This window comes from Streptomyces sp. NBC_01317 (assembly GCF_035961655.1).
Classification (GTDB): Bacteria; Actinomycetota; Actinomycetes; order Streptomycetales; family Streptomycetaceae; genus Streptomyces.
The window spans coordinates 2,793,921-2,909,263 of record NZ_CP108393.1 but is presented as its reverse complement, the minus strand read 5'-3'; the positions used below and the strand labels follow the sequence as shown (position 1 = coordinate 2,909,263).

Sequence of the window (115,343 nt, the reverse complement as noted above, 5' to 3'; positions counted from 1 at the left end):
GTTCGCCGCGGCGAGCGCGGTGTCGTTCGCCGCGATGGCGCTCGGCGGTTCCGTGCCGCTGGGCACGGCGGCCGACGTGCTGCCCCGCGGCGCGGGCAACAATGTGACGCCCCTGCGTGCCCCGGCGGGGAACACGGCCCCGGCGCCCCTCGGCGCGGAGACCGGCCGCCGCTTCGGCGGTGTTCCGCCCTCGGTGTCGCTGGTCCGGCAGGCCCCCTCGGCGCCTCCCGGGATGCTCAACAGCCCGTATCTGAGCAGCCCGTATCTGACCACGCCGTCCCTGGCGCCGTTCCTGCAACCCACGGGCCCGGCCCTCCAGGTCGACGCCCCCTCCGGGACGAGCCCGACGGCGACCCCGCGCCCCTCCCAGCTCGCGGCCCCGACCCTTCCGCTCTCGTCCGCCCGCTGACCGCGTCCTGCGCACCGATTCGTAAACCTGGTTGAATCCTCACAGGGGTGCCCCCGTCGGGGCGCGGAGCGGCAGTTGCGGGGAGAGCATGGACGACGGGAAGCCCACCGGACCCAAGGCGACGTGGTGGAGCCGACCCGCGCCGGGCCGGGTGCCGGAGCAGGAGCCACCGGGGCACCCGCGGCCGTCGCACGAACCAGAGGGACAGGCGCGGCAGTCGTACGAGCCGCCGCGGCACGCACAGCCGCTGCACGAGCCTGACGCCTACAGCACTCCGCCCTACGGCGGCCCCGGCCCCTGGGCGCCCGCGCCTCCCGTACCGGTGCCGACCCCGGCGCACGGTGTGTTCCTGCCCCCGGCGGACCGCCCACGGGACGAGCAGCCCCCGGGTGGTCCGGGCGGCCCCGGCCTCCCCGGAGGCCCGCAGTGGGGCCCGTACGACCCCTGGGGCGTCCCCGGACAGCAGCCGTTCACCGACCACGGCACCCCGCCACGCCCGCGCAGGCGGATCGGGGTCGTATCGGCATTGCTGTTCGCCCTGGTCGCCGGCGTCGTCGGCGGCGCGGTCGGCGCGAACGTGGAACGCAACAACGGCTTCGCCAGCGTCGAACTCCCGCAGGCCGGCCCCGACCTCGGCGACCGCGCGCCCGACAGCGTCGCCGGGATCGCCGCCAGCGCCCTGCCCAGCGTCGTCACCCTGCACGTCAGCGGCGCCGACGAGCAGGGCACCGGCACGGGCTTCGTCCTCGACCGGCAGGGCCACATCCTGACGAACAACCATGTCGTCCAGCCGGCGGGCGCCTCCGGCGAGATCTCCGTCACGTTCAGCGGCGGCGAGACCGCGCGGGCGAAGATCGTCGGCAAGGACAGCGGGTACGACCTCGCGGTCGTGAAGGTCTCCGGCGTCTCCGGCCTCAAGCCGCTGCCGCTCGGCAACTCCGACAACGTCCGGGTCGGCGACCCGGTGGTGGCCATCGGCGCCCCCTTCGACCTCTCCAACACCGTGACGTCCGGCATCATCAGCGCCAAGGAACGCCCCATCACCGCGGGCGGGGAGAGCGGCGACGGCAGCGACGTCAGTTACGTCGACGCGCTCCAGACCGACGCCCCGATCAACCCCGGCAACTCGGGCGGCCCGCTGGTGGACAGCAAGGCCCGCGTCATCGGCATCAACAGCGCCATCCGCGCCGCCGACACCGGCGGCGCCACCGAGGGCGGCCAGGCCGGCTCCATAGGGCTCGGCTTCGCCATACCGATCAACCAGGGCAAGCGGGTCGCCGAGGAGCTCATCAACACCGGCAAGGCCGCCCACCCCGTGATCGGTGTGAGCCTCGACATGGAGTACACGGGCGACGGCGCCCGCGTCGGCAAGGAAGCGGCGGACGGCACCCCCTCGGTGGTGCCCGGCGGCGGCGCCGCGAAGGCCGGGATCCGGCCCGGGGACGTCATCACGGAGGTGGACGGCCAACGGGTGCACAGCGGCCAGGAACTGATCGTCAAGATCCGCGCCCACCGCCCCGGCGACCGGCTGGCACTGACCCTGCTGCGCGGAGGCAGGGAGCGGACCGTGAACCTGACCCTGGGATCCGCGAACGGCACCTGACGGCCACCGCAAGGTACCGCCCGGACAGTTCGGGCAGGTACCGTGGAACGGCCCGGCACCCGAGCCCCCTCAGGCCAGGACAAAAGCGTCACGGTCCGGGGCCCGGAGACCACACGGAGAACACGAGGAGCAGCTAGGTGTTCAATGACATAGGACCGCTTGAGCTGGTCACGCTCGTCGTCCTCGCCGTGCTCGTCTTCGGTCCCGAGAAGCTGCCCAAGGTCATCCAGGACGCCACCCGGTTCATCCGGAAGATCCGTGAGTTCTCCGACAGCGCCAAGGAGGACATCAAGTCGGAGCTGGGCCCGGAGTTCAAGGACTTCGAGTTCGAGGACCTCAACCCGAAGACGTTCGTGCGCAAGCATTTGACGGACGGCGACGAGGACACCTTCGGCCTCAAGGAGATCCGCAGCTCGTTCGACCTCCGCAAGGAGATCACGGACGTCGCCGACGCGGTGAACAGCCGGGAGGACGCCGCGGCGGCCAAGGACACGCCGGTGGCGGCCACGTCCTCGGTCAACGGTTCCGGGGGCACGCCGGACCTGCTGAAGAAGCGCGAAAACCCCGATCGGGACGACCGGCCCCCCTTCGACGCAGACGCCACCTGAGTACGACCAATCCCAACGAGTCGGGACCGGGTGGCTATCCTCCATCTGTCCGGCAGTGAGGCGCCCGTCGGGGGCGGGCCGCTCCGGACACCGAGATCGAGGAGGCGTCCGGGTAGATGGAGACGACGAGTCGGGCAGGGGCGCGGTCCGCGTCCAGCTCATCCACTGCCGAGGGGGTGCCAGCAGCCCGGCGTACGGTCGAAGGCTATCTGCGGGCAGCTTTCCCCTGGTACGGGCTGGACGAGGCGTTCACAGGACCCCGCTGGCTGATGCAGGTCGGCGCCGCCGCGGACGGCACGGTCCAGCACGGTTCCACCGGCCACGGCGAGGAGCCGACCATAAGGCCGGAGGGGTCGGGCGCGGACAAGGAACGCTTCGCGGTCGTCGTGACCGTCGCGGCCGGACCCGTACGCCGAACCGGTGATGGTACGGGGCATCTGGACGCCACGACCGTGTCGTCCGCGGCCTGGCTGGCCGGCTCGGGGCTGCTGGTGTCCACCTGGCCCGCGCAGCTCGACCACATGCTGCGCGACGACTGGCTGGCCCAGCAGACCGAGACCGCGTTCGAACTGGCCGACGACCTGGAGGGCGCCGACTGGTCCGCGCTCTCCCTGCCGGTCGACGGGGTGCCGACGCCCTTCCACTACCGCGAGACCGAGTTCGGCTGGGTCCTGGCCGGCTCGGCGCAGAGCGGCGTCCACATCGGCGCGTACGGGCGCGGCATGAGCGCGTACGGCCTCGGCTTCTCGGCGATCGAGGACATCACGTCGTACGCCCACTAGCGCGACGGACAACTGAGGGGCGGCTGCCACGGCAGCCGCCCCTCACCCGTGAACCCGCGTCACCACGGGCTCAGCGGCTCAGAACTTGTTCCTCGGGGTGATCCCCAGCGACATGCCCGACAGGCCCCGCTGACGGGCGCCCAGCTTGTTCGCGATCTCCCGCAGCGCCATGCCCGCCGGAGAGTCCGGGTCGGAGAGCACGACCGGCTTGCCCTCGTCGCCGCCCTCCCGGAGCCGTACGTCGATCGGGATCGCGCCCAGCACCGGCACCGTCGCGCCGGTCGTCTTCGTCAGGCCGTCCGCGACCGCCTTGCCGCCGCCCGTACCGAACACGTCGATCATCTCGTCGCAGTGCGGGCACGGCAGGCCCGACATGTTCTCGACCACGCCGACGATCTTCTGGTGCGTCTGTACGGCGATGGAGCCGGCCCGCTCCGCGACCTCGGCGGCGGCCTGCTGCGGGGTCGTGACCACCAGGATCTCCGCGTTCGGCACCAGCTGCGCCACGGAGATCGCGATGTCGCCCGTCCCCGGCGGGAGGTCGAGCAGCAACACGTCCAGATCGCCCCAGTACACGTCCGCGAGGAACTGCTGGAGCGCCCGGTGCAGCATCGGCCCGCGCCACACCACCGGCGCGTTGCCCGGGGTGAACATCCCGATCGAGATGACCTTCACCCCGTTCGCCGACGGCGGCATGATCATGTTCTCGACCTGGGTGGGCTTGCCGTCCACCCCGAGCATCCTCGGGATGCTGTGCCCGTAGATGTCCGCGTCGACGACCCCGACCTTGAGCCCGTCGGCCGCCATCGCCGCCGCCAGGTTCACGGTCACCGAGGACTTGCCGACCCCGCCCTTGCCGGACGCCACCGCGTACACCCGGGTCAGCGACCCCGGCTGGGCGAAGGGGACCTCACGCTCGGCCTTGCCGCCGCGCAGCGACGCCGCCAGGTCCTTGCGCTGCTCGTCGCTCATCACGTCCAGCGTGACGTCGACGCGGGTGACGCCCGCCACCCGGGCGACCGCCTCCGTGACGGTCCGGGTGATGGTGTCGCGCATCGGGCAGCCCGACACGGTCAGATAAATGGTCACGGCCACCGCGCCGTCGGCGCCGATCTCCACCGATTTGACCATGCCCAGGTCGGTGATCGGCCGGTGGATCTCAGGGTCGTTCACCGTCGCCAGTGCGTCGCGCACCGCGTCTTCCGCCGGGAGGACGGTTCCGTACGTGTCGGTAGCCATACCGAGATGGTACGGCGCCCGGCACCGCGGCCGGTAAGGCCGGGCACCGTCACCGGCAGGAAAGTTCAGCGGCCGGAGTCCTCGCGTTCCGGACGGCCGTCCACGGCCGGCCGCTCCCGCTGCTCGCCCAGGTCCTTCATCAGGTCCTGGAGCTCCGAACGCAGCCAGTCGCGCGTGGCGACCTCACCGAGCCCCATCCGCAGCGCCGCGATCTCCCGCGTCAGGTACTCGGTGTCCGCGATCGACCGCTCGTTCTGCACCCGCTCCTGCTCCTGCGTGACCCGGTCCCGGTCGTCCTGGCGGTTCTGCGCCAGCAGGATCAGCGGCGCCGCGTACGACGCCTGGAGGGACAGGGCCAGCGTCAGGAAGATGAACGGGTACTCGTCGAAGCGCAGCGTCTTCGGGACGGTGATGTTCCAGATCACCCACAGGATGATCACCAGCGTCATCAGGACGATGAAACGCCCCGTCCCCAGGAAGCGGGCCACCCGCTCCGAGAGCCGCCCGAAGGCCTCGGGGTCGTAGTCCGGGAGCAGCCTGCGCCGCTGCGCCCGGGGCTGGTCGAGCCGTACCCGGGACCCGCGGGTCAGCGCGGTCGACCCGGCCCGGGCCCGCTCCCTGGCGGCGCCGTCCTTCTCCGTACGATCACTCGCCACGGCCGGTCTCCTCCAGGCCGCGGCCTGTCTCCTCCACGCCGCGGAAGCCCGTCTCGCGCCAGTCGTCCGGCAGCATGTGGTCCAGCACGTCGTCCACCGTCACCGCGCCGAGCAGCGAGCCGCTCTCGTCCACCACCGGCGCCGAGACCATGTTGTACGCGGCCAGATGGCTGGTGATCGCCGGCAGCGGGGTGCCCGGGGACAGCGGCGGCAGGTCCGTGTCCACGATGGAGCTGACCAGCGTGAACGGCGGGTCCCGCAGCAGCCGCTGGAAGTGCACCGTGCCCAGGTACTTGCCCGTCGGGGTGTCGTCGGGCGGCCGGCAGACGTACACCTGCGCGGCGAGCGCGGGGGAGAGGTCCTGCTGCCGTACGCGCGCCAGCGCGTCCGCCACCGTCGCGTCGGGGCGCAGCACGATCGGCTCGGTCGTCATCAGACCGCCCGCGGTGCGCTCCTCGTACGACATCAGGCGCCGTACGTCCGCCGCGTCGTGCGGCTGCATCAGCGTCAGCAGCCGCTCCTTGTCCTCGTCGGGCAGCTCGGACAGCAGGTCGGCCGCGTCGTCCGGGTCCATCGCCTCCAGGACGTCCGCGGCGCGCTCCTCCTTGAGCTTGCCGAGGATCTCCACCTGGTCGTCCTCGGGCAGCTCCTCCAGGACGTCCGCGAGCCGGTCGTCGTCCAGGGCCGCCGCCACCTCCGCGCGCCGTTTGGGCGTCAGATGGTGCAGCACGTTGGCCAGTTCGACCGGACGCAGCCGCTCGAAGGTCGCGACGAGGTTCTCCGCGCCCTGCCCGTCCTCCTCCAGCGAGAAGCCGGTGACGGCCGACCACTCGACGGTCAGCGCCTCCCCGCGCCGCCGCAGCGCGCCGCCCTTGCCACGCCGTACGAAGACCTTGTCGATCTCCCACTCACGGCGGGCCGGGAGCTGATGGATCGCCACATCGAGGACCGTCACCTCGTCGTCGCTCTCCACCAGCCGCACGCGGCGGTCCAGCAGCTCGCCGAGGACCAGACGCTCCGTCGGCCGCTGTTCAAAGCGGCGCACGTTCACCACACCCGTGGTGATCACCTGGCCCGACTCGATACCGGTGACCCGGGTCATCGGCAGGAAGATCCGGCGCCTGCTGAGCACCTCCACGACAAGCCCGAGCAGCCGCGGCGGCCGTCGCCCGACGCGCAGCATCGCGACCAGGTCGCGCACCCGCCCCACCTGGTCACCACTGGGATCGAAGACCGGCACCCCGGCGAGGTGCGAGACGAAGACCCGAGACGCGCCTGCCGCCATCCGAGCGCCTCCTTGATCGTCCGTTGTTGTTGCGCTGCTGTTCCGCTGTCGTCCGCCGGTGTTCCGCCGACCGGGCTCTTACCCGTGATTGTCCTTCTATCCTGCGGGATTACGGGTTCAGGCTAGCCCGTCCGCGTGCGGGACGCCTGGGTGGATCCGTCCGTACGGCGTCCCCGAGGCTCCGTGTCCGACCCCTCGCCCGGCCCCGGTACGCTGCGGTCTGCCACCTCCCACCGCGTATGAGAGGCAGTGTGTACGTGACCGCTCCCATGTCCTCCGGCCGTGCCCGCAAGGCCGTGTTCTCCCTCGCGTTGTGCGCCGGGCTCGTGGCACTCCTCGCGGCGTGCAGCAGCCCGGAGGACCCGGACGCGGGGACCAACGGGGTGGGGAAGCTGACGGCGGCCGGGATCGAGAAGAAGGCGCAGGCGGCGGTGGACGGCGCGGGTGCCGTGCGGCTCTCCGGGGCCCTGGTCAGCCAGGGGGAGACGTACCGCCTCAACATGCGCCTCAAGGAGAACGGCGGCACCGGGTCGGTGACGTCCAAGGACGACACCTTCGAGCTGTTGCGCATCGAGGACGAGCTGTTCCTCAAGGCCGACGCCGGTTTCTGGACGCACGAGAGCGACGCGGACGGCAAGGAGAGCGCCGCGCCCAGCACGAGCGACACCGAGGCGGCGGACAAGCTCCAGGACAAGTACGTGAAGGTGCCGAGGGAGGACCCGTCGTACAAGCAGCTGCGCGGTTTCACCGACATCAAGGTGCTGCTCGGCGGACTGCTGTCGCTTCACGGCGAACTGACGAAGGGTGACTACAGCAAGGTCGGCGGCATCCGCACGATCAAGGTCATCGCCGGCAAGGGCGCGGGCGGCACGCTCGACGTGTCGCTGGTGGGGGTGCCGTACCCGCTCCAGCTGATGCGGGCGGGCGGCGCGGGGACGCTGACGCTGACGGACTGGGGCAAGGAGTTCACCCTGGAGGCCCCGCCCAAGGGGCAGACGGTCGACTACGGCAGCGACCTGCCGGAGTCGTCCTCCTCGGGCGGCTGACGGGCCGTCCGGCGCGCGGGACCGGCTCAGCGCCCGGCGCGCTTCCGGCGCGGGAAGAGCAGCCGTCCCAGGGCCGCGGGGACCGGCTGACGGGTCGTCGCCCCGGTCGGCAGCGGCGCGGCCGCCAGCGAGCCGTCGGGCAGGTCCCGCAGTACGTCACCGGGCGTCAGCCGCAGGACCCGGCACTCGCGCGCCCAGCGCTCCGGCATCACCTCGGCGTCGGGCGCGTTCAGCCGCTTGCCCTTCAGCTCGGCGACGGCCGCCTCCCACTCCTCCGAGCGCGGTACGAGTTCGGCGACGGCCGCCGTCCAGGCGACCAGCCGGCCGCCCTTGTCCTTGCTCCGTACGGTCACCTCGGCGGCGGCCCCGTCGGCGAGACCGGGCAGGGGCTGCTCGCCCGGCCCGTCGCCGACGAGGTACAGGGCGCCTTCGTGCCACACGTACCAGAGCGCCCGTTCCGGACCCGAGCCCCGCACCCAGACGATGCCGGACTTCTTCGTGGCCTCCTCGACGAGCGCCTGGCCGAGCAGTGGTTCAGTCATGCGCCGCAGCTTAGACGGACCGGCAACCGGAGCGTCCGGGGGCGGGTACGGCTCAGAGCCAGCCGTTGCGCTTGAGGGAGCGGTGGATCGTCAGGCAGACCACCCCGATCGCGACCAGCACCATCGGATAGCCGTACTTCCAGTGCAGCTCGGGCATGTGGTCGAAGTTCATGCCGTAGATCCCGCAGACCGCCGTCGGGACGGCGATGATCGCCGCCCAGGAGGTGATCTTGCGCATGTCCTCGTTCTGCGCGACCGTCGCCTGCGCCAGATTGGCCTGGAGGATCGAGTTCAGCAGCTCGTCGAAGCCGATGACCTGCTCGTGCACCCGGGCCAGGTGGTCCGCCACGTCGCGGAAGTACTTCTGGATGTCCGGGTCGACCAACCGCATGGGCCGCTCGCTCAGCAGCTGCATCGGCCGCAGCAGCGGCGACACCGCCCGCTTGAACTCCAGCACCTCACGCTTGAGCTGGTAGATCCGCCCCGCGTCCGAGCCGCGCGGCCCCGCAGCCTTCGACGGCGCCGAGAACACGTCGATCTCGACCTCGTCGATGTCGTCCTGCACGGCCGCCGCCACCGCGACGTACCCGTCCACCACATGGTCGGCGATGGAGTGCAGGACGGCCGAGGGCCCCTTGGCCAGCAGCTCCTCGTCCTCCTCCAGGCGGTGGCGGAGGGTGCGCAGCGAGCCCTTGCCGCCGTGCCGGACGGTGATGACGAAGTCCCGGCCCGTGAAGCACATCACCTCGCCGGTCTCGACCACCTCGCTCGTCGCGGTCAGCTCGGTGTGCTCGACGTAGTGGATCGTCTTGAAGACGGTGAACAACGTGTCGTCGTACCGCTCCAGCTTGGGCCGCTGGTGCGCGTGCACCGCGTCCTCCACCGCCAGCGGGTGCAGCCCGAACTCGGCCGCGATCCCGGCGAACTCCTCCTCCGTCGGCTCGTGCAGGCCGATCCAGGCGAAACCGCCGCTCTCCCGCACCCGCAGCATCGCCTCGTGGGGCGTCACACACGGGTCCTTCTTCACCCGCCGGCCGTCGCGGTAGACGGCGCAGTCCACGACCGCGGTCGACGCGGAGGGGTCACGGGTGGCGTCGTACGTGTCGTACTTGCCGTAACTGGCACTGGTCTTGCGCAGGGACGGGCGGACCGCTGCGCGCAGGTCACGAATCATCGACATGGCGGGCTCCTTCACGGAGAGGCCGTCGGCGAGGCGTGGCACAGCCCGGAATGGGGACGTGATGCGTACGTCCGCAAAGCGGGCGGTACCGCGGGGTCGCGGGAACGGCGTTCGCTACAGACAGGCGAGAAAAAAGGGAGCTGAAGCGCTCTTCCGTCGTGCGAACTGCCGCGGACCCGAAAAGGGCGGGGCCTCAGATCACAGAGGAAAGGAAAGGTGCGGAAGAGCGGCTGGTACTGGCCGGGTGACTTCGATCCACCGCAGCCCCACCTCCTCCGGCCGGTCCCCCGTGGGGGACGACGTGTGTCGGGACTTGAGAGACACGCTTCTGCGTGCTGTCCCTACCGGCGGCCAAGACTATCAGCTGACGGCGGGCCAATAGATCCTCTTGCCCGTTCCTGACGCGATCTATGCTCCCCGCATGGGAGAAATACTTGCTCGGGTCGAGGCCCACCTCAAGGCCGCTCTGGGCGAACCGGACGCGCGCGCGGCGGTGACCTTCCTGGGCACGGACCGCTTCGAGGTGCTGCGCTTCCTGGATTCCCCGGGCGGCGGCGGTGACGTTGTGATGCGGTACGCGACGCTCGGTATGTCCGCCCAGCCGATGGGAGACCCGGCGCAGATGCTCGCCGACCCGGTGAAGGGGCCGCGGGCGGAGCTGGTCCTGTCGGTACGGGCCGGGCTCGCCGCCACCGACCAGGTGCTGCGCCCGCTGGCCGTACTGGCCGCGTCGCCGCAGGTGGAAGGGGTCGTCGTGGCCCCGGGCGCCTCGCTGGACGTCGGCGGGCCGCTGTGGCCGGGGGCGCCGTTCCACTCGGTCCTGGTGGGGGAGCCCGGCGGGCTGGTGGCGGATCTGGCGCTGGACGCGCCGCTGGAACCGGTGCGGTTCCTGCCGCTGCTGCCGATGACGGTGAACGAGGCGGCGTGGAAGCGGGTACGGGGGGCACGGGAACTCCAGGAGCGGTGGCTGTCCCGGGGCACGGACCTGCGTGATCCGCTGCGCCGGTCGGTCGCGCTGGACTGACCTGCCTGGCTCGAACCCGACGGTCGGCGAACCGCCCGTCCGCGGTGACGGGGACCTCTCCCGTACCGGCCAGGTGATCGTCCTTGACGGGGCGTCGAGCGGGGAGGACCGTGGGGCGCTATGAGGGGCGAACCCAGTTGCCCGAAGTGCGGTGGCCGGATCAGGGCGCCCGGCCTCTTCGCCGACTCGTGGGAGTGCGGCGCGCACGGCGCGATCCAGCCGCTCCAGCCGGTGATACCGCCCAGCGTCGAAGCGCTGGGAGTGGTGGTGAACCGGGCGCGCGTCCCCGTCTGGATGCCCTGGCCCCTGCCCGTCGGCTGGCTCTACACCGGCGTCGCCTTCGCGGGCGACGACCGCAGCGGCGGACGCGCCACCGCCGTCGCCTGCTCGGGTCCCGCGCCACTCGGCGGGGTCGGGGAGCTGCTGCTCGTCGCCGAGGAGCTGGGAGTGGGGCTCGGGGCGCGGTACGCCGGGATCGGCGGCCCGGACCCGGGGCCGCGGATACGGGTCGACCGCCCGCCGCACGCCAAGCTGCTGGCCGCCGGGCGGCCCACCCCGCTGTGGCAGGTGGACGGCGCCCCGGGCGACCGGGCGGTGTTCGCGGGGGAGGCGCTGGGGCTGTGGCTCTGGGCGATCGTCTGGCCGGAGCAGTCGGGGCTGCTGCTGTACGACGAGCTGGTGCTGACGGACCTGCGGGACGCGGGCGCGGAGGTGGAGCTGCTGCCGTGCGGGGCGCTGTCGCCGAGACTGCTGTCCTGACGGGGCCTCTGTCCTGACGGGGCTTCCCTCCGGACGCCTGTCCTGAGGGGGCTTCCCTCCGGACGCGGCTTTCCTCCGCATCCGGAACCGGGCGTTCGAATCCCCCGTCGCCCCCGTTATCCTGGAGCGTCCCCCAGCCCGTCCCGAGCCCCGGAGTCCCGCGTCGTGCGCATCGACCTGCACACCCACTCCACCGCCTCGGACGGTACGGACACCCCCGCCGAGCTGGTCCGCAACGCCGCCGCCGCCGGACTCGACGTCGTCGCCCTGACCGACCACGACTCCACGCGCGGCCACGCCGAGGCGATCGCCGCGCTCCCCGGCCTGGACCGGGACCTGACCCTCGTCACCGGCGCCGAACTCTCCTGCCGGATCGACGGCGTCGGGCTGCACCTGCTCGCGTACCTCTTCGACCCCGACGAGCCCGGGCTGCTGCGCGAGCGCGAGCTGGTACGGGACGACCGCGTCCCGCGCGCGCGGGCGATGGTCCGCAAGCTCCAGGAGATGGGCGTCCCGATCACCTGGGAGCAGGTCGCGCGCATCGCGGGCGACGCCTCCCTGGGCCGCCCGCACATCGCCACCGCCCTGGTCGACCTGGGGATCGTCGAGACCGTCTCCGACGCGTTCACGCCCCAGTGGCTCGGCAACGGGGGCCGCGCGTACGCCTCCAAGCACGAACTGGACCCCTTCGACGCGATCCGCCTCGTCAAGGCGGCCGGCGGCGTCACCGTCTTCGCCCACCCGCAGGCCGTCACGCGCGGCGCGGTGGTGCCGGAGTCCGTGATCGAACGCCTCGCCGCCGCCGGACTCGACGGCATCGAGATCGACCACATGGACCACGACGCGCCGACCCGCGCCCGGCTGCGCGGCCTCGCCGCCGACCTGGGGCTGCTGGGCACGGGGTCGAGCGACTACCACGGCACCCGGAAGTTCGTGGAACTCGGCGCGTGCACCACCGATCCCGAGATCTACGGCGAGATCACGCGGCGCGCCTCGGGCGCCTTCCCGGTACCGGGCGCGGGCGGACGCCCGTAACGGAGGACGCGGGACGCGTAACGACGCTCCCGGCGCCATGCCCGTACCACCGCACCCCCACACCACACCTCTCACCGCACACCCGCGCCCGGCCCCGCCGTGCTCTCCTTCTCCACCCACCCACCGGACAGGCCCGACGGCCCGTCACTCCCGCTAGGCCCTCACCGTGTTCGACCTCGCCATATTCGGCTCCCTCTTCCTCACCCTGTTCGTGATCATGGACCCGCCCGGGATCACGCCGATCTTCCTCGCCCTCACCTCGGGCCGGCCCGCCAAGGTCCAGCGCAACATGGCCTGGCAGGCGGCGGCCGTCGCCTTCGGGGTGATCGCGGTCTTCGGCGTCGCCGGCCAGCAGATCCTGGACTACCTGCACGTCTCCGTGCCCGCCCTGATGATCGCCGGCGGCCTGCTCCTGCTGCTCATCGCGCTCGACCTGCTGACCGGCAAGACCGACGAGCCCAAGCAGACCAAGGACGTCAACGTCGCCCTCGTACCCCTGGGCATGCCCCTGCTCGCCGGTCCCGGGGCGATCGTCTCCGTCATCCTGGCCGTGCAGCACGCGGACGGCGCGGCGGCGCAGGTCTCCGTCTGGGCGGCGATCGTGGCGATGCACGCCGTGCTCTGGGTGACGATGCGGTACTCGCTGGTCATCATCCGGCTGATCAAGGACGGCGGGGTGGTGCTGGTGACCCGGCTGGCGGGGATGATGCTCTCGGCGATCGCCGTGCAGCAGATCATCAACGGCATCACCCAGGTCGTCCAGAACGCCTGAGCACACAGCAGCGCCCCCGTACGGGTGATCCGTACAGGGGCGCTTTCACAAGGCGTCGGTCGTCAGGCGTCCGTCGTGCGTGGTCGGTCGTCGCGCGGTGGTCCGGGTATGGGGTAAGTGTTACGAGGCCGAGGTCTCGGCCGGTCGGATGTAGATGCGCTGCCCCATCGCTGCGGCCTGCTGCACGATCCGATTGACGGAGGCGGCGTCCACGACGGTCGAGTCCACTGCGGAACCGTCGACATCGTCAAGACGCATGATTTCGAAGCGCACGCGCTTCTCCCTTCGTCTGATCCTCCTGCTGGAGAACTATGGATGGCGGGCTTGCCCGCCGTTGCTTACAAGAGTCTGCAACGGCTTGCCCTCTGCAAACATTCCCTACGCTAAGGAAATTTTTCGGGTGGCTAACTACTGGCGGGTACGGTGCGGTCCACGGAGAATGAAGCGCGTATGAACGAGGCAGAGATCAATCCAGAGCTCCACGACATCGGCGCCCGTCTGGAGCGCACCAACGAGCTGCTCCAGCGCATGCTCGCCGAGGTCGCCAAGACCCCGTCCACGCATGCCATCTTCGTCGACGCGGGTTACGTCTATGCTGCGGCCGGGTTGCTTGTAGCGGGCACGGAAGACCGGCGGTCCTTCGACCTGGACGCCGAAGGCATCATCGAGGCCTTCATCGACAAGGCCAGGATCATCTTCGCGGACAGCCGGCTGCTGCGCGTCTACTGGTACGACGGGGCCAGACGGCGGATCCACACCCCGGAGCAGCAGTTCATCGCCGAGCTGCCGGACGTCAAGGTCAGGCTCGGCAACCTGAACGCGAACAACCAGCAGAAGGGTGTCGACTCGCTGATCCGCACGGATCTCGAATCGCTCGCCCGGCACCGCGCCATCAGCGACGCCGCGCTGGTCGGCGGCGACGAGGACCTGGTGTCCGCCGTCGAGGCCGCGCAGGGGTACGGGGCCCGGGTCCACCTGTGGGGCATCGAGGCGTCCGAGGGGCGCAACCAGGCGGAGCCGCTGCTGTGGGAGGTCGACAGCCAGCGCACGTTCGACCTGGACTTCTACAAGCCCTTCGTCACGCGGCGCCCGGTCACGACGTACGAGCACGAGGGCGATCCGCCGCCCTCCCGCGACCAGGTGCGCTTCATCGGCGCGCAGATCGCGGCGACGTGGCTGGCGGAGCGGGGGCGGATGGCGATGGGCGAGCTCCTGCCGGGCCATCCGTACCTGCCGGGGCCGGTGGACCAGGATCTGCTGATCGAGGCGGAGAAGCTGCTCCAGCGGTCGCTGCGGGGGCATTCCATGCTGCGGCGGGCGCTGCGGGACGGGTTCTGGCAGCACCTCCAGTCCAACTACTGACGCTGTCTAGTACGCCTCGTCCCAGAAGTCGGCGAGCGCCTTGGCCGTCGCGGCCGGGCGGTCGGTGTTGGGCGAGTGCTGGGCGCCCGTGATCACGGTCCTGCGGGCGCCGAGCCGGACGGCCATCGAGTCCAGCCAGGCCACGGGCCAGGTGTCGTCGTGCTCGCCCGACATCACGTGCTTGGGCAGCGGCTGTACGGCGGCCAGCTCGGCGACCCGGTCCGGCTCCGAGCACAGCTGCCGCCCGGCGGCGATCAGCTGGGTGGGGTGGGTGCGCAGCCAGCGGCGGCGCAGGTCGGTGCCGTCCGTGGGGGTCTCCTCGGTGGGCGCGTCCATCGCCCGCATCGCCTGCCACACGTCCTCCATGGACATGGTGGTGAGGGCGTCGCGGAGCAGCTTCAGCTTCTCCCGCTGGGCGGGGGCGACCTCGGCGGGGCCGGAGGACAGCAGCGTCAGGGAGCGGAACGGGGTGCGGTCGAGGAGGACGGCGGCGCGGGCGAGGTGTCCGCCGAAGGAATGGCCGAGGAGGTGGACGGGGACGCCGTCTGTGCCCTTTGCGCCCTTTGTGCCTTTCGCCCCGAGCGCCTCGGCCTGCGCGAGGATGTCGGCGGCCAACTCGCCCTGGGCGTACGCCTCTTCGGTGTCGGGCCCGTCGGTCTCGTACTGCCCCCTGCCGTCCACGGCGACGACCCGGTACCCGGCCTGGGTGAGGGGCTCCAGCAGCGCGATGAAGTCCTCTTTGCTGCCGGTGAATCCCGGGACGAGCAGCGCGGTGCCCTGCGGGGTGCTTTGCGGGGTGCTTTGCGGGGTCCCGGCGGGGTGCGCGTCGAGCACGGCGAAGCGGCCGCGGCGGGTTTGGAGGTGGGTGCGGTGGGCGCAGGGTGGGGGCGTCCAGGTGGGGGGCCGGCTCATGTCCTTGAGGCTAGCCCGTTGGGCGCGGCGCGCTTGGCCTGGCGGCCGTGCTTTTGGGGCCGGTGGGCCGCGCGTTCTCGGTGACCGGGTTGCGGTTCGTGTTGTCCTCAATCGCCGGACGGGCTTGGTTGTGCCCGCTGCGGGCCGGTGGTTTGGGTGCGGGTTGTTGCCGGGGGCCGGGCAGGGGTCGTGTCCTGCACTGCATGTTTTACGTCGCGTTCGGGGACTTCGGACATTCACGGTAGTCACGCGACACAAAACACGCTTTACGTTCCGGACACGACCCCTGCCCGTCCCCCTTCCAGGCCCGCGCCAAAACAACCCCGGCCCGCCCCGGCGTTGGAGGGCACCAGGGGCGCCACCCAGCCCGTCCGGCGTTTGAGGACATCGGTAACCCGCACCCGCGCACCGCGCAGGGGCACACCCCAGCCCGTCCGGCGCTTGAGGACATCGGTAAGCCGCGCTCGCGCACCAGGCAGGGGCACACTCCAGCCCGTCCGGCGATTGAGGACGTTGGTAAGCGGCACTGTCCACCGGGCAGAGGTGAGGCGCCCCGGGCCGGCGGGGTCGTTGAACTCACCCTCGGCGTGAGGGGGGTGGGGTCGGAGGAGGTGCGTGTGTCCGGACGTAAAGCGTGTTTTGTGGCGCATGACTACCGGTGAGCTATACGAGTCCCTGAGGCGCCGTAAAACATGCAGTCCGGACATACGTACCTCCGCAGGCCCCACCCCCCGTCACCACGACAAACCCAGCCCGTCCGGCGATTGAGGACATCAGTAAGCGCAACCAAACGCACCGGGCAGACGCCACAAACAAGCCCGTCCGGCGATTGAGGACAAGCAGGAAGCGCAACGAACACCCGCTCAGGCGTCCGGCGCCTCCACCGCCACCTTCGCCCGAGTGCGCCTCCGCGGCTTCGTCTCGGGGGCCACGGCCTCCGCGACAACGGCCTCCACAGCTACGGCGTCCGCAGGCTTCGCGGCGCGCGTACGGCGGCGTCGGGGCTTGGCCGCAGCCGCACCCGCGCCCTCCGGCTCCGGCGCGGACAGGGGCTCCGGCGCGGACACGGGCTCCGGCACCGTCACCGGTGTCGCCGTCTGGAACGTCGCCTCCGGGACCGCGTCCGCCGCGCGAGTGCGGCGACGGCGCCGCGGAGTACGCGCCTCCGTCGAGGCGACCGCGTCCGGCGTCTCCAGCACCACGGCCGTCTGGAACTGCGGCTCAGGCGCCCGGGTAGGCGGCGCCAACGGCTCCAGCCGGACCCGGGGTTCCGAGGACGCCCTGCCGCGGGCCGAGGAAGGGGCCTTCGCCGCGACCTGGACCGGGGCCGAAGCCTCGGCCGGGGCGGAGGAAGCGGAGGAAGGGGCCGCGACCACGACCGCCTCCGCGTCCGAGCCGCCACGCGTACGGCGACGCTGCCGCGGCGTACGCGTACGCGCGGGGCGCTCCTCCCGTACCGCGGTGGCGACCGCCGCCGCAGGCGACTTGCGGCCGCGGCCGCCCGTCTCGCCCAGGTCCTCGACCTGCTCCGCCGACAGACCCGCGCGGGTCCGGTCCGTACGGGGCAGGATGCCCTTCGTGCCGGCCGGGATGTTCAGCTCCTCGAACAGGTGCGGGGACGTCGAGTACGTCTCCGGCGGGTCCGGGAAGCCGAGGTCCAGCGCCTTGTTGATCAGCTGCCAGCGGGGGATGTCGTCCCAGTCCACGAGCGTCACGGCGATCCCGGACGCTCCCGCGCGGCCGGTGCGGCCGATGCGGTGGAGGTACGTCTTCTCCTCCTCGGGCGACTGGTAGTTGATGACGTGCGTCACACCTTCGACGTCGATACCGCGCGCGGCGACGTCCGTGCAGACCAGCACGTCCACCTTGCCGTTGCGGAAGGCGCGGAGCGCCTGCTCGCGGGCGCCCTGGCCCAGGTCGCCGTGGACCGCGCCGGAGGCGAAGCCGCGCTGGGCGAGCTGGTCCGCGATGTCCGCCGCCGTGCGCTTCGTACGGCAGAAGATCATCGCGAGGCCGCGGCCCTCGGCCTGGAGGATGCGCGCGACCAGCTCCGGCTTGTCCATGGAGTGGGCGCGGTAGATCCGCTGGGTGGTGTTGGCGACCGTCGCGCCCGCGTCGTCCGGCGACGTGGCGCTGATGTGCGTCGGCTGCGACATGTACCGGCGGGCCAGCCCGATGACGGCGCCCGGCATGGTCGCCGAGAACAGCATCGTCTGGCGCTTGGGCGGCAGCAGCTGGATGATCCGCTCGACGTCGGGCAGGAAGCCCAGGTCGAGCATCTCGTCGGCCTCGTCCAGGACGAGGGCGCGGATGTGGGAGAGGTCGAGCTTCTTCTGGCCCGCGAGGTCGAGCAGCCGGCCCGGGGTGCCGACGATCACGTCGACGCCCTTCTTGAGCGCTTCGACCTGGGGCTCGTACGCCCGGCCGCCGTAGATGGCGAGCACGCGTACGTTCCGCACCTTGCCGGCGGTCAGGAGGTCGTTGGTGACCTGCTGGCACAGCTCGCGGGTCGGCACGACGACGAGCGCCTGCGGCGCGTTCGTGAGCTTCTCGGGGGCCGCGCGGCCCGCTTCGACGTCCGCGGGGACGGTGACGCGCTCCAGGAGGGGGAGACCGAAGCCCAGGGTCTTGCCCGTGCCGGTCTTGGCCTGTCCGATGACATCCTTGCCGGACAGGGCGACCGGGAGGGTCATCTCCTGGATGGGGAACGGGGACATGATGCCGACGGCTTCGAGTGCTTCTGCCGTCTCGGGGAGGATTCCGAGGTCTCGGAAAGTCGTAGTCAGGGTGCTGCCTCTTCTGTGAGACGCGACGCGAGGCGAACGCTGGGGGTCGTACCGCACCTGGGTACTCGGCCGGCCGTGGATTGGCCGGATGGCGCGGGACCACTGCCGTCGCTCGAGCGCTCGTGCCGCTGAGGGGGCCCCTCATCTGGGAGTCGTGCGCACCTGTGCGTACGATTCCGCGCGGAGGGCGGTCGGGGCGGAGCCGATCGGGCCACCGACCGGGCATCCTCGTAAGGCCTGGCCGCGGGGGATCCCACAGTCAGACACTGCGATGGCCCGCCGAATACTCGGCAGGCGCATTACCACTGTACCCCGGAATCGCGCACATGTGTCGGGCGAATTCGTCGGAACGGTGGGGTGGCCGTGTCCGACCGGCCCCTTCCGGGGTGCGCGGAGCGGGCTATTGTGCGGTCCATGGAGACGCCCGACAACGCCACCGCGCCCGTAGCGGCAGCCCAGGAACCCACCGGAATCGCCGCCCAGGACTGGGAGACGGCCTCCACGGAGCCGCAGTACCGCGCCGCGGTCGTGGATCTGCTGGGAGCGCTCGCGTACGGCGAGCTGGCGGCCTTCGAACGGCTCGCCGAGGACGCCAAGCTGGCGCCGACGCTGGCCGACAAGGCGGCGCTGGCCAAGATGGCCGCCGCGGAATTCGGCCACTTCGACCGGCTGAACGACCGGCTGCGCGCGATCGACGCCGAGCCGACGGAGGCGATGGAGCCGTTCGCCAAGGCGCTCGACGACTTCCATCGCCAGACCGCGCCGTCGGACTGGCTGGAGGGCCTGGTCAAGGCGTACGTCGGCGACTCGATCGCCAGCGACTTCTACCGGGAGGTGGCGGCCCGGCTGGACACGGACACCCGCGCCCTGGTGCTGGCGGTCCTGGACGACACGGGGCACGGGAACTTCGCCGTCGAGAAGGTACGGGCCGCGATCGAGGCGGAGCCGCGGGTGGGCGGGCGGCTCGCGCTCTGGGCGCGGCGGCTGATGGGTGAGGCACTGTCGCAGGCGCAGCGGGTCGTGGCCGACCGTGACGCGCTCTCGACGATGCTGGTGGGCGGGGTGGCGGACGGGTTCGACCTCGCGGAGGTGGGGCGGATGTTCTCCCGGATCACGGAGGCGCATACGAAGCGGATGGCCGCGCTTGGCCTGGCGGCCTAGGTTCGGGGTGTACGGCGGGTCGTTCCGGGTGCGGCGCGGGCCGGGGGTGCGGTGCAGCCTGCGGCCGCGGTGTCCTCAATCGCCGGACGGGCTTGAGAGGGCCCCGACAGGTTTGAGAGGCCCCGACGGGCGTGAAATGGCTGCCTCAGGACGGCATGGCTTCCCGGTAGCGCCGTCGTGCCGGGCGCAGCAGCAGGGAGACCACCACCGCTCCCACCGTCGCCGCGCCCGCCAGGGTCGGCAGGGCGTGGCCCGGGCCCAGGGCCATGTGGGTCAGGTAGGCGCCGAAGACGGTGCCCAGGGTGCCCGCGAGGAACACCGTGCGGCGGGCCGGAAGCCGGTGCGGCAGGAGGTGGGCCGCGGCCCACGAAAGACCGAGTCCGAGCAGGACCGAGACAAGAGCTTCCGAGACCACTGCTGTTCACCTCACGACGCCGGGAGTGGGTCTTACGATCATGCGAAACCGCTGACCCGTCACTACCCGCGGTGAGCCGAACACAACCCTCGCAGCGCGAAGGCCCGGCGGAACCCCGCCGGGCCTTCCCGTCACTCCTGCCGAAGGCTAGAGCGCGCCGAATCCGACGCGTCGTGTCGCCGGCTCACCGATCTCCACGTAAGCGATCCGCTCGGCCGGTACGAGGACCTTCCGCCCCTTGTCGTCCGTGAGGCTGAGCAGCTGCGCCTTGCCGGCGAGCGCGTCGGCCACGGCGCGCTCGACCTCCTCGGCGGACTGCCCGCTCTCCAGAACGATCTCGCGGGGCGTGTGCTGCACGCCGATCTTGACCTCCACCGCTATGTCCCTCCGAACGGTCAGTGCGTTGCGCGGCGAGCCGCGCTGTACGCAGCACACATTAGCCCGGAGAGACCATCGGAAAGGCGCCGGACGGGCACGCCCGCAGCGAACACGGGACGCCCGCCGCGGGGACGCCCCGGGTCAGTGCTGCTCGCTGCCGTGCAGCGGGAAGCCGGCGATGCCGCGCCAGGCCAGGGAGGTGAGGAGCTGGACCGCCTGCTCGCGCGGGATCGCGGACTCGCTGGAGAGCCAGTAGCGGGCCACCACCTGGGAGACCCCGCCCAGGCCCACGGCCAGCAGCATGGACTCCTCCTTGGACAGCCCGGTGTCCTCGGCGATCACGTCCGAGATCGCCTCGGCGCACTGGAGGGCGACCAGGTCGACCCGCTTGCGCACCTCGGGCTCGTTGGTCAGGTCCGACTCGAAGACCAGGCGGAACGCGCCGCCCTCGTCCTCCACGTACGCGAAGTAGGCGTCCATCGTCGCCTCGACCCGGAGCTTGTTGTCCGTGGTCGACGCCAGCGCCGTACGGACCGCCTGGAGCAGTGACTCGCAGTGCTGGTCCAGCAGGGCCAGGTACAGCTCCAGCTTGCCGGGGAAGTGCTGGTAGAGGACGGGCTTGCTGACGCCCGCGCGCTCCGCGATGTCGTCCATCGCCGCCGAGTGGTAGCCCTGCGCGACGAATACCTCCTGTGCCGCGCCCAGCAGCTGGTTGCGTCGCGCGCGGCGCGGCAGACGGGTGCCTCGCGGGCGTGCCGCCTCGGTCTGCTCTATGGCTGTCACGCCGCCTCCCAAAAATTCGTTCTGTGCGCGCGGTGCGCCGCGCCGCCATCGTACTTTTGGGCAACGGGGCGGCGTGTGGTGCGGAAGCACAATTTCACGGACCGGACGGCTCAGCGGTATTCGTCCTCGTCGAGGGTCACCGCCCTCGCCTGTTCCGCGGCGTCACCCTCGTCGGCCTCCGCCGGGTCGGCGCCGAGCGGCCCGTCAGAGGCCTCGTCCTCGTCGGGGCGCACGTCCGCGCGCTGTTCCGCGGCGTCGTCCTCCGGCGTCTCGGTGCCGATCTCGTCGGTCTCGCCGGTCTCGTCCCGGTCCGTGGGGTCGGCCGTCATCACTGCCCTTTCTCTCCGCGTAGGAAAGGGACGGGGGCGCGAAGGCCCCTTCCTCCGAGAGTAGGAGCAGGGGCCGCGCGGCGCCATGGGGGACTGTGACGGCGAACACACGAATCCGCGCGTGATCGTCTCGTAACATTGCCCGCATGTCTTCGACCGAGCTGCCGGAATCCCTTGCCGCCGCCGTGGCTCCACGGGTCAGCGCCGTACGGATCAGGCAGGGGGAGCGGCTGCGCCCGGTGGTGCTTCCCGGGCTCACCCTGACCGTACGGTCCCGGCCCGCGACGCACACCGGAGCACCGCCCGCGCTCTACGTCCACGGACTCGGCGGCTCGTCGGAGAACTGGTCCGCGCTGATGCCGCTCCTGGAGGGCGTGGTGGACGGCGAGGCCGTCGACCTGCCCGGCTTCGGGGACTCGCCGCCGCCGGACGACGGCAACTACTCGATCACCGGCCAGGCCCGCGCGGTGGTCCGGCTGCTGGACGCGGGCCGGCGCGGGCCCGTGCACCTCTTCGGCAACTCCCTCGGCGGCGCGATCGCGACCCGTGTGGCCGCTGCCCGCCCCGATCTCGTCCGGACGCTCACGCTGATCTCACCGGCGCTGCCCGAGCTGCGGATCCAGCGCAGCGCCGTCCCCACCGCGCTGGTGGCCCTCCCCGGCATGACGGCGCTCTTCGGGCGGCTGACCCGGGGCTGGACGGCGGAGGAGCGCACCCGGGGACTGCTGGCCCTCTGTTACGGCGACCCGTCGCTCGTCACCGACGAGGAACTGGCCAACGCGGTCAAGGAGATGGAGCGCAGGCTCGAACTGCCCTATTTCTGGGACGTGATGGCCCGCTCGGCGCGCAGTATCGTGAACGAGTACACCCTCGGTGGTCAACACGGTCTGTGGCGGCAGGCCGAACGGGTCCTGGCGCCGACCCTGCTCGTGTACGGGGGCCGGGATCAGCTCGTTTCGTACCGTATGGCCCGCAAGGCGTCGGCCGCGTTCCGTGATTCACGGCTCCTGACGCTCCCCGAGGCCGGGCATGTTGCCATGATGGAGTACCCCGAGCAGGTCGCGCAGGCCTGCCGGGACCTCATCGACGACCATCACAGGAGCTGACCGGGGCGTGGGACGACACAGTCGCAAAGGCTCCGTTCCGCAGGGCTCGCGGAACAGAGGCGGCCAGGTGCCCGGCGCACCGGCCGCCGACCCCCCGGCCGCCGGACCCGACGGCTCGGAGGGCGGCAGGCCGCGCTCCGGCGGCGCCGCCGGGCCCGAGCAGCACCGGGGCGCGCCGGACGCCACCGCCGCGCCCGGCGGACCACGGGTGCGCGGCGGGCATCCCGAACAGCGTGAGCCCGGCGGCGGTTGGGGCTCCCCGCAGCGGTACGGCGACCGGCCGGGCGTCGAGATGCCCACGGGCCGTACGCGCTCCGGCGCCGGGACGGCGTCGCGGGTCCCGGGCCCCCGGCGGGAGTTCGTCGACGCGTTCGACGGCTTCGACGCGTTCGACACCACCGGCTCGCTCCGTACGGTCTCGGGACCGGGCACGGCGCCCGGCTTCGGCCCCGCGCCCTGCGACCTCGACGGCCCGCCCGCCCCTGCGGCCGACGCGGCGCAGCACACCGCCCGGGGCGGAAAGGGCCGCGCCCTCACCGGCATCGCGGCCGCGGCGGTGACCACCGTCCTCGCCGTCGTCGTGGCCGGACAGGTCGCCGACGGCGGCACCCGCGAGGTGAGCGCCAAGGCGTCCGGCGGTACGGACCGGGGCACCGCGGACGACCTCACCTCCCGCTCGGAGGGCCGGCCCACCCCGGCCGGGGAGGCGGCGCCGAAGCGGGTCGTGGCGCCCCTCACGTACGCGCAGCTGATGACCCAGCAGTTCCCCCTCGACCCGAAGCTCAAGGCGTCCGGCGACTTCAGTGCCGTACGGGGCCTCGACAAGGGTCCTGGCAAGGGCCAGAAGTTCCGCTACCGGGTCGACGTGGAGAAGGGACTCGGCCTGGACTCGGCGCTGTTCGCCGAGGCCGTGCAGAAGACGCTCAACGACGACCGGAGCTGGGCGCACAACGGCGCCATGACCTTCGAGCGGATCTCCCAGGGCGATCCCGACTTCGTGATCACCCTGGCCAGCCCGGGGACCACCGCGGTCTGGTGCGCCAAGTCCGGCCTCGACACCACCGTCGACAACGTGTCCTGCGACTCGGCCTCCACCGACCGCGTCATGATCAACGCGTTCCGCTGGGCGCGGGGTTCGGAGACGTACGGCGACCGGGCGATGTTCGCGTACCGGCAGATGCTCATCAACCACGAGGTGGGGCACCGGCTCGGGCACAGCCATGTGAGCTGCCGCACGCCGGGGACCCTCGCGCCCGTCATGCAGCAACAGACCAAGTCCCTGAACGTGGAGGGGATCAGGTGCAAGCCGAACCCCTGGGTGTATCCGACACGTTGAGCAGGCATCGAGATCAGTGGGTGAGACAGCCGTCTCAAATCACATTGACATCCGGACGCGGGGTCGTTCATATTTCTCGGCATGTCTCCCCGCCGCACCGCCACTTCTGGTCATGCCGCCATTGAGCTCGCGCTCATCGGCGTGACCGCGCTGTGCGTGGCGGACATTCTCTGTCGCTGACGCCTGCCCTCGCGCGCGCCGGCCTTCCCGCCGTCGTTCACCGCACTGGGCGTACTCCGTCCGTACGCAGGCGCGGCCAGCCGGTTCACTCTCCCCACCTCGGTCACTGCTGCCTGCCTCCGGCCGGAGGGCGATCCCCGCCGTCCGATCTCCTGGCACCACCCCAACCCCCCTGCCTGTGCAGCACACCGAGAGGCTTCTTCCCATGCGTCAACCGTCCGTCATTTCCCGCCGCGTGGCAGTGGCAGCCGTCACCCTGGCCATGGCCGCGGGCGCCGCCGCCTGCGGTCCCGAGGACAACGATGCCAAGGGCGACGGCGGCGCGGCCTCGGCCTCCGGCAAGCCGCAGAAGGGCGGGACGCTCTCGGTGCTCAACAACGAGCCGCAGACCGACTTCGACCCGGCGCGCCTCTACACGTCCGGCGGCGGCAACGTCCCCTCGCTCGTCTTCCGTACGCTCACCACCCGCAACCGGGAGAACGGCGCCGAGGGCAACAAGGTCGTCCCCGACCTCGCCACCGACACCGGCCGGCCCAACGCGGACGCCACCGAGTGGACGTACACCCTCAAGGACGGGCTGAAGTTCGAGGACGGCTCCCCGATCACCAGCGCCGACATCAAGTACGGCATCGAGCGCTCCTTCGCGGCCGAACTGTCCGGCGGCGCCCCGTACCTGCGCGACTGGCTCATCGGCGGGTCCACGTACGAGGGCCCGTACAAGGACAAGAAGGGCCTCGCCTCGATCGAGACGCCCGACGCGAAGACCATCGTCTTCAAGCTGGACAAGCCCGAGGGCGACTTCCCGTTCCTCGCCACCGCCACGCAGTTCGCGCCGGTGCCGAAGGCCAAGGACACCGGGACGAAGTACGAGGAGAAGCCCGTCTCCTCCGGCCCGTACAAGGTCGTCAAGAACGAGGGCGACGGCGAGCACCTCGTCCTGGAGCGCAACCCGAACTGGTCGGAGGCGACCGACGACGAGCGGCACGCCTACCCGGACAGGATCGACGTGAAGGCGGGCCTCGACGCGGCCGTCATCAACCAGCGCCTGTCCACCAGCACGGGCGCCGACGCCGCCGCGATCACCACGGACACCAACCTCGGACCGGCCGAGCTGGCCCAGGTCGGCAGCGACAAGAACCTCGCCTCGCGTGTCGGCACCGGTCACTTCGGGTACACCAACTACCTCGCCTTCAACCCGAAGGTGAAGCCGTTCGACAACCCCAAGGTGCGCCAGGCCATCTCGTACGCGATCAACCGCACCAGCGTCGTCAACGCGGCAGGCGGCTCCGCGCTCGCCGAGCCCGCGACGACCTTCCTGCCCAACCAGCCGGCCTTCGGCTACACGCCGTACGACCCGTTCCCGGCGGGGAAGACCGGTGACCCGGTCAAGGCCAAGGAGGTGCTGAAGGAGGCCGGTTACCCGAAGGGGCTGACCATCACCCTCACGCACTCCACCGAGCAGAACCGCGAGACGAGCCCCGAGGTCGCCACCGCCGTCCAGGAGGCGCTCAAGAAGGCCGGCATCACCGTCAAGCTCGAAGGCCTGGAGAACAATGCCTTCGGCGAGGCCCGCAAGACCGTCTCCAAGGAGCCCGGCTTCTTCCTCTCCCGCTGGGGAGCCGACTGGCCGTCCGGCGGTCCCTTCCTCGCCCCGATCTTCGACGGCCGCCAGATCGTCAAGGACGGCGCGGGCAACTTCAACCACGCGCAGCTGAACGACCCCGCGGTCAACAAGGAGATCGACGAGATCAACAAGCTGACCGACCCGGCCGCCGCCGCGAAGCGCTGGGGCGCCCTCGACAAGAAGATCGGCGAGCAGGCGCTCGACGTCCCCCTCTTCCACCCCGTGTACAAGCGGTTGGTCGGCAAGGACGTCAAGAACGTCGTCATCAGTGACTGGACCGGTGTCCTCGACATCTCGCAGGTCTCCGTCAAGTGACTGCCGCTGATCTCCTGACGTCCGAGGCGGCGACTCCCGTCGCCGCCTCGGGCGGGCGCCAGGTGTGGCGACGGCTGCGCTCCCGCCCCTCGGCGGTCGTCGCGGCCGTCGTCCTCGTCCTGCTGGTGGTCCTGGCGCTCGCCGCGCCGCTGCTCGCCGCGCTGGAGGGCCAGGACGCCAACACGTACCACGACAGCCTGATCGACTCCGCGCGCGGCGGGGTGCCGACCGGCTCCTTCGGCGGGGTGAGCGCCGACCACTGGCTCGGTGTCGAACCCGGCACCGGGCGCGACCTGTTCGTACGGATGCTGTACGGCGCCCGCGTCTCCCTGCTCGTCGCCCTCGGCGCCACCGTGGTCCAGCTCGCCATCGGGGTGGCCGTCGGCCTCGCGGCAGGCCTCGGCAACCGCTTCCTCGACACCTTCCTCAGCCGCGTCACCGACGTGATGGTCGCGCTGCCGTTCCTGGTCATGGGCATCGCCCTGACGGCCGTGGTCCCCTCCGAGTTCCCCCGCTCGCTGCTGCTGATCCTGATCATCGGCCTGCTCAACTGGGGCGGTACGTCGCGGATCGTGCGGGCCCAGACCCTCAGCCTCAAAGAACTCGACTTCGTCGCCGCGGCCCGCCTCGGCGGCTCCGGCAAGCTGCGGGTGGCCCGGCGCGAACTGCTGCCGTCGCTCGCCGCGCCCGTCATCACGTACGCGTCGATCCTGCTGCCCTCGAACATCGTGACCGAGGCCTCGCTGTCCTTCCTCGGTGTCGGCGTCACACCGCCGACACCGTCCTGGGGACAGATGCTGTCGGGCGCGCAGACGTGGTTCCGCGCCGACCCCATGTACGTGCTGCTGCCCTCCGGGGTGCTGTTCGTGACCGTCCTCGCCTTCACCGTGCTCGGCGACGCGGTCCGCACCGCGCTCGACCCGCGCGAGGCCAGCCGGCTGCGGATCGGCCGCTCGCGCAAGGGCGCGGCCCGTACCCCCCGTACCGCACGCGAGACGCCCGAGGGAACGGCCTCATGACGCGCTACCTGCTCAAACGGCTCGGCGGCGCGCTGCTCGTCCTGCTCGTCCTGTCCGTCGTGATCTACGCGCTCTTCTACGTGGCCCCGGGCGACCCGGCCCGGCTCGCCTGCGGGGAGCGCTGCTCGCCGCAGCAGGTCGCGCAGGTCAGGGAACAGCTCAAACTGACCGACCCGGTGTGGTTGCAGTACGCCCACTTCATCCAGGGCGTCTTCGCCGGCCGGGACTACTCGACCGGTACGGCCACGCTGCACTGCGACGCCCCCTGCCTCGGCTTCTCGTACCAGACCGACCAGCAGGTCACCCAGCTGATCGTCCAGCGGCTCCCCGCGACCGCCTCCCTCGCGTTCGGCGCGATGGTGGTGTGGCTGGTCATCGGGGTCGGCACCGGGCTGCTCTCCGCGCTGCGGCGCGGGGGCGTCACCGAGCGGGTCCTGACCCTGTTCACCCTCGCGGGCACCAGCACCCCCGTCTTCATCCTCGGGCTGCTGATCCTGATGGTGGTCTGCGCGTACCTCCAGTGGCTGCCGTTCCCGTCGTACGTGCCGCTCACCGAGGACCCCGAGCAGTGGGCGTGGAACATGCTCCTGCCGTGGTTCACCCTCGGTCTCTTCGAGAGCGCCAAGTACGCGCGGCTGACGCGCAGTTCGACTCTGGAGACGCTCGCCGAGGACCACATCCGCACCTTCCGCGCGTACGGCGTGGGGGAGCGGGCGGTCGTCGGGAAGCACGCGCTGCGGGGCGCCGTCCCGCCGGTCATCGCGCTCAACGCGCTCGATGTCGGTACGGTCCTCGGCGGCGCGGTGCTCACCGAATCGCTCTTCGGCATTCCCGGCATCGGCAAGACGCTGATCGACGCCGTGAAGGTGATCGACCTGCCGGTGGTGGTCGGGGTGGTCCTGGTGATCGGGACCGCCGTTGTCCTGGCGAACGTGCTCGCCGATCTGCTGTACGCCGTGGCCGACCGGAGGGTGGTGCTCCAGTGAGCGAGCGACTGGTGGTGGTGCAAGGACTCACCGTCGATTTCACGACGGGGGAGGAGTCGGTACGGGCCGTGGACGGCTTGTCCTTCTCGCTCGACGCGGGCCGGGCGATCGGCCTGGTCGGGGAGTCCGGCAGCGGCAAGAGCACCGTGGCCGCCGCGCTGCTCGGCCTGCACCGGGGGACCGGCGCGGAGGTCGGCGGCACGGTCCTGGTCGACGGTACGGACGTGACCACGGCCTCCGACCGCGAACTGCGGGCGCTGCGCGGGGCGGTGGCGGCGATGGTCTTCCAGGACCCGCTGTCGTCCCTGGACCCGTACTACGCGGTCGGCGACCAGATCGCCGAGGTCTACCGCGTGCACACGGACGCCTCGCGCAAGGCGGCGCGGGCGCGGGCCGTCGAGGTGCTCGACCGGGTCGGCATCCCGGACGCGGCACGGCGGTCCCGGTCCCGGCCGCACGAGTTCAGCGGCGGGATGCGGCAACGCGCGCTCATCGCGATGGCGTTGGCGTGCGAACCCCGGCTCCTCATCGCGGACGAGCCGACAACGGCCCTGGACGTCACCGTCCAGGCCCAGATCCTGGACCTGCTGCACGACCTGCGCCGCGAGACGGGCATGGGCCTGCTGCTGGTGACGCACGACGTGGGGGTGGCGGCGGAGAGCGTGGACGAGGTGTTGGTGATGCGCCACGGCCGCCAGGTCGAGACAGGCACGGTGACGGAGGTCCTGGGCGCCCCGAGGGAGGCGTACACGCGGGCGCTGCTGGCGGCGGTCCCGAGGGTGGACTCAGCTCTGACGAGAGCCCGCACCGGGCCAATTCCAGCCCGTCCGGCGATTGAGGACGGAACCGCCCAGCGCGTGGCCGCGCACGACAGCGACACCGTCCTCCTGGAGGCCGTCGACCTCCGCCGGGAGTTCAAGCGCGGCCGCACGACCGTCACCGCCGTGGACGGCGTCAGCCTCACCGTCCGCCCCGGCGAAACCCTCGGCATCGTAGGCGAGAGCGGCAGCGGCAAAACCACCCTGGGCCGCATGCTCGTCCGCCTCCTCGACCCCACTGCCGGACAACTCCGCTACCGCGACACCGACATCGGCACCCTGTCCGAGAAGGAGCTGCGCCCCTACCGGCGCGAACTCCAGATGGTCTTCCAGGACCCCGTCTCCTCGCTCAATCCGCGCAGGTCCATCGGCGAATCCGTCGCCGACCCGCTGCGGGCCGCCGGCGTGCTCGACCAGGCGCGGACCGTCGCGCGCGTACGGGAGTTGCTGGAGCGCGTCGGGCTCGACCCCGACCGGTACGACCGCTACCCGCACGAGTTCAGCGGCGGTCAGCGCCAACGCGTCGGCATCGCCCGGGCCCTCGCCGCCGAACCCCGGCTGATCGTCTGTGACGAGCCCGTCTCCGCGCTCGACGTGACGACCCAGGCCCAGGTCACCGCCCTGCTCGCCGAACTCCAGCGGGAGCTGGGCCTCGCGCTGGTCTTCATCGCCCACGACCTCGCCGTCGTCCGGCACGTCAGCGACCGGGTCGCGGTCATGCGGGCGGGCCGGATCGTCGAACAGGGCACGGTCGACGAGGTGTACGGGGCGCCTTCCGACCCGTACACCCGCCAACTGCTCGCCGCCGTACCCGCGCTCGATCCCGCGGTCGCCGCCGAGCGCAGGGCGGCCCGCACCGGGCTCCGCAAGGACGTGGCCGCAGCCTGACGGTGCGTGACGTAAGCGCACCGTAGCGCGACGGAACGCCACCGGTGCGGGAAAGTTACGTGGATTCACCCCTTCTGGTGGTGCGACGGACAACCGTCCGTCGCGCCACCGCCATGTCCGCTTACGGTCGTCCCGCTGCGAGTCGCCGATCAACGGCGGCCGCTCACAAGGGAGATCGGGGGTGTCCTCGTGCGGATCGGACTGCTCACGGACGGTGGCTGTCCGTATGCGACGGGTGAGTCCGGGCTGTGGTGCGACCGGCTCGTGCGCGGGCTCGCGCGGCACGAGTTCGACCCCTACGCGCTGAGCCGCGGCGCCCGGCAGGCGGCGAGCGACTGGATCCCACCGCCGCCCCAAGCCCGCCGCGTGCGCACCGCGCCGCTCTGGGGCCCGGCGGACGACGGCCGTACGTACGGACACCGTGACCGCCGCCGGTTCGCCGCGCACTTCGTCCCCGGGCGCCGGGCCACGTCCTGCGAACCGGTCGGCGCCCGCGCGGGAGCCGGAGGCCGCCATGTCTGACCACGCCCCCCGCACGCCCTCCGCCCCGGCGCGCACGCCCTTCACCCCCGCCCACGCGACCCCGCCCGCGCACCGCCACACGCCCCCGCCGACGGCCTCCCGCGCGACGGCCTCCAGCCCGCGGAGCCCCCGGCCGACGGCTCCCCTGTCGACGGCCCCTCTGACGGGCTCCGTACCGGCCGGCGAGGCGCGCATAGCCCCGCCCGCCATGACGGCGGGCCCCCTCGCCCCGGCCGCCGGGCCCGCGGCCGTCGTCTTCACGCCGCTCGTCACCGGCGGAACCGGCAGGGCCGTACGGCAGCCCGCCGCGCGGTTCCGGCACCGTGACGTTTTCTCGCTCGCCGAGGAGCTGTACGCCCGCGCCCCGCGCGGGACCGCGCGCCCGGCGCGCACCGCCGACGCCCGCGCAGAGCGGGCGGGGCGCACCGGACGCGGCGGCTGGACCCTCCTGGTCCTCCTCCCCGGCGCAGGCCTCTCCGTCCCCTGGCCCGCGCCCCTCGGCCCGCTCGCCGCCCGGTGCGCCCACCCCTTCTCCGTACGGGCGCTGCGCGGACTCCACCACGGCCAGGGCCTCGCCGACTTCACCGCCCGCGTACGCCCCCTGCTGCTCACGCGCGTAGGCCGCCTGTACGTCGTGGTCCTGGCCGGGCTTGATGGTGCCCGGCCGGGCACGCTTGACGGTGCTCGTCCCGGCCGCGCTGATCGCGCTCCGTCGCGGGCGCGGGGGCGGGAAAATCAAGCCCGTCCGGCGGTCGAGGACACCCCCGGCGACCGGGGCGCGCCCGCGCACGCCGTAGCCGTCGGCACGCTCCTGCTCCTCGCCCGGCTGCTCACCGTCCACGGCTTCCCCGGCCCCGCCGCCACCGGCCTGGTCACCGCCTGCGCCGTCGAGGCCCTGGCCCGCGCGTCCGTGCTCGCGGGCCGCCTCCCCGGCGCCGACCAGCTCGCCGTACCGGTCGCCGATCTCGCCCAGGCGTGGGGCCCGGGCGCCGTGCCCGCCCTCGCCTGCGGCGGCGCCGCGCCGGGGCCGCCCGCCCACGCCGCCCCCGTACTCACCCGGGCCCCGGCCCACACCTGAGGAGCCACCCCCGTACCACCCCGGTACGCCCCATGACCGCACCACTCCCGCACGCCCCTACGAGCACCACCCCCGTACGCCCCCTAAGGAGACGACCCACATGACCCCGCACTCTCCAGCCCCAGCTCCGGCGCCCGCGCCGGTTCGTCGCCCCCGTCGGCACAGAGGGGCGGTCGCGCGATGAGGGTCCTGCTGCTCGGTGCCAACGGTTTCCTCGGCCGCTTCGTGGCCGACCGGCTGCTCGCCGACCCCGCCGTGCATCTCACCGCACTCGGCCGGGGCGACGACGCCGACGTACGGTTCGACCTCGCCGGCGGCAGCCCCGGCGCGCTCACCCGCTTCCTGGACGCCGTCCACCCCGGGGTGGTCATCAACTGCGCCGGCGCCACCCGCGGCGGCGCCCGCGAACTGGTCCGCCACAACACCGTCGCCATCGCCACCGTCTGCGAGGCGCTACGCCGCAGCGGCTGCGGCGCGCGCCTCGTCCAGCTCGGCTGCGCGTCCGAGTACGGGCCCTCCCCCCAGGGCTCGTCGACCGCCGAGGACGCCGTGGCCCGGCCGGGCGGCCCGTACGGCGTGAGCAAGCTCGCCGCGTCCGAACTCGTCCTCGGCTCCGGCCTCGACGCCGTCGTCCTGCGGGTCTTCTCGCCCGTCGGCCCCGGCACCCCCGCGGGCTCCCCGCTCGGCCGCCTCGCGGAGGCCATGCGCCGCGCCATGCAGTCCGGCGACGGCGAGCTGAAACTCGCCGGCCTCGGCGTGCAGCGGGACTTCGTGGACGTACGGGACGTGGCGCGCGCGGTCCACGCCGCCTCCCTCTCCGCCGCGCAGGGCGTCGTCAACATCGGCACCGGCCGCGCCGTGAAGCTGCGCGACGCCGCCGCCGTCCTGGCCAGGGTCGCGGGTTACGCGGGCGCCCTGCACGAACTGGACGCGCCCGGCGGCCCGGTCCGCACCGGTCACGCCGCCCTCGGCGCGCAGCGCGGTGAACCGCTCGTGGAACACCTGGGCATCGGGCCCTCCCCGTACCCCGACGGCTGCGGCAACTGGCAGCAGGCGGACGTGCGCACCGCCCGCGACCGGCTCGGCTGGCGTCCCCGGATCAATCTGGAGGAGTCCCTCGCGGACATCTGGATGGAGGCGGCGTGCCGTATCTGACCACCACCGGCGGCCGCCTCTCCGCCACCGGGGCGGACCGCCTCGGCCTCGGTGTCCCCGGATACGCGCACCCGCTGCTCGCCCCCGCCGAGTGGGCCGGGCTGGCCCGCCCGGGCACCCCCCTGCACTGGGCCGTCCTCAACGTCGCGGACGGCCCGGGCTCCCGCCCCGACCCGCACTGCCTGGAGGCCGCGGGCCGCCTCGGCGACGCGGGCGTGCGGGTGCTCGGTCATCTCGACCTGGCGTACGGGGAGCGGTCGTTCGGCGAGATCATCGCCGAGGCACAGGACTACACCGACTGGTACCGGGTCGGGGGCTTCTACCTGGACCGGTGTCCGTCGAACGGGTCGGACCTGACCGACGTACGGCTGACGACGGCCACGCTGGAGGTGGTGCTGGAGAGCGGCCCCGGGGGGTTCGGTGACGGCGGGTCGGTCGACGGCGGGTCGGCCGGCGGTGGGTCGGTCTACGGTGGGTCCGGCGGCGGGCACATCGTCCTGGCCCACGGGACCCACCCGCACCCCGGGTACGCCGAGATCGCGGACCAACTGGTCACGTTCTCCGGCCCCTGGGACCGGTACCGCTGGTCACAGGCGGCCGAGTGGACCGCCGACCACCCGCCGGAGCGGTTCGTCCATCTCGTCCACGGCGTCCCGCGCACCCATCTCGACGAGGCGATGCGCGTCGCCCGCTGGCAGGGCGCGGGCACGGTCTTCTTCACCGACCGGGGTGACAGGACGGGAGAGAACAACCCCTTTGCGACGTTGCCCGGCTACTGGGACGAAATCGTCTCGCGAGTCGGACCAGGTATCTCGGAATGAGCCGGGCCGTGGCAGTGTTAAAGGGAAGATTCCTTATTGAATGACCGACCAACCCCATGTTGAGGTCCCTGTGTCGCTGCCCCCCCTGGTCGAGCCCGCTGCCGAGCTCACCGTCGACGAGGTCCGCAGGTACTCCCGTCATCTGATCATCCCGGACGTCGGGATGGACGGGCAGAAGCGGCTGAAGAACGCGAAGGTGCTGTGTGTGGGGGCCGGTGGCCTCGGCTCGCCGGCCCTGATGTACCTGGCGGCGGCCGGTGTCGGCACGCTCGGCATCGTGGAGTTCGACGAGGTCGACGAGTCGAACCTCCAGCGCCAGATCATCCATAGCCAGGCCGACATCGGCCGGTCCAAGGCGCAGTCCGCCCGTGACTCCGTCCTCGGGATCAACCCCTATGTGAAGGTCGTCCTCCACGAAGAGCGGCTCGAAGCCGAGAACGTGATGGAGATCTTCTCGCAGTACGACCTGATCGTGGACGGCACGGACAACTTCGCCACCCGCTATCTCGTCAACGACGCCTGCGTGCTGCTGAACAAGCCGTACGTGTGGGGTTCGATCTACCGCTTCGACGGCCAGGCGAGCGTCTTCTGGTCCGAGCACGGCCCGTGCTACCGCTGCCTCTACCCGGAGCCCCCGCCCCCCGGCATGGTCCCCTCCTGCGCCGAGGGCGGCGTGCTGGGCGTGCTCTGCGCGTCCATCGGGTCCATCCAGGTGACCGAGGCGATCAAGGTGCTCACGGGCGTCGGCGAGTCGCTCGTGGGGCGGCTGATGATCTACGACGCCCTGGAGATGCAGTACCGCCAGGTCAAGGTCCGCAAGGACCCGGACTGCGCGGTCTGCGGCGAGAACCCGACCGTCACCGAGCTGATCGACTACGAGGCCTTCTGCGGCGTCGTGTCCGAGGAGGCCCAGGAGGCGGCGGCCGGCTCGACCATCACTCCCAAGCAGCTCAAGGAGTGGATGGACGACGGCGAGAACATCGAGGTCATCGACGTACGGGAGCCGAACGAGTACGAGATCGTCTCGATCCCCGGCGCCAAGCTGATCCCGAAGAACGAGTTCCTCATGGGGACGGCCCTGGCGGGCCTGCCGCAGGACAAGAAGATCGTCCTGCACTGCAAGACGGGTGTCCGCAGCGCCGAGGTGCTGGCCGTGCTCAAGGCGGCGGGCTTCTCGGACGCGGTGCACGTGGGCGGCGGGGTCATCGGCTGGGTCAACACGATCGAGCCGGAGAAGCCGGTCTACTAGGCCGTCTCGTAGGACCAGGACGTCGGCTGTACGACGGTGGGGCGGGCCCGGACGCGGCCCGCCCCACCGTCGTACCCGGCCGCCTCCTAGGAACAGACCGTGCCCGCCGCCGGCACCTTCCCGTTCAGCAGGAAGCCGTTCACCGCCTTCTGGACGCAGGCGTTGCCGCTGTTGTACGCGCCGTGGCCCTGCCCCTTGTACGTGATCTCCACGCCGACGCCCTTGCCGAGCGCGTCGACCATCGCCCTGGCCCCCGCGTACGGGGTGGCGGGGTCGCCGGTGTTGCCGATGACCAGGATCGGCGCGGCGCCCGGCGCGCTGACGTCCGGGTGGGGCCACTGCCCCGGCACCGGCCAGCGCGAGCAGGACATCATGCCCCAGCCGAGGAAGTCCCCGAAGACGGGCGACGCCTTCCGGAACTCCGGGAGCCTCGCCTTGGTCTGCTCCAGGGTGTAACGGTCCTTCGAGTCGACGCAGTTGATCGCCGCGTTCGCCGCCTGGAGATTGCTGTACCGGCCTTGCTGGTCGCGGCCGTTCATCGAGTCGGACAGGGCCAGCAGCAGGGCGCCGCTGCCCGCGTCCGCCTCGTCGAGCCCCTGCTCCAGCAGGGGCCAGAACTCCTGCGAGTAGAGGGTCTGTGCGATGCCGTTGGTGGCCTCGGTCTGGGTCAGCTTCCTGGGGCCGATCCCGGCGATGGGCTTCTTGTCGAGCTGCCCGAGCAGCCCGGTGATGAACGCCTCGATCTCCTTCGGGGTGGTTCCCGGCAGCTTGCAGGCGCTGCCCCGCGACACACAGTCCTTGGCGAAGTTGTCCAGTGCGAGCTGGAAGCCCCGCGCCTGGCCCAGCGAGCCCTGTTCGGAGTCCTGGCTCGGATCGACCACCGCGTCGAAGACCGTCCTGCCGACGGACTTCGGGAACTGGTGGGCGTACACGCCGCCCAGTTCGGTGCCGTACGAGATCCCGAAGTAGTTCAGCTTCTTGTCGCCGAGGACCTGGCGCATCATCTCCATGTCCCGCGCGGCGTTGGTCGTACCCACGTGGGGGAGTGCCTGGCCCGAGTTCTTCTCGCAGGCGGAGGCGTAGGCCGTGAGGTTCTTGGTGAAGGTCTTCTCCTCCGCCGTGGTGTCGGGGGTGGCGTCCTGCGCGTAGAACGTGTCGAGCTGCTTGTCGCTCTCGCACTCCACGCCGTCGCTGCGGCCCACCCCGCGCGGGTCGAAGCTGACCAGGTCGTACCGGCCGCGCAGGGTCTCGTAGTCCGGCGCGAAGGACGGCAGGGCGGTGATCCCGGAGCCGCCGGGGCCGCCGAAGTTGAAGACGAGCGAGCCGATCCGCTTGCTCCTGTCGCGGGCCTCGGCGCGGATCAGGGCCAGCGCGATGGTGTCGCCGTCCGGCTTCGCGTAGTCGAGTGGCACGTCCATGGACGCGCACTGCCACCGCACGCCCCCGGGGAGCGGCGAGGGGGCCGTACCGCCGCCCTGCGCGGCCGTGGGCGCCTTGCACGCCGTCCAGTCCAGCCGCTGGGAGGCGAGGCCCTTGGGCCTGTTCCGGTCGCCGCCGTCCCCGCTGACGGGGCCCGCGCCGGCGGACCCCCCGCTGTCGGAGCATCCGGTGACGGCCAGGAGGGCGGCGGCGGTGACAGCGGCGAGCGGCGCGGTGCGCCGGGCGGAGGGGGTCGGCATGGATCCATCCTGCGCCGGGTCCCGCCGGGGCGCCCGGGGCCACGGGCCAAGCGGGTGGCGGCCGGGCGGGTGGCGGGCCGGGCGGGTGGCGGCCGGGGCGTACACCGGACCGATGAGTTTCGGCGCCCGTCCCGGTCTGCACCGATACCACCTCACAAGAGCGAGACATGGAGCCTGAGATGACCAAGGAACAGACGACCGCCGACGGTTTCTCCTACACGCTGGAGCGCGTCCTGGAGGCGCCCGTGCCGGCGGTGTGGAGCGCCTGGACCACCGCGGAGGCCTACGCGCAGTGGTCCTACGCCGCCCCCGGGTCCGTGGAGATGGACGTGCGGCCGGGCGGGACGTGGAAGTCGACGGTGGTGACCCCGGACGGCGGCCAGTTCCCGCTGACCGGCTCGTACGCCGAGGTCGAGGTGAACCGGCGTCTGGTCACCGGCATGGACGTGCCCGGGAAGGACGAGCAGACGCTCATGACCGTCGAACTCGCCGAGGAGAGCGCCGCCGGGACCCACATCACGGTGACCCAGACGTGCGACACCGCCGAACAGCGCGACATGGCCGAGCAGGGCACCACGATGCTCCTGGACAGCCTGACGGCCTTCCTGAAGACCGTGAACTGACCGCCCCCACCCCACTCCGAACGCCGAGCGGCCGGGCGGGCGCGGACACTGCCTAGAGCGCTCCCTTGCGCGTCAGGTGGTTGAACGACACCCAGCCCGGCAGCACCGGCAGCCACAGCGTCATCAGGCGGAACAGCAGCACCGCCGGTGCCGCGACCTCCTTGGGCAGGCCGACCGCCAGCAGACCCAGCGTCAGCGCGCCCTCCACGGCGCCGACACCGCCGGGCGTCGGCGCCGCCGAGCCCAGCGCGTTGCCGGCCAGGAAGACGACGGCGATGCTCGCGTAACTGAGCTGCTGGTTGCCGTTGTCGAACGCCCGGATCGACGCGTCCAGGCACATCACGAACGTGCCGGTCAGCAGCAGCATCCCGCCGATGCCCGTGAGCAGCTTCATCGGCTGCTGGAGCACGTCGAGCATGCGCGGCACGACCCCCGCGAACAGCGACCGCAGCCGGGTCACCACGAACTTCCGCAGGAACGGGATCGCCGTCACGACCAGCACCAGCACCGCGACCGTGAGCAGGCCCGCGATCACCGTCCTGGACGGGGTCAGCGAGGCTGTCTTCTCCGTACCGGTGAGATAACCGAACGAGAGCAGCAGCACGATGTGCGCGCCGAGCCCGAAGAGCTGCGAGGCGCCCACACTCGCCACGGCGAGCCCCGGCCGGACGCCCGACCGTTGCAGGAAGCGGGTGTTCAGCGCGACCCCGCCGACCGCCGCCGGGGCGACGATCTTGACGAAGGACCCGGCGACCTGTGCCTCGACGGTCCGTTTGAACGACACCCGCTCCGGTACGAAGCCCAACAGGCTCATCGAGGCGGCGACGTAACTGAGCGCCGAGAACGCCGCCGCGGCGGCCACCCAGCCCCAGTGCGCCTCGCCGACGACCGTGCCGAAGTCGACCTGCGTGATCTGCGTGAGCAGGAAGTACGCGGCGACCGCGCCGGCGATGAAGCTGAGCAGCGTCCGGGGCTTGATCCGTTCCAGGCGTACCGGCTCGACCGGCGCCTGCGGCCTGATCAGCAGCACCTGCTGGCGGATCTGGGAGAGCAGGTCCTCCTCGCGCGCCTCGTCGAGCGCGTCGTCTATGGCGCGCTTCTCCGCCTGCTTCTCGGCCCGCAGGGACTTCCGTACGGCCCGCCGGGGACCCTCGCCGTCGGCGGCGGCCGCACGGGCCGGGCCCTCGGCCGTGTGCCCCGCGTGTGCCGCGTCGTCGGCGGAGTGGGGTCCCGCGTGTGTTTCCTCCAGCCGGGCGCGTTTGTTCGCCTCGGATGCCTTGAGCACCGCGTCCCGCTCGCGCTGCGAGCGCTCGCGCGCGAGCCTGCGCAGCGTCGCGCGTGTGGAGCGGCTCAGGGCGATCGGCTGGAGCAGCGGCAGGCTGTCCGCGATCGCGTCGGGGCCCAGCACCTCGACCCCGGCCGCGACGGAGCGCTCCGCGCCGACCCGCAGCCCCATGGTCGTGAGCAGCTGTGCGGTGTCCATCCGCAGGACGACGTCGCCCGCCGCGATCTCGCCGCCGCGCAGCTCGGTGAGGACGACCCTGCCGGAGCGATCCACCACCAGGGCGTCGCCGGTGAGCCTGCGGTGTGCGATGCGGCGCGACTGGAGGGCGCTGACCTGGCTCCAGGCGCTGCGCATCAGCTCGTCGGTGATCTCGTCGTCGGCGAGCGCGTCCAAGGACCGGCCGCCGAGGTGCTCGTACACGAGCATGACGGCGTCGGGGCCCAGCTCGGAGGTGGCGATGAGCTTGGGGGCGTTGGCGCCGGCGGCGATGGCCGCGTACGCGAGCAGGGCTTCCTGTTCGAGGGCCTGGCGCAGGGAGGGGATGGATCTGCGGGTGGTGATGGAGCGCAGGGTCAGCTGGCGCCACACGCGGTAGAAGAAGCCCTGCGCCTGCTGTTCGCGGTCCACGACCGTGACGTCGAGCGGGGGACCGTCCTCCAGGGGCACGAAGTAGCGGCGGCCCCGGTCGCCCTGCTCGGCGGAGTCGGGCACGTCCTCGGCTCGCATGGCGCTGATCGGGCGGAAACCCACCCGGCGCAGACCCGCCATCAGCGTCTGCCCGGTGGGGCGGACGTTGGGCGAGCCGACGGTGTAGAGCGTGCCGTACGCGACGGTCCAGCCGATCAGGACGGTGAGGATGATCGAGAACGGGGTGGTGTACCCGGCGACCAGCATGGCGAAGGCGTCGAGCAGCAGCACCACCCACAGGACGACCCGCCAGCGGGGTCTGCGGGCCATCCCGACGGCCGTCATGTAGGCGATGACGGGGGCGAGATAGCCGTGTACGGGGTCGGTGAGCCCGGCGCCCAGCTGGGGTCTGGTCAGCGCCTCCTGGATGGAGTCGGGCGCGGACCGGGCGACCCAGAGGTCGGTGGCGAGGGTGACGCCGTGCGCGAGGACGGCGGCGAGGACGCCGTCGGCGATGCGCAGTCCGTCGCGTTTGATCAGCCGCTCGATGGCGAAGGCGACCGGGACGAGGAGGACGGCGATGGAGGACGCCAGGCCGGCCAGTTTGACCATGAGGTCGGGGGCCTGGCCCGTGCCCTTGCTGATGTCCTGTTCGAGGCCGGCGGTGGTGCCGTGGGCGAAGGCGGAGAGGCCGATGACCAGGCCGATGGCGAGCAGGCCGATCAGCAGGCGGAGCAGGTCGGAGGGGCGGTGCACGCGGGCGGCGAGGAGCGGTTCGTCGCCGGAGAGGCGGTCGACGCGGGTGGCGCCGCCGGAGGTGTCGTCGCAGGCCTCGTCGGCGTCGGCGTCGGCGTCGGTGTCGGAGCCGGAGCCGGGGTCCGTTTTGGCGTCCGAGCGGGTGGCTCCGGTGTGCTCGCCGCGGGACGTGGGGAAGCCGGACGGGTCGGACTGGTCGGAGGGGTTCGACGGCGCCGGTGATCCGTGGGAAGCGGGGGGTTCGTCGGGCGTGACGGGCTGACGGGGCGTGACGGGCTCGTGGGACGGCTCGGGCCGGGACCCTGAGCCGGCACCTGACCCTGTACTCGACCCCGCACTTGACCCTGGACCTGACCCCGTACCGGACTCTCCACCAGCCCTGCCACCGGACCCCGTACCGGACCCTCCGCCGGATCCGGAGCGCGCGCCGGGACCCGGCCCGGAGTGTGCCCTCGCGCGGCCGTCGTCGGAGGACCGTCCCGGCCGCGGCCCGGTGGACGCGTCGGGGCGCGACTCAGCCCCTGAAGTGTCCGCCGCCGCAGGTGGCTGCACGCCCTGCCCCTCCGCCGAGTCCGTCTCTTCTTGATCTCGTATCACCAGTCACCGCCCGCATGATGGTGGCACGAGCGGCCGACAGACGGGGGCATCAGGGTGCATTGCGGGGGCGTGGAGTGTGCGAGATACGTCCCTTTGCGTGTGTATGCACACACGGTGACCGAACGAATGCGCTGGGGCGCGAGGGGGTGACGGGGGCGGGCGGGTTGTCGGTGGGGTGCGGCAGGATGGGTCGGATGAGGCACGAGGAGCGGGACAAGCCGGACACGGGGGTGTCCGGGGAGGGACCGGAGCCGGGAGACCTGCCCGCGTACGCGGAGCGGGTGCTGGAGGTCGCCGAGCTGGTCCCGGCCGGCCGGGTGATGACGTACGGCGATGTCGCGGAATGGCTCGGCGAGGGCGGCCCGCGCCAGGTCGGCCGGGTGCTGGCGCTGTACGGCGGCGCTGTGCCGTGGTGGCGTGTCGTCCGTGCGGACGGGGTGCTGCTGCCGGGCCACGAACTGCGGGCCATGGACCACTACCGCGACGAGGGCACCCCGCTGCGCGAGGCCCCGCGCAGCGCCGAGGGCCATCTGCCGCGCCTCGACATGAGACGGGCCCGATGGGACGGCGGGGCTGCTGACGCGGACGCCGGCGACGGGGCTCATATATGACAGCTTCCGCCATTCGGCCGCGCCGCGGGGGATCCGGCGGCGGCGCGGGGGACCGGACGGAGTACGGAGCTGCGCCGGGGCGGGCGTACGGCGGTATCGCGCGCCGCCCCTGGTACGGACCGGAGCGCCCGCGTCCCCGGCCGGGGACGGCGTAGCGTCGGCGCGGTCCGGGCGTCCCGTCCTGCCCCGTACTGCCACGACTCTCCCCGGCTCCCGTACGCTCCCCACTTCCGACTCCACCTCCACCTTCACCTCCGACTCCAGCTCCAACTCCGACTCCAGCTCCAGCGGCACCCTCTCCAGGACCGGCGATCCACGTGAGTTCCTCCTCCCCCTCCACCGGGCGTACCCCGCACCGTCGGGTACGGCAGCGGACTCCTGGCGCGTACCGACTGGTCCGTACCGCGCCCGCGCCGGTGGACCCCCCTGTGCTGGACGCGGCGCAGCGCGCGGTGGTTGACCACGGCGCCGGGCCGCTGCTGGTGCTGGCGGGTCCTGGAACGGGCAAGACGACGACGCTCGTGGAGTCGGTGGCGGCGCGGGTCGAGCGGGGCGCGGATCCGGAGCGGATGCTGGTGCTCACGTTCAGCCGCAAGGCGGCGGTGGAGCTGCGCGACCGTACGGCGGTACGGCTCGGCGGCACACGCGGGCCGCAGGCGACCACGTTCCACTCCTTCTGTTACGCGCTGATCCGCGCCCACCAGGAGGCCGAGCTGTTCACGGAACCGCTGCGGCTGCTGTCGGGGCCCGAGCAGGACGTGGCCGTACGGGACCTGCTGGCGGGTCAGCTCGACCTGGAGCGGGAGGGGCGGTCGCACGTCCGGTGGCCGGACGAGCTGCGGGCCTGCCTGACCACACGCGGCTTCGCCGACGAGGTACGGGCGGTGCTGGCCCGCAGCCGTGAACTGGGCCTGGGCCCGGACGCGCTGGCGGCGTTCGCGCGCCGTACCGGCCGGCCTGACTGGTCGGCGGCGGCGTCCTTCCTCGCCGAGTACCTGGACGTCCTGGACATGCAGGGGGTCCTCGACTACGCGGAACTGGTCCACCGGGCCGTGCTGCTGGCGTCCCGTCCCGAGGTGGCGGAGCAGCTGGCGGGGCGGTACGACGTGGTGTTCGTGGACGAGTACCAGGACACGGACCCGGCGCAGGTGCGGCTGTTGGAGGCGCTGGCGGGGCAGGGGCGCACGCTGGTCGCCTTCGGCGACCCCGACCAGTCGATCTACGCGTTCCGCGGCGCGGACGTGAACGGCATCCTGGATTTCCCGTACACGTTCCCCGGCCAGGACGGCCGCCCGGCCCGGGTGGAGGTCCTGACGACGTCCCGCCGCTCCGGCGACGGGCTCCTGGCCGCGACGCGGCTGCTGACGCGCCGGATGCCGCTGCCCCGGCTCCCGGCGGAGAAGATCCGGGCGCACCGCGAACTGGCGGCGGTCCGGGAGGGCGGCCGGGTCGAGACGTACACGTACCCGACGGCCTCCACGGAACTGGAGAACGTCGCGGACATCCTGCGCCGCGCCCACTTGGAGGACGGCGTCCCCTGGTCGGACATGGCGGTCCTGGTCCGCGCGGGCGGTCGCACGATCCCCTCGATCCGCCGCGCCCTGACCTCGGCGGGCGTCCCCCTGGACGTGGACGGCGACGACGTCCCCCTCCGCCACGAACCGGCGGTGTCCCCCCTCCTGACGGCCCTGAGAGCGGTCGCGGAGGCGGCGACGCACCCTCCGGCCCCGACCCTGCTGCCGGTGCCGGGGGCGCCCGGCAAGGACACACGGAGCGAGGCCGAAGAGGCCGCCGGGCTGTCACCGGAGGCGTCGGTCGTCGGCGCGGAGGCGCCGGGCGATGCGACCGGCCGTGGGCGGGCATCGTCCTTGGACGAAGTGGGCTTTGGGCTGTCGGCGGAGGCGGCCAGCGCGGACGGGCGGGACGAGGCGGCCGGTTCCGGCCGGGCGCTCTCCGAGGACGATCCCGCCCCCGGGCGCCCGGAGGCGTCCCCGCCCGGCAGGGCGGGCGGACCGGCCCCGCGCGGCCGGGCACGGGCCGTCGTTGCGGGGGCGGGCGGGGCGTCCCCGTCCCCTGAGGGCACAGAGGACGGGGCGGCCGGCCTTGGGGGGGCGCGGTCCGTGCTTGAGGCAGACCCCGCAGGGTCGACCGGGGCGTCCGCGTCCCCCGAGGGTGCGCGGGGCGGGGCAGCCGACCTTGGCCGGGCACGGCCCGTCGCGGTGCCGACCGAGGCGCCCGCGTCCCGCGAGGGCGCGCAGGACGGGGCCGCCGGCCCTGGGGGGCAGGGGCTCTCCGTGGATGGGACCGACTCCGTGCCGCCCACGGGTGGGCCCGGCATCGTGCCGTTCGGCGATGGTGTGGCGGTACATGTGCCGGCCGGTGCCGCCACGGTCGGTGCGGACGCGTCGGGTGGGCTCGGGCCGTCCGGGGTGCGGGACGGGCTCGGAGGTGCGGGGGGCGACGGCCCGGACGGACCTGGGGGCCCCGAGGCGGGGAGCGTCGGCGATTCCCGTCCCCCGGAGGGGGACGGCGCCGGGTGGCTCGGGGTGGAGACCGCGCTCTCGTTGCTCGCCTCGCCCCTCGGTGGGATGGACACCGCCGATCTGCGGCGGCTCGGGCGGGCGTTGCGGGACGAGGAGCGTGCCGCCGGGAACCGGCTGCCGCCGGGCTCCGACACGCTGCTCGCCCTCGCGCTCGCGCAGCCCGAGCGGCTCGTCGCGCACGACCCGGCGTACGCCAGGGGCGCGCAGCGCCTCGGTGCGCTGCTGCGCAAGGCGCGTGAGCTGCTCGAAGGCGGCGGCACCGCCGAAGAGGCCCTCTGGGAGCTGTGGGACGGCACCCCGTGGCCGGGACGGCTGGAGCGGGCCGCCCTGCGCGGCGGCGCGGCCGGCCGCAACGCCGACCGCGACCTCGACGCGGTCTGCGCCCTCTTCGACGCCGCCGCCCGCGCCGAGGAACGCACCGGCGGCCGGGGCGCGCTCAACTTCCTCGAAGAGCTGGACGCCCAGGACATCGCCGCCGACACCCTCAGCCGCCGCGCCGTACGCCCCGACGCCGTACGGCTCATGACGGCGCACCGCTCGAAGGGCCTGGAGTGGCGGCTCGTGGTCGTCGCGGGCGTACAGGAGGGCCTCTGGCCCGATCTGCGGCGCCGCGGTTCCCTCCTGGAGGCCGACAGGATCGGCCGCGACGGACTCGCCGAACCACTCAGTCCCGGCGCCCTTCTTACGGAGGAGCGCCGCCTGTTCTACGTGGCCGCCACCCGCGCCCGCGAACGCCTCGTCGTCACCGCCGTCAAGGCGCCCGCCGACGACGGCGACCAGCCCTCCCGCTTCCTCGCCGAACTGGGCGTCGAACCCCGCGACGTCACCGGCCGCCCCCGCCGCCCCCTCGCCGTCGCCCCGCTCGTCGCCGAACTGCGCGCCACCACCGTCGACCCGGAGGCGACCCCCGCCCTGCGCGACGCCGCCGCCCGCCGCCTCGCCCGGCTCGCCGCGCTGACCGACGAGGACGGCCACGCCCTCGTCCCCGCCGCGCACCCGCACAGCTGGTGGGGGCTGTACGAGCCGACCCGCAGCACGGTCCCGCTGCGCGACAGGGACCACCCCGTCGCGCTCTCCGGCAGCACCCTCGACCAGCTGGAGAACACCTGCGCCCTCCAGTGGTTCCTGGGCCGCGAGGTGAAGGCGGACGCCCCCGCCACCGCCGCTCAGGGCTTCGGCAACGTCGTGCACGTCCTGGCCGACGAGGTGGCCTCCGGCCGTACCCCCGCCGACCTCGCCGTCCTCATGGAGCGCCTGGACTCCGTGTGGGACGGACTCGCCTTCGACGCCCCCTGGAAGTCCACGCAGGAGAAAGAGCACGCGCGCGTGGCGCTCGAACGCTTCCTGCGCTGGCACGTGACGGACCGGGGCGGCCGTACCGCCACCGCCACCGAGCACGGCTTTGACGTCACCCTCGAAGCGGGTCCGTACGAAGTACGGATCAGGGGCTCCATGGACCGCGTCGAGCGGGACGCGGAAGGCCGCGCGTACGTCGTCGACTTCAAGACCGGCAAAGCCGCGCCCACCAAGGACGAGGTGGCCCACCACCCGCAGCTCGCGGTCTACCAGCTCGCGGTCCGCGAGGGCGCCCTGGACGAGGTCTTCGACGGCCGCCGCCCCGAGCCGGGCGGCGCCGAACTCGTCCAACTGCGCCAGGCCGCGCCCAAGAAGGAGGGCGGGGAGGACTTCCCCAAGGTCCAGGCCCAGGAGCCACTGGCGGGCGAGTGGGTCGGCGACCTCCTCGCCTCCGCCGCCGGCCGCGTGCTGGACGAACGCTTCACCCCGGCCACCGGCCAGCACTGCGCGCACTGCGCGTTCCGCGCGTCGTGCAGTGCGCAGCCGGAGGGCCGCCAGATCGTGGAGTGAGGCGCCGGGGACGGCGCCGGCGCGGGCATCCCAGCGCCCAACACGCCCGCCCCCCGGCGTTGTCAGTGGTGGCCGATAGCCTTCCTGAGGTGTCCGCACACCTCACCCACCCCGAGCAGCTCAAGGAGCTCCTCGGCATCCCCTTCACCCCGGAGCAGACGGCCTGCATCACCGCGCCGCCCGCCCCGCAGGTCATCGTGGCCGGAGCCGGGTCGGGGAAGACGACGGTCATGGCCGCCCGGGTGGTGTGGCTGGTGGGGACCGGACAGGTCGCCCCCGAGCAGGTCCTCGGGCTCACGTTCACCAACAAGGCCGCGGGCGAACTGGCCGAGCGGGTCCGCAAGGCGCTGGTACGGGCCGGCGTCACCGACCCCGACACGATCGACCCCGACCACCCCCCGGGCGAACCCCGCATCTCCACCTACCACGCCTTCGCCGGGCAGCTCCTCACCGACCACGGCCTGCGCATAGGCCTGGAGCCGACGGCCCGGCTGCTCGCGGACGCCACCCGCTTCCAGCTCGCCGCGCGCGTGCTGCGGGACGCGCCGGGACCGTACCCCGCCCTGACCAAATCCCTTCCCGCTCTGGTCAGCGATCTCCTCACGCTCGACGGAGAGCTGTCCGAACATCTCGTACGGCCCGGCGCGCTCGGCGCGCACGACATCGCGCTGCTGCACACCCTGGACGGCGCCCGGCTCAGCAACGCCGAGCTGCGCAAGGTCCCCGAGGCCGCCACCGCGCGCCGTGAGCTGCTCGACCTGGTCGGGCGCTACCGGGCGGCGAAGAGCGCCCGCGACCTCCTCGACTTCGGCGACCAGATCGCCCTCTCCGCCGAGCTGGCCATGACCAGACCCGAGGTGGGCCGGATCCTCCGGGAGGAGTTCCGGGTGGTCCTCCTGGACGAGTACCAGGACACGTCCGTCGCCCAACGGCTCCTCCTGTCCGGCCTCTTCGGCGGGGACACGGGCCACGCGGTGACCGCCGTCGGCGACCCCTGCCAGGCGATCTACGGCTGGCGTGGCGCGTCCGTCGCCAACCTGGACGACTTCCCCGTCCACTTCCCGTACGCGGACGGGACGCCCGCCACCCGCTTCTCGCTCAGCGAGAACCGCCGCAGCGGCGGCCGGCTCCTCGACCTGGCCAACGGCCTCGCCACGCCCCTGCGCGCGATGCACGAAGGTGTCGAGGCGCTGCGCCCCGCCCCGGGCGCGGAGCGCGACGGCATGGTCCGCTGCGCCCTCCTGCCCACCCACGCGGAGGAGATCGCCTGGCTCGCCGACTCCCTCGCGCATCTGGTGCGTACGGGCAAGGAACCGGGCGAGGTGGCCGTCCTGTGCCGTACGGCGGGGGACTTCGCCGAGATCCAGGGCGCGCTGGTGGCCCGTGAGGTGCCGGTCGAGGTGGTGGGGCTCTCCGGGCTGCTGCACCTCCCGGAGGTCGCCGACCTCGTCGCGGTGTGCGAGGTGCTCCAGGACCCGGGGGCGAACGCGTCGCTGGTACGGCTCCTCAGCGGTCCCCGCTGGCGCATCGGCCCCCGCGACCTGGCGCTGCTGGGGCGCAGGGCGCGGCTCCTGGTGCACCGGGGACCCGGGCCGGACGGCGAGGACAGCACGGAGGCGCGGCTGGCGGCGGCCGTCGAGGGGACGGACCCGGCGGAGGTGATCTCCCTCGCGGACGCCCTGGACACGTTCCTGGAGTCGGCGGGCGCCCCTGACGACGGGCTGCCGTTCTCCGCCGCCGCCCGGGTCCGCTTCGCGAGGCTCGCCACCGAACTGCGCGACCTGCGCCGGTCGCTGGCCGACCCGCTGATGGACGTCCTGCACCGCGTCCTCGCCACGACGGGCCTGGAGGTCGAACTGGCCGCGTCGCCGCACGCGCTGGCCGCCCGCCGCCGGGAGACCCTGAACAACTTCCTGGACATGGCGGCCTCCTTCGCCGCGCTCGACGGGGAGGCAGGCCTGCTGGCGTTCCTCGCCTTCCTAAGGACGGCGGCGCAGTACGAGAAGGGGCTGGACAACGCGCTGCCGGGCGGCGAGAACACGGTGAAGGTGCTCACCGCGCACAAGGCCAAGGGCCTGGAGTGGGACGTGGTCGCCGTCCCGGGGCTGGTCACCGGCCAGTTCCCCAACAACCGGGCGCGCGAGGCCTGGACGTCCCAGGCGAAGGTCCTCCCGCACCCGCTGCGCGGCGACGCGCCCACGCTGCCGGAGGTCACCTCCTGGGACGCGAAGGGCCTCACGGCGTTCAAGGACGAGATGAAGGCGCACCAGCACACGGAGGAACTGCGCCTCGGGTACGTCACCTTCACGCGCCCGCGCTCGCTGCTCCTCGGCTCCGGCCACTGGTGGGGCCCGACCCAGAAGCGTACCCGAGGCCCGTCGGACTTCCTGCACGCGCTGTACGACCATTGCGTGGCCGGCCACGGCGAGATCGAGGCGTGGGCGGACGAACCGGCCGAGGGCGAGGTGAACCCGTCCCTGCGGGCCCTCTCCACGCCCCAGCCGTGGCCCCTCCCGTTGGACGCCGACGCCCTGTCGCGCCGCCGCGCGGCGGCGGACACGGTGCTGGCGCACCTGGACGAGCTGCGCTCGGGCGCTGCTGAGGAGCCGCCCGCCGCCCTCGCGGACGAACCGTGGGACGCCCCATTCGAAGACGCCCCTTTCGAGGACGAGACTTTCGGCGACGAGCCGGAGGACCCGGAGGACGGGTACGCCCCGCCGGACGTCGACCACGCCGAGGCGGAGCACGGCGACTTCGGGGGGTGGGACACCTCGCCGCCTCCCTCCGGGCGGCCTGTGCCCGGCACCACGGACGAGGGCCGGGCGGATCGCGGACACGCCCCCGCCGGCGCCGGGGCCGACGCCCCCGGAGAGCCGCAGTACGACGACGTCCTGTACTGGGACGCCTGGCCGACGGACGCCGACACCGCCGGGCCGACGGGCCCCGACACCGCCGGGCCACCGGGACCCGTACCGCCGCACGCGGGGCCCGTACCCGAGCACGCCGGTCCTGTACCGCCCAGCGCCGGGCCCGTACCCGACCATGCCGTACCCGACCATGCCGTACCCGACCACGCCGGGCCCGACCACGCCGGTCCCGTACCCGAGCACACCGGCTCGGCGCGCGCGCGTGTCGAGGCCGAGCCGGAGCCCGCCGGGCCCGGCCCCCGGCCCCCGCACGCGCCCGCCGCACCCGCGCGCACCGGGCCCCCGCCCGTACCCTCCGTCCCCGCCCCCCGCACAGGGCCCCCGCGCCCCGCCCCCGAGGAGGCCCGGATCCTCGCCTCCTGGGACCGTGATCTCGACGCGCTCGCGCGCGAGCTGCGCCGCGCGCGGGCGGGTGTCCGTGACGTCCCCGTACCGCCCTCGCTCTCCGCGTCCCAGCTGATGCGCCTCGCCGCCGACCCGGACGGTTTCGCCCACGAGCTGGCGCGCCCCATGCCCCGGCCGCCGCAGCCCGCCGCCCGCCGGGGCACCCGGTTCCACGCCTGGGTGGAGTCGCGGTTCGAGGAGCTGCCCCTGCCCCTGCTCGGCCCCGACGAGCTGCCCGGCGGGGACGAGGACGAGCCGGAGATCGCCGACGAGCGTGACCTGGCCGCGCTCAAGGCGGCCTTCGAGCGGACCCCGTACGCGCGCCGTACGCCGTACCGGGTGGAAGCGCCGTTCCAGCTGACCCTCGCGGGCCGGGTGATCCGCGGCCGGATCGACGCCGTCTACCGCGCCACCGACCCCGGAACCGGCGCGGACACGTACGAGATCATCGACTGGAAGACCAGCCGCGCCCGTACCGCCGACCCCCTCCAGCTCGCCGTCTACCGCCTCGCCTGGGCCGAGCAGCACGCCCTCCCGCCGTCCGCCGTCACGGCCGCGTTCCTGTACGTACGCACCGGGGACGTCGTCCGCCCCGACCGCCTCCTCTCCCGGGCCGAACTGGAAGCGATCCTCACCGGCGGGGACGCGGGCGCGGACGGCGACAGCGACGCGGACGGGGACACGGAGCGGGAGGGGGACGGAGGACGGACAGCAGACCGGACGACCGCCGGATCCGGTTAGGCTCGATGTCATGAGCGACACCCCGGACAGCGTCGTCCGTACGTATATCGAGTCCCACCGCGCCGCGTTCCTCGACGACCTCGCGGACTGGCTCCGTATCCCGTCCGTGTCCGCCCAGCCCGATCACGCCGCCGACGTGCGCCGCAGCGCCGACTGGCTGGCCGCCAAACTCCGGGAGACGGGCTTCCCCCTCACCGAGATCTGGGACACCCCGGGCGCCCCCGCCGTCTTCGCGGAATGGCCCTCGGACGACCCCGGGGCCCCCACCGTGCTGGTCTACGGACACCACGACGTGCAGCCCGCCGCCCGCGAGGACGGCTGGTCGAGCGACCCCTTCGAACCGGTCGTACGGGACGGCAGGATGTACGGACGCGGCGCCGCGGACGACAAGGGGCAGGTGTTCTTCCACACACTCGGCGTCCGCGCCCACCTCGCCGCCACCGGCCGCAGCACCCCCGCCGTCCACCTCAAGCTGCTCGTCGAGGGCGAGGAGGAGTCCGGCTCCCCGCACTTCCGCGCCCTGGCCGAGGACCGCGCGGCCCGCCTCGCCGCCGACGTCGTGATCGTCTCCGACACCGGCATGTGGGCGGAGGACACCCCCACGGTCTGCACCGGCATGCGCGGCCTCGCCGACTGCGAGATCGAGCTGTACGGCCCCGACCAGGACATCCACTCCGGTTCCTTCGGCGGAGCCGTCCCCAACCCGGCCACCGTCGCCGCCCGCATCGTCGCGTCCCTGCACGACGCGGACGAACGGGTCGCGGTCCCCGGCTTCTACGACGGCGTCACCCCGCTCACCGACGAGGAGCGCGCCCTGTTCGCCGCGCTGCCCTTCGACGAGGAGCGCTGGCTGCGTACGGCCAAGTCCCACGGCACCCTCGGCGAGGCCGGGCACTCCACCCTGGAGCGGATCTGGGCCCGCCCGACCGCCGAGGTGAACGGCATCGGCGGCGGCTACCAGGGCCCCGGCGGCAAGACGATCGTGCCGTCCTCCGCCCAGGTGAAGCTCTCGTTCCGCCTGGTGGCGGGACAGGACCCCGACCGGATCGAGCGGGCCGTACGGGAGTGGATCGAGGCCCGCGTCCCGAACGGCGTCCGCCACAAGACCACCTTCGGCGCCGCCACCCGCCCCTGTCTGACCCCGCTCGGCCATCCCGCCCTCCAGTCGCTCGTACGGGCCATGGGCCGCGCCTTCGAACGTCCGGTCCTCTTCACCCGCGAGGGCGGCTCGGGACCCGCCGCCGACCTCCAGGACGTCCTCGGCGCACCCGTGCTCTTCCTGGGCATCTCCGTACCGTCCGACGGCTGGCACGCGCCCGACGAGAAGGTCGAACTGGACCTGCTGCTCAAGGGCGTGGAGACCACCGCCTACCTCTGGGGCGACCTTGCCGCCGCTCTCCGCTGAACAGAACCCATCCATCCGGGGGAGTTGGAAGTACCTGTGAGCACCATCAGCAGTGCCGATCTCGCACACCGACCGATCGGTCTCACCGCGCCCAGCGGTGTCGACCGTGCCGCGCACCACCGTCTCGACGAGGCCTGGCTCGCGGCTGCCTGGAGCCACCCCACGACCCGGGTGTTCGTGGTGTCGGGCGGACAGGTGCTGATCGACGACACCCCGGACGGCCGCACCGAACTGGTCATGACCCCCGCCTTCGAGGCGCCCGTCACCGAGACCCACCGCTACTTCCTCGGCACGGACGAGGACGGGGTCAGCTACTTCGCGCTCCAGAAGGACGCGCTGCCCGGCCGCATGGACCAGTCGGCGCGCGCGGCCGGCCTGCGCGAGGCGGGCCTGCTGCTGTCGCAGCGGGACGCCGGCCTGATGGTGCACGCGGTCGCGCTGGAGAACTGGCAGCGGCTGCACCGCTTCTGCTCGCGCTGCGGCGAGCGCACGGTGATCGCGGCGGCCGGCCACATCCGCCGCTGCCCCGCCTGCGGCGCCGAGCACTACCCGAGGACCGACCCCGCGGTGATCATGCTGGTCACGGACGAGGAGGACCGGGCGCTGCTGGGCCGGCAGGTGCACTGGCCCGAGGGCCGGTTCTCCACGCTGGCGGGCTTCGTGGAGCCCGGGGAGTCCATCGAGCAGTCCGTGGCCCGCGAGGTCTTCGAGGAGGCGGGTGTCACCGTCGGCGAGGTCGAGTACGTGGCCAGCCAGCCGTGGCCGTTCCCGTCGAGCCTGATGCTGGGCTTCATGGCACGGGCCACGTCCTCGGCGATCACCGTGGACGGCGAGGAGATCGAGGAGGCGCGCTGGTTCTCCCGCGAGGACCTGCGGACCGCGATCGAGACGGGCGAGATCCTGCCCCCGGCGGGCATCTCGATCGCCGCGCGCCTGGTGGAACTCTGGTACGGGAAGCCGCTGCCGAAGCCGCTGCCGCAGTAGGGACAGCCGCTCCCCGGCACACAGCACTGATCCCCTCCGAGGCGTCGGCCTCGGAGGGGATCAGTGTCTGCCGGAGGAGCGGGGCGGCGGCGGGGTCAGGCGCCGAGCGCCTGCTTCACCTGGGCGAGGCTCGGGTTGGTCATCGTGACGTCGACACCGCTCGGCGCGACCACGACCACGGTCGGCACCGTCTGGTTGCCACCGTTCGCCTTCTCGACGAAGGCCGCGGACGCGGCGTCCTGCTCGATATTGATCTCCGTGTACGCGATGCCTTCGCGGTCCAGCTGACCCTTCAGCCGACGGCAGTATCCGCACCACGTGGTGCTGTACATCGTCACAGTGCCCGCCATGTCCCTCGCGCTCCTCTGTTTCGCTCTCGCTCGGTGCGTCGGCTCCAGGCCGTGGGCCCCGGTGGGTGCACCGGCGGTCCGCCGCAATCCGTGGAACGTACGCGGGGCGGCGGCCATTCCCGCGAGGGCGGCGACCGTTCCCGTAACGGTCCGGACCGTATTCGTATGACAGACGCGGCACAGGTGTGGACAACGGGAACAGCCGTCTCCGGCGACCTGACAGCATGGCGGGGTGACAGCAGCAACGCATTCCCCACTGTTCCCGCAGGACCCGCACGAGGGCAGGACCGCCGGTCCCGGCCAGATCGTCGACCCGCCGCGGGACGCCGACGCGGTGCTCGAAGGGCTCGACCCCGAGCAGCGCGAGGTCGCGACGGCCCTGCACGGCCCGGTGTGCGTGCTGGCCGGGGCCGGTACGGGCAAGACGCGCGCGATCACCCACCGGATCGCGTACGGCGTGCGGGCGGGGATCCTCCAGCCGGGCAGCGTGCTGGCAGTCACGTTCACCAACCGCGCCGCGGGCGAGATGCGCGGGCGGCTGCGCCAGCTCGGCGCGGGCGGGGTCCAGGCGCGCACGTTCCACTCGGCGGCGCTGCGCCAGCTCCAGTTCTTCTGGCCCAAGGTCGTCGGCGGCGAGATGCCGAGACTGCTGGAGCGCAAGGTCCAGTTGGTCGCCGAGGCCGCGGCGCGCTGCCGGATCAGGCTGGACCGCAACGAGCTGCGGGACGTCACGGGCGAGATCGAGTGGGCGAAGGTCACCCAGACCGTGCCCGCGGACTATCCGGCGGCGGTCGCCAAGTCGCTGCGCGACGCCCCGCGCGACGCGGCCGAGATCGGCCAGATCTACGGGATGTACGAACAGCTCAAGCGCGACCGCTCGGTCATCGACTTCGAGGACGTGCTGCTGCTGACGGTCGGCATCCTCCAGGACCGGCACGACATCGCCGACCAGATCCGCCGCCAGTACCAGCACTTCGTGGTGGACGAGTACCAGGACGTGAGCCCCCTCCAGCAGCGCCTCCTGGAGCTGTGGCTGGGGGACCGGGAGAGCCTGTGTGTCGTCGGCGACGCCAGCCAGACCATCTACTCCTTCACCGGCGCGACCCCGGACCACCTGCTGAACTTCCGCACGCGGCACCCGGGCGCCACGGTGGTGAAGCTGGTCCGCGACTACCGCTCCACGCCCCAGGTCGTCCACCTGGCCAACGGCCTGCTGAACCAGGCGCGCGGCCGGGCCGCCGAACACCGCCTGGAGCTGATCTCCCAGCGGGGGGCCGGCCCCGAACCGGTCTACACGGAGTACGCGGACGAGCCGACGGAGGCCGAGACCACCGCCCGCCGGATCCGCGACCTGATCGCGGCGGGTGTCCCGGCGGGCGAGATCGCCGTGCTGTACCGGATCAACGCCCAGTCGGAGGTCTACGAACAGGCCCTGGCGGACGTGGGGGTGGCGTACCAACTGCGCGGCGCCGAGCGCTTCTTCGAACGCAAGGAGGTACGGGAAGCGGGCGCCGCCCTGCGCGGCGCGGCGCGCTTCGGGGGCAACGACGCCGTGCTCGACGACGTGGTCGAGCTGCCCTCGCAGGTGCGCGCGGTGCTCTCCACGTCGGGGTGGACCACGGAGCCCCCGACGGGTTCCGGGGCGGTCAGGGACCGCTGGGAGTCGCTCGCCGCGCTGGTGCGGCTGGCCGAGGACTTCGTACGGGCCAAGCCGTCCGCGACGCTCTCCGACCTGGTGGCCGAGCTGGACGAGCGCGCGGCCGCGCAGCACGCGCCCACCGTCCAGGGCGTCACGCTCGCCTCCTTGCACTCGGCCAAGGGCCTGGAGTGGGACGCGGTGTTCCTGGTCGGGCTCACCGAGGGCATGATGCCGATCACCTACGCGAAGACCGACGAACAGGTCGAGGAGGAGCGCCGTCTCCTCTATGTCGGCGTCACCCGCGCCCGGATGCACCTCTCCCTCTCCTGGGCGCTCTCCCGCTCGCCGGGGGGCCGGGCCTCCCGGCGGCCCTCGCGCTTCCTCAACGGCCTGCGGCCGGGCTCCGCGGTCCCGGGCAGCAGACGCGCCGGCGCGGACCGGGGCGGGTCCTTCGAGCGCCCCGGCGCGAGCGCGGGCGTGGGCGGAGCCGCGGGCGCGCGGCGCAAGCGGCGTGGCCCGGTGCTCTGCCGGGTGTGCGGGAAGACGCTCACCGACGCGGGCGAGATGAAGCTGACGCGCTGCGAGGACTGCCCGTCCGACATGGACGAGGCGCTGTACGAGCGACTGCGCGACTGGCGCGCCGGGCAGGCCAAGCTGCTGGGCCAGCCGGCCTATTGCGTCTTCACCGACAAGACCCTCATGGCGATCGCCGAGGCGGTGCCGGGCAGCGAGGGGGAGTTGACCGGCATCGCCGGGGTGGGCGGCCGCAAGCTGGACCGGTTCGGCGCCGATGTACTGGCCATCTGCGCAGGTGAAGAGGTTGCGGGCGAGGTGGAGGACGCGTGAGCAAAAATCGACGGGAAAATAGTTTGCGCCCGCCCCGGGAATCCCCATAGGTTCTTAACCACGGGAACAAGAGCTTCACGAAGCTCTCTCCCCGTGCTCTACTTGTCCATACGCATGACTGGCTCCGGCCGGTCCCAGAGACGCCGAGAGGAGGCGATTCCAGTGTCCACGATTTTTGAGACCAAGACCGGTACCACCGTTGTCAACACCGGCGGCTCCGCTGTCAGCACCGTCAAAATGACCGATCTGCTGGTCGCCTCCGTGTGCTCGCTCGACGTGTCGCGTATCGAACTGAACGGCAATGGTCTGCCCGGCGTCTCCTCCGTCGTGCCTGTCGGCTTCGCGGGTCTTCCCGTCCGGCCGGTGGCACGCGATGAGCGACCGATCGAGGCACTGGAAGCAGGAGCGGCAGCGGTGGAGGCCCAGGCCTACGCCTACGCGGCGGCCAGTGCCGAGACCGGACGGCAGACGAGCAAGACGACCGAGCACCACAAGATGTGGGCCTTCCGTGGGCCTGAACCCTGGAGTGATCCAGCCTGATCCACCATCAGGCCGGCGCCTTCAGGGCCGCGGAACCCCACCCGGGATCCGCGGCCCTTCTGTTTGTCCCGAACGGGACGGGCGGAGCGAAGGGGCCTCGGGATTGAGAACAACAGGTACCAGCCGCAGCCCGGCCGACCGGCCGGAACGACCAGACGAGGAATCACACCCCGTGCAACTCGAAGCGCACGCCCCGTCCGTACCGCCTTCCGAAACGATCCCCCCGCCCGGCCTCACGGAGGACTCCACCTTGATCCCCCTCACCGCGCTCACCGCGCTCGACGACGCCATCGAGAACCTCGGCGTACCTGTTCCGTGCCGTGCCTACGACCCGGAGGTCTTCTTCGCGGAGTCCCCGGCCGACGTCGAGTACGCCAAGGCGCTCTGCCGCACCTGCCCGCTGGTCGAGGCCTGCCTCGCCGGGGCCAAGGAGCGCCGCGAGCCCTGGGGCGTCTGGGGTGGCGAGCTCTTCGTCCAGGGCGTGGTCGTGGCTCGCAAGCGGCCCCGCGGCCGTCCGCGCAAGAACCCGGTCGCAGCGGCATGACCATCAGCGGAACCATCGACCGTCCCTACACGCACGATCCCAAGAAGCAGGCTCCGATGACCTCTTCCCTGCGTGAGCCCACCGGCTCCGCCGCCCCAGCCGTCAGCAGCACCACCGACGCGGACGACTCGCGTCAGAACAGGACCCGCGAAATGCAACTCATCCCAGAAGCCATGGCTCGTGTCCATATGGCGGACCGCCTGCGCGAAGCCGACGCGGAACGCCGGGCCGTGCGCCTGGTCGCCGCCCGCCGGATGCAGCGCCGCGCCGAGCGCGTCTCGATGCGCGCCCGCCGTGCGCTCGCCATGGCGGTCATGCAGTAACAGACCCACCCCACGGCACATCAGTGCTCGGTGAGTCCCAGAAAAACGGGGGGCCGGTCCTCTGGACCGGCCCCCCGTTGTCACGTCATGCCTCGTCCGGCCCGGCCTCTTCGGCGGTGCCGTCCTCGGCTTCGGCGGCGTAGTCATCCTCCTCGTCCGGCAGGAAACCGGGCAGCCAGTCCTCCAGCTCGTCCCGCAGCCGGACCGTCGCGTTCAGCTGGCAGAGCACACCGATGGTGCTCAGGGTGACGCGGTGGATCAGCAGATAGGCCGGCGGCAGGTTCAACTGCCTGCCCAACTGGTGGGCGGGCGACCGGGGATCGGCGATCCGCGCGGCCTGGTTGCGCATCCAGCTCCGGGTGAACGTGAACTCGTCCGCCGCCGCCGGCTCGATGATCGGCAGCAGATAGTCCAGCACCGCGTCCGGGTCGAGATCGATGGACTCCTTGACGAACCCGTCCTCACGCAGCAGGTCGTACACCCCCTCCGCGTCGCCCTCCAGCGTCATCCGCAGCGCGTAGCCGATGGTGTCGGGCAGCCCGCCGGGCAGCCGGTCGACCGTCCCGAAGTCGAGCACCCCCAGCCGGTACTCGCCGTCCTCCACGCCCTCGTCCGGGGGCAGCAGCCGGAAATTCCCCGGATGCGGGTCCGCGTGCAGCAGACCCGTACGTGCCGGGCCCGAGAAGAGGAACCGGGCCAGCAGCTGGCCGGCGCGGTCCCGCTCCTCAGCGGAACCACCCGAGATCACGTCCGCCAGCGGCTTCCCGTCGATCCACTCGGTGACCAGCACCTGCTCGCTCTGGTGCACCACATCGGGCACCAGCACATCGGGATCGTCCGCGAACTCCGCCGCGTGCTCCCGCTGCGACTCGGCCTCCAGCGCGTAGTCCAGCTCCTCGGAGACCCGGTCGCGCATCTCGCTGATCAGCGGCTTCATGTCCATGCCCGGGATCAGCGGCCCCAGCAGCCGGACGAACCGGCTCAGCTGGGTCAGGTCCGACAGCAGGGCTTCCCCGGCGCCCGGATACTGCACCTTGACCGCGACGACCCGGCCGTCGTGCCAGACCGCCCGGTGCACCTGCCCGATCGACGCCGCCGCCGCGGGCTTCTCCTCGAACTCCAGGAACAGGTCGCGCCAGTCCTCGCCCAGCCGCTCGGCCAGCACGGCGTGCACCGTGCTGCTCGGCATCGGGGGCGCCGCCTCCTGGAGCTTGGTGAGCGCCGCCCGGTAGGGCCCGGCGACCTCCTCGGGCAGCGCGGACTCGAAGACGGACAGCGCCTGCCCGAACTTCATCGCACCGCCCTTCAGCTCCCCGAGGACTTTGAAGAGCTGGTCCGCCGTGCGCTGCTGCAACTCCTTGGAGACGATCTCCGCGGACTTCCCGCCGATCCGTCTGCCCAGGCCCCAGGTGGCCCGTCCGGCGAAACCGATCGGCAGCGCCGCCAGCTTCGCGGTGCGGGTGACCGCCTTCCGGGGAAGATCAGACATCAAGCCCTCCAGACAGCCATGCCGCGTACGGCGGTTACCCCGTCATTGTGTCGTGCTGTGGCAAGGCCTCCGCCAGGCGCTCCCCCTCGCGTCTCCCGGCCGCCCCGCAGGGGCACTCCGGATGGGGTGCCGTCCGGCGCGACCGCCAGTCGAGCTGGGGAAGTGACACCTCCCATCGTGCACCCGTCGTGGCCGGGAGTTCACCATCCAGGAACGACAGGGCGTGCGCCGCCGCCAGCCCGGCCACCGTCGCGGCCAGTCCGACGTCGCAGGCCTGCGCCCCCGTGGCCCCCCGCCCGGACCGCCACTGGGCCAGCAGCCGGGGCCATCCCGGGTCCCGGTCCGCCCGCTCCAGGGCCAGGCAGCCCGCGCACGCCGAGCCGCCCGGCAGCACCAGCGGGCCCACCACCCCGGTGGCCTCGATCACGCCCGCGTACAGATGCGGGGTCCGCGAGGACATCCACGTCTCCGCCACCACCGGATCGGGCGCGTGGACCGCCAGGCCGTCGCGCGGGGCCACGACCACCAGGGCCAGCGGCGGCTCCCCGCCGGCCGACCACCGTGCCCGCTCCGCCTCCCTCGGCGCCCGCCCCGGCGCCGACCGACGCACCAGCTGCCGGGCCGCCGTGTCCCTCCGTTCCCCCACGGAGCCGTACGGCAGCCCGCCCGGCGCCACATCGGCCTCCTGGGTGAACCCGCCGTCCAGCACGTCGACCCGCCCCACCCCGGCCGCCGCGAGCACTCCCGCCACGGCCGCCCCGACCCGCCCGGCGCCCCGGACCTGGACCCGCAGCGCCCGCCGCGCCGCCAGCCGCGCCATCCCCGCCCCCGGCTCCCGGTGGATGACGGAGAGCGACGCCAGGTCGGGCCGCAGCCGCTCGACCACCGCCGCCCGCTCGCGCAGCGCGTCCGCCGCCGCCCCACCCCCCGCCGGGTCGTCTAGCACCCCCGCCGCGGCCAGCCGCTCCACCAGGGCGTCGGCCCGGCCGTCCGGCAGCCCCATCGCCCGCGCCTCCTCCCGCAGCAGCGGCAGCCCCCGCGTCCCGTCCAGCAGCTCCAGGAAGCTCCCCGTCGCGGTGTCGACCGGCCCCACCAGCACCGCGTGCGCCGGGGTCACCCCGAACTGGACCGTCTGCCGCTCCCGCCAGGCCCGCCGCAGCGCGGGCTTCACCCTTGGATGCATCTCGCCGTCCCCCGTTCCTTTCCGGCTCCCCGAACTCCGCCCCCGGCCTGTTTCCGGCTCGTTCACCGTTTCCAGAATGCAAGGAACCGCTTCCCGGCGTGAAAAGTTATCCACAGGCGTGGGATATCAGCGTTCAAATGGTGGACGCCACTCGGTGGATCAAGAAAGGACCGACCGGGAGGCGGGACTTCCCGCACACACAGCGGGTAACGTCGTGGCGTGTCCGCCGATCCCTCATCCCGCCTCACGGCGACGAGCGCCGTCGAGGTGCGCCGGAGCGCCCGCCGGAGCCGGACCGTCTCGGCGTACCGCGAAGGCGACCGGACGATCGTGCTCATTCCCGCCCGCATGTCGGAGGCGGAGGAGCGGCGCTGGGTGACGGTGATGCTCGACAAGCTCGCCGCCCAGGAGAGCAAGAGGGTCATCGGCGACGAGGCCCTGATCGAGCGGGCCGAGCGGCTGTCCGCCCAGTATTTCGACGGCCGTGCCCGGCCGGTCTCGGTCCGCTGGGTGACCAACCAGAACACCCGCTGGGGCTCGTGCACCCCCGCCGAGGGCAGCATCCGGCTCTCGCACCGGCTCCAGGGCATGCCGGAGTACGTCGTCGACTACGTCCTCGTCCATGAACTGGCGCACCTGCTGGTCCCGGGCCACGGGCCGCGCTTCTGGCGGCTGCTGGAGGCCTACCCCCGTACCGAACGCGCCCGCGGCTATCTGGAAGGCGTCGTGGCGGCGGACCGGCTGCCCCATTCGCCGTCGACCCGCGACGACTGATCCCCCTTCGGGCGACCGGTCGGCTGAGGCGACTGATCAGCTGAGAAGGCCGATCAGCCGGGACGGCCGATCAGCCGGGACGGCCGATCAGCTGGGACGGCCGATCAGCCTTGATCCGCGTCTCTGCCCGATCCTGTACCGAATGCGTACCGGCTCGGTCCAATGTCGGACACAGCCGTTAGCCTGGCGCGACGTATTTCATTCGGGATGGGGGACGGTCGTTACGCATGGCGAGGGAATTCCAACGCGGGCACAAGGCCAAGATCAGTGATCTCACTCCGGGGACGGATCTGTACGTAGGCGTGCAGATCACCGCTCCCGGACTGAGCTTCGACATCAGCTGTTTCGGCCTCGACGCCGACGAACAGCTTTCGGACGACCGCTACTTCATCTTCTTCAACCAGCCGAAGTCCCCAGAGGAATCAGTCCAGTTGCTGGGCGCGCAGGCGGGCGACACCGAGTCGTTCCGCGTGACGCTCGACCGGATCCCGGCGAGCATCCACAAGCTCTCGTTCACCGCCACGATCGACGGCGCCGGACAGATGTCCCAGGTCGCCCCGGGATACATCCGCATCGTCGCGGGCGGTGAGGAAGTGGTCCGGTACGCGTTCAACGGCTCGGAGTTCACCACCGAACGCGCCGTGATGCTCGGCGACTTCTATCTCAAGGACGTGTGGCGCTTCGCCGCCGTCGGGCAGGGCTTCGACGGCGGACTGGACGCGCTGCTCAAGAACTTCGGCGGCGAGGTCGCCGAGGAGGAGCCCGCCGCGCCGGAGCCGCAGGCCGGCGGCGCCGCGCCGTCGTTCGCCCCGCCCGCGTTCGCACCCCCGCCGGGCGGCGCCCCCGCACCGTCCTTCGGCGCACCGCCGGCAGCGCCCGCGGCCCCGGCGCCCCAGGCCCCGCCGCCCGCGCCCTCGTTCGGCGCCCCGGCCGGACCTCCCGCCCCCGCGCCGGCCCCGCCGCCCGTACACGCGGCCCCGACGCTGATGGCGCCGATGTCCCCGCCGGGCGGCACCGTACCCCCGCCGCTGGCGCCGTCCCCGTACGGACAGCCGCCCCAGCCGCCGCAGTTCGGCCAGGTGCCGGGCCAGGTCACCGGTCAGATCCCGGGCCAATTCCCGCCGCCCGGCGCGCCCCAGGGCCTTCCCCAGGGTGTCCCGCAAGGCGTCCCCCAGGGCGGCGCCGGCCTGACAGCCGCGCTCCAGCCGTACAAGGAACTGCCCACCGGCCAGCGCTGGACCCCGCAGAACGGCCAGCTCATGCGGGTCGACCTGGCCATGGGCGGTACGCCGGTCCTCGCCCGCCAGGGCAGCATGGTCATGTACCAGGGCAAGGTCGAGTTCGGCCACAAGGGCGCGGGCTTCGCGGGCCGCATCGTCGGCAACGCGACCGGCCAGGAGATGCAGCTGATGCGCTGCTCGGGCCGGGGCCAGGTGTTCCTCGCCGAGGACGCCGCGCACCTCCACCCCATCGAACTCCAGGGCGACGGCATCTGCGTCTCCGCGGAGAACGTGCTCGCCTTCGACGAGGGCCTCCAGTACGAGGTCCGCCGCATCGAGGGCCACGGCATCCCCGGCGGCGCGCTGTTCACCATGCAGTTCCAGGGCACGGGCACCGTCGTCGTCAAGACGCACGGCACCCCGGTGGTCCTGCCCGTCACGCCGACGACCTTCGCCGACTGCAACGCCGTCGTCGCCTGGTCGTCCGCCTCCCAGGTGATCATCTCCAGCCAGGTCAGGCTGCGCCGCAACGCGTACCCGGGCCACAGCGGGGAGACCGTGAACCTCCAGTTCCGGGGCGCCCCCGGCAATTTCGTCGTCGTCCAGCCGTACGAGGTCTGAGGGAGCCCGGACTATGAACCAGCAGCTCGCGGGCTACGCCCCGACCCCCATCGCGGCCCGGATGGAGAACCACGGCCGCGCCATGCTCAAGGTCGCGATGGCCTCGGGACAGGACCTCTTCGCCCGTACCGGCTCGATGATCGCCTACGAGGGCTTCATCCAGTACGAGCCCAACCCGCCCGCCCTCCGCCAGGTCGCCTCCCAGTGGGTGACGGGCGAAGGCGCGCCGATCATGAAGTGCGCCGGTGACGGCCTGCTCTACCTCGCCGACTACGGCGCGGACGTCGTCGTGATCAACCTCAACAACGACGCGCTCTCGGTCAACGGCAGCAACCTCCTCGCCTTCGACGCCCACCTCCAGTGGGGCGTCGAGAAGGTCAAGGGCATGGCCAAGTTCGCCGGCCAGGGCCTGTGGAACGTGGAGATCTCCGGGACCGGCTGGGTCGCCCTGACCTCGCGCGGCACCCCGATCGTGGTCGACTGCGGCCGGGGCGAGGACGAGACGTACGTCGACCCGGACGCGCTCGTCGCCTGGTCACCGGGGCTCAAGGTGAAGGGCAAGCGCAGCTTCAAGGCCTCCGCCCTGGTCGGCAGGGGCAGCGGGGAGGCCTACCAGATGGCCTTCTCGGGCCAGGGAATCGTGGTCGTACAGCCGAGTGAGGACAGCACCGACCGCCTGCGGATCCGGGGCTGAGGGGGAGCAGGGAACCATGCAGAGTCCGCTTTTCGCATATACGGAACAGCAGTCCCAGGACCGCTACGTCGTCCAGAACCCGCAGCTGCTGCGGGTCGCCCTGACCGGCCAGGACGACGTCCTCGCCCGCAAGGGCGCGATGGTGGCGTACCAGGGGCTGATGGACTTCGACGGTGAGTACCAGTCGAGCAGCCAGCGCCGCGCCAGGGCGCGTACGGGCGAGGGCCTCGACCTCATGCGCTGCTCCGGGCTGGGCACGGTCTATCTCGCCAACCTCGCGCAGTACATCCACGTCGTGGACGTCGACCGCGAGGGCATGACCGTCGACAGCTCCTACGTCCTGGCGCTCGACTCCTCGCTGAACACCGAGGTCATCGCGGTGGACAGCCAGTACGGCATCTCCGGCTCCGGCAAGTACCAGCTGAACATCTCGGGGCGGGGCAAGGTCGCGCTGATGACCTCGGGCCAGCCGCTGATGTTGCAGGTCACGCCGGACAAGTACGTCAACGCGGACGCCGACGCGGTGGTCGCCTGGTCGACGTCGCTGCGGGTCCAGATGCAGGCGCAGACCCATTCCTCGGGTGTCACGCGGCGGCGCGGCAACACCGGCGAGGGCTGGGAGCTGAGCTTCCTGGGACAGGGGTTCGCGCTGGTCCAGCCCAGCGAGGTCATGCCGCCGCAGAACGCGGGGATCGGCCAGGGCATCGCCGCGCAGTTCGGCGTCGGCGCCCAGGGCGCCCACGCCCAGAACCAGGGCAACGCCTGGAGCCGCTAGGGCGTGTCCGCAAAGTGGCGTCTGGCTCGCGGCGTCTGGCACGCGCGCTCGCGGCGTTGTCGGACCGAGCGAGTACATCCAGTACACGCTCGGTCCTCCGCCTTGCGATCGCACGCACCAGACGCCGCGAGCCCCGCCCTTCGGGCGAACGACCCCACTTCGCGGACACGCCCTAGAGGCTGAGCTGTGGTGTGACAGACGGAAGGGGGCGTCCTCTGTAGGAGGACGCCCCCTTCCGTCTACGACCGTGCCCCGAGCGCCGCTCTCGTCCGCTCGATCAGCCTCAGCACCGAGCCGTCCGCGACCTTCGCGGCCTCCTCGAAGCCGAACCAGCGCAGGTCCAGCGACTCGTCGCTGATCCGCTCCAGCGCCCCGGCCGGCGCCAGCGCCGCGTACTGGACGTCGAGATGCCAGGTGCAGGGCGCCGGAATCGGGTGCCGGTCCAGCTGTACGGGTCCCCCGGGCAGCAGCGTCAGATCCGGGATCCCGGACTCCTCCGTGGCCTCCCGGAGCGCCGCCCCCGCCAGCGTGTGATCCACGGGCTCGCAGTGGCCACCCATCTGGAGCCACATGTTCAGCTTCCGGTGCAGGGTGAGCAGCACCTTGCCCCGCTCCGGGTCGATCACCAGCGCGCTGGCCGTCACGTGCCCGGCCTCGCAGGCCTTCCACATCCCGTCGGGATGAGCCGCCAGATGATCCAGGTAGAGCCCCCGCAACTCCTGCTGGCCGCCGTGGGAGTCCTGGCCCTCCTGGGAGTCGTATTTTTTCAGTACGAGAACAGCGTCGTCGTGCAGGCTCACTTGTCGGTGTTGTCCTCGTCGTCAGGCTCGTCCGCGTCGTGCTTCTTCAGATCCGGCTTGCCGCCCGCCGCCTCGCCGAGCATCTTGTCCAGCTCCGAGAAGTCCAGCTGCTCGTGGTGGACAAAACCGTCGGGATCGTCCAGGTCCGACGCCGTCGGCAGGTTGTCCGGGTGCTCCCACAGCGCGTCCCGGCCGTCGGCCCCCCGCGCGTCCGTGAGCGACGCCCACAGCCGGGCGGCGTCCCGCAGCCTGCGCGGGCGCAGCTGGAGTCCGATGAGTGTGGCGAAGGTCTGCTCGGCGGGACCGCCCGAGGCACGCCGCCTGCGCAGCGTCTCGCGCAGCGCGTCGGACGCCGAGAGCCGGTCCTTCGCGGCCTCGTGCACCACCGCGTCGACCCAGCCCTCCACCAGCGCCAGAGCCGTCTCCAGACGGGCCAGGGCCGCCTTCTGCTCGGGCGTGTCCTCCGGCTGGAACATGCCGGACTGGAGCGCCTCCTGGAGCTCCTCCGGATTGGCCGGGTCGAACTGGCCGACCACGTCCTCCAGCTTGCTGGTGTCGACCTTGATCCCGCGTGCGTACGCCTCGACCGCGCCGAACAGATGCGACCGCAGCCACGGCACATGGGTGAAGAGCCGCTGGTGAGCGGCCTCGCGCAGGGCCAGATACAGCCGGACCTCGTCCTTGGGGACGCCCAGGTCCTTGGTGAACGCCTCGATGTTCAGCGGCAGCAGCGCCGCCTTGCCCGCCGGGGCCAGCGGCAGCCCGATGTCCGTCGAGCCGACGACCTCGCCCGCGAGCACGCCCACGGCCTGCCCGATCTGCTGGCCGAACATGGCGCCTCCCATGGAGCGCATCATGCCGATCAGCGGGCCCGCCACGTCACGCATCTCCTCGGGCAGCACATCGCCCATGGCGGCGCCCACCCGCTCCGCGACCGGGTCCACGAGCTGCTGCCACGCGGGCAGCGTCGCCTCGACCCACTCCGCGCGGCTCCAGGCCACGGCCGTGTGGGCCCCGGAGGGCAGGGACGTCACGCCGTCGAGCCACAGGTCGGCCAGCCGCACCGCCTCGGTGACCGCCGAGCGGTCGGTGGGGCCGACGCTCGCGTCCTTCGTCCCGTCGGAGGTGCCCTGCGCGACCGTCTGGCGCGCGATCTGCTTGGCCATGTCCCAGTTCACGGGACCGCCCTCGTAGCTGAGCATCTGGCCGAGCTGCTGGAAGGCCGCGCCCAGGTCGTTCGGGTTCAGAGAACCGAACATCGCGGCGAACGGATTGTCTCCGCCGCCCGCGCCGCCCGGCAGGCCGAACCCGAAATTCCCGAAGGGATTGCCGGGACCACCGGCACCCTGACCACCTCCGGCGGGGTCCTTCTTCTTGCCGTCGCCGTCCTCCGGCTCCTCCGGCGGAAGGCCGAATCCGAATGGAGAGTCACTCACGGGGTTCCTCGGCTCGTAGGGCCGGCGGCTTCTCGCCGACGGCGGCTGCCCGACTACACACCCAGCCTAAGACCGACCGGCACCTGGGGCGTCGGTCCGAGCGGCACGGCGTCGGCGGGCTGATCTGCGACCGCCACCACCCCGAACCGCGTCGACACCCGGGCGGCTTCCGGGCTCGGTGCGGAGTCGGCGGACGGTCTGCGGCAGGATGGACATCACCTGGTACGGACGCGTGCGTTCACATCCGTACTGAAGACAACCGCTGGAGACGCCCGGTGAGTTCCCCAGATCCGCAGGTTCGCGCAGCGCGAAACCGATCGACTCCGACCCCGTCCCGAGGCCCGGTCGTCGCGGTCACGGGCGCCGCCACCGGCGTCGGTGACCTGCTCACCCGCCGTCTGGCGGCCTCGGAGGAGATCAAACAGGTCGTCGCCCTCGACGAGCGCCGCGGGGACGTGCCGGAGGCCCAGTGGCACATCCTCGACATCCGCGACCCGGCCATCGCCGAGAAACTGCGCGAGGTGGACGTCGTCGTGCACCTCGCGCTCGACCTGGACCTGGAGACCGACGCCGCCGCCCGTACGGCGTACAACGTGCGCGGCACCCAGACCGTACTGACAGCGGCGGCCGCCGCCGGCGTGCACCGGGTCGTGCTCTGCACCTCAGCCATGGTCTACGGGGCGCTGCCCGACAACGGCATCCCCCTGTCCGAGGACGCCGAGCTGCGCGCCACGGCCGAGGCCACCGGGGTGGGCGATCTCCTGGAGATCGAGCGGCTGGGTCGCCGGGCGCCCCGCGCGCACCCCGGGCTCCATGTCACGGTCGTCCGGCCCGCCGTCCTCGTCGGCGGTACGGACACGGCCCTCACCCGCTACTTCGAGTCGCCCCGGCTGCTCGTCGTCGCGGGCTCCCGCCCCACCTGGCAGTTCTGCCACGTCGAGGACCTGGTCAGCGCGCTGGAGTACGCCGCGCTCGAAAAGGTCGACGGCGAGCTGGCGGTCGGCTGCGACGGCTGGCTGGAGCAGGAGGAGGTCGAGGAGCTGAGCGGGATCCGCCGGATGGAGCTGCCGTCGGCGGTCGCCCTGGGCGCGGCGGCCCGGCTGCACCGCATCGGGCTCACCCCCTCGCCCGCCGGGGACCTCGCGTACACGATGCATCCCTGGGTGGTCAGCGTGAGCCGGCTGCACGACGCGGGCTGGCGGGCCACCTGGACGAACGAGGAGGTCCTGGCCGCCCTGCTGGCGGAGGTCGAGGGCCGCCACACGGTCGCGGGCCGCCGGCTCGGCCGCAAGGACGCCACCGCGGCGGGCGCCGCGGGGGCGACGGTGGCCCTGCTCGGTACGGCCGCGCTGGTACGCCGTGCCCGCAAGGCCCGCCGCCGCATCTAGGGCGCGTCCGCGAAGTGGTGTCCGGCTCGCTTCGCGGACACGCCTCAGGGCCTGTCGCACGGCCGGTGTCGCCGCCGCCCAGCGGAAGAAAGCTTCCACCATGCGGTCTCGTACGGCACGATGGGCGGTATGGCGACCACCCCCACCCACCCCGGCGAGCAGACGGCGCAGGACCCGATCCGTCTCCTGGCGATACGCGACACCCCTCTGAGCGTGGACGAGGTCTTCCACGCGGTCGGGGACGACGCCGCCGGCGGCACCGCCCTGTTCGTCGGTACGGTGCGCAACCACGACGGCGGCGCGGACGTGGACGCGCTCGGCTACACCGGCCACCCGTCGGCCGAGGAGGAGCTGCGCCGCGTCGCGGAGAAGGTCGTGGCCGACTTCCCGGTGCGCGCGCTGGCCGCCGTCCACCGGGTGGGCGATCTGACGGTCGGCGATCTCGCGGTGGTCGTGGCCGTCTCCTGCCCGCACCGGGCCGAGGCGTTCGAGGCCTGCCGCAGGCTGATCGACGACCTCAAGCGCGAGGTTCCCATCTGGAAGCACCAGACGTACTCCGACGGGACCGACGACTGGGTCGGGGCGCGGAGCGACTAGTTCCGGTTCCGGATGCTCCCGCCGACGGACAGCCGGCCCCCCGGGACCGGTCGTCGGGGTCCCCGCCGGTCCCAAACCGGTCCGGCACCCGTACGGCCCGATTTGCGTAACCGGGCCCCTGCCCGGAGCGTTGGACCAGCAGATGGTTAATCTGCTGATCGGTCGGTCGCAGGCGCTGCGAACGCTCATGGGGGTCGGGAGGTCCGAATGGCCGCGCTCACCTGGTTGCTCATTCCACTTTTCGCCGCGGTAGGTGCCGCGATATGGGGAAGCTGGGCCCAGAGGAACCGCACGACGGGAGACATAGCCACGCTCAACGGCTACGCACGGTTCCGAGACGCGATGGAAAAGGTACATTCCGGCTCCGGCCCGGCCTGACGACGACGGCCTGCGGCTCCTCGTACGGACCGGCCCCAGGGGTGGACTGACAGACCCTTCCCGTACTGTCGTTCCATGCCACGGCGCACCGCGACCATGCTCGCTTCCACCCTCGCCCTCATCGGGTTGCTCTGCGCGGGCCTGCTGCTCCCCGTGCCGTACGCCGAGATGAGCCCCGGGCCGACGGTGAACACGCTCGGGGAAGCGCGTGGCGAGCCGGTGTTGCAGGTGTCGGGACACAAGACGTACCCGACATCGGGTCATCTGAACATGACGACGGTCCGGGTCACCGGAGCGGATTACCGGATGAACGTCGTCGAAGCGGTGTACGGCTGGCTGGCGCACGACAACGTCGTGGTGCCGCACGACACCCTCTACCCGGACGGCAAGACGGAAGAGCAGTCCACGCAGGAGAACGCGGAGGAGTTCAGCCAGTCCCAGGAGAGCGCCAAGGTCGCCGCCCTGGAGGAGCTGAACATCCCGGTCACCTCCCGGATCATCGTCGCGTCCGTCGTCAAGGACAGCCCCGCCGAGGGCACGCTGCACGCCGGGGACGTCATCAAGGCGGTGGACGGCTCCCCGGTGAAGGACCCGACGGACGTCGCCAAGCTCGTCACCAAGCACCGGCCGGGCCAGGACGTCGTGTTCACGGTCGTCCCCGCCAAGGACGCGAAGGCGGCGGAGAAGGCCGGCAAGGAGCCCACGGGCACCGAGGACGTCACGATCACGACCAAGAAGTCCGACGACGGGGACCGCGCCATCGTCGGCATCCAGGCCGGGACCGACCACACGTTCCCGTTCACGGTCGACATCAAGCTGGCCGACGTCGGCGGGCCGAGCGCCGGGCTGATGTTCGCCCTCGGCATCGTCGACAAGCTCACACCCGGCTCCCTCACGGGCGGCAAGTTCGTCGCCGGCACGGGCACGATCGACGACCAGGGGAAGGTCGGCCCGATCGGGGGCATCGAGATGAAGCTGGTCGGCGCGCGCGACGCGGGCGCCCGGTACTTCCTCACCCCGGCGGAGAACTGCGCCGCGGCGGCCTCGGACATCCCGGACGGGCTCACGCTGATCAAGGTGAACACCATCGGCGACGCCAAGACGTCCTTGGACAAGGTCCGCTCGGGGGACACGGCCGGCCTGCCGAGCTGTTCGGCAAGCTGACCGGCCGCGCCGCCCTTGGAGAGGTGGTTACGCCTCGAAGGTCGCGGACAGTGCCTCGGCCAGGCCCGGGACCAGGCCGGAGCCGGTGAGGACCTCGGTCGGCGAGTCCTTCTCGCGCAGCCGCAGCGCCGAGTCCCGCGCGCCGTCGCGCAGCACCGCCACCGTCATCCGTACCTCCTGACGGTCGGGGTGGGCGGCGACCCAGTCGGCCAGGCCGGCCTCGTCGAGGCCGTCCGGGACGGACGCCTCCGCGGACGGCGGCAGCATCAGCCGCTCGACGGTCATCGCGCAGCCCGCCACCGCCCCGGGCCACGCGATCGTGGCGAGGAACTCGTCCAGCGGGGTGCCGGCCGGGATCTCGTCCTGCTCGATAGGGGTGAGGGGCGCGGTCGCGTCGCCGTCGTCGAGGCCCAGCTGGGCCGCGAGCTCGGGCTCGTCGGTGCGCAGCCGGGCGGTGTCGACCAGGGCGAAGAGCCGGGCCGGCTGGTCCCAGCCGAGCCCCGCCGCGTACTCGTCGATTTCGAGGACCGCGCGGGTCAGCGGGCTCGCGGCCATGGGGGTACCTGAGGAAACGTTGGACATGGCCGATATCCTGCCCCCTCGGGGACCGCGGACGGGAACTAGGTAAAGCCTCAGTAAGTTGCATGAGTGGGTCCTACGATCGCGGGACCGCTGCAAGGCTGATCCGTTCCACGCTGATTTTTCACGACGCTGATCCATACGACCGCGAACTTCGAGGTGCGCACGTTGGCTTTCCAGATGCCGGACCGCGGCGCAGGCCCCGCCGGGCCACGGATGAGAGTGGCCCGCCCGTCCCGGCGTGTCCGGACCCTGCTCATGACGCTGGGGGTGCTGGCCGTCCTGGCCATGCTCTTTGTCATGTTCGCCGGGTTCTGGACCGACTGGCTCTGGTACCGCTCGGTCGATTACTCATCGGTTTTCACCACCACGCTCTGGACCAAGGTCGGACTGTTCGCGGTCTTCGGCCTGTTGATGGCCGCCGCCGTCGGGTTCAACATCTGGCTGGCGCACCGGCTGAGGCCGCCGCTGAGCGCCATGTCGATGGAGCAGCAGAACCTCGACCGTTACCGGATGGGTATCGCCCCGTACAAGAAGTGGGTGCTTCTCGCGATCACGGCCCTCGTCGGGCTGATCGCCGGAGCGTCCGCGTCGGGTCAGTGGCGTACGTGGCTGATGTACGTCAACGGGGTGTCCTTCGGGCAGAAGGACCCGCAGTTCCACCTGGACGTGTCGTTCTACGCGTTCGACCTGCCGTGGTACCGCTTCCTGCTGGCCTTCGGCTTCGCGGCCGCCGTGCTCTCCCTGATCGCCGCCGCCGTGACCCACTACCTGTACGGCGGGCTGCGGGTGACGAGCCCGGGAACGCGCGCGACCGGCGCCGCGACCGGCCATCTCTCCGTGCTGATCGGGATCTTCGTCTCGCTGAAGGCCGTGGCGTACTGGCTCGACCGGTACGGGCTGGCCGTGAAGTCCAGTGACTTCAAGGCGGCGGGCAACTGGACGGGCCTGCGGTACGTGGACGCCAACGCGTATCTGCCCGCGAAGACGATCCTGTTCTGCATCGCCGTGATCTGCGCGGTGCTGTTCTTCTCGACCATCTGGCGCCGCACGTGGCAGCTGCCGGTGATCGGCTTCGGTCTGCTGGTGCTGTCGGCGGTCCTCATCGGCGGCCTGTACCCGGCGATCGTGCAGAAGTTCCAGGTCGAGCCGAACGAGCAGGCCAAGGAAGCGCCGTACATCAAGAAGAACATCGACGCGACGCGCACCGCGTACGGCATCGCGGACGCCGATGTGCAGGACTACTCGGGGCAGAGCGACCCGGCCAAGCGGGCCGACCAGCGCAAGGCGGCCGACAGCGCCGCCAGTTACCGGCTGGTCGACCCGAACGTGGTCTCGCCGGCCTTCCAGCAGCTCCAGCAGGAGCGCAAGTACTACCAGTTCCCCGCGACGCTCGACGTGGACCGCTACACGGGCGCGGACGGCAAGCCGCAGGACACGGTCATCGGCCTGCGTGAGCTGAACATCACCGGTATCCCCAAGAGCAACTGGATCAACGACCACTTCACCTACACCCATGGGTACGGTGCGATCGCGTCCAAGGGCACCAACACGGTGATGTCGAACGACAACGGGGGCACGATCGGCGCCCCCGACTTCACCGAGGCGGGCCTGCCGACGACCGGCACGCTGGGTACGTACGAGCAGCGGATCTACTACGGCGAGAAGACCGAGCAGTACTCGATCGTCGGGGGCCCGCAGAAGGAGCTCGACTACGAGAAGAACGGCGAGAAGACGACGAGCTACGCCGGCAAGAGCGGCGTCGACCTCTCGAACCCCGTGAACCGCGCGGCGTACGCCGTGGCGTTCAGCGAGCCGCAGATGATCTACTCCGGTGCCATCGGCGAGGGCTCGCGCATCCTCTACAACCGGACGCCCAAGGACCGCGTCGAGGCGGTCGCCCCCTGGCTGACCATCGACGGCGACGCCTACCCGGCCGTGGTCAAGGGGCGCATCCAGTGGATCGTCGACGCCTACACCACGACCAACGGCTACCCCTACGCGTCGCGTACGACGCTGGGGGACACGACGGCCGACTCGCTGACCGACAACCAGCGCGCGGTCGTCGCGCAGCAGAACCAGGTCAACTACATCCGGAACTCGGTCAAGGCGACCGTCGACGCGTACGACGGCACGGTCACGCTCTACCAGTGGGACACCGAGGACCCGGTCCTCAAGACCTGGATGAAGGCCTTCCCCGGCACGGTGAAGCCCAAGGCGGACATCGACCCGGACCTGCTGGCCCACCTGCGCTACCCGCAGGACATGTTCAAGGTGCAGCGCGAACTGCTCACCCGCTACCACGTCACCAACGCCTCGCAGTTCTACAGCGGCAGTGACGCGTGGCAGGTGCCGGACGACCCGACCAACAAGGACAGCAGTGCGGTCCCGCCGTACTACCTGAGCCTCAAGATGCCGGGCCAGACGGACCAGCGGTTCTCGCTGACGACGACCTTCACGCCCAACGGGCGCCCCAACCTGGGGGCGTTCATGGCGGTGGACGCGGACGCGACCAGTCCGGACTTCGGCAAGATCAGAGTCCTGAGAGTGACCTCCAACGTCCAGGGTCCACAACAGGTCCAGAGCGAGCTGAACGGTGTCGACAAGGTCGCCGAGTTCGTACGGAACCTGAGAGGCACCGACTCGGACATCGAGTACGGCAATCTCCTCACGGTGCCGCTCGACGGAGGGTTCCTCTACATCGAGCCGGTGTACGCGCGCGGTGGCAGCGCCAACTACCCGCTGCTCAAGATGGTGGCCGCCTCCTACGGAGGAGGCAAGCCGGTCTTTGAGGAGAGCCTGACGCAGGCGCTCAACGCGGTGTTCGGTACGGAGGGCTCCCAGCCGCCGTCGACCACGCCACCACCACCCGGCGACACCACCAAGCCGCCGCCCACCGGCAGCACGGCGCTCAAGCAGGCCATCGCCGACGCCCAGAAGGCGTACGACGAGGGTCAGGCGGCGCTCGCGAAGCAGGACTGGACGGCGTACGGCAAGGCCCAGGACGAGCTCCAGGCGGCGCTCAAGCGGGCCGCGGAGGCGGACGCGGCGGCCGGTACGTCGGAGAAGCCGGGGGACAAGCCGTCGGCCTCGTCGTCGGAGAAGCCCGGTGACAAGCCCTCGGGCTCGTCCACGGAGAAGCCGTCAACCGGGACGTGAGCCGGTGAGCCTCACGAGCCCCCTGAGTGATCGAGCCCCGAGTGACTGAGAAAGCGTCACCCCCGCGTCGTGGTACGGTTGGGACACAACGACGCGGGGTGGAGCAGCTCGGTAGCTCGCTGGGCTCATAACCCAGAGGTCGCAGGTTCAAATCCTGTCCCCGCTACGCGAAGTCAAGGGCCCGGATCCTTCTAGGATCCGGGCCCTTGACGTGTGCCGCCGCCACCTGTGTCTCAGGTAGGCCGCGTTGGTTCCCCATCGGGTTTGACTTGTCTCTCTGTGGGCAAGTCGACAAAACGCAACGATGACCTCTCCGGCCGCGATATACCAGCTGTACGTGGGTGGACAGGTGGTGCGACGATGGTATTTATGGGGGATAGGGCAACTCTGTTGGAGACAGGGCGGTTTGTGCAGCAACACGAGGCCTCGGACGCCGAGGCGGAAGCGCGTCACCGCCGCGCCGCCGAGAACGGCGACACCGCGTCGATGAGCGTGCTCGGCGCCCTGCTGCTGCGCCGTGGCGACCTCGACGCCGCCGAGCCCTACCTCCGTGCCGCGACCGCCGAGGGCGAGCGCGCCGCCGCCAACAATCTGGGTGTCCTGCTCCACCAGCGCGGCTATGTCGAGGAGGCGGCGGGCTGGTGGCGGATCGCCGCCGTCGCCGGGTCCGCCGCCGCCGCCCACGCCCTCGGCCGCCACTACCGCGAGCGCGGCGACGAGCCCGCCGCCGAGTACTGGCTGCGCCAGTCCGCCGAGCAGGGCCACGCCCTCGGCGCCTACGCGCTCGCCGACCTGCTGGAGCACCGCAGCGACGTCGGCGCCGAGCGCTGGCTGCGCGCCGCCGCCGAGCAGGGGCACCGCGAGGCGTCGTACCGGCTGGCGCGCGCGCTGGAGCGCCGGGCCAAGGAGAGCGCGCGCTCCGGCGCGGACGTCGTCTACAGCAGCAACAGGGGCCAGTACGAGACCGGTACGGGCCGGCCGGTCCCCCCGGGCGCCCGGGGCTCCGCCGCGCCTTCGCCGCCGCGTGCGGACCGCGCTGACCGCTCGGACCGTACGGGCCGGGCTGACCGCCTGGACCGCCTCGATCGCCCGGACCCGCTCGACCGCCTCGGCCGGCCCGGCCGCGCCGCCCGCCAGGACCGCCGCGCCGGGGCCGACGGCCCGACGCTGATCAGCGAGGCCGCGCAGTGGTACCAGCAGGCCGCCGCGCGCGGCCACCGCCGCGCCGCCCTGCACCTCGGCGCGATCCTGGAGAAGCGCGGCGAGCTCAAGGAGGCCGGCCGCTGGTACCTGACCGCCGCCAAGGACGGCGAGGCCAGGGCCGCCTGCGCGCTGGGCTTCCTGCTGCGCGACGCCGGGGACGAGGAGAGCGCCGCCGTCTGGTGGCTGCGCGCCGCCCAGGACGGGGACGGCAACGCCGCCAACGCCCTCGGCGCCCTGCACGCCGCCCGGGGCGAGCCGCAGACCGCCGAGCGCTGGTACCGCGCCGCCATGGACGCGGGCGACGTCAACGGCGCGTACAACCTCGGGCTGCTCTGCGCCGCCCAGGACCGTACCGTCCAGGCCGAGCAGTGGTACCGCCGCGCCGCCTACGCGGGCCACCGCGAGGCCGCCAACGCGCTGGCCGTCCTGCTCCTCCAGGCCGACGACGCGACCGGCGCCGAGCCCTGGTTCTCCAAGGCCGCCGAGGCGGGCAGCGTGGACGCCGCGTTCAACCTGGGCATCCTGCACGCGGGCCGCGACGAGGACCGTACGGCCCTGCGCTGGTACGAGCGCGCGGCGGCGGCCGGGCACACGGAAGCGGCCCTCCAGGTGGGCATCGCCTACCTGCGGGACGGCGACGAGCAGTCCGCCGAGCGCCACCTGCGCTGCGCCGCGGGCGGCGGCAGCGCCGAGGCCGCCTTCCGGCTGGCCACGGTGCTCGACGCGCGCCGGCCGCCCCCGGGGCCGCCCGCGCTCGGGGAGACGTACCCGGAGAAGAGCGAGTGCGAGCAGTGGTACGAGCGCGCCGCCGAGCAGGGCCACCGCCGGGCCCAGGTGCGCGTCGGCATGCTCGCGGCGGGCCGCGGGGACATGACCGACGCCGCCCGGTGGTACCGCGAGGCCGCCGAGGCGGGCAGCCGGAACGGCGCCTTCAACCTCGGCCTCCTGCTGGCCCGTGAGGGCGGCGAGCGGGAGGCGGCCCTGTGGTGGACCCGCGCCGCGCAGGCCGGTCACGGCCGGGCCGCGCTGCGCCTCGCGCTGCTCGCGGCCCGCAGGGGCGAGCTGACCGAGGGCCAGCGCTGGTGCGCCCGCGCCGTCGAGCTGGGCCCCTCGGAGGTCTCGGAACGGGCGGCGCGGCTGCGCGACGCGCTCCACCAGGAGCTGACGGCGTGAGCCGGGTGAAGGTCATTTGCGCTGGTCGACGCCTTGACGTAATGTTCAGTTCAACGGCGCGGGGTGGAGCAGCTCGGTAGCTCGCTGGGCTCATAACCCAGAGGTCGCAGGTTCAAATCCTGTCCCCGCTACTGATACGTGAGGCCCGGATCCCGCAAGGGATCCGGGCCTCACGTCTGTGCGAAGAAACCAGTGCCCGGCTCCTCAGGACCAGGAACCGGGCACTTCGGGTGGTGCTGCCGTGTCGAGGGCCGTCTTACGCCGCGGCGCAGTTCGGGCACGTACCGCGGTACGTCACCTCGACGTCCGAGATCGAGAATCCGAAGCGCTCGCCGTCCGGGAGGGACGCCAGCGGATCACCCGTCGGGTGCACGTCCTTGATCGCGCCGCACTGGGCGCAGACCAAGTGGTGGTGCGGGTGGTGCGCGTTGGGGTCGTACCGCTTGGCGCGGCGGTCCGTGGACACCTCGATGACCTCGCCCAGCGTGACCATCTCACCCAGGGTGTTGTAGACGGTCGCGCGGGAGATCTCGGGGAGCCGGGCGACGGCACGCGCGTGCACCTCGTCGGCCGTCAGGTGCACATGGTCGCCGTCGAGGACCTCGGCCACGACACGCCGCTGTGCGGTCATACGCCAGCCGCGCTCGCGAAGTCGTTCCAACAGGTCACTCATGGGCCCAGCCTAACAGTGAAGGGACTCAGGTCCCGAACGAGTGTGACTTTGGATGTTTACTTGACTTAGACAGAGTCCATCGTAGGATCGAGATCGGCAAACGCCAAGGGACAGAACGCAGTAATGACGCTGGAGGCGCACGTGACGCAGGGACCACTGACGACGGAGTCCGGGGCTCCGCTGGCCGACAACCAGAACAGTGAGACCGCTGGTGCCGGTGGTCCCGTCCTGGTGCAGGACCAGGCGCTGCTGGAGAAGCTCGCGCACTTCAACCGCGAGCGCATCCCGGAGCGCATCGTGCACGCCCGCGGCGCCGGCGCGTACGGCACCTTCACCCTCACGCGTGATGTCTCGCAGTGGACCCGGGCGAAGTTCCTCTCCGAGGTCGGCAAGGAGACGGAGACGTTCCTGCGCTTCTCCACCGTCGCGGGCAACCTCGGCTCGGCGGACGCGGTGCGCGACCCCCGCGGCTTCGCGCTGAAGTTCTACACCGAAGAGGGCAACTACGACCTCGTCGGCAACAACACCCCGGTGTTCTTCATCAAGGACGCCATCAAGTTCCCCGACTTCATCCACACCCAGAAGCGCGACCCGTACACGGGCTCGCAGGAGGCGGACAACGTCTGGGACTTCTGGGGTCTGTCGCCCGAGTCCACCCACCAGGTGACGTGGCTGTTCAGCGACCGCGGCATCCCGGCGACGCTGCGCCACATGAACGGGTACGGCTCGCACACGTTCCAGTGGAACAACGAGGCCGGCGAGGTCTTCTGGGTCAAGTACCACTTCAAGACGGACCAGGGGATCAAGAACCTCACCACGGAGGAGGCCGTCCAGGTCTCCGGCCTGGACCCGGACAGCCACCAGCGTGACCTGCGCGAGTCCATCGAGCGCGGCGACTTCCCGTCCTGGACCGTGCAGGTCCAGATCATGCCGGCGGCCGAGGCGGCCACGTACCGCTTCAACCCGTTCGACCTGACCAAGGTGTGGCCGCACGCGGACTACCCGCCGATCGAGATCGGCAAGCTGGAGCTCAACCGCAACCCGGAGAACATCTTCGCCGAGGTCGAGCAGTCCATCTTCTCGCCGGCGCACTTCGTGCCGGGCATCGGTCCCTCCCCGGACAAGATGCTCCAGGGCCGTCTCTTCGCGTACGGCGACGCCCACCGCTACCGCGTCGGCATCAACGCCGACCACCTGCCGGTGAACCGTCCGCACGCCACGGAGGCGCGCACGAACAGCCGGGACGGCTACCTGTACGACGGCCGTCACAAGGGCACCAAGAACTACGAGCCCAACAGCTTCGGCGGCCCCTTCCAGAGCGACCGCCCGCTGTGGCAGCCGACCCCGGTCACCGGCGTCACCGGCAACACCGAGGCGCCCGTGCACGCCGAGGACAACGACTTCGTCCAGGCGGGCAACCTGTACCGGCTGCTCTCCGAGGACGAGAAGAGCCGTCTGATCGAGAACCTCGCCGGGTTCATCTCGAAGGTGTCGCGTGACGACATCGCCGAGCGCGCGGTGAACAACTTCCGCCAGGCGGACGGCGACTTCGGCAAGCGGCTGGAGTCCGCGGTCCAGGCCCTGCGCGGCTGACAGCTCCGCCTCGCCGAGACGTCAGGGGCCGGGTCCTACGGGATCCGGCCCCTTTCGCTGTGTTCTTTTCCGCCGGGGACTTTCCGCCGAGGCCCTTCCGCGTCACCCCGCCATGACGGCGGCCCGGGTCTTGGCCGGGGCCCAGCAGCGGATGATGTCGCGTACGGAGACGATGCCGACGGGTTCGTGATCGTCGAGCACGATCAGGTGGCGGAAGCCGCCGTACGTCATCGCTTCCGCCGCCTGTTCGAGCGTCCACGACGGGGCGGCGAAGACGACGTCGCCCGTGGTGTGGGTGCCCGCGGTCTCGGCGTCCGGGCTCTGTCCCGCGCCGAGCGAGACCAGGATGTCCCGCTCGGTGAGGATGCCGATCCCGCAGTGGTCGGGGTCGAGGACGACGGCGGCGCCGACCCGGCGGGCCGCCATCAGCCGGGCGGCCTGGCGGAGGGTGTGGGTGGGGCCGATGGTGAGGACCACCGAACTCATGGCGTCACGGACGAGCATGGGATGGAGCCACCTCCTAGGTGAATCGTCGCGCCGGGTACGCGGGGCGCGCACGGCGCGTGCGCGATGCGTACGGAACGTAACGAGAAGCGATTCACAAGTTCACAAGTGGGGGGACTCTCAGAGTCGCACCGATGCGCCGGGTCAACAAGAGGGGCGTAGGAGTGCGGAGGGGGCTTGAAAAAATCACACAAAGCGCCGTCGAGGCGCGCCTCACGCTCAGTAGCGCTGGTTCAGATAGCCGAGCAACTCCTCGTGGAGCACGCCGTTCGAGGCCGCCGCGTTGCCGCTGTGCGGGCCCGGCTGCCCGTCGAGCCCGGTGAAGCTGCCGCCCGCCTCCTGGACCACGACCGCCACCGCCGCCATGTCCCACAGTGACAGCTCCGGCTCCGCGCACATGTCCACCGAGCCCTCCGCGACCATCATGTACGGCCAGAAGTCGCCGTAGGCACGGGTGCGCCAGACCGCCCGGGACAGGTCGAGGAAGCCGTCGAGCCGGCCCTGCTCCTCCCAGCCGGTGATCGAGGAGTACGCGAACGACGCGTCGCCCACGTTCGCGACGTCCGACACCCGCAGCCGGGTCGCCGAGGAGAGGCTGCGGCCTGTATACGCGCCGCCGCCCTTCGCCGCCCACCAGCGCCGGCCCAGCGCGGGCGCGGACACCACGCCGACGACCGGTTCGTACCCGCCCTCGGTGGCCACCATCAGGGAGATCAGCGTCGCCCAGACGGGCACCCCGCGTACGTAGTTCTTGGTGCCGTCGATGGGGTCGATCACCCAGCGGCGCGGCCCCGTGCCCTCGATGCCGAACTCCTCGCCCAGGATCGCGTCCCGCGGCCTGGCCCGCTGGAGATGCCCACGGATCAGCTCCTCGGCGGCCTTGTCGGCCTCACTCACCGGAGTCATGTCCGGTTTGGTCTCGACCTTGAGGTCGAGCGCCTTGAACCGGTCCATCGTCGCGGCGTCGGCGGCGTCCGCGAGAACGTGGGCGAGGCGCAGATCATCGTGGTAATCGGGCATGGGCGTCACAGTATCGACCGGTCACCGGGCCGGGCTACGGGGCACGGTACGGGGGGAGGAGGAGGCGTTGACGCGGTACGGGACCGGTACCGCCCGCGGTGCCGCGACCCTTGACACTGCGCGACGGCCCGTCAACTCTGAGCGCAGAGCCGACGCCCCCGGAGGCAACGATGCCTACCGCACGTGAAGCCCTGCTCGACGCCGCCCAGTCGGCGCTCGCCGAGTCGCCCTGGCAGGCCGTCAGGATGGTCGAGGTGGCGTCCGCCGCCGGGGTGTCCCGGCAGACCCTCTACAACGAGTTCAGCGGCAAGGACGGGCTGGCCCGCGCGCTGGTGCGACGCGAGGCCGACCTCTATCTGCGGGGTGTGGACGGGCAGTTGGCCGGTACGGACACCCGGGCCGAACCGGCCGAGCGGCTGGCCGCCGTCGCCGAGTGGACCGTCGCCCGCGCGGGGGACCGGCCCCTGCTGCGGGCGCTGCTCACCGGCTGCTGGGGGGAGTGGCTGCCCGCCCCGCGCCCGTTGCGCGACCCCGGGGCGCCCGCGGCCGTCCCCGCGCGGCGCGCGGCCGACGCGGGGCCGCCCGTACCGGCCGAGCTGGTGGCGCTGGTACGGGACCGGTCGGCGAGCACGCTGGACGGGGGGCGCACGGACCACAATCTGCACCGGTGCGAACTGGCCGTACGCCTCGCGCTCTCCCATCTGGTCGCGCCCGGCGCACAACCGGTGGGTCAGCTGGTCCGCACAGCGGTCACAGCGGCGCCCGGCGCATGCGGCGAATACGGGGTCAGTGCGCCGAGCCCGAGAGCTGGAGGCCGATGACGCCGATGATCACCAGCGAGATGGAGACCAGCTTGAGGACCGAGACGATGTCGCCGAGGAAGATCATTCCGTAGATCGCGGTGCCCGCCGCGCCGATGCCCGTCCACACCGCGTACGCCGGACCGACGTCCAGCTTCTTCAGCGAGAGCGTCAGCAGACCGAAACTGCCGAGGGCGAAACACGCGAAGGCGATGGTCGGCCACAGCCGGGTGAAGCCGTGCGAGAGCTTGAGGCAGACCGCGAAACCCGTCTCCAGGATCCCGGCTACCACTACCAGCAGCCACGCCATCTTCTGGGGCCTCCCGCGTCGGTGACTGCTCGGTGTCGCTCGGTGCGATTATGCACTTACCAACGCCGGTTGCCCGCAAACGCGTTGTGTCAGTCGCCTTCGCGTCGCTCGCGTGTGGCGAGGAGCCGCCGCAGCGAGTACAGCCGGGCCGGGCTCGCGTGCCCCTCCGCGACCCACGCGTCCAGCGCGCAGTCCGGCTCGTCGTGGCTGCACGCGCGCGGGCAGCCCTCCGTCCCCGGCACCAGGTCCGGGAACGCCAGGATGACGCGCGACGGATCGACGTGGTGCAGCCCGAAGGACCGGATGCCCGGGGTGTCGATGACCCAGCCGTCCGCCTTCGCCAGCGGCAGCGCGAGCGCCGACGTGGTGGTGTGCCTGCCGCGCCCGGTGACCGCGTTGACCAGGCCCGTACTCCGGTGCCTGTCCTCCGGGACGAGCGCGTTGACCAGCGTTGTCTTGCCGACGCCGGAGTGCCCGACGAACGCGGTCGCCTTGCCTTCCAGATACTCCCGCACCCGGTCCGCCGCGAACCCGCTCTCCAACTCGTCGCGCCGCGTGACGACATAGTGGATGCCGAGGTCCTGGTACGTCTCCAGCAGCTCGTCCGCAGAGGCCAGGTCGGACTTGGTCAGCACCAGCAGCGGTTCGAGTCCCGCGTCGAACGCCGCGACCAGGCAGCGGTCGATCAGCCGGGGGCGCGGCTCGGGGTCGGCGAGCGCGGTGACGATCGCGAGCTGGTCGGCGTTGGCGACGACCACCCGCTCGTACGGGTCGTCGTCGTCCGCCGTGCGCCGCAGGACCGAGGTCCGTTTCCCGATCCGTACGATCCGCGCCAGCGTGTCCTTCTTGCCCGACAGGTCACCGACGATGTCGACCCGGTCGCCCACCACCGCGGCCTTGCGGCCCAGCTCGCGGGCGGTCATCGCGAGCACGACCCGGTCCTCGACGAGGCAGGTGAGCCGGCCGCGGTCCACGGTCAGGACCATGCCCTCCGAGGCGTCCTCGTGCTTGGGCCTGATGTTCGTACGCGGCCGGTTGCCCTTCGGGTTGGGGCGGGTACGGATGTCGTCCTCGTCGGGGTTCTTGCCGTAGCGGCGCATCGCGTCAGGCTCCTGCGCCCGCACCCGGGCCGGGGCCCGTTTCCGTCTCCGTTTCCGCTCCTGCTCCCGCGAGCATGTCGGTCCACATCTGCGGGAAGTCCGGCAGCGTCTTGGCCGTCGTCCCCACGTTCTCGATCTCGACGCCGCCGACCACCAGGCCGATGATCGACCCGGCGGTCGCCATACGGTGGTCGTCGTACGTGTGGAAGACGCCGCCGTGCAGGGGGCGGGGGCGGATGTGCAGCCCGTCGGCGGTCTCCGTGACGTCACCGCCCAGTTCGTTGATCTCCTTGGTCAGCGCGGCCAGCCGGTCCGTCTCGTGCAGCCGCAGGTGGGCGACCCCGCGCAGGGTGGAGGGCGAGTCGGCGAGTGCGGCGACGGCGGCGATGCCCGGCGTCAGCTCACCGACCTCGCTCAGGTCGACGTCGATGCCGTGGATCCGGCCCGTGCCGGTCAGGGTGAGGGCGCTGCCCTCGTTGGTCATGCTCCACTCGCAGGAGCCGCCCATCTTCGTGAAGATCTCGCGCAGCGCGTCCCCGGGCTGCGTGGTGTGCTCGGGCCAGTCGGGGATCGTGACCCGGCCGCCGGTCACCAGGGCGGCGGCGAGGAAGGGCTGGGCGTTGGAGAGATCCGGCTCGACGGTCAGGTCCCGGCCGAGCAGCGCGCTGGGGGAGACCCGCCAGACGTTCGGCTCGCCGCCCGTCTCCGGCTCGTCGACCTGGGCGCCGACCGCGCGCAGCATGTCGACCGTCATCCGGATGTGCGGCATCGACGGCAGGGACGACCCCACGTGCCGTACCTCCACGCCCTGGTTGAACCGCGCGCCCGACAGGAGCAGCGCGGAGACGAACTGCGACGACGAGGACGCGTCGATCTCCACCGAGCCGCCGTCCAGCGCCCCGCCGCCCTGCACGGTCAGCGGGAGCGAGCCGCGGCCCTCGTCGTCGATCCGCGCCCCGAGCACGCGCAGCGCCTCGATGACGGCGCCCAGGGGGCGTTCGTAGGAGCGGGGGTCCCCGTCGAAGTGCACCGGGCCGTCGGCCAGCGCCGCGACCGGGGGAAGGAAGCGCATCACCGTGCCGGCGTTGCCGACGTCGACGGTGGCGGGGCCGTACAGACCCGCCGGGATCACCCGCCACGCCTCGCCCGTGAAGCCGTCCCGGCCCGCGGCGGCGGAGCTGGACGACACCGTCTCCTCGATCCCGACGCCCATGGCACGCAGGGCTTCGGCCATCAGCAGGGAGTCGCGGGAGCGCAGGGGGCGGCGCAGCCACCCGGGCTCGGCGGCCAGCGAGGCGAGGATCAGTCCACGGTTCGTGACCGATTTGGATCCGGGCACGGTGACCGTCGCTTCGACGGCCCCGCGGGCGGAGGGGGCGGGCCAGAGGGCGGGCTGCACGGAGCTTTCGGTCATGCCTTCACTTTAGTGGTTTCGCGCCGACTCGGATCCTGACAAAAAGCGCGGAAACCCGGACGTAACCCAGGTTTGGTAGGGCGGCTACATGGGCGATGCGCGGTCAGGCGTGGGTCGGGTGGGGATCAGGCGCGGATCGGGCGCCGGTCAGAGACCGAGCATCCAGCGTCCGCCGCCGATCAGTGAGCAGACCGAGACGGCGTGGAAGAGGAAGAGCCACAGCACGGGCGGTACGTTCGTCAGCCGCGCCAGCTGGTCCGCGTCCGAGTCGCCCGCCCCGCCGTGCCGGCGCTTGGACTGGAGCTCGAAGGCCGGCCGTACGCCTCCGAGCAGCAGGAACCACACGGCGGTGTACGCGAACGCCGACTGGACCGCCGGGCCGGTGAGCCAGGAGACCAGGAGGAAGGCCGCGCCGGTCAGGATCACGGTGAGCGCCCCGTACGCGTTGCGGATCATCACCAGCATCGCGATCAGCAGGGCGGTCGCGAGCCAGAGCAGCAGCGTGATGTGGTGCGCGGAGAGCAGCCAGGCGCCGCCGAGTCCGAGCAGCGGGGGCGCGGTGTAGCCGGCGGCGGCCGTCAGGATCATGCCGATCCCGGCGGGCTTTCCGCGGCTGACGGTCAGGCCCGAGGTGTCCGAGTGCAGCCGGATCCCGTTCAGGCGGCGGCCGGTGACCAGCGCGATCAGGCCGTGGCCGCCCTCGTGGGCGATGGTGATGGTGTTGCGCGACACCCGCCAGACGGGGTGGGGCACCACCGCGGCGAGGGCGACGACCCCCGTCACGACCACCAGCCACCGGTCCGGCGCCGGCTGACTGCCGAAGACGCGGTCCCACAGGTCGGATATGGACGTGACGTCGATGCTGGCCATTTCTCGGTCGGCTCCTCAACTGGGACGGCGTCGTGGCAGTCTGGCACTTATGTGCGGACGGTATGCGGCGAGCCGGCGGCCCGAGGACCTCCAAGGGCTCTTCGGGGTGGAGAAGTGGGAGCCCGAGGAGACCCTGGCGCCCGATTGGAACGTGGCGCCGACGAAAGAGGTCTACGCGGTTCTGGAACGCCCTGTGAAGGACGCGGAAGAGCCGGATCCGGTTCGGCAGTTGCGCACGCTCAGGTGGGGGCTCGTGCCGTCGTGGTCGAAGACGCCCGAGGGCGCGGCCCGCATGATCAACGCGCGGGCCGAGACCGTGCACGAGAAGCCGTCCTTCCGCCGCCCCTTCCTCGCCCGGCGCTGCATCCTGCCGGCCGACGGTTATTACGAGTGGGTGACCGGCGTCGACGAACGGGAGCTGGAGGTGCGGGGGAAGAAGAAGCGCCCGCGCAAGCAGCCGTACTTCGTCACGCCGGCCGACGGTTCGGTCATGGCGCTGGCGGGGCTGTACGAGTTCTGGCGCGACCGGACGCTGCCCGACGACCACCCGGGCGCCTGGTGGGTGACCTGCTCGGTGATCACGACCGAGGCGGAGAAGACCCCGCTGGCCGTGGCGCCCGCCGAGGGTCCCGGATCGCTCGCCGACATCCACCCCCGTATGCCGCTGATGCTGACGCCGGACCGCTGGGACGCCTGGCTGGACCCGGCCCGTACGGACCCCGACGACCTGCGTGAGCTGCTCGCGCCGCCCGCGCCCGGGCTGATGCGGGCGTATCCGGTGGCGACGGCGGTCAGCAATGTCCGCAACAACGGGCCGGAGCTGCTGGAGGAACTGGCGGCGCCGGAGGAGAGCACGCTGTTCTGAGGCATGACCCGAGGCATGGCAGGCCCGGGCTGAGGCCGCGGGCGCGGCAGGATGTCCGGTGTGACACCTGACACGCGTGGGACGCGGATCCAGACCGCTCGGACCGTTCGGACCGTCGGCACTCCGGGCGGCGACGCCCGCATCACCTGGCACGCGGCGAAGGACCCCCGGCTGGTCCTCGCCCTCGGCCACGGCGCGGGCGGCGGCATCGAGGCCCGCGACCTCCAGGCCCTCGCCGCCGCGCTGCCGCCGCTCGGCGTCACCGTCGCGCTGGTGGAGCAGCCCTGGCGGGTGGCGGGCAGGAAGCTCGCGCCGGCGCCGAAGACCCTGGACGCGGGATGGCGCGCGGTGTGGCCCGCGCTGGCTGAGCAGGGGCCGCCGGTGATCGCGGGCGGGCGCAGCGCCGGAGCGCGGGTGGCCTGCCGTACGGCGCCGGAGCTGGGGGCGTACGCCGTACTGGCTCTCAGCTTTCCCCTGCACCCGCCGGGCAGGCCGGAGAAGTCCCGGGCGGCGGAACTGCTGGGGGCGGGGGTGCCCACGCTGGTGGTCCAGGGCGGCAACGACCCGTTCGGAAAGCCTTCCGAGTTCCCGGACGCGGGTGGTGGGAGGAAAGCGGGTACGGACGGTGGTGGCGCGTACGCGCTGTGCGAGGTGCCGGGCGCCGACCACGGGTTCGCCGTCGCGAAGAGAGCCGCCGTGTCGCAGGAGCGGGCCCTCGCGATCATCACCGCGAACGTGGCGGAATGGGCGGCGAAACTCGCCTGAGGACCGGGTCGTGGCCGGGAATGTGGGACAGATGTCCACTGTTCCACTAGGCAACGGAACACAGAGCATGGAGAGGGAGTCCGTCGTATGGGTTCGACCATCTGCCCGCGCCGCTCAGACGCCAGTGAACTGGAGTGGACGGTGCTTTCCGCGTCCAAGAACGCTCCGGTCCGGGCGGCCGGCGGAGCGGACCACCGGCCCTCGTTGTCACAAGGTCGACTATTCTCCGATTCGAGTGGGTCCGCTTTCGGGCCCGCCACAGCGTTGGAGGAGGTGGGTCCGGTCACTGGGACCGACGCAGGGACCGACGACGGCGGCATCGAAGAGACCACGGCCGAGCGCAACGCCCGTTTCGAGCGGGACGCGCTGGGCTTCCTCGACCAGATGTATTCCGCCGCGCTGCGCATGACGCGCAACCCGGCGGACGCCGAGGACCTCGTGCAGGAGACGTACGCCAAGGCGTACGGCTCCTTCCACCAGTTCCGCGAGGGGACCAACCTCAAGGCCTGGATGTATCGCATCCTCACCAATACCTTCATCAACTCGTACCGCAAGAAGCAGCGTGAACCTCAGCGCAGTGCCGCCGAGGAGATCGAGGACTGGCAGCTCGCGCGTGCCGAGTCGCACATGTCGACGGGTCTGCGCTCCGCGGAGGCACAGGCGCTCGACCACCTGCCGGACTCCGACGTGAAGTCGGCGTTGCAGGCGATCCCGGAGGAGTTCCGCATCGCGGTGTATCTCGCCGATGTAGAGGGCTTTGCGTACAAGGAGATCGCGGACATCATGGGGACACCCATCGGTACGGTGATGTCGCGACTGCACCGGGGGCGCCGCCAGCTGCGCGGCATGCTGGAGGACTACGCCCGCGAGCGCGGGCTCGTCCCGGCCGGTGCCGGGGAGTCGTCGGACGACCGGAAAGGTTCGGGCTCATGAGCTGCGGAGAGCCGCATGAGACGGATTGCTCCGAGGTACTCGATCATTTGTATGAGTTCCTCGACAACGAGATGCCGGACAACGACTGCACCAAGTTCGAGGTGCACTTCGAGGAGTGCTCCCCGTGCCTGGAGAAGTACGGCCTCGAACAGGCCGTGAAGAAGCTCGTCAAGCGCTGCTGCGGCCAGGACGACGTGCCGTCCGACCTGCGGGCCAAGGTCATGGGCCGGATCGATCTGATCCGGTCGGGAGAGATCGGTCCTGAGCGGGAAGTGTCGACGGCGGGCGCGGATGTGCCGCGGGCGGCGCAGGACTGACGTACGGGGACGCCGCAGGGCTGCCGTACGGTGCGGCCCTCCGGGCAGGGCCCGCACCACCCCACAGCCCCCCTTCGCACGGGGTACGAGGGCGTGCCGCGCAGCGCGCGGTGCGCCCTCACCCGTATCACCGGCAGCCCGTGCGGCCTTATCACCGGCGGACCGGCCATGTCACTCAAAGGTGCTAATCGTCCCCGTCCGGCCTCCGTCCCCCCGCCGACTCGCTAACCTGACGCTTTGTTTCGGGCCCTTCCGGGCCGGATCGAGGAGCCGAGGAAGGGCGAGAACCCGTGAGGGCCATACCGGGTGCGGCGCGCGCGTACATCCTGGGCGCCGCGCTCTGCGCCGCCGTCTGCCTCCTTCCCGCGTTCCGCCCCGGCACCCCGTGGCGGGCCGTCGCGCTGCTCGCCGTCCTGTACGCCTTCTGCGAGATGCCGGCCCGCTGCCGGTTCCTCGGGCGCTCGCTGCACGGCTCCGTGCCGATCGCCGCCGGATCGTTCTTTCCCGTTCTCCTCGCCTCCGCCCTGTTGCTGCCGCCCGCCGCCGCCGCGCTGGTCGCCGTGCCCGGCGCGCTGCTGGGGCGCGTCGAGCAGCGGCCGAAGGGCGCGCGCCGGGTCTGGCGGGCCGCCCAGCTCTCCCTCGCCACCTGGGTGGCGGCGCGGGTCCAGGTCCTGTTCGGCGGTCCCGTCGCCCTCGGGGGTGGTGGCTACGGGCTCAAGACGCCGGACTTTCCCTATGTGTTGCTACCCGCCGGGGCGGCGGCGCTCGCCTTCTGTCTGGTTCTCGCCACGCTCGACGGCGGGGTGCTGGCGGCGGCCGAGCGGCTGCCGCTGCGGACCGCGTGGCGCGGGCTGTTCGTCCGCTCGCTGGCCCCGCACGCGGCGCACGGCCTCGCCGGGCTGATGATGGCGGTGCTGTGGCGGAGCCCGTACGGTCCGCTCTCCGCGCTCTTCGTCCTGCTGCCCATGTACATCTCCTGCTGGGTCTTCGCGCAGTACCACCGGGAGTCCGCCGCGCATCAGGCGACGATCAGGGCGCTCGTGCAGGCCGTCGACATCAAGGACAAGTACACACGCGGGCACAGTGAACGGGTGGGGCGCGCCTCGGTGTTGATCGCCCAGGAGCTGGGCATGGACCGGGACCGGGTGGAGGTGCTCCGGTTCGCCGGGATTCTGCACGACGTCGGCAAGCTCGGCGTACCGACGCGGGTGCTGCGCAAGGACGGGCCGCTGACCCCCGACGAGCGGCGGGTGATCGAGCTGCATCCCGAGTACGGCCACGAGATGGTGCGCGGGATCGGCTTCCTCGGGGAAGCGCGGGAGGCGATCCTGCACCACCACGAGCGGCTGGACGGCAGCGGGTACCCGTACGGGCTGGCCGGCGCGCAGATCCCCGAGTTCGCCCGGGTGGTGGCGGTGGCGGACGCCTTCGACGCGATGACGTCGACCCGCTCGTACAGCAGGGCGAGACCGGTGGGCACGGCGGTCGCCGAACTGGAACGCTGCGCGGGCACCCAGTTCGACCCGGACATGGTGGACGCGCTGGTCAGGGCCTTGTCCCGACACGGCTGGCAGACGACGGTAACGGCGGACGAGGCGGGGGCGCCTCCGGCGCCGGGTGTGGGGCCGAGGCCGGGTGCGGGTCCGCCGCCGGGCGACGAGCCGCCGCCGGGCATGGTGCCGCCGTCGGCAGCTGGCCCGCACCCGGCGGCCGGGCCGCGTCCGGCGGGACCGCCGCTGCCGACGCCGGGGGCGCCGACGACACAGCCGGGCCTTTCGCCGCCGCGGCGGACATCGATGCCGGCCCAGGCCCCGACACCGTCCACGCCGACGACGGCCGAGCCACCACCGCCGCCGGGGGCGGGCGCGACAGGACGAACGCCGCCGCAGCCGGGCCCGGCTCTGCGGCTGCCCACCCCGGCGTCCGTTCCGGGCCCCGCCCCGAGCCCGGGGCCGGGCTCGGCCCTGGCCCCTGCCCCGGCTTCGGCCCCGGTCCTGGCTTCGGCTCCGGCTTCGGCCCCGGCTCCGGCTCCGGCTCCGGCTCCGGCTCCGGCTCCGGCCCCGGCTCCGGCTTCGGCCCCGGCTCCGGCTTCGGCCCCGGCTTCGGCCCCGGCCCCGGCTTCGGCCCCGGCCCCGGCCCCGGCCCCTGCCCCGGGCTCGGCGCCGGCCGCGGCCCCCGCCCCGGGCCCGATGTCGGCTCCCGTTCCAGGCTCGGGCGAGTTGGGCCGGGTCGGACCCGGTCGGCCGGACGGGGCGGGCTCCGGGTCGGGTGTGCGGGGCGGCCCGTCCCCGGGACACAGCCGCTCGGGCGCGGAGCCCCCGGCCGCCGCCGGTCCGGCACTTGCCCCGGCTTCGGCACAACCGTCCCCGTCCGCCCCCGGCGCGGAGACCCCAGCCCTGCCCGCTCCCGCGCGGCGAATGCCCGCCCCCGACAGGCGCCTCCCGTCGCCGGACCGGCGGGCTTCCGCCGACGCCCCACCCGGGCCGGGCGGGGTCGCTCAGCGGTCCGTGCCGCCCGAGGAGCGTCCTCCGGCCCCGGCCCGGCAGGTGCCCGCCGACGCCCAGCTTCCCGTCACACCCCCCGCCCCCGAACCCGGTGGGCCCCACACCGCCCGTCGCAGCCTCCCGCCCGTCCCCCGTACCCCCGTCTCCCGGCGTGTGCCCCCCAGGGGCCGCAAGTGAGCGCGGGCGCGGTCCCGACGACGCCGCTCGCGGGCGGGGCGCGGCCCGCGTTCGCCGTTGTCGGGGTGTACGGCGCCGCCGCGCTCCTCACCGGGGCCGCGCTCGGTGCGACGCTCTGGCGGGGGCTCGCCGAGCCCCGTACCGCCCTCGCCTTCGGCCTGCTCGTCGTCGTCGGCGAGCTGGCCCGCTGGGGCGCACTCCCCGGTGAACGGGAGCCCGCGCCCCTCGGGGCCGCCGGTGCGCTCGCGTACGCCCTCCTCGGCGAGAACGCCGGCCAGCGCACCACCCACGGCGTCCTCCAGACCCTCGCCGTCGTGGTCGCGGCCACCCTCGCCGGCTCCGTACCGCACATCGCCAAGGGCCGCGGCCCCGCGCTCGACCACCTGGTCCGCCGCGTCCTGACCGTCGCCTTCGCCGCCGTGTGCTTTCAGCCGCTGTACCACGCGGGATACACGTCCGGTTACCTCGCCGGCGGGGCCGACGGGCTCGCGGAGCGCTTCGGCAAAGGCCCCTTCTACGCCGTCACCCTCCTGCTCCTCCTCGTCCTCACCGCCCTCTGCGACGCCGTCCTCGCCGCCGTGCTGCTCCGCGCCCGCACCCGCCACCCCTTCGGCCCCCTCCTCCGCGACGAGCTGCGCGCCCTCCTCCACATCGGGTCCGCCGTCTGTGCCACCGGCGCCGTCATCGCCCTCGGGGTCGCCGTCGCGGGACTCTGGGCGCTGCCCGTGTTCTGCGTACCCCTGCTGCTGACCCAGCTGTCCTACCGGCGGTACGCCGCCGTGCGGACCACGTACCGCCAGACCATCGCCTCCCTCGCCCGTGCCACCGAGATCGCCGGCTACACCCCCCACGGCCACGCCCGCAGAGTCGCGGAGCTGAGCCGCGCCGTCGGCCGCGAACTGGGCCTCTCAGGACCGGAGCTGACCGTCCTCGAATACGCGGCCCTCATGCACGACATCGGACAGCTCTCCCTCGTCGATCCCGTCCCCGAGGGCGCCACCGCCTTCCTCCCGCCCGCCGAGCAGCGCCGTATCGCCCTGCTCGGCGGCGCGGTCGTCCGCCAGACCGGCGTGCCCGCCGCCGTCGCCGTCGTCGTGGAGCGCCAGGCCGATCCGTACCGCGAACAACCCCTCTCCGCCAGGATCGTCCGCACCGTCAATGCGTACGACGACCTCACCGGGGAATGTGCCAGTGCGAGTGGGTCGCCCGGCGGACCGCTCGGCGGATCGCTCGGCGCACTGGAGCGGCTGCGGCTCGGGACGGGGCACGACTACCAGCCCGAGGTCGTGGAATCCCTGGCACGCGTGCTGTCCCGCGGCGGCCCGGCCCCCGGCAGGGCCGGGTAACCCATGGGTAATGAGCGGGCGTGGGACCGGGCATGGTTGGATGCGAAGAAGAGGAAGAAGAGGGTGTCCGGGGGCACAGACCCGAGCGACCGGCAGGCGGGAATCGTGAGGATCTTCGGGAAGGTACGGCATCGGCCCTCCGCCTCGTGGCGGCAGGCCACCGACCGCGCGTTCACGCTGATCGGTGACGGCCGGTACGAGGACGCGGGCGCGCTGCTCACCCGTGCGGCGGACCTGGAGCCCTGGCTCTCGGAGTCGTGGTTCAACCTGGCGCTGCTGCACAAGTTCCGCCACGACTGGGAGCAGGCGCGCGCCGCCGGGCTGCGCGCCGTCGCGCTGCTCGACAAGGAAACCGGCGCCCCCGACTGGTGGAACGTCGGCATCGCCGCCACCGCCCTCCAGGACTGGCCGCTGGCCCGCCGCGCCTGGCAGGCGTACGGGCTGAAGGTGCCCGGCAATCCGCACAGCGTCGAGGCCAACGGCGAACCCCAGGGCATGGAGCTGGGCAGCGCCGCCGTCCGGCTCTCGCCGGAGGGCGAGGCGGAGGTCGTCTGGGGCCGCAGGCTCGACCCGGCCCGCATCGAGCTGCTCTCGATCCCGCTGCCGTCGTCAGGACGCCGCTGGGGCGAGGTCGTGCTCCACGACGGCGTGCCGCACGGCGAGCGCACGACGGCCGCCGGGCCGGACGGCAACACCCGCGCGTACCCCGTGTTCGACGAGATCGAGCTGTGGGCGCCGTCGCCCGTACCGACGTGGGTGGTGCTGCTGGAGGCGGCCACCGAGGAGGACCGGGACGCGCTGGAGCGCCTCGCGGCCGACGCGGGTTTCGCGGCCGAGGACTGGTCGTCGTCCGTCCGGCTGCTGTGCCGGGCCTGCTCGGAGAGCCGGATGCCGAGCGCGGAGGGCGACGGGGAGCACCTGGACCCGCACGACCACAGCGAGCCGGGGCACCCGGGTCCGCTGGGGCACCGTACGGCCGGCGAGCTGTGGGTGCCGGAGCGCGAGTGCGGGATCGCGGCGCCGCAGGGACTGGTGCGGGGGCTGCTGGACGGGTGGGTCGCGGACAGTCCGGACACCCGGGAGTGGCGCGATCTCGAAGAGGTCTGCTGAGATACGCCTTCGCCGAGCGGACGGACGGAGAAGCCGCCGACCGGATCCGGCCGACGGCTGACCGCCACCGAGCGCTGCCCTTAGGCTGTACGGGCACATCGTGCCGATCGTGCGGGCAGCATCGGGAACCGAGGAAGGCGTACTGCGGACATGGCGCAGCAGGAGACGGACCAGCGGATCGACAGTGGCACCACCGTGGCGGGGACGGCGGACGGGTTCGCCGACGACACGGAGGGCGCCGCGGAGCGTGAGCTGGCACACCGCGAGCGCGGCACGTCCCGCCCGATCACCGTCGTCGGGAATCCGGTGCTCCACAGGGAGTGCCGGGACGTCACGGAGTTCGACGACTCCCTCGCCGCGCTGATCGACGACATGTTCGCCAGCCAGCACACGGCGGAGGGGGTCGGCCTCGCCGCCAACCAGATCGGCGTGGACCTCAAGGTCTTCGTGTACGACTGCCCGGACGACGACGGCAAGCGCCACGTCGGGGCGATCTGCAACCCGGTGCTGGAGGAACTGCCGCCCGAGGAGCGCCACTTGGACGACTCCAACGAGGGCTGCCTGTCGGTCCCGACGGCGTACGCGGCCCTGCCCCGCCCCGACTACGCGGTGGTACGGGGCCAGGACGCCCAGGGTAACCCGGTCAAGGTGGCGGGCACCGGCTACTTCGCGCGCTGCCTCCAGCACGAGACGGATCATCTGTACGGGTACCTGTACATCGACCGGCTGTCGAAGCGGGACCGCAAGGACGCGCTCAAGCAGATGGAAGAGGGCACGCCGCGCTACGAGACGGTCCCGAACGCCTGAGACCGTGAGGCCGGGACGGGGGCGGGGGCCGGGACGGGGGTCGGGACGGGGGTCGGGACGGGGGTCGGGACGGGGGTCGGGACGGCGGTCGGGACGGGCGCAGGCCCTTGGAAGGTCCGCCGGTACGCGTTCGGCGTCGTCCCGAGGGTCCGCAGGAAGTGATGGCGGAGCCCCGCCGCGTTCCCGAACCCGGCGCGTCCCGCGACCCGGTCGACCGTCTCGTCCGTACCCTCCAGCAACTCCTGCGCCAGCAGCACCCGTTGGCGCAGGAGCCAGCGGTACGGAGTGGTCCCCGTCTCCTGCTGGAAGCGGCGGGCGAAGGTACGCGGTGACATGTGGGCCCGCTCGGCCAGTTGTTCCACGGTCATCTCGCGGTCCAGGTGGCGCTCCATCCACGACAGCACCTCCCCGACGGTGTCGCAGGCGACGGGCAGCGGCCGCTCGATGAACTGGGCCTGGCCGCCGTCGCGGTGGGGCGGGACGACCATGCGGCGGGCGAGCGCGTTGGCGATCTCCGGGCCGTGTTCCTGCCGTACGAGATACAGGCACGCGTCGATGCCGGCGGCCGTACCGGCGGACGTGATCACCGGGCCGTCCTCGACGTACAGCACGGCGGGCTCCACCCGCGCCTCGGGGAACCGCCGGGCGAGGTCGGTCGCGTGCCGCCAGTGCACGGTGCAGCGGCGCCCGTCGAGGAGGCCCGCGGCGCCGAGCAGATAGCCGCCGGTGCAGACGCTGAGCACCCGCGCCCCCCGGTCCACGGCACGCCGCAGCGCCGCCAGCAGCTCCTCGGGGAACTCGCGCTCGGCGTAGGCGTCTCCGGCGGGTACGGCGATGAGGTCGGCCTCCTCCAGCCGTTCGAGCCCGGCCAGCGAGCCGAGGGTGAATCCCGCGTGTGTACGCAGCACCGGCCCCTCCCCGGAGACCACCGCGAAGTCGTAGACGGGCAGCCCGTCGTCGCTGCGGTCGAGCCCGAACACCTCGCAGACGACGCCGAGTTCGAAGGGGTGGACTCCGTCGAGCAGGACGGCGGCGACGTTTTTCAGCATGGGCCCAGTGTGGCAGTAATTCGAGGTTCGATGACAGTCCTGCCACTGCCTTGTGTCGCACACATCCCCGACGCTGGATACATGGACACCTTCCTGGCGTTTACCGCCCTTACGGCCCTGTTCGTCCTCCTGGCCCTCCCGGCCCTGCTCTGGCTCCTCAAGGACCTCTCGATCGACCGCCAGTTGCGTCGCGCCCACCACGAGGAACCCGACCCGCCTGCCCGCGCGCCCCACCCCCGCCGCAGCGGAGGTGGGGCGCGCCCCGGGCGTACCACAGCAACAGCGGCCTAGAAGTCGTCGTCGAACGCGACCGACCCCTCCACCGCCACCTGGTACGCCGACGGGCGGCGTTCGAAGAAGTTGGTCAGTTCCTGGACGCCCTGGAGCTCCATGAAGGAGAACGGATTCTCCGAGCCGTACACCGGCGCGAAGCCCAGCCGCTGGAGCCGCTGGTCGGCGACGCACTGGAGGTACTCGCGCATCGACTCCGTGTTCATGCCCGGCAGGCCGTCGCCGCACAGGTCGCGGCCGAACTGCAACTCCGCCTCTACGGCCTCCTTCAGCATGTCCGTGACCTGCTGCTGGAGCGCGTCGTCGAACAGCTCCGGCTCCTCCTTGCGTACGGTGTCGACCACCTCGAAGGCGAAGTTCATGTGCATCGTCTCGTCCCGGAACACCCAGTTGGTGCCGGTGGCCAGGCCGTGCAGCAGACCGCGCGAGCGGAACCAGTACACGTACGCGAAGGCTCCGTAGAAGAACAGCCCCTCGATGCACGCCGCGAAGCAGATCAGGTTGAGCAGGAAGCGGCGGCGGTCCGCCTTCGTCTCCAGGCGGTCGATCTTCTCCACCGAGTCCATCCAGCGGAAGCAGAACTGCGCCTTCTCGCGGATCGACGGGATCTCCTCCACCGCGTCGAAGGCCGCCGCGCGGTCGTCCGGGTCGGGCAGATAGGTGTCGAGCAGCGTCAGGTAGAACTGGACGTGCACGGCCTCCTCGAAGAGCTGGCGGGACAGGTACAGCCGCGCCTCGGGGGAGTTGATGTGCTTGTAGAGCGTCAGCACCAGGTTGTTCGACACGATCGAGTCGCCCGTCGCGAAGAACGCGACGAGCCGGCCGATCATGTGCTGCTCGCCGGGGGAGAGCTTGGCGAGGTCGGCGACGTCGGAGTGGAGGTCGACCTCCTCCACCGACCAGGTGTTTTTGATCGCGTCGCGGTAGCGCTCGTAGAAGTCCGGGTAGCGCATGGGACGCAGGGTCAGCTCGAAGCCCGGGTCGAGCAGGTTCTTCTCGGCGGGGCTCTTCTCGGTGGAACTCATTACTGGCAGGCCTCGCAGGACTCGGGGTTCTCCAGGGAGCAGGCGATCGCGTCCGCGTCCGGGACCATCGGGTTCGCGGGGGCCGGGGACGCCTGCTGGAGCGGGATGGTGGCGGCGGTAGCGGCCGCGGTGGCCGGCGCCGGCACGGTGGCCGCCGCCTGGGCGCCGCCCGCCGCGCGGGCGATGCGCGTCGCGGGGCGCGAACGCAGGTAGTACGTGGTCTTGAGGCCCTTCTTCCAGGCGTACGCGTACATCGAGCTGAGCTTCCCGATGGTCGGCGTCTCCAGGAACAGGTTCAGCGACTGGCTCTGGTCGAGGAACGGCGTACGGGCCGCCGCCATGTCGATCAGACCGCGCTGCGGGATCTCCCACGCCGTGCGGTACAGCTCGCGCACCTCCGCCGGGATCCAGGTGAAGCCGGCCACCGAGCCGCTGGACTCGCGCAGCGCCTCGCGCGTCTGCGCGTCCCAGACGCCCAGGTCCTTGAGCTCCTGCACCAGGTACGAGTTGACCTGGAGGAACTCCCCCGACAGCGTCTCGCGCTTGAAGAGGTTGGAGACCTGCGGCTCGATGCACTCGTACACGCCCGCGATCGACGCGATGGTCGCCGTCGGCGCGATCGCGAGGAGCAGGGAGTTGCGCATGCCGCTCTTCGCGACGCGGGCGCGCAGCGCGTCCCAGCGCTCCGGCCAGTTCAGCTCGACGTCGTAGTGGTCGGGGTGCAGCACGCCGGCGGCGGTACGGGTCTCCGACCAGGCCGGGAGCGGCCCGTTGCGCTCGGCGAGCGCGCAGGACGCCTCGTACGCGGCGAGCATGATCCGCTCGGCGATCTTCGTGGAGAGCGCGGCCGCCTCGGCGGAGTCGAACGGCAGGCGCTTCTTGAAGAAGACGTCCTGGAGGCCCATCGCGCCCAGGCCCACCGGACGCCACTTGGCGTTGGAGCGGCCGGCCTGCTCGGTCGGGTAGAAGTTGATGTCCACGACCCGGTCGAGGAAGGTGACGGCCGTACGGACGGTCTCGTCCAGCCGCTCCCAGTCGATCTCGCCCGAATCGAGCACGAAGGCGCCGAGGTTGACCGAGCCGAGGTTGCAGACGGCCGTCTCGCCGTCGTCCGTGACCTCCAGGATCTCCGTGCAGAGGTTGGAGGAGTGGACGACCTTGCCGGGCAGGGCCGTCTGGTTGGCCGTACGGTTCGACGCGTCCTTGAAGGTCATCCAGCCGTTGCCGGTCTGGGCGAGGGTACGCATCATGCGGCCGTACAGCTCACGGGCCGGGATGGTCTTCCGCGCCAGGCCCGCGGCCTCCGCCTCGCGGTACGCGGCGTCGAACTCGTCGCCCCACAGGTCCACGAACTCCGGGACGTCGGCGGGGGAGAACAGCGACCACTCGCCGTCCGCGTCGACGCGGCGCATGAACTCGTCCGGGATCCAGTGGGCGAGGTTCAGGTTGTGCGTGCGGCGGGCTTCCTCACCGGTGTTGTCGCGCAGTTCCAGGAACTCCTCCAGGTCCGCGTGCCAGGTCTCCAGGTAGACACAGGCCGCGCCCTTGCGCCGGCCGCCCTGGTTGACCGCCGCGACCGAGGAGTCCAGGGTCCGCAGGAACGGGACGATGCCGTTCGAGTGCCCGTTCGTGCCGCGGATCAGTGAGCCGCGCGAGCGGATGCGGGAGTACGAGAGGCCGATGCCGCCCGCGTGCTTCGACAGGCGCGCCACCTGGTGGTAGCGGTCGTAGATCGAGTCCAGCTCGTCCAGCGGGGAGTCCAGCAGGTAGCAGGAGGACATCTGCGGGTGGCGCGTACCGGAGTTGAAGAGCGTCGGCGAGGACGGGAGGTAGTCCAGGCGGCTCATCAGGCGGTAGAGGGAGGCGACCTCGTCCAGCGCGCGGACGCTGGTGTCCTCGGCGAGACCGGCGCCGACGCGCAGCATGAAGTGCTGGGGGGTCTCGATGACCTTGCGGGTGAGGGGGTGGCGGAGCAGGTACCGGCTGAAGAGGGTACGGAGCCCGAAGTAGCCGAAGCGGTCGTCGGCGTCCGGGTCGATCAGCGCGTCCAGGAAGTCGGCGTGCAGCGCGACGAAGTCGGCCGTGCGGTCCGCGATCAGGCCCTCGCGGTGCCCCACCGCGACGGACGCGGAGAACGCCACGGCGCCCTGGCTCGCGGCCTCTTCGGCGATGGTACGGGTGAGCAGCCGGGCGGCGAGCCGGGAGTAGGCCGGGTCCTCGGAGATGAGCCCCGCGGCCGCCTCGGTGGCGAGCTCGCGCAGCTCGGCCTCGTCCGACCGGGCATTGCGGCCACGCAGCGCGGCGCCGGCGACGCGTCCTGGGTCGGTGTCGGGCAGATCGGCGGTCAGGTCGGTCAGGAGCCGCAGCAACGCGGTCCCGGGTCCGTCGGTCACCTGTGCGGAGACCTCGGAGATGCCTGAAGCCGGATCGGCTGGCGCGATGGTCACGTGGTGCTCTCCCTCGCTCGGCTCTGGGCCGTCGGCGGGGAAGCGGGGGCGCGCGGATCCGCCACTCACCCGTCTCCGGGCAGCACGAACCACGGCGTCTCCGGCCCAGCCTCGGGGCCCGGACGTCCTGGCACCCGGTTCGGTCGAGCCGGATGCGCTGCCGGCAGGTGTTCGGACTCACGGGTATGACAAAGCACACCACAGCAGACCGTTGCGGGACAGTTCCGGATTCCCACCGGATTCCCCTGCGTCGACAACGAGGTTGAGCATACATCTGGGGGGCGCACGGTGAAGCACCCCCTAGATGTTGTGTCGCGCCCCACTTCGCCCCATGGATGTCGGAGTCCTCCACTATGGTCCCGGAGACGAGGAGGCCGCCCTGTGACAGCACACGAGAACCGGTTGGCACCAGGTCGACAGGGCCGGGCGAGCTCGCCCGGACGGCACCCTCGCCCCCGCCGACGCCTTCACCGGCCAAGGCGAATGGGCCGACCCCGCCCCCGTCCTGATGGCCGTCGAAGTCACCTCGTACGACTCGGAACCGACGAGCGGGACCGCGTGCAGAAGCCGCGTGCCTACGCGGAGACCGGGATCCCGGTCTATCTGCTGATCGACCGGGACAGTTGCGAGGTGACGGTCTACAGCGAGCCGAACGCCACCCGCTACGAAATCGCGCACACGGTGCCGTTCGGCAAGGACGTCAGCCTCCCCGACCCCGTGGGGATCACCCTGGAGACCGAGCAGCTCAAGGAATGGGTGCGCTGACGACGGACGGGCCGCCGGAGTTCCGGCGGCCCGTCCTGGATGCTGCTTTCGTACGGCCCGTCAGCGCACGGGGTCCGGGTCCGCCGGGGTCAGTGGCAGATCCTTCTTCACGCCCGGGTCGCCGATGTCCGCCGTGTAGTCCGACGGGCTCGTCTCGTCCACGCCCTCCGGGGCCTTGGCGGCCTTGAAGACGAAGGTCAGGACCACGCTCACCACCAGGTTCAGCACAAACGCCGTCAGGCCGATGTAGCCGATCTCGCCGATGCCGGGGATCTCCTTCGAGGAGCCGCCGAAGTGCGCCTGCGTCGGGCTCGCGACGCCGTACGCCGCAATCGTGCCGTACAGCATGCCCACCGCCCATCCCGTGAGCAGCGCCCAGCGGTGGAACCAGCGGGTGAACAGGCCGCCGACCAGGGCCGGCATCGTCTGGAGGATCCAGATTCCGCCCAGCAGCTGGAAGTTGATCGCGACCGTCTTGTCCATCGTCAGGACGAAGGCCAGCGCCCCCACCTTCACCAGCAGCGACACCAGCTTGGAGACCTTCGTCTCCTGCGCGGGGGTCGCGTCCGGTTTGATGAAGTCCTTGTAGATGTTGCGGGTGAACAGATTCGCCGCCGCGATCGACATGATCGCGGCCGGCACCAGCGCCCCGATGCCGATCGCCGCGAAGGCGACCCCCGCGAACCAGTCGGGGAACATGTTCTCGAAGAGCTGCGGGATCGCCAGCTGCCCGTTGTCGACCTTCACCCCGGCCGCGATCGCCATGAAGCCGAGCAGCGCCAGCAGGCCCAGCATCAGTGAATACAGCGGCAGGATCGTGGTGTTGCGCCGGATCACCTCACGGCTGCGGCTGGAGAGCGTCGCCGTGACCGAGTGCGGATACATGAAGAGCGCGAGCGCCGAGCCGAGCGCGAGCGTCGCGTAACCCCACTGCTGGGCCTCGCCCGGCGCGAGCGCGCCGCGTGGCGCCCCGGTCGCCGGGTTCTTCTGCGCGAACGCGTCGCCCGCCTTCGCGAAGATGTCGTCGAATCCGCCCAGTTTGACCGGGATGTAGATGATGGCCACGATGATCACCAGATAGATCAGGGTGTCCTTCACGAACGCGATCAGCGCGGGCGCCCGCAGCCCCGACGAGTACGTGTACGCGGCGAGCACGGCGAACGCGATCAGCAGCGGCAGGTCCTTCACGAACCAGTTCGTGTCCTCGCCGCCGCCGACGCCCATCACGTCCAGCACCGCCTGGATCCCCACCAGTTGCAGCGCGATGTACGGCATGGTCGCGAGGATGCCGGTCACGGCGACCGCCAGCGAAAGACCCTTCGAGCCGAACCGGCCTCTGACGAAGTCCGAGGTGGTCACATACCCGTGCTTGTGCGACACCGACCAGAGCCGGGGCAGGAAGGTGAAGATGAGCGGATAGACGAGGATTGTGTACGGCACCGCGAAGAAGCCCGCCGCGCCCGCCGCGTAGATCGCCGCCGGCACGGCCACGAAGGTGTACGCCGTGTAGAGGTCGCCGCCGAGCAGGAACCAGGTGACCCACGTGCCGAACGACCGTCCGCCCAGGCCCCATTCGTCGAGACTCTGTTCGTTCTCCGCCCGGCGCCAGCGCGCCGCGAGGAAGCCCATGACCGTGACGGCCAGGAAGAAGAAGATGAAGACGCCGAGCGCGACGCCGTTCACACCGTCGTTCATCGCGACGCACCTCCCGCGCGGGATCCCGTACGGGCGCGCTGGTCACGCCGCCACAGCTGGAAGGCGATCATCGTCAGCACGGCCGACACGACGACCCAGAGCATCTGGTACCAGTAGAAGAACGGGATGCCGATGAACGCCGGATCGGTCCGCGCGTACGAACTCACCCAGAGCAGCGCCACGAAGGGCGCGACCAGGCAGAAGGCGATGATCACACGTAAGGGTGTGACCGTGGGGGGAGGGTTCTCCTCGGGTGCTTCTGAAGGTGCTGCTGGCGGTGCTTCTGACATGCGCGGCTCCGTCCCCTCACTGCTCGCCGTTTCGCTGATCGCTTTCGCAACGCGCAGGAAATCTAGGGGACGGCCCCGTCCGTGGGAAGACCGCGACGGCCGTGGGAAGACCGCGACCGGTCGCTCAGTCGGTCGGCCTGCGCAGTCTCGCCACGAACTTGTAACGATCGCCCCGGTACACCGACCGCACCCACTCCACCGGTTCGCCGTTCCCGTCGATCGAGTGGCGCGACAGCATCAGCATCGGCAGCCCGACATCCGTGCCCAGCAGCCCGGCCTCCCGGGGGGTGGCGAGTGAGGTCTCGATCGTCTCCTCGGCCTCGGCGAGGCGCACGTCGTACACCTCCGCCAACGCCGTGTAGAGCGAGGTGTACTTGACGAGCGAGCGGCGCAGCGCGGGGAAGCGTTTCGCCGACAGGTGCGTGGTCTCGATCGCCATCGGCTCCCCGCTGGCGAGCCGCAGCCGTTCGATCCGCAGCACCCGCCCGCCTGCGGTGATGTCGAGCAGCCCGGCGAGCGTGTCGTCCGCGGTGACGTACCCGATGTCCAGCAACTGGGACGTGGGTTCCAGCCCTTGGGCCCTCATGTCCTCGGTGTACGAGGTGAGCTGGAGGGCCTGCGAGACCTTGGGCTTGGCCACGAACGTGCCCTTGCCCTGGATGCGTTCGAGCCGTCCCTCGACGACCAGTTCCTGGAGTGCCTGCCGAACTGTCGTTCTCGACGTGTCGAACTCCGCGGCGAGAGTACGCTCTGGCGGAACCGGTGTGCCGGGGGGCAGCGTCCCCGTCATATCGAGCAAGTGCCGCTTGAGACGGTAGTACTTGGGCACGCGCGCCGTGCGTACGGGAGCCGTACCCTCGGACTCCGTACCGCTCCCGTCCGTGGCCATGGCCTGCCTTCCCGACTGTGCTGCTGCCGTCACCGGCTCCTCCGTCTGTCGCGGCTCACATGGTGGCACGGACCGCTCACGGGTCGTCGCCCCTCCTCAGGTGTCGGTCCGATAACGGACGCGACTGTCCTTCTTATACACCCTTGACACCCCCAAAGGTCTAGGCCAAGCTCCCGGTACTGGTCTAAACCATTTAAGACCAAGCCCCCGACCCCACAGTCACTACTAGTCGTATGGCTTCGCGGTGGGCAGCAGTTGCAGGCATCCCTGAGGAGGGTGGCGTGAAGCGCAAGCTCGTCGCGGCGATAGGTGTCGCGGGCATGATGGTCAGCATCGCCGCATGTGGTTCGGACGACGACAAAGGTAGCGAAACCAAGGCCGGCGGCAGCAAGAACCTGACCGTCTGGGTCATGGACGGCTCCGCCCCCGACGCCTGGATCAAGGGTGTCAACAAGGAGTTCGAGGCGGCCCACAAGGGCGTCAAGGTCAAGGTCGAGATCCAGCAGTGGAACGGCATCCAGGAGAAGGTCACCACCGCCCTCTCCGAGGACACCCCGCCGGACGTTCTCGAACTCGGCAACACCCAGACCGCGGGCTACGCGGTCACCGGCGGTCTCGCGGACCTCACCGGTGACAAGGCGGCGCTCGGCTACGACGGCTGGAACAAGGGCATGCTGGCCTCCACCGAGCTGGACGGAAAGCTGTACTCCGCCCCTTGGTACGCCGCCAGCCGCGTCGTGATCTACGACAAGGCCATCTTCAAGAAGGCCAAGGTGACCCCGCCGACCACGCGTGACGAGTGGATCGCCGGCCTCAAGAAGATCCAGGCGTCGGACAAGAAGGTCCAGCCGATCTACCTGCCCGGCCAGAGCTGGTACGTGTACTCCGGCTTCGTCTGGGACGAGGGCAGCGACCTCGCGGTCAAGGACGGCGACCAGTGGAAGGGCAACCTGGCCTCCCCCGAGGCCACGGCCGCCATCAACTTCTACAAGGAACTCCAGTCGTTCTCCACCGCGCCCAAGGACAAGGACGAGGCGACCCCTCAGCAGTCCACCGACGTCGTGCCCAAGGGTGACGTCGCGTCCTGGATCGGTCTCGGCTGGGAGGCCGGCGGCGCGATCGACGCCCTCAAGAAGGCCGGCAAGACCGCCGACTTCGGCTACTTCCCGATCCCGGGCAAGACCGCCGACAAGCCGGGCTCCGTCTTCTTCGGCGGCTCCAACCTCGCGGTGGCCGAGCGCTCCCCGAACAAGGACCTCGCCAAGGAGTGGCTGGCCCTCGCCGCGGGCAAGGCCCAGATGGCCAAGTACGCGGAGGCCACCGGCGGCGCCCTGCTGCCGAACAACGACGCCTCGCAGTTCGCGCCCCCCGCGGCCTCGTTCGCCGAGGCCATGGCCAAGTCTGCGCCCGTCGGCAAGATCACCCCGGTCACCCCGGGCTGGGCGAACGTCGAGACCGCGCCGAACCCGATCAAGGACTTCATGACGAAGGTTCTGAACGGTGAGGACCCGAAGAAGGCCGGCGAAGCGGCCGACAAGGTCATCGACGAGCGCATCAACCAGCAGTAGTCGTCACCACCCGGTGGTGCGGGCGGTGTTCTGCACCGGCCGCGCCACCGGGTTCTGTTCGTGCACAGCGGCCCGCCGTCCGCGGGTCGCGCCCGGCCGGGCGCGGGAGCCCCAGAACCGCGAGGAAAGACCATGACCGTGCACTCCCAGGGAGCGGTGACCGCCGCACCCGAGGACGCGCCCGGAAGGGCGGCAGGGGAGTCGACGACTCCGCCTCCCCCCACCGGATCCCAGGAAATCCACACCCCTCCACGCGGCAGACGCTCCCGGCTCGGCGCGCTGGTGCCGTACCTGCTGATCGCCCCCGCGGTCCTCTCGATGGCGGTGCTGCTCCTCTATCCGCTCGTCAAGAACGTGATCCTCTCCTTCCAGCAGGTCAACAGGAAGGAACTGATCACCCGGCTCCCCGAATGGGTCGGCTTCGACAACTACACGGAGCTGCTCAAGGACCCGGACTTCTGGACCGTCGTCGTCCGCAGCCTGGTCTTCACGGTCGCCAACGTCCTCCTGATCATGGTCATCGGGTCGCTGATCGGCGTGCTGCTCAACCGCCTCGGCACCAAGATGCGCCTGGTCCTCTCGCTCGCGCTCATGCTCGCCTGGGCCATGCCCATCGTCGCCTCCGTGACCGTCTTCCGGTGGCTCTTCGACGAGCAGTTCGGTGTCGCGAACTGGGTGCTGCGTACCCTCGGATTCTCCGGCTACGAACAGCACAACTGGTTCGAGACCGGCTTCTCGACCCTCGTCATCGTCACGCTGCTGATCGTCTGGGGCTCGATCCCCTTCGTCGCGCTGAACATGTACGCGGGTCTCACCACCATCGGCAGCGAGCTGTACGAGGCCGCGAAGATGGACGGCGCCAACGGCTGGCGCACCTTCTGGTCGGTGGTCTTCCCGAACCTCAGGCCCTTCTTCATGATCACCACGTTCCTGGAGATCATCTGGGTCTTCAAGGCCTTCGCGCAGGTGTACGCGATGAACCTGGGCGGTCCGGACCACGCGTCCGAGACCCTCCCCGTGTACGCGTACATCACCGGCCAGGGCCTGTTCCGCTACGGCCTCGCCGCCGCGATCTCCGTACTGACCATCGTGATGCTGATCGCCATCATGTCCTTCTACTTCCGCCTGATCCTGAAGCAGGAGGAGGAGCAGTGAGCACCACTCTCACGAAGCCGCCCGCCGGCGAGGCCGCCGCGGCCCCCGCGGTCCGCAACAAGAAGCCCCTGCGGCCCGGCGCGATCGCCAAGAACGTGGGCGCGCTCCTCATCGCCCTGGTGCTGATCTTCCCGGTCTACTGGATGTTCGCGTCCTCGCTGAAGCCGCAGAGCCAGATCCTCACCAAGGACCCGGTCTTCGTCTTCACCCCGACCTTCGAGAACTACACCAAGGCGACCGGCGTCGACCTGTTCTGGACGTACGTCACGAACAGCCTGATCGTCACGATCGGCGCGGTGCTCATCTCGCTGGTCGTCGCCCTGGCCGCCGCCTTCGCCATCGCACGGATGAAATTCCGCGGCCGCAAGGGCCTGGTGCTCGGCGTCATGATGGCCCAGATGGCACCGTGGGAAGTCATGGTCATCGTGGTCTACATGATCGCCCGTGACGGCGACTACCTCAACAGCCTCGGCACCCTGACGGCGATCTACTTCGTCATGGTGCTGCCCTTCACCATCTGGACCCTGCGCGGCTTCATCGCCGCCGTCCCGGTCGAGCTGGAGGAGGCCGCCCTGATCGACGGCTGCAACCGCGGCCAGGCGTTCATGAAGGTGATCTTCCCCCTGCTGGCCCCCGGCCTGATGTCGACCTCGCTCTTCGGCTTCATCACCGCCTGGAACGAGTTCGCGATGGTCCTGATCCTGAACAAGGAGAAGGAGTCGCAGACGCTGCCGCTCTGGCTGACCCAGTTCCAGACCGCCTTCGGCAGCGACTGGGGTGCGACCATGGCCGCGTCCACGCTCTTCGCCCTCCCCGTGCTCCTCGTCTTCGCCTTCCTCCAGCGCCGCGCCGTCGGCGGTCTGACGGCCGGCGCGGTGAAGGGATAACACCACCCATGACCACACTCCTGACCGGTACGGACACCCTCACCCGCGACGCCCTCGCCGTTCTCCAGCCGGGATTCGCCGGGGCCACGGCCCCGGACTGGGTCCTGCGGCGGATCGGCGAAGGCCTGTCCTCCGTCGCCCTCTTCGGCCGCAACATCCGCACACCGGAGCAGATCTCCGCGCTCACCGCCCAGCTGCGGGCCGAGCGCGACGACCTCCTCGTCGCCATCGACGAGGAGGGCGGTGACGTCACCCGCCTGGAGGTCAGGCACGGCTCGTCCTTCCCCGGCAACTACGCGCTGGGTACGGTCGACGACCTCGACCTCACCCGCTCCGTCGCCCGGGAGCTGGGCCGCCGGCTCGCCGCGTGCGGGGTGAACTTCAACTGGGCGCCCTCCGCCGACGTCAACTCGAACCGGAACAACCCGGTCATCGGGGTACGGTCCTTCGGCGCCGATCCCGACCTGGTGGCCCGGCACACCGCCGCGTACGTGGACGGTCTCCAGAGCGCCGGCGTCGCCGCCTGCGCCAAGCACTTCCCCGGGCACGGCGACACCGCCGTGGACTCGCACCACGCGATGCCCCGCATCGACGTGGACCTGGACACGCTGCACGCCCGTGACCTGCTGCCTTTCCGGGCGGCCGTCGCGGCGGGTTCCAAAGCGGTGATGAGCGCGCATATCCTGCTTCCCGCGCTCGACCCGAACCGCCCGGCGACGCTGAGCCCGCAGATCCTGCTCGGTCTCCTCCGTGAGGAACTGGGCTTCGACGGCCTCATCGTCACCGACGGCATGGACATGGAAGCCATCGTCGCCACGTACGGGATCGAGCGCGGCACCGCCCTCGCGATCGCGGCGGGCGCCGACGCGATCTGCGTCGGCGGCGGCCCGTCCGACGAGGGAACCGTACTGCGGCTGCGCGACGCGCTGGTGGCGGCGGTACGGGACGGCGAACTGCCCGAGGAGCGTCTGGCCGACGCGGCCGCGCGGGTGCGCGCGCTCGCCGACTGGACGGTCCGGGCCAGGGGGGCTGCGGAGCCGGGCGCGGATTCACAGGAGGGGACCGCGCCCGGCACCACAAGCGTGACCCTGAGCGGGCCCGCGAGCGGTTCTGCGGGCGATTCTGTGAGTGCTTCTGTGAGCAGGACCGCCGCTGCCGACGACGCTCCGATCGGACTGGTCGCCGCGCGGCGCGCGGTGCGGGTCACCGGTACGGGCAAGCCGCTCGACGAGGCGCCGTACGTCGCGGCCTTCACCCCCCTCGCGAACATCGCCGTCGGTGACGAGACCCCGTGGGGCGTCGCCCCGGAGCTGGAGCGGCTGCTGCCCGGCACCGAGACGGGCGCGTACACCAGCGCCGGGATCGACGGTACGGACACCGCCGCGCTGGCCGGGAAGGTGCTCGCCGCCGCCGGTGACCGCACGATCGTCGCCGTCGTACGGGACCTGCACCGGCACGCGTGGATGGCGGACGCCCTGGACGGGCTCCTCGCCGCACGCCCGACGACGATCGTGGTCGAGATGGGCGTGAACGAGGCGGAGCCCAGGGGCGCGCTGCACATCGCCACGCACGGCGCGGCGCGGGTGTGCGGCACGGCGGCGGCCGAGGTCATCGCGGGCCGCGTCTGAGGAGCTGAGTCCCGGCCGGTGCCCTTGTCCTGGCCGGGACGGAAATGACGAGTGCCGGACCACCCCTCGTGGGTGGTCCGGCACTCGTCTTCGTACGTCCGGAGAAGGCGCAGTCGCGCTTACAGCCCCTGCCAGTCCGGTTTGGCGGCGTACGTGTCCCGGAAGTAGTCCGCGAGCTTGAGCTTCGAGGCGGCGGCCTCGTCCACGACCACCGTGGCGTGCGGGTGCAGTTGCAGCGCGGAGGCGGGCACCAGCGCGGCGACCGGACCCTCGACCGTCTGGGCCACGGCCTCCGCCTTGCCCTCGCCGGTGGCGAGCAGGATCAGGTGGCGCGCCTCCAGGATCGTCCCGATGCCCTGGGTGATCACGTGGTGCGGGACGTCGTCGATGCTGTCGAAGAAGCGCGCGTTGTCCTCGCGGGTCTGCCGGGTCAGCGTCTTGATGCGGGTGCGCGAGGCGAGCGAGGAGCACGGCTCGTTGAAGCCTATGTGCCCGTCCGTGCCGATGCCGAGCAGTTGGAGGTCCACCCCGCCGGCCTCGGCGAGCGCGCGGTCGTACGCGTCACAGGCCGCCACGACGTCCTCGGCGCTGCCGTCGGGGCCCAGGAAGGACTCCTCGGACAGGCCCAGCGGCGCCACGACCTCGCGCAGGACGACCGAGCGGTACGACTCCGGGTGGCCCTGCGGCAGCCCCACGTACTCGTCGAGCTGCGCGATCCTGGCGCCCGAGGCGTCCACCGCTCCGGACCCGACCAGGGCCGACAGCGCCCGGTAGATGGGCAGCGGGGTCGATCCCGTGGCCACACCCATGAGGGCGTCGCGCTTGCGGCGCAGCAGCGCGGCGATGGTGTCCGCGATGAGTTCGCCGCCTGCCGTGGCGTCCTGGACGATGACAACTTCCACGCTGGGGCCTGCCGATCTGAGGAAGGGGCTTTTTGTGGTATAGACCAATCTAGCAGAGGGGCCGGACGCGTCCAGGGGGCAGTACGGGCGGGCGCGCGCGCCGGGCGCGGATGACGGAGACGCGCCGGGGCGCGGGGCCGGAGCGGGCGCCCCCCGGGGCCCGGAACACCCGCGGGCCGCGGCGCCGCGACGGGACCCTCAACCCGTCCGGCACCGCAGCCCGGAGTTACTTCGGCCGGCAGGTGTGCGGTCCCGCACGGCCGTGGGGGAGGCCTCGGCGCAGTCAGGGCAGAGAGCGCCGGTACCTCGTTCCGCGCTCCTGTGCGGGGAGCGCGGAAGCTCTTTACCGAATCATTGTGGACTAGACCATTCCGCCCTGTCCATCCATTCGGGCAGGCGATTTCCGGCCCTTGGCGGCCCCGGAGGGAGCGGGCCCGTGGTCGGTCCATGGCCCTCGCGGCGGGCCCGATCGCGGTTCGTCCCGGTTCCTGCCGCGGGTACGCTCCCCTGTGTGCCCTCCATGAACGACCTCGTCCGCCAGCACACCGCCCTGAGCGAATCCGACCTCGAATGGCTCCACCTGCTGGTCTCGGAGTGGCAGCTGCTCTCCGACCTGTCCTTCGCCGACCTCGTGCTGTGGGTCCCTACCCGGGACGGTACGCGCTATGTCTCCGTGGCCCAGATGCGCCCCAACACCGGCCCCACGTCCTACCAGGACGACATGGTCGGCCATCTCGTCCCCCGGGGCCGCAGACCACTGCTGGACGCCGCCCTGGACGAGGGGCGGATCGTCCGCGAGGGCGACCCGGAGTGGCGCGAGGAGGTGCCCGTACGGGTCGAGTCCATCCCCGTACGCCGGGAGGGCCGTGTCCTCGGCGTCATCGCCCGCAACACCAACCTGCTCACGGTCCGCACGCCCAGCCGGCTGGAGCTGACCTACCTCCAGTCCGCCTCCGACCTCGCCCAGATGATCGCGGCGGGCTCCTTCCCGTTCCCCGGGCAGCAGGTCGACATGGACGCCTCGCCGCGCGTCGGCGACGGACTCATCCGGCTCGACGCCGACGGGGTCGTCCAGTACGCGAGCCCCAACGCCCTCTCGGCGTATCACCGGTTGGGACTGGCGTCCGACCTGGTGGGACATCACCTCGGACGGACGACCGACGAACTGGCGCCCGCCCGGGGCCCGGTGGACGAGGCCATGGTCAAACTCGCCAGCGGTTACGCCCCCCGGGAGACCGAGGTGGAGGGCAGCGGCGGGGTCATCCAGTTGCGCGCCATCCCGCTCAAGCCCAAGGGCGTCCGGATCGGTTCGCTGGTCCTCTGCCGTGACGTGACGGAACTGCGCCGCCGCGAGCGGGAGTTGATCACGAAGGACGCCACGATCAGGGAGATCCACCACCGGGTCAAGAACAACCTCCAGACGGTCGCCGCGCTGCTCAGGCTCCAGGCCAGGAGGATGGACTCACCGCAGGGCCGGGAGGCCCTCAACGAGGCCGTACGGCGCGTCGGTTCGATCGCGATCGTGCATGAGACGCTGTCCCAGAATCTGGACGAGCGGGTCGAGTTCGACGAGATCGCCGACCGGGTCCTCGCGATGGTGGCGGAGATCTCCCCCGGGGTGGTCGCCTGCCGGCGTACCGGACGCTTCGGGATTCTGGACGCCGAGGTCGCCACCCCGCTCTCGATGGTCCTCGCCGAAATCCTCCAGAACGCGCTGGAACACGCCTTCGCGCCGGGTGAACAGGGCCGGGTCGAGGTCTCGGCGGTCCGCAGCGGCGAACAGCCGGCGGCGAAACGCGGCGAAGGGGTGCGCTCCGACGCCCGGTTGCTCATCACCGTTCAGGACGACGGGGTCGGACTGCCCGAGGGGTTCGACCCCCAGCGGACCGGAAATCTGGGACTCCAGATCGTACGGACCCTGGTGGAGGGGGAGTTGGGCGGCAGCTTCGACATGGTGCCCAACCCCGGGGGCGGTACGCGCGTGGTGCTCGACATACCGGTGGAGCCGCAGAAGTAGCCGTAAGGGTGAGGCTGTTCGACCCGGTTCGCCTCACCACAAGCATCGAGCCCCGGACCGTGGTGACGGTCCGGGGCTCGGTTCGAAGCTCACATTGCGATGCGCATCGGGGGGTACTGCGCGCTGCGTTTCGGGGGCGGGGCCGTGCGCACTCTCTGTGCGCTCCGCCTGGCCGGGGCTCGTTGCGGGGTGGTTCAGGCGGTCGCGTTACGCGCCCGGTTGCGAGCGGCGCGGCGCTTCATTGCGCGGCGCTCGTCCTCGCTGAGGCCACCCCAGACACCCGAGTCCTGGCCGGACTCGAGCGCCCACTGCAAGCACTGCTCCATGACGGGGCAGCGACGGCAGACGGCCTTGGCTTCCTCGATCTGCAGCAGCGCAGGACCGGTGTTGCCGATGGGGAAGAAGAGCTCGGGGTCTTCCTCGCGGCAAACGGCGTTGTGACGCCAGTCCATGGCTGCTACCTCTCTTGGTGTGACAAACATGTTGCTTGTGAATGTGAACGCTTTCACGAATCCCCCGACAAGGGAAGGGCCGACCGCCAGACAAGCTGGTGTGGTCCTTGAATGAGGAGGGGTTCTGGTTCTCAGGGAGGCCGGTGTTGCGGGCCGTCCCGATCGCCATGTAGAGATTCGCAAACCTCGGCGGCGGATACAACCCCTTCTGGAAAGTTTTTTTTGATTCCTCGGTGACGACTCCGTCACAGCCGTACTTCCATGGGGTGGATGCCAGCCTAAACGTTCGAGTGGAAGGACTTTGGGTCCTTCCACTCACACAATCACACGCAGTGCACGGCGAACGCCTGTGAACGTCACACTGGTGCGCAGTCCAAGGTGGTCGCCGTCCATCTGGAAGGGCAGGCGCGCCTTGGAATGCAAGGTGAAGTCCGTCAGGTCGTGGAGCGACACGGCATGGCGCCCGTGGGGGCCTTTTTCAGGGGACGAAGTGAGCAATTGGGTCGCGTACCGCGCCACCGCCGCGGGGCCCAGACTGTTCAGCCCGAGCACGTCCAGCGCGGTGTCGAACGAGGCGCCCGGGGACGCGTACAGCGGGCGATTGCCCAGGTAGGAATAGGGGGCGGTGTTGCAGACTATGGACAGGACCAGGTCCGTCACGGGGTCTTCGCCGGGGCGGTCCAGGGTGATCGTCCCGTGCCGGCGGTGGGGCTCCTCCACCAATTGCCGTACCACCTGGCGCACATAGAGGGCGTGCGTCGATCTTTTCCCGCGCTCCCTCTGTTGTTCGACCCTTCCGACCACTCCGGCGTCGAATCCGAATCCGGCACAGAAAGTGAACCATCGTGACGGAACCGATTCGTCTTCCGTGCCCGGAGTCCCGGCCGCCAGTCCCAAGCCGACCGTACGTTCGCTCTGCCGGGCCAGCGCGTCCAGAATCGCGCCGGTCGCCTCGACCGCGTCATTGGGCAGTCCGAGCGCACGGGCGAACACATTGGTCGAGCCGCCGGGGACGACCGCGAGACGCGGCAGCCGGTCCGGGTCGGGGCCGTGGTGGAGCAGCCCGTTCACGACTTCGTTGACCGTGCCGTCGCCGCCGAGGGCGACGACCAGTTCTATGTCGTCCGACTCCGCCGCCCGCCGGCCCAGGTCCCGGGCGTGCCCCCGGTACTCCGTCGTCACGGCCTCCAGCTTCATCTTGCTGGCGAGCGCGTGGATCAGTACGTCACGGGTGCGGGCACTGGTGGTGGTTGCTGCCGGATTGACCACGAGGAGTGCGCGCATGGTCAGCAGATTACCGGCCGGGGCGCGGTCGGGTCGCCTCGGGACGGGCGGGGGGCCCGGGGCCCGTCCTGCCCGGCGCTACGGGAAGCGGCCTGGCCGGCCGTACGGGAAAAGGCGGCGGCTACCCTGCTGGGGTGAGCAGCAGCGAAGAGAGCGCCCCCACCTCCCCGCCCGCGTCCGGCCCGCGGCCCCCGCGCCTGACCGCGCTGGCGGCGCTGTGCGCGCTCGAAGCCCTCACGCTGCTAGGGGCCGGCGGATACCTGCTGGTCATGGGGTTGCTGGGTCGGCCGGACAGCCCCCGGCAGGCCGAGACGGGTGGCCTCACCGTGATCGTCCTCGCCCTGCTCCCGCTGCTGGCGGTCCGGGGCCTGCTGCTGCGGCGCTCCTGGAGCCGGGGCCCCGCGCTGATCATCCAGATCATGGCGCTGCCGGTCGCCTGGACCCTGCTCCAGTCGTCGGGCACCGGAATCCCGGCCGGCATCGTGCTGGCGGCGGTGGCCGTGGCGGGGTTGGTCCTGCTGCTCCACCCGACGACGACGGAGGCGCTGGGGATCGGCCCCGGGGCGCGCGACTCGACCGGCGACTGACGCCTGCGCCGTGCCGGCGGAACGCCGTCCGGCCGGCGGCGGCCGGTACGCGCACGCGTCGCGCGGTTCGGCCCGCGACAGCCGGCACCTACAACGCGTTGGGTTGTTCGCCCCGCGACGGCGCCCACGTGCGGGTCACGCCCCGGAGGCGGTTCGGCGCGCGACTTCGTCCGCGACTCTCGACCGGGGTCCGGCCGTGACCGTCGGCGGGCCCGGTGCGGGACCCGGGTGAGCGGTGCACTCTGCCGCCCCGCCCGGCGACGGCTCGGCCCCCGGCGACCGTTGGGCTGTCCACCGGCCCGGCCCCGGAGGGCGGGGGCGGGGAGCCTCGGAGCCGTACCGAATGATGCTTGTCCTACTCCTCCACCAGCAGGCGCTCGCGCAGCTGCGCCAGCGTCCGGGCCAGGAGGCGGGAGACGTGCATCTGGGAGATGCCGACCTCCTGCGCGATCTGGGACTGCGTCATGTTGCCGAAGAAGCGGAGCAGTAGGATCCGCTTCTCGCGTGGCGGCAGGTCCTCCAGCAGCGGCTTGAGCGACTCGCGGTACTCGACGCCTTCCAGCGCCTCGTCCTCCGAGCCGAGCGTGTCCGCCACGGCCGGCGACTCGTCGTCCGTGTCCGGGACGTCCAGCGAGAGCGTCGAGTACGCGTTCGCCGACTCCAGCCCCTCCAGGACCTCCTCCTCGGAGATGCCCAGCCGCTCCGCCAGCTCATGGACCGTGGGCGACCGCCCGTGCTGCTGCGACAGCTCCGCCGTCGCCGTCGTCAGCGACAGCCGCAGCTCCTGGAGCCGCCGCGGCACCCGCACCGCCCAGCCCTTGTCCCGGAAGTGCCGCTTGATCTCCCCGACGACCGTCGGCGTCGCGTACGTCGAGAACTCGACCCCGCGCTCCGGGTCGAACCGGTCCACCGACTTGATCAGACCGATCGTCGCGACCTGCGTCAGATCGTCCAGCGGCTCGCCGCGGTTGCGGAATCGTCTCGCCAGATGCTCCACCAGCGGCAGGTGCATCCGCACCAGCTGGTTCCGCAGGTCCGCCTTCTCCGGCGACCCGTCCGGCAGCTCGCGCAGCGTGACGAACATCAGCCGAGCCCCGCTGCGGTCGTGGGGATCGTGCTGCTTCTGCTCGGTGTGCTCGGTCTGCTCGTTCTGCTTGGTGTGCTGCTGCTCGCTCTGCTCGCTCATCGTGGCCGCCCGCTCTGCCTGCGCCTGCTCCGCCGCGGCCTTCTGGCCGTCAAGCCCGTCCTCCGGGTGGGGGCGGGCCTGCTGCTCCGGGATGCCCGCGGGAGAGAGCACGGGCTCCACCGGAGCCCCGTGCCCTTCTCGCGGTCCCGCCGGCCGGGATCCTTCCGGCCGCGCGTCCCGTGGGACGCGCCCCTCGTCACGCACCGGCCCTTCCCCGTTCGTCACGCCGGCCCGGGTCCCGCGCCGCGCTGTTTGTACAGGCTGATGGAGACCGTACGGTCCTCCGCGACCGTCGAGTCGACCTTTCCGGCCAGTGCGGAGAGCACCGTCCAGGCGAAGGTGTCCCGTTCCGGTGCCCGCCCGTCGGTGGTCGGCGCCGAGACGGTCACCTCCAGGGAGTCCTCGACAAGCCGGAAGACGCAGCTGAGGACGGAGCCGGGCACGGCCTGCTGGAGCAGGATCGCGCAGGCCTCGTCCACCGCGATGCGGAGGTCCTCGATCTCGTCGAGGGTGAAGTCCAAACGCGCCGCGAGGCCGGCCGTGGCCGTACGCAGCACGGACAGGTAGGCACCCGCAGCGGGCAGCCGGACTTCCACGAAGTCCTGGGTCCCGGGCTCGCCTGCGATCTGGGACACCCTCACCTCCAAGGTGGCACAAGCTCTTCAGGGCTCCGGACAAGGGACGTCCCGAAGCCTCGCGGTACGTAGTCGGTACGCAGCCGGTCTGGACTGGCGACGCTATCGCGATCCATAGTGCCCTGTCGCCGGACCCCCGTCCGACGGGTGTCACTCATAGTAAGTCCATGAGCACGGAAAGTCGCCGGACGTGCGGCGCCCTCAAATACAAGAAACCGGCGGAGGGTTGACGTACCCAAGCGTCAGACGATCGAACCGTCCACGTAACACCACCGCCAGCTCTCTCCGGGTTCGATACTCCTCATGACTTCATGATCGGTGTTCTTGAAATGCTGTGTGGCGTGTTGGTACGGCGAGGAGTCGCAGCACCCCACGTTCCCGCAGACCAGGCAGAGCCGCAGCTGAACGGGATGACTGCCGACCGCGAGGCACTCCAGACAGGTGTCGCTCTGCGGTTCGGGCTCGGGGCGCGGCAGTTCCGCGGCATGCAGGCACTCGCTCATGATGGCCAGGTTACGACGCTTGTGAGGACGGTGTGATGGACGTATTGCCGCTGGTCGCGTTGGTGGCGGGGAGCGCGGCGATCGCCGGCGCGGCCCGCAGGACGCCGGTGCCCGCTCCGCTGCTGCTGGTGACCGTGGGGCTGATCGCCGCGTACGTGCCGGGCGTGCCGGACTACACGCTGGATCCGCACATCGTGCTGCCCCTGCTGCTGCCGCCGCTCCTGTACACGGCCGCGGTGGACAGTTCGTACCTCGACCTGCGCGCCAACATCCGGCCCGTCGCGCTGCTCTCGGTGGGATACGTCCTCTTCGCGACGGTCGTGGTCGGCTACCTCGCCTATCTGCTGGTGTCCGACCTGCCGCTGACCACCGCCCTGGTGCTCGGCGCCGTCGTCGCGCCGCCGGACGCCGTCGCGGCCACCGCCATCGCCCGGAAACTGGGTCTGCCGAACCGGATAACGACCATCCTCCAGGGCGAGTCGCTGGTCAACGACGCGACCGCGATCACCGCCTTCAAGGTGGCCCTCGCCGCGGCCGTCGGCGAGGGCGCGAGCTGGGGCGGCGGGCTCGCCGAGTTCGCGCTCGCCTCCTTGGGAGGCGTCGGCATCGGGCTGGTGATGATGGTGCCGCTGCACTGGCTGCGTACGCATCTGAGGGAAGCCCTGCTCCAGAACACCCTCTCCCTGCTGATCCCGTTCGTCGCCTACGCGGCGGCCGAACAGGTCGGGGCCTCGGGGGTGCTGGCCGTCGTGGTCGTCGCCCTCTACCTCGGCCACCGCTCCTGGCAGGTCGACTTCGCGACCCGGCTCCAGGAGGCCGCGGTGTGGAAGATGGTCGCGTTTGTACTGGAGTCGTCCGTCTTCGCGCTGATCGGACTGCAACTGCCGTTCGTCCTCAGGGGGCTGGGGGAGTACGGCGTCGGGGAGGCGCTCCTGTACGCCGTCGGCGTCTTCGTGACCGTGGTGGTGGTCCGGTACGTCTGGGTCTATCCGGCGACGTTCCTGCCGCGCAAGCTGTTCCCCAGGATCAGGGAGCGCGAGCCCGACACCGACTGGCGGTCGCCGCTGATCGTCGGGTGGGCGGGGATGCGCGGGGTGGTCTCCCTGGCGATCGCCTTCTCCATCCCGCTGACGATGCATGACGACCAGCCGTTCCCGGGGCGCAACCTCGTCCTGTTCCTGACCTTCACCACCGTCATCGGGACGCTCGTCGTGCAGGGGCTCACGCTGCCGCCCCTGATCCGGCTGCTGAGGATCCCGGGGCGCGACGTACAGGCCGAGACCCTGGCCGAGGCGCAGGCGCAGAGCGAGGCGTCCAGGGCGGCGGAGGTGCGGCTGGACGAGCTGCTCGCCGACGAGAGCAACGCGCTGCCGCAGCCGCTGGCCGCGCGGCTGCGTGCCGTCCTGGAACGGCGCCGCAACGCCGTCTGGGAGCGGCTCGGGACGGTCAACGAGGTGACGGGGGAGTCGGCGGACGACACGTACCGGCGGCTGTCGGGGGAGATCCTGGAGACGGAGCGCTCGGTGTTCGTGGAGCTGCGGGACCGGCGGGCGATCGACGACGAGATGATGCGGACGCTGCTGCGGCGGCTGGACCTGGAGGAGGCGTCGGCGTACCGGGAGGACACGCCCTAGCTTGCTCCAGGGCGTGTCCGCGAAGTGGCGTCCGGCCCGCGGACACGCCCTGGCTCGCCCTAGGGGGCGCCCGTGATCACCGCGGCCACCGTCGTGCCCCCGGGGAACGCGCCCTCCTCGGTCAGCGCCGTCAGGCCGTACAGCATCTTGGCCACGTACAGCCGCTCCACCGGCAGTCCGTGGCGTGCCCCGAAGTCCTCGGCGAACGTGTCGAGGGCGGGGGTGGTACGGCCGTACCCGCCGCACGTGAAGCGGCCGTCGAGGCGCCAGTCGCCGGTGGGGCCGCCGAACGCTTCGCGCTGGAGTTGCCGTATCTCCGCCTCCAGGAAGTCCCCGCCGACCACCGGGAACCCCAGCGCGCGCTGTCCGGGGGCGAGCCCGGCCGCGAGGCCGGCGAGCGTCCCGCCCGTGCCGCAGGCGACGGCCACGACGTCGGCCGTCCCGCGCAGCTCCTCGCCGAGGGCGGCGCAGCCCTGTGCGGCCAGGGCGTTGCTGCCGCCTTCGGGGACGACGTGGACGCTGTCGGGGCGCAGTGCCGCCGTCTTGAGAAGTGTGCTCAGGACGGCCGGTTCGGTCTTGCGGCGGTACGTCGCGCGGTCGACGAACAGCAGCCTCATCCCGTCCGCCGCGCAGCGGGCGAGAGAGGGGTTGAGCGGCCGGTCCGCCAGCTCCTGGCCCCGGACGACACCGACCGTGGCGAGGCCCAGCAGCCGGCCCGCGGCGGCGGTGGCGCGCAGATGGTTGGAGTAGGCGCCGCCGAAGGTCAGCAGGGTGCGGCGGCCCGTCTCGGCGGCGGCCCGGAGGTTGGGCGCGAGTTTGCGCCATTTGTTGCCCGGGAGTTCCGGGTGGATCAGGTCGTCGCGCTTGAGCAGCAGCCGTACGCCGTGGCGGGCGAAGCGCTCGTCCTCCACGGCGGTGAGGGGGGAGGGGAGCCGGGGCCGCAGGGCGGCGAGGTCGGGGGCTCCGGGTGGGGTCACCGTCCTATTGTCGCGGCTTGTCGCGGCACGGCCGCGTGTGTTCACTTTGGCGCCCGCGTGTGGTCACTCCGCGCCCGCGTGTGGTCACTTCAGGCGGTCACGGACACGGGTCCGCATCGACGCCATCGTGAACCCGCGCGGGTCGACCTTGCCCGGCTGCCACTCCAGGTGACCGATGACGGACGGCGCGCCCCAGCCGTGGTAGCGGCAGATCGCGGCGGCGGCCTTCTCGACGGCCTCCAGCTGGACGGCGGGCCAGGGGTCCTTCCCGTCGCCGAGGTTCTCGCACTCGAAGCCGTAGAA

99 protein-coding genes, 2 tRNA genes, 3 pseudogenes and 1 riboswitch (2 of these 105 cut by a window edge) are annotated in these 115,343 nt (G+C 71.8%); of the genes and pseudogenes, 63 read left to right on the top strand and 41 right to left on the bottom strand.

The window, feature by feature from the left end:
* The 4 genes from OG349_RS12185 to OG349_RS12170 all read left to right on the top strand — a co-directional run.
* A protein-coding gene (locus OG349_RS12185) for an anti-sigma factor family protein (protein ID WP_327234625.1) crosses the window boundary here: on the top strand, positions 1–409 show its 3' end. It extends 446 nt beyond the left edge of the window; the window shows 409 of its 855 coding nt (coding positions 447–855); its start codon lies off the left edge, out of view; the stop codon is at positions 407–409.
* Positions 410–497: 88 nt separating this feature from the next.
* A complete protein-coding gene (locus OG349_RS12180; RefSeq protein WP_327234624.1) occupies positions 498–2,012 on the top strand; it encodes a S1C family serine protease in 1,515 nt (504 codons plus the stop codon).
* Positions 2,013–2,149: 137 nt separating this feature from the next.
* Positions 2,150–2,620 (top strand): sec-independent translocase, encoded by a 471-nt coding sequence (locus tag OG349_RS12175; RefSeq protein ID WP_327234623.1) that lies wholly within the window; start codon positions 2,150–2,152, stop codon positions 2,618–2,620.
* Between the two features lie 116 nt (positions 2,621–2,736).
* Positions 2,737–3,402, top strand: a complete 666-nt coding sequence (locus OG349_RS12170) for a hypothetical protein (RefSeq protein WP_327234622.1) — start codon at positions 2,737–2,739, stop codon at positions 3,400–3,402.
* Positions 3,403–3,480: 78 nt separating this feature from the next.
* On the opposite strand, the gene OG349_RS12165 is transcribed toward OG349_RS12170, so the two are convergent.
* The 3 genes from OG349_RS12165 to OG349_RS12155 all read right to left on the bottom strand — a co-directional run bounded on the left by OG349_RS12165 (position 3,481) and on the right by OG349_RS12155 (position 6,582).
* Complete coding sequence (locus OG349_RS12165) at positions 3,481–4,641, bottom strand: Mrp/NBP35 family ATP-binding protein (RefSeq protein ID WP_327234621.1); 1,161 nt, start codon at positions 4,639–4,641, stop codon at positions 3,481–3,483.
* Between the two features lie 65 nt (positions 4,642–4,706).
* Positions 4,707–5,297: a DUF1003 domain-containing protein gene (locus tag OG349_RS12160; RefSeq protein WP_327234620.1), complete on the bottom strand. Its 591-nt coding sequence runs from the start codon at positions 5,295–5,297 to the stop codon at positions 4,707–4,709.
* Complete coding sequence (locus tag OG349_RS12155) at positions 5,287–6,582, bottom strand: magnesium transporter MgtE N-terminal domain-containing protein (protein WP_327234619.1); 1,296 nt, start codon at positions 6,580–6,582, stop codon at positions 5,287–5,289. Before OG349_RS12155 ends, OG349_RS12160 begins: the two co-directional genes overlap by 11 nt.
* Positions 6,583–6,839: 257 nt before the next feature.
* Between OG349_RS12155 and OG349_RS12150 the strand changes: the two genes are divergently transcribed.
* Complete coding sequence (locus tag OG349_RS12150; protein ID WP_327234618.1) at positions 6,840–7,628, top strand: hypothetical protein; 789 nt, start codon at positions 6,840–6,842, stop codon at positions 7,626–7,628.
* A gap of 26 nt (positions 7,629–7,654) precedes the next feature.
* Here the strand turns inward: OG349_RS12150 and OG349_RS12145 are convergent, their stop codons facing one another.
* Entirely contained in the window at positions 7,655–8,170 is a 516-nt protein-coding gene (locus OG349_RS12145; RefSeq protein WP_327234617.1) for a hypothetical protein, read from the bottom strand.
* A gap of 52 nt (positions 8,171–8,222) precedes the next feature.
* Positions 8,223–9,350: a magnesium and cobalt transport protein CorA gene (locus OG349_RS12140; RefSeq protein WP_327234616.1), complete on the bottom strand. Its 1,128-nt coding sequence runs from the start codon at positions 9,348–9,350 to the stop codon at positions 8,223–8,225.
* Positions 9,351–9,771: 421 nt separating this feature from the next.
* Between OG349_RS12140 and OG349_RS12135 the strand changes: the two genes are divergently transcribed.
* From OG349_RS12135 to OG349_RS12120, 4 genes are all read left to right on the top strand, one after another.
* Complete coding sequence (locus tag OG349_RS12135) at positions 9,772–10,374, top strand: suppressor of fused domain protein (protein WP_327234615.1); 603 nt, start codon at positions 9,772–9,774, stop codon at positions 10,372–10,374.
* 120 nt (positions 10,375–10,494) lie between these two features.
* Positions 10,495–11,133, top strand: a complete 639-nt coding sequence (locus tag OG349_RS12130) for a DUF6758 family protein (RefSeq protein WP_327234614.1) — start codon at positions 10,495–10,497, stop codon at positions 11,131–11,133.
* A gap of 165 nt (positions 11,134–11,298) precedes the next feature.
* Positions 11,299–12,168 (top strand): PHP domain-containing protein, encoded by an 870-nt coding sequence (locus tag OG349_RS12125; RefSeq protein WP_327234613.1) that lies wholly within the window; start codon positions 11,299–11,301, stop codon positions 12,166–12,168.
* A 166-nt stretch (positions 12,169–12,334) separates the two neighbouring features.
* Positions 12,335–12,940, top strand: coding sequence for a MarC family protein (locus tag OG349_RS12120; RefSeq protein ID WP_327234612.1), 606 nt, complete (start codon positions 12,335–12,337; stop codon positions 12,938–12,940).
* Positions 12,941–13,060: 120 nt separating this feature from the next.
* Here the strand turns inward: OG349_RS12120 and OG349_RS12115 are convergent, their stop codons facing one another.
* Complete coding sequence (locus tag OG349_RS12115; protein ID WP_327234611.1) at positions 13,061–13,213, bottom strand: hypothetical protein; 153 nt, start codon at positions 13,211–13,213, stop codon at positions 13,061–13,063.
* A 177-nt stretch (positions 13,214–13,390) separates the two neighbouring features.
* Here OG349_RS12115 and OG349_RS12110 point away from each other — a divergent pair, with 177 nt between their 5' ends.
* The gene (locus OG349_RS12110; protein WP_327234610.1) at positions 13,391–14,302 is read left to right on the top strand and encodes an NYN domain-containing protein; all 912 of its coding nucleotides are present in this window, start codon (positions 13,391–13,393) and stop codon (positions 14,300–14,302) included.
* A 6-nt stretch (positions 14,303–14,308) separates the two neighbouring features.
* On the opposite strand, the gene OG349_RS12105 is transcribed toward OG349_RS12110, so the two are convergent.
* Positions 14,309–15,214: an alpha/beta fold hydrolase gene (locus tag OG349_RS12105; RefSeq protein ID WP_327234609.1), complete on the bottom strand. Its 906-nt coding sequence runs from the start codon at positions 15,212–15,214 to the stop codon at positions 14,309–14,311.
* An 863-nt stretch (positions 15,215–16,077) separates the two neighbouring features.
* Positions 16,078–17,931, bottom strand: a complete 1,854-nt coding sequence (locus OG349_RS12100; RefSeq protein ID WP_327234608.1) for a DEAD/DEAH box helicase — start codon at positions 17,929–17,931, stop codon at positions 16,078–16,080.
* Between the two features lie 483 nt (positions 17,932–18,414).
* On the opposite strand from OG349_RS12100, the gene OG349_RS12095 reads away from it, so the two are divergent.
* Complete coding sequence (locus OG349_RS12095) at positions 18,415–19,161, top strand: ferritin-like fold-containing protein (protein ID WP_327234607.1); 747 nt, start codon at positions 18,415–18,417, stop codon at positions 19,159–19,161.
* A gap of 145 nt (positions 19,162–19,306) precedes the next feature.
* Here the strand turns inward: OG349_RS12095 and OG349_RS12090 are convergent, their stop codons facing one another.
* From OG349_RS12090 to OG349_RS12075, 4 genes are all read right to left on the bottom strand, one after another.
* Positions 19,307–19,576: a hypothetical protein gene (locus OG349_RS12090; RefSeq protein WP_327234606.1), complete on the bottom strand. Its 270-nt coding sequence runs from the start codon at positions 19,574–19,576 to the stop codon at positions 19,307–19,309.
* Positions 19,577–19,723: 147 nt separating this feature from the next.
* Positions 19,724–19,951, bottom strand: a complete 228-nt coding sequence (locus OG349_RS12085) for a DUF3107 domain-containing protein (protein ID WP_161307078.1) — start codon at positions 19,949–19,951, stop codon at positions 19,724–19,726.
* A gap of 144 nt (positions 19,952–20,095) precedes the next feature.
* Entirely contained in the window at positions 20,096–20,737 is a 642-nt protein-coding gene (locus OG349_RS12080; protein WP_161307077.1) for a TetR/AcrR family transcriptional regulator, read from the bottom strand.
* 110 nt (positions 20,738–20,847) lie between these two features.
* A complete protein-coding gene (locus OG349_RS12075) occupies positions 20,848–21,066 on the bottom strand; it encodes a hypothetical protein (protein ID WP_327234605.1) in 219 nt (72 codons plus the stop codon).
* A 146-nt stretch (positions 21,067–21,212) separates the two neighbouring features.
* Here OG349_RS12075 and OG349_RS12070 point away from each other — a divergent pair, with 146 nt between their 5' ends.
* The 12 genes and pseudogenes from OG349_RS12070 (at position 21,213) to moeZ (ending at position 34,163) form a co-directional block, all read left to right on the top strand.
* Entirely contained in the window at positions 21,213–22,172 is a 960-nt protein-coding gene (locus tag OG349_RS12070; protein WP_327234604.1) for an alpha/beta fold hydrolase, read from the top strand.
* A 7-nt stretch (positions 22,173–22,179) separates the two neighbouring features.
* Positions 22,180–23,508 carry a DUF3152 domain-containing protein gene (locus OG349_RS12065; RefSeq protein WP_327234603.1) on the top strand — a complete coding sequence of 443 codons (1,329 nt, stop codon included), beginning with the start codon at positions 22,180–22,182 and terminating at the stop codon, positions 23,506–23,508.
* Positions 23,509–23,589: 81 nt separating this feature from the next.
* Positions 23,590–23,688 carry an Ms4533A family Cys-rich leader peptide gene (locus OG349_RS12060; protein ID WP_327234602.1) on the top strand — a complete coding sequence of 33 codons (99 nt, stop codon included), beginning with the start codon at positions 23,590–23,592 and terminating at the stop codon, positions 23,686–23,688.
* Between the two features lie 205 nt (positions 23,689–23,893).
* Positions 23,894–25,627 carry an ABC transporter substrate-binding protein gene (locus tag OG349_RS12055; protein ID WP_327234601.1) on the top strand — a complete coding sequence of 578 codons (1,734 nt, stop codon included), beginning with the start codon at positions 23,894–23,896 and terminating at the stop codon, positions 25,625–25,627.
* Positions 25,624–26,646: an ABC transporter permease gene (locus OG349_RS12050; protein ID WP_442806239.1), complete on the top strand. Its 1,023-nt coding sequence runs from the start codon at positions 25,624–25,626 to the stop codon at positions 26,644–26,646. Before OG349_RS12055 ends, OG349_RS12050 begins: the two co-directional genes overlap by 4 nt.
* Positions 26,643–27,632, top strand: a complete 990-nt coding sequence (locus OG349_RS12045; protein WP_327234600.1) for an ABC transporter permease — start codon at positions 26,643–26,645, stop codon at positions 27,630–27,632. The genes OG349_RS12050 and OG349_RS12045 overlap by 4 nt, the downstream gene beginning before the upstream one ends.
* Positions 27,629–29,338, top strand: coding sequence for an ABC transporter ATP-binding protein (locus OG349_RS12040; protein WP_327234599.1), 1,710 nt, complete (start codon positions 27,629–27,631; stop codon positions 29,336–29,338). The genes OG349_RS12045 and OG349_RS12040 overlap by 4 nt, the downstream gene beginning before the upstream one ends.
* A 189-nt stretch (positions 29,339–29,527) precedes the next feature.
* Positions 29,528–29,788: pseudogene (locus OG349_RS12035) on the top strand (DUF3492 domain-containing protein); the annotation flags it as partial.
* 64 nt (positions 29,789–29,852) lie between these two features.
* Complete coding sequence (locus OG349_RS12030; RefSeq protein ID WP_327234598.1) at positions 29,853–30,938, top strand: hypothetical protein; 1,086 nt, start codon at positions 29,853–29,855, stop codon at positions 30,936–30,938.
* 180 nt (positions 30,939–31,118) lie between these two features.
* Positions 31,119–32,093, top strand: a complete 975-nt coding sequence (locus OG349_RS12025; protein ID WP_327234597.1) for an NAD-dependent epimerase/dehydratase family protein — start codon at positions 31,119–31,121, stop codon at positions 32,091–32,093.
* Complete coding sequence (locus OG349_RS12020; RefSeq protein ID WP_327234596.1) at positions 32,081–32,914, top strand: spherulation-specific family 4 protein; 834 nt, start codon at positions 32,081–32,083, stop codon at positions 32,912–32,914. The genes OG349_RS12025 and OG349_RS12020 overlap by 13 nt, the downstream gene beginning before the upstream one ends.
* 70 nt (positions 32,915–32,984) lie before the next feature.
* Positions 32,985–34,163 carry an adenylyltransferase/sulfurtransferase MoeZ gene (gene moeZ, locus OG349_RS12015; RefSeq protein WP_327234595.1) on the top strand — a complete coding sequence of 393 codons (1,179 nt, stop codon included), beginning with the start codon at positions 32,985–32,987 and terminating at the stop codon, positions 34,161–34,163.
* Between the two features lie 86 nt (positions 34,164–34,249).
* Here moeZ and OG349_RS12010 read toward each other — a convergent pair whose 3' ends face one another.
* On the bottom strand, positions 34,250–35,842 hold the full coding sequence (locus OG349_RS12010) for an alpha/beta hydrolase (RefSeq protein WP_327234594.1): 1,593 nt from the start codon (positions 35,840–35,842) through the stop codon (positions 34,250–34,252).
* 179 nt (positions 35,843–36,021) lie between these two features.
* On the opposite strand from OG349_RS12010, the gene OG349_RS12005 reads away from it, so the two are divergent.
* On the top strand, positions 36,022–36,465 hold the full coding sequence (locus tag OG349_RS12005) for an SRPBCC family protein (RefSeq protein ID WP_327234593.1): 444 nt from the start codon (positions 36,022–36,024) through the stop codon (positions 36,463–36,465).
* Positions 36,466–36,517: 52 nt separating this feature from the next.
* Here the strand turns inward: OG349_RS12005 and OG349_RS12000 are convergent, their stop codons facing one another.
* On the bottom strand, positions 36,518–39,133 hold the full coding sequence (locus OG349_RS12000; protein ID WP_327234592.1) for a lysylphosphatidylglycerol synthase transmembrane domain-containing protein: 2,616 nt from the start codon (positions 39,131–39,133) through the stop codon (positions 36,518–36,520).
* A gap of 791 nt (positions 39,134–39,924) precedes the next feature.
* Between OG349_RS12000 and OG349_RS11995 the strand changes: the two genes are divergently transcribed.
* The 5 genes from OG349_RS11995 to nudC all read left to right on the top strand — a co-directional run bounded on the left by OG349_RS11995 (position 39,925) and on the right by nudC (position 51,191).
* Complete coding sequence (locus OG349_RS11995; protein WP_327234591.1) at positions 39,925–40,341, top strand: MGMT family protein; 417 nt, start codon at positions 39,925–39,927, stop codon at positions 40,339–40,341.
* A 317-nt stretch (positions 40,342–40,658) separates the two neighbouring features.
* A complete protein-coding gene (locus OG349_RS11990) occupies positions 40,659–44,750 on the top strand; it encodes a UvrD-helicase domain-containing protein (protein ID WP_327234590.1) in 4,092 nt (1,363 codons plus the stop codon).
* Between the two features lie 89 nt (positions 44,751–44,839).
* A complete protein-coding gene (locus OG349_RS11985) occupies positions 44,840–48,802 on the top strand; it encodes a UvrD-helicase domain-containing protein (RefSeq protein ID WP_327234589.1) in 3,963 nt (1,320 codons plus the stop codon).
* A 10-nt stretch (positions 48,803–48,812) separates the two neighbouring features.
* Complete coding sequence (locus OG349_RS11980) at positions 48,813–50,207, top strand: dipeptidase (protein ID WP_327234588.1); 1,395 nt, start codon at positions 48,813–48,815, stop codon at positions 50,205–50,207.
* A 36-nt stretch (positions 50,208–50,243) separates the two neighbouring features.
* Complete coding sequence (nudC, locus tag OG349_RS11975) at positions 50,244–51,191, top strand: NAD(+) diphosphatase (protein WP_327234587.1); 948 nt, start codon at positions 50,244–50,246, stop codon at positions 51,189–51,191.
* 95 nt (positions 51,192–51,286) lie between these two features.
* Here nudC and OG349_RS11970 read toward each other — a convergent pair whose 3' ends face one another.
* Positions 51,287–51,541, bottom strand: coding sequence for a mycoredoxin (locus OG349_RS11970; RefSeq protein ID WP_327234586.1), 255 nt, complete (start codon positions 51,539–51,541; stop codon positions 51,287–51,289).
* Between the two features lie 232 nt (positions 51,542–51,773).
* Here OG349_RS11970 and OG349_RS11965 point away from each other — a divergent pair, with 232 nt between their 5' ends.
* The 4 genes from OG349_RS11965 (at position 51,774) to OG349_RS11950 (ending at position 55,433) form a co-directional block, all read left to right on the top strand.
* The gene (locus OG349_RS11965) at positions 51,774–54,026 is read left to right on the top strand and encodes an ATP-dependent DNA helicase UvrD2 (protein ID WP_442806238.1); all 2,253 of its coding nucleotides are present in this window, start codon (positions 51,774–51,776) and stop codon (positions 54,024–54,026) included.
* A 237-nt stretch (positions 54,027–54,263) separates the two neighbouring features.
* Positions 54,264–54,566 carry a hypothetical protein gene (locus OG349_RS11960; protein WP_327238545.1) on the top strand — a complete coding sequence of 101 codons (303 nt, stop codon included), beginning with the start codon at positions 54,264–54,266 and terminating at the stop codon, positions 54,564–54,566.
* A gap of 172 nt (positions 54,567–54,738) precedes the next feature.
* Positions 54,739–55,110: a WhiB family transcriptional regulator gene (locus tag OG349_RS11955; protein ID WP_327234585.1), complete on the top strand. Its 372-nt coding sequence runs from the start codon at positions 54,739–54,741 to the stop codon at positions 55,108–55,110.
* Complete coding sequence (locus OG349_RS11950) at positions 55,107–55,433, top strand: hypothetical protein (RefSeq protein WP_327234584.1); 327 nt, start codon at positions 55,107–55,109, stop codon at positions 55,431–55,433. Before OG349_RS11955 ends, OG349_RS11950 begins: the two co-directional genes overlap by 4 nt.
* Positions 55,434–55,518: 85 nt before the next feature.
* Here OG349_RS11950 and OG349_RS11945 read toward each other — a convergent pair whose 3' ends face one another.
* Entirely contained in the window at positions 55,519–56,922 is a 1,404-nt protein-coding gene (locus tag OG349_RS11945; RefSeq protein WP_327234583.1) for an ABC1 kinase family protein, read from the bottom strand.
* 34 nt (positions 56,923–56,956) lie between these two features.
* The gene (locus tag OG349_RS11940) at positions 56,957–58,105 is read right to left on the bottom strand and encodes a TOMM precursor leader peptide-binding protein (RefSeq protein ID WP_327234582.1); all 1,149 of its coding nucleotides are present in this window, start codon (positions 58,103–58,105) and stop codon (positions 56,957–56,959) included.
* 219 nt (positions 58,106–58,324) lie between these two features.
* Here OG349_RS11940 and OG349_RS11935 point away from each other — a divergent pair, with 219 nt between their 5' ends.
* From OG349_RS11935 to OG349_RS11920, 4 genes are all read left to right on the top strand, one after another.
* Positions 58,325–58,879 (top strand): M48 metallopeptidase family protein, encoded by a 555-nt coding sequence (locus OG349_RS11935; RefSeq protein ID WP_327234581.1) that lies wholly within the window; start codon positions 58,325–58,327, stop codon positions 58,877–58,879.
* 227 nt (positions 58,880–59,106) lie between these two features.
* Positions 59,107–60,720 carry a TerD family protein gene (locus tag OG349_RS11930; RefSeq protein WP_327234580.1) on the top strand — a complete coding sequence of 538 codons (1,614 nt, stop codon included), beginning with the start codon at positions 59,107–59,109 and terminating at the stop codon, positions 60,718–60,720.
* 13 nt (positions 60,721–60,733) lie between these two features.
* Positions 60,734–61,414, top strand: a complete 681-nt coding sequence (locus OG349_RS11925) for an AIM24 family protein (RefSeq protein WP_327234579.1) — start codon at positions 60,734–60,736, stop codon at positions 61,412–61,414.
* A gap of 16 nt (positions 61,415–61,430) precedes the next feature.
* Entirely contained in the window at positions 61,431–62,189 is a 759-nt protein-coding gene (locus OG349_RS11920) for an AIM24 family protein (protein ID WP_327234578.1), read from the top strand.
* Positions 62,190–62,428: 239 nt separating this feature from the next.
* On the opposite strand, the gene OG349_RS11915 is transcribed toward OG349_RS11920, so the two are convergent.
* Together OG349_RS11915 and OG349_RS11910 are read right to left on the bottom strand one after the other, a co-directional pair.
* Positions 62,429–62,989: an NUDIX hydrolase gene (locus OG349_RS11915; protein WP_327234577.1), complete on the bottom strand. Its 561-nt coding sequence runs from the start codon at positions 62,987–62,989 to the stop codon at positions 62,429–62,431.
* A complete protein-coding gene (locus OG349_RS11910) occupies positions 62,986–64,425 on the bottom strand; it encodes a zinc-dependent metalloprotease (protein ID WP_327234576.1) in 1,440 nt (479 codons plus the stop codon). The genes OG349_RS11915 and OG349_RS11910 overlap by 4 nt, the downstream gene beginning before the upstream one ends.
* A gap of 275 nt (positions 64,426–64,700) precedes the next feature.
* Here OG349_RS11910 and OG349_RS11905 point away from each other — a divergent pair, with 275 nt between their 5' ends.
* From OG349_RS11905 to OG349_RS11895, 3 genes are all read left to right on the top strand, one after another.
* Complete coding sequence (locus tag OG349_RS11905; protein ID WP_327234575.1) at positions 64,701–65,813, top strand: SDR family oxidoreductase; 1,113 nt, start codon at positions 64,701–64,703, stop codon at positions 65,811–65,813.
* A gap of 129 nt (positions 65,814–65,942) precedes the next feature.
* Positions 65,943–66,410, top strand: a complete 468-nt coding sequence (locus OG349_RS11900; protein WP_327234574.1) for a molybdenum cofactor biosynthesis protein MoaE — start codon at positions 65,943–65,945, stop codon at positions 66,408–66,410.
* Between the two features lie 453 nt (positions 66,411–66,863).
* The gene (locus OG349_RS11895; protein WP_327234573.1) at positions 66,864–67,952 is read left to right on the top strand and encodes a YlbL family protein; all 1,089 of its coding nucleotides are present in this window, start codon (positions 66,864–66,866) and stop codon (positions 67,950–67,952) included.
* 27 nt (positions 67,953–67,979) lie between these two features.
* Here the strand turns inward: OG349_RS11895 and OG349_RS11890 are convergent, their stop codons facing one another.
* Entirely contained in the window at positions 67,980–68,534 is a 555-nt protein-coding gene (locus tag OG349_RS11890) for a PPA1309 family protein (RefSeq protein ID WP_327234572.1), read from the bottom strand.
* Positions 68,535–68,711: 177 nt separating this feature from the next.
* On the opposite strand from OG349_RS11890, the gene OG349_RS11885 reads away from it, so the two are divergent.
* From OG349_RS11885 to OG349_RS11870, 4 genes are all read left to right on the top strand, one after another.
* Entirely contained in the window at positions 68,712–71,690 is a 2,979-nt protein-coding gene (locus tag OG349_RS11885; RefSeq protein WP_327238544.1) for a UPF0182 family membrane protein, read from the top strand.
* Positions 71,691–71,782: 92 nt separating this feature from the next.
* Positions 71,783–71,856, top strand: a tRNA-Met gene (locus OG349_RS11880).
* 194 nt (positions 71,857–72,050) lie between these two features.
* Complete coding sequence (locus OG349_RS11875) at positions 72,051–74,066, top strand: tetratricopeptide repeat protein (RefSeq protein ID WP_327234571.1); 2,016 nt, start codon at positions 72,051–72,053, stop codon at positions 74,064–74,066.
* 57 nt (positions 74,067–74,123) lie between these two features.
* A tRNA-Met gene (locus tag OG349_RS11870) sits at positions 74,124–74,197 on the top strand.
* A 125-nt stretch (positions 74,198–74,322) separates the two neighbouring features.
* Here the strand turns inward: OG349_RS11870 and OG349_RS11865 are convergent.
* Positions 74,323–74,739 (bottom strand): Fur family transcriptional regulator, encoded by a 417-nt coding sequence (locus OG349_RS11865; RefSeq protein WP_161311743.1) that lies wholly within the window; start codon positions 74,737–74,739, stop codon positions 74,323–74,325.
* Positions 74,740–74,862: 123 nt separating this feature from the next.
* Between OG349_RS11865 and OG349_RS11860 the strand changes: the two genes are divergently transcribed.
* Entirely contained in the window at positions 74,863–76,332 is a 1,470-nt protein-coding gene (locus OG349_RS11860) for a catalase (RefSeq protein ID WP_327234570.1), read from the top strand.
* Between the two features lie 102 nt (positions 76,333–76,434).
* On the opposite strand, the gene OG349_RS11855 is transcribed toward OG349_RS11860, so the two are convergent.
* Both OG349_RS11855 and hisN read right to left on the bottom strand, forming a co-directional pair.
* The gene (locus OG349_RS11855; protein ID WP_327234569.1) at positions 76,435–76,836 is read right to left on the bottom strand and encodes a CBS domain-containing protein; all 402 of its coding nucleotides are present in this window, start codon (positions 76,834–76,836) and stop codon (positions 76,435–76,437) included.
* A 219-nt stretch (positions 76,837–77,055) separates the two neighbouring features.
* A complete protein-coding gene (gene hisN, locus OG349_RS11850; RefSeq protein WP_161311746.1) occupies positions 77,056–77,856 on the bottom strand; it encodes a histidinol-phosphatase in 801 nt (266 codons plus the stop codon).
* A 170-nt stretch (positions 77,857–78,026) separates the two neighbouring features.
* Here hisN and OG349_RS11845 point away from each other — a divergent pair, with 170 nt between their 5' ends.
* Positions 78,027–78,677 (top strand): TetR/AcrR family transcriptional regulator, encoded by a 651-nt coding sequence (locus OG349_RS11845; protein WP_327234568.1) that lies wholly within the window; start codon positions 78,027–78,029, stop codon positions 78,675–78,677.
* Here OG349_RS11845 and OG349_RS11840 read toward each other — a convergent pair.
* The 4 genes from OG349_RS11840 to OG349_RS11825 form a co-directional block, all read right to left on the bottom strand.
* A complete protein-coding gene (locus tag OG349_RS11840) occupies positions 78,643–78,966 on the bottom strand; it encodes a DMT family transporter (protein WP_161308152.1) in 324 nt (107 codons plus the stop codon). The two genes, OG349_RS11845 and OG349_RS11840, sit on opposite strands and share 35 nt — an antisense overlap.
* Before the next feature lie 89 nt (positions 78,967–79,055).
* Positions 79,056–80,066 (bottom strand): ribosome small subunit-dependent GTPase A, encoded by a 1,011-nt coding sequence (gene rsgA / locus OG349_RS11835; protein ID WP_161308151.1) that lies wholly within the window; start codon positions 80,064–80,066, stop codon positions 79,056–79,058.
* A gap of 4 nt (positions 80,067–80,070) precedes the next feature.
* Entirely contained in the window at positions 80,071–81,480 is a 1,410-nt protein-coding gene (gene aroA, locus OG349_RS11830) for a 3-phosphoshikimate 1-carboxyvinyltransferase (RefSeq protein WP_327234567.1), read from the bottom strand.
* A gap of 147 nt (positions 81,481–81,627) precedes the next feature.
* Positions 81,628–82,350 carry a M50 family metallopeptidase gene (locus OG349_RS11825; RefSeq protein ID WP_442806237.1) on the bottom strand — a complete coding sequence of 241 codons (723 nt, stop codon included), beginning with the start codon at positions 82,348–82,350 and terminating at the stop codon, positions 81,628–81,630.
* Positions 82,351–82,399: 49 nt separating this feature from the next.
* On the opposite strand from OG349_RS11825, the gene OG349_RS11820 reads away from it, so the two are divergent.
* The 8 genes and pseudogenes from OG349_RS11820 to def all read left to right on the top strand — a co-directional run bounded on the left by OG349_RS11820 (position 82,400) and on the right by def (position 91,174).
* Complete coding sequence (locus OG349_RS11820) at positions 82,400–83,215, top strand: SOS response-associated peptidase (RefSeq protein WP_327234566.1); 816 nt, start codon at positions 82,400–82,402, stop codon at positions 83,213–83,215.
* Between the two features lie 51 nt (positions 83,216–83,266).
* Positions 83,267–83,980 carry an alpha/beta hydrolase family protein gene (locus OG349_RS11815; protein WP_442806236.1) on the top strand — a complete coding sequence of 238 codons (714 nt, stop codon included), beginning with the start codon at positions 83,267–83,269 and terminating at the stop codon, positions 83,978–83,980.
* Between the two features lie 273 nt (positions 83,981–84,253).
* Complete coding sequence (locus tag OG349_RS11810; protein WP_208298586.1) at positions 84,254–84,913, top strand: sigma-70 family RNA polymerase sigma factor; 660 nt, start codon at positions 84,254–84,256, stop codon at positions 84,911–84,913.
* On the top strand, positions 84,910–85,230 hold the full coding sequence (gene rsrA / locus OG349_RS11805; RefSeq protein WP_161307225.1) for a mycothiol system anti-sigma-R factor: 321 nt from the start codon (positions 84,910–84,912) through the stop codon (positions 85,228–85,230). Before OG349_RS11810 ends, rsrA begins: the two co-directional genes overlap by 4 nt.
* 290 nt (positions 85,231–85,520) lie before the next feature.
* A pseudogene (locus tag OG349_RS11800) lies at positions 85,521–86,885 on the top strand (HD-GYP domain-containing protein); the annotation flags it as partial.
* 1,022 nt (positions 86,886–87,907) lie between these two features.
* Complete coding sequence (locus OG349_RS11795) at positions 87,908–89,257, top strand: HD-GYP domain-containing protein (protein WP_442806235.1); 1,350 nt, start codon at positions 87,908–87,910, stop codon at positions 89,255–89,257.
* A gap of 105 nt (positions 89,258–89,362) precedes the next feature.
* Entirely contained in the window at positions 89,363–90,367 is a 1,005-nt protein-coding gene (locus tag OG349_RS11790; RefSeq protein WP_327238540.1) for a tetratricopeptide repeat protein, read from the top strand.
* 150 nt (positions 90,368–90,517) lie between these two features.
* Positions 90,518–91,174 (top strand): peptide deformylase, encoded by a 657-nt coding sequence (gene def, locus OG349_RS11785; protein WP_327234565.1) that lies wholly within the window; start codon positions 90,518–90,520, stop codon positions 91,172–91,174.
* Here def and OG349_RS11780 read toward each other — a convergent pair.
* Positions 91,150–92,223 carry a GlxA family transcriptional regulator gene (locus OG349_RS11780; RefSeq protein WP_327234564.1) on the bottom strand — a complete coding sequence of 358 codons (1,074 nt, stop codon included), beginning with the start codon at positions 92,221–92,223 and terminating at the stop codon, positions 91,150–91,152. The two genes, def and OG349_RS11780, sit on opposite strands and share 25 nt — an antisense overlap.
* Before the next feature lie 81 nt (positions 92,224–92,304).
* Between OG349_RS11780 and OG349_RS11775 the strand changes: the two genes are divergently transcribed.
* Complete coding sequence (locus tag OG349_RS11775; RefSeq protein ID WP_327234563.1) at positions 92,305–92,514, top strand: hypothetical protein; 210 nt, start codon at positions 92,305–92,307, stop codon at positions 92,512–92,514.
* Here the strand turns inward: OG349_RS11775 and OG349_RS11770 are convergent.
* Both OG349_RS11770 and OG349_RS11765 read right to left on the bottom strand, forming a co-directional pair.
* The gene (locus OG349_RS11770) at positions 92,511–93,539 is read right to left on the bottom strand and encodes a ribonucleotide-diphosphate reductase subunit beta (RefSeq protein ID WP_327234562.1); all 1,029 of its coding nucleotides are present in this window, start codon (positions 93,537–93,539) and stop codon (positions 92,511–92,513) included. The genes OG349_RS11775 and OG349_RS11770 overlap by 4 nt on opposite strands.
* Complete coding sequence (locus OG349_RS11765; protein ID WP_327234561.1) at positions 93,539–95,986, bottom strand: ribonucleoside-diphosphate reductase subunit alpha; 2,448 nt, start codon at positions 95,984–95,986, stop codon at positions 93,539–93,541. The genes OG349_RS11770 and OG349_RS11765 overlap by 1 nt, the downstream gene beginning before the upstream one ends.
* Positions 95,987–96,131: 145 nt before the next feature.
* Positions 96,132–96,264, bottom strand: a riboswitch (cobalamin riboswitch).
* A 140-nt stretch (positions 96,265–96,404) separates the two neighbouring features.
* Between OG349_RS11765 and OG349_RS11760 the strand changes: the two are divergent.
* Positions 96,405–96,751 (top strand): annotated as a pseudogene (locus OG349_RS11760) (Uma2 family endonuclease); the annotation flags it as partial.
* Between the two features lie 60 nt (positions 96,752–96,811).
* On the opposite strand, the gene mctP reads toward OG349_RS11760, so the two are convergent.
* The 3 genes from mctP to OG349_RS11745 form a co-directional block, all read right to left on the bottom strand.
* Entirely contained in the window at positions 96,812–98,446 is a 1,635-nt protein-coding gene (gene mctP, locus OG349_RS11755) for a monocarboxylate uptake permease MctP (protein ID WP_327234560.1), read from the bottom strand.
* Positions 98,443–98,736, bottom strand: coding sequence for a DUF3311 domain-containing protein (locus tag OG349_RS11750; protein ID WP_327234559.1), 294 nt, complete (start codon positions 98,734–98,736; stop codon positions 98,443–98,445). The genes mctP and OG349_RS11750 overlap by 4 nt, the downstream gene beginning before the upstream one ends.
* 124 nt (positions 98,737–98,860) lie before the next feature.
* A complete protein-coding gene (locus OG349_RS11745) occupies positions 98,861–99,625 on the bottom strand; it encodes a GntR family transcriptional regulator (RefSeq protein WP_327238539.1) in 765 nt (254 codons plus the stop codon).
* Positions 99,626–99,906: 281 nt separating this feature from the next.
* Here OG349_RS11745 and OG349_RS11740 point away from each other — a divergent pair, with 281 nt between their 5' ends.
* The 4 genes from OG349_RS11740 to OG349_RS11725 all read left to right on the top strand — a co-directional run bounded on the left by OG349_RS11740 (position 99,907) and on the right by OG349_RS11725 (position 104,863).
* Positions 99,907–101,193, top strand: coding sequence for an extracellular solute-binding protein (locus tag OG349_RS11740; protein WP_327234558.1), 1,287 nt, complete (start codon positions 99,907–99,909; stop codon positions 101,191–101,193).
* A 132-nt stretch (positions 101,194–101,325) separates the two neighbouring features.
* Positions 101,326–102,348: a carbohydrate ABC transporter permease gene (locus OG349_RS11735; protein WP_327234557.1), complete on the top strand. Its 1,023-nt coding sequence runs from the start codon at positions 101,326–101,328 to the stop codon at positions 102,346–102,348.
* 68 nt (positions 102,349–102,416) lie between these two features.
* Complete coding sequence (locus OG349_RS11730) at positions 102,417–103,235, top strand: carbohydrate ABC transporter permease (RefSeq protein ID WP_327238538.1); 819 nt, start codon at positions 102,417–102,419, stop codon at positions 103,233–103,235.
* An 8-nt stretch (positions 103,236–103,243) separates the two neighbouring features.
* Positions 103,244–104,863: a glycoside hydrolase family 3 protein gene (locus OG349_RS11725; protein ID WP_327234556.1), complete on the top strand. Its 1,620-nt coding sequence runs from the start codon at positions 103,244–103,246 to the stop codon at positions 104,861–104,863.
* Positions 104,864–104,982: 119 nt separating this feature from the next.
* Here the strand turns inward: OG349_RS11725 and nagB are convergent, their stop codons facing one another.
* Positions 104,983–105,765: a glucosamine-6-phosphate deaminase gene (gene nagB / locus OG349_RS11720; RefSeq protein WP_327234555.1), complete on the bottom strand. Its 783-nt coding sequence runs from the start codon at positions 105,763–105,765 to the stop codon at positions 104,983–104,985.
* 520 nt (positions 105,766–106,285) lie between these two features.
* On the opposite strand from nagB, the gene OG349_RS11715 reads away from it, so the two are divergent.
* On the top strand, positions 106,286–107,782 hold the full coding sequence (locus tag OG349_RS11715; protein ID WP_327238537.1) for a sensor histidine kinase: 1,497 nt from the start codon (positions 106,286–106,288) through the stop codon (positions 107,780–107,782).
* 194 nt (positions 107,783–107,976) lie between these two features.
* Here OG349_RS11715 and OG349_RS11710 read toward each other — a convergent pair whose 3' ends face one another.
* Both OG349_RS11710 and OG349_RS11705 read right to left on the bottom strand, forming a co-directional pair.
* Positions 107,977–108,234 (bottom strand): WhiB family transcriptional regulator, encoded by a 258-nt coding sequence (locus OG349_RS11710; protein WP_004937597.1) that lies wholly within the window; start codon positions 108,232–108,234, stop codon positions 107,977–107,979.
* A 315-nt stretch (positions 108,235–108,549) separates the two neighbouring features.
* The gene (locus OG349_RS11705; RefSeq protein ID WP_327234554.1) at positions 108,550–109,518 is read right to left on the bottom strand and encodes a diacylglycerol/lipid kinase family protein; all 969 of its coding nucleotides are present in this window, start codon (positions 109,516–109,518) and stop codon (positions 108,550–108,552) included.
* Between the two features lie 134 nt (positions 109,519–109,652).
* Here OG349_RS11705 and OG349_RS11700 point away from each other — a divergent pair, with 134 nt between their 5' ends.
* Positions 109,653–110,105: a hypothetical protein gene (locus OG349_RS11700; RefSeq protein WP_327234553.1), complete on the top strand. Its 453-nt coding sequence runs from the start codon at positions 109,653–109,655 to the stop codon at positions 110,103–110,105.
* A gap of 355 nt (positions 110,106–110,460) precedes the next feature.
* Here OG349_RS11700 and OG349_RS11695 read toward each other — a convergent pair whose 3' ends face one another.
* The 3 genes from OG349_RS11695 to OG349_RS11685 form a co-directional block, all read right to left on the bottom strand.
* Positions 110,461–111,516 carry an RNA polymerase sigma factor SigF gene (locus tag OG349_RS11695; RefSeq protein WP_442806234.1) on the bottom strand — a complete coding sequence of 352 codons (1,056 nt, stop codon included), beginning with the start codon at positions 111,514–111,516 and terminating at the stop codon, positions 110,461–110,463.
* Positions 111,513–111,926 carry an anti-sigma regulatory factor gene (locus tag OG349_RS11690; RefSeq protein ID WP_161306966.1) on the bottom strand — a complete coding sequence of 138 codons (414 nt, stop codon included), beginning with the start codon at positions 111,924–111,926 and terminating at the stop codon, positions 111,513–111,515. Before OG349_RS11690 ends, OG349_RS11695 begins: the two co-directional genes overlap by 4 nt.
* Positions 111,927–112,168: 242 nt before the next feature.
* Positions 112,169–112,429, bottom strand: coding sequence for a UBP-type zinc finger domain-containing protein (locus OG349_RS11685; RefSeq protein WP_161306967.1), 261 nt, complete (start codon positions 112,427–112,429; stop codon positions 112,169–112,171).
* A gap of 35 nt (positions 112,430–112,464) precedes the next feature.
* Here OG349_RS11685 and OG349_RS11680 point away from each other — a divergent pair, with 35 nt between their 5' ends.
* Positions 112,465–114,063, top strand: a complete 1,599-nt coding sequence (locus tag OG349_RS11680; RefSeq protein ID WP_327234551.1) for a Na+/H+ antiporter — start codon at positions 112,465–112,467, stop codon at positions 114,061–114,063.
* A 59-nt stretch (positions 114,064–114,122) separates the two neighbouring features.
* Here the strand turns inward: OG349_RS11680 and OG349_RS11675 are convergent, their stop codons facing one another.
* Both OG349_RS11675 and OG349_RS11670 read right to left on the bottom strand, forming a co-directional pair.
* Positions 114,123–115,040: a 1-aminocyclopropane-1-carboxylate deaminase/D-cysteine desulfhydrase gene (locus OG349_RS11675; protein WP_327234550.1), complete on the bottom strand. Its 918-nt coding sequence runs from the start codon at positions 115,038–115,040 to the stop codon at positions 114,123–114,125.
* Between the two features lie 84 nt (positions 115,041–115,124).
* Positions 115,125–115,343: the final stretch of an N-acetylmuramoyl-L-alanine amidase gene (locus OG349_RS11670; RefSeq protein ID WP_327238536.1), read on the bottom strand. 360 nt of this gene lie beyond the right edge of the window; the window shows 219 of its 579 coding nt (coding positions 361–579); its start codon lies off the right edge, out of view — the gene reads right to left on this strand; it ends in the stop codon at positions 115,125–115,127.

Bases quoted from the DNA above. Each gene is read 5' to 3' on its own strand.
- OG349_RS11815 (WP_442806236.1), top strand. From the start codon at position 83,267: ATGTCCGGTGTGACACCTGACACGCGTGGGACGCGGATCCAGACCGCT.
- OG349_RS11890 (WP_327234572.1), bottom strand. From the start codon at position 68,534: ATGTCCAACGTTTCCTCAGGTACCCCCATGGCCGCGAGCCCGCTGACC.
- OG349_RS11680 (WP_327234551.1), top strand. From the start codon at position 112,465: ATGGACGTATTGCCGCTGGTCGCGTTGGTGGCGGGGAGCGCGGCGATC.
- OG349_RS11995 (WP_327234591.1), top strand. From the start codon at position 39,925: ATGAGGCACGAGGAGCGGGACAAGCCGGACACGGGGGTGTCCGGGGAG.
- OG349_RS11715 (WP_327238537.1), top strand. From the start codon at position 106,286: ATGAACGACCTCGTCCGCCAGCACACCGCCCTGAGCGAATCCGACCTC.
- OG349_RS11885 (WP_327238544.1), top strand. From the start codon at position 68,712: ATGCCGGACCGCGGCGCAGGCCCCGCCGGGCCACGGATGAGAGTGGCC.
- OG349_RS12135 (WP_327234615.1), top strand. From the start codon at position 9,772: ATGGGAGAAATACTTGCTCGGGTCGAGGCCCACCTCAAGGCCGCTCTG.
- OG349_RS12060 (WP_327234602.1), top strand. From the start codon at position 23,590: ATGTCTCCCCGCCGCACCGCCACTTCTGGTCATGCCGCCATTGAGCTC.
- def (WP_327234565.1), top strand. From the start codon at position 90,518: ATGGCGCAGCAGGAGACGGACCAGCGGATCGACAGTGGCACCACCGTG.
- OG349_RS12145 (WP_327234617.1), bottom strand. From the start codon at position 8,170: ATGACTGAACCACTGCTCGGCCAGGCGCTCGTCGAGGAGGCCACGAAG.
- OG349_RS11825 (WP_442806237.1), bottom strand. From the start codon at position 82,350: ATGGCCAGCATCGACGTCACGTCCATATCCGACCTGTGGGACCGCGTC.
- OG349_RS12130 (WP_327234614.1), top strand. From the start codon at position 10,495: ATGAGGGGCGAACCCAGTTGCCCGAAGTGCGGTGGCCGGATCAGGGCG.
- rsgA (WP_161308151.1), bottom strand. From the start codon at position 80,066: ATGCGCCGCTACGGCAAGAACCCCGACGAGGACGACATCCGTACCCGC.
- OG349_RS11930 (WP_327234580.1), top strand. From the start codon at position 59,107: ATGGCGAGGGAATTCCAACGCGGGCACAAGGCCAAGATCAGTGATCTC.
- OG349_RS11960 (WP_327238545.1), top strand. From the start codon at position 54,264: ATGACCGATCTGCTGGTCGCCTCCGTGTGCTCGCTCGACGTGTCGCGT.
- OG349_RS12100 (WP_327234608.1), bottom strand. From the start codon at position 17,931: ATGTCCCCGTTCCCCATCCAGGAGATGACCCTCCCGGTCGCCCTGTCC.
- OG349_RS12165 (WP_327234621.1), bottom strand. From the start codon at position 4,641: ATGGCTACCGACACGTACGGAACCGTCCTCCCGGCGGAAGACGCGGTG.
- mctP (WP_327234560.1), bottom strand. From the start codon at position 98,446: ATGAACGACGGTGTGAACGGCGTCGCGCTCGGCGTCTTCATCTTCTTC.
- OG349_RS11725 (WP_327234556.1), top strand. From the start codon at position 103,244: ATGACCACACTCCTGACCGGTACGGACACCCTCACCCGCGACGCCCTC.
- rsrA (WP_161307225.1), top strand. From the start codon at position 84,910: ATGAGCTGCGGAGAGCCGCATGAGACGGATTGCTCCGAGGTACTCGAT.
- OG349_RS12075 (WP_327234605.1), bottom strand. From the start codon at position 21,066: ATGACGGCCGACCCCACGGACCGGGACGAGACCGGCGAGACCGACGAG.
- OG349_RS12070 (WP_327234604.1), top strand. From the start codon at position 21,213: ATGTCTTCGACCGAGCTGCCGGAATCCCTTGCCGCCGCCGTGGCTCCA.
- OG349_RS11775 (WP_327234563.1), top strand. From the start codon at position 92,305: ATGGACACCTTCCTGGCGTTTACCGCCCTTACGGCCCTGTTCGTCCTC.
- OG349_RS12170 (WP_327234622.1), top strand. From the start codon at position 2,737: ATGGAGACGACGAGTCGGGCAGGGGCGCGGTCCGCGTCCAGCTCATCC.
- OG349_RS11705 (WP_327234554.1), bottom strand. From the start codon at position 109,518: ATGCGCGCACTCCTCGTGGTCAATCCGGCAGCAACCACCACCAGTGCC.
- OG349_RS11855 (WP_327234569.1), bottom strand. From the start codon at position 76,836: ATGCTCGTCCGTGACGCCATGAGTTCGGTGGTCCTCACCATCGGCCCC.
- OG349_RS11970 (WP_327234586.1), bottom strand. From the start codon at position 51,541: ATGGCGGGCACTGTGACGATGTACAGCACCACGTGGTGCGGATACTGC.
- OG349_RS12055 (WP_327234601.1), top strand. From the start codon at position 23,894: ATGCGTCAACCGTCCGTCATTTCCCGCCGCGTGGCAGTGGCAGCCGTC.
- OG349_RS12105 (WP_327234609.1), bottom strand. From the start codon at position 15,214: ATGAGCCGGCCCCCCACCTGGACGCCCCCACCCTGCGCCCACCGCACC.
- OG349_RS12140 (WP_327234616.1), bottom strand. From the start codon at position 9,350: ATGTCGATGATTCGTGACCTGCGCGCAGCGGTCCGCCCGTCCCTGCGC.
- OG349_RS12045 (WP_327234600.1), top strand. From the start codon at position 26,643: ATGACGCGCTACCTGCTCAAACGGCTCGGCGGCGCGCTGCTCGTCCTG.
- OG349_RS12155 (WP_327234619.1), bottom strand. From the start codon at position 6,582: ATGGCGGCAGGCGCGTCTCGGGTCTTCGTCTCGCACCTCGCCGGGGTG.
- OG349_RS11820 (WP_327234566.1), top strand. From the start codon at position 82,400: ATGTGCGGACGGTATGCGGCGAGCCGGCGGCCCGAGGACCTCCAAGGG.
- OG349_RS11710 (WP_004937597.1), bottom strand. From the start codon at position 108,234: ATGGACTGGCGTCACAACGCCGTTTGCCGCGAGGAAGACCCCGAGCTC.
- OG349_RS12110 (WP_327234610.1), top strand. From the start codon at position 13,391: ATGAACGAGGCAGAGATCAATCCAGAGCTCCACGACATCGGCGCCCGT.
- OG349_RS11920 (WP_327234578.1), top strand. From the start codon at position 61,431: ATGCAGAGTCCGCTTTTCGCATATACGGAACAGCAGTCCCAGGACCGC.
- OG349_RS11780 (WP_327234564.1), bottom strand. From the start codon at position 92,223: ATGCTGAAAAACGTCGCCGCCGTCCTGCTCGACGGAGTCCACCCCTTC.
- OG349_RS11950 (WP_327234584.1), top strand. From the start codon at position 55,107: ATGACCATCAGCGGAACCATCGACCGTCCCTACACGCACGATCCCAAG.
- OG349_RS12010 (WP_327234594.1), bottom strand. From the start codon at position 35,842: ATGCCGACCCCCTCCGCCCGGCGCACCGCGCCGCTCGCCGCTGTCACC.
- OG349_RS11860 (WP_327234570.1), top strand. From the start codon at position 74,863: ATGACGCTGGAGGCGCACGTGACGCAGGGACCACTGACGACGGAGTCC.
- OG349_RS11745 (WP_327238539.1), bottom strand. From the start codon at position 99,625: ATGGCCACGGACGGGAGCGGTACGGAGTCCGAGGGTACGGCTCCCGTA.
- OG349_RS11980 (WP_327234588.1), top strand. From the start codon at position 48,813: ATGAGCGACACCCCGGACAGCGTCGTCCGTACGTATATCGAGTCCCAC.
- OG349_RS11940 (WP_327234582.1), bottom strand. From the start codon at position 58,105: ATGCATCCAAGGGTGAAGCCCGCGCTGCGGCGGGCCTGGCGGGAGCGG.
- OG349_RS11945 (WP_327234583.1), bottom strand. From the start codon at position 56,922: ATGTCTGATCTTCCCCGGAAGGCGGTCACCCGCACCGCGAAGCTGGCG.
- OG349_RS11865 (WP_161311743.1), bottom strand. From the start codon at position 74,739: ATGAGTGACCTGTTGGAACGACTTCGCGAGCGCGGCTGGCGTATGACC.
- OG349_RS12180 (WP_327234624.1), top strand. From the start codon at position 498: ATGGACGACGGGAAGCCCACCGGACCCAAGGCGACGTGGTGGAGCCGA.
- OG349_RS12095 (WP_327234607.1), top strand. From the start codon at position 18,415: ATGGAGACGCCCGACAACGCCACCGCGCCCGTAGCGGCAGCCCAGGAA.
- OG349_RS11845 (WP_327234568.1), top strand. From the start codon at position 78,027: ATGCCTACCGCACGTGAAGCCCTGCTCGACGCCGCCCAGTCGGCGCTC.
- OG349_RS11900 (WP_327234574.1), top strand. From the start codon at position 65,943: ATGGCGACCACCCCCACCCACCCCGGCGAGCAGACGGCGCAGGACCCG.
- OG349_RS11750 (WP_327234559.1), bottom strand. From the start codon at position 98,736: ATGTCAGAAGCACCGCCAGCAGCACCTTCAGAAGCACCCGAGGAGAAC.
- OG349_RS11735 (WP_327234557.1), top strand. From the start codon at position 101,326: ATGACCGTGCACTCCCAGGGAGCGGTGACCGCCGCACCCGAGGACGCG.
- OG349_RS12030 (WP_327234598.1), top strand. From the start codon at position 29,853: ATGTCTGACCACGCCCCCCGCACGCCCTCCGCCCCGGCGCGCACGCCC.
- OG349_RS11840 (WP_161308152.1), bottom strand. From the start codon at position 78,966: ATGGCGTGGCTGCTGGTAGTGGTAGCCGGGATCCTGGAGACGGGTTTC.
- OG349_RS12025 (WP_327234597.1), top strand. From the start codon at position 31,119: ATGAGGGTCCTGCTGCTCGGTGCCAACGGTTTCCTCGGCCGCTTCGTG.
- OG349_RS11895 (WP_327234573.1), top strand. From the start codon at position 66,864: ATGCCACGGCGCACCGCGACCATGCTCGCTTCCACCCTCGCCCTCATC.
- hisN (WP_161311746.1), bottom strand. From the start codon at position 77,856: ATGCCCGATTACCACGATGATCTGCGCCTCGCCCACGTTCTCGCGGAC.
- OG349_RS11925 (WP_327234579.1), top strand. From the start codon at position 60,734: ATGAACCAGCAGCTCGCGGGCTACGCCCCGACCCCCATCGCGGCCCGG.
- OG349_RS11770 (WP_327234562.1), bottom strand. From the start codon at position 93,539: ATGAGTTCCACCGAGAAGAGCCCCGCCGAGAAGAACCTGCTCGACCCG.
- aroA (WP_327234567.1), bottom strand. From the start codon at position 81,480: ATGACCGAAAGCTCCGTGCAGCCCGCCCTCTGGCCCGCCCCCTCCGCC.
- OG349_RS11685 (WP_161306967.1), bottom strand. From the start codon at position 112,429: ATGAGCGAGTGCCTGCATGCCGCGGAACTGCCGCGCCCCGAGCCCGAA.
- OG349_RS12005 (WP_327234593.1), top strand. From the start codon at position 36,022: ATGACCAAGGAACAGACGACCGCCGACGGTTTCTCCTACACGCTGGAG.
- OG349_RS11875 (WP_327234571.1), top strand. From the start codon at position 72,051: ATGGTATTTATGGGGGATAGGGCAACTCTGTTGGAGACAGGGCGGTTT.